Source organism: Micromonospora sp. NPDC092111 (assembly GCF_044755745.1).
In the GTDB taxonomy this organism is placed as follows: Bacteria; Actinomycetota; Actinomycetes; order Mycobacteriales; family Micromonosporaceae; genus Micromonospora.
Window position 1 is genome coordinate 1 of sequence record NZ_JBIVRQ010000001.1, and the last position, 114,325, is coordinate 114,325.

The 114,325-nt window shown below is 74.3% G+C and carries 96 protein-coding genes, 1 tRNA gene, 1 rRNA gene, 1 pseudogene and 1 riboswitch (1 of these 100 cut by a window edge); of the genes and pseudogenes, 32 read left to right on the plus strand and 67 right to left on the minus strand.

Features of this window, described 5'->3' with window-relative positions:
- Positions 1–87 (minus strand): 16S ribosomal RNA (locus tag ACIQG9_RS00005); the annotation flags it as partial.
- 1,032 nt (positions 88–1,119) lie between these two features.
- Here ACIQG9_RS00005 and ACIQG9_RS00010 point away from each other — a divergent pair.
- Entirely contained in the window at positions 1,120–2,466 is a 1,347-nt protein-coding gene (locus tag ACIQG9_RS00010) for a DivIVA domain-containing protein (RefSeq protein ID WP_400396396.1), read from the plus strand.
- A gap of 132 nt (positions 2,467–2,598) precedes the next feature.
- On the opposite strand, the gene ACIQG9_RS00015 is transcribed toward ACIQG9_RS00010, so the two are convergent.
- Positions 2,599–3,369 carry a nucleotidyltransferase domain-containing protein gene (locus tag ACIQG9_RS00015; RefSeq protein WP_400396399.1) on the minus strand — a complete coding sequence of 257 codons (771 nt, stop codon included), beginning with the start codon at positions 3,367–3,369 and terminating at the stop codon, positions 2,599–2,601.
- A gap of 258 nt (positions 3,370–3,627) precedes the next feature.
- Between ACIQG9_RS00015 and ACIQG9_RS00020 the strand changes: the two genes are divergently transcribed.
- Positions 3,628–4,599, plus strand: coding sequence for a multiprotein-bridging factor 1 family protein (locus ACIQG9_RS00020; RefSeq protein ID WP_400396402.1), 972 nt, complete (start codon positions 3,628–3,630; stop codon positions 4,597–4,599).
- Here the strand turns inward: ACIQG9_RS00020 and ACIQG9_RS00025 are convergent.
- Together ACIQG9_RS00025 and ACIQG9_RS00030 are read right to left on the minus strand one after the other, a co-directional pair.
- Positions 4,536–4,970, minus strand: a complete 435-nt coding sequence (locus tag ACIQG9_RS00025; RefSeq protein WP_400396405.1) for a MerR family transcriptional regulator — start codon at positions 4,968–4,970, stop codon at positions 4,536–4,538. The two genes, ACIQG9_RS00020 and ACIQG9_RS00025, sit on opposite strands and share 64 nt — an antisense overlap.
- Positions 4,971–4,996: 26 nt before the next feature.
- A complete protein-coding gene (locus ACIQG9_RS00030; protein ID WP_400396408.1) occupies positions 4,997–5,752 on the minus strand; it encodes an SDR family NAD(P)-dependent oxidoreductase in 756 nt (251 codons plus the stop codon).
- A 239-nt stretch (positions 5,753–5,991) separates the two neighbouring features.
- On the opposite strand from ACIQG9_RS00030, the gene ACIQG9_RS00035 reads away from it, so the two are divergent.
- Positions 5,992–6,942, plus strand: a complete 951-nt coding sequence (locus ACIQG9_RS00035) for an alpha/beta fold hydrolase (protein WP_400396410.1) — start codon at positions 5,992–5,994, stop codon at positions 6,940–6,942.
- Here ACIQG9_RS00035 and fxsT read toward each other — a convergent pair.
- The 6 genes from fxsT to ACIQG9_RS00065 form a co-directional block, all read right to left on the minus strand.
- A complete protein-coding gene (fxsT, locus tag ACIQG9_RS00040; protein ID WP_400396413.1) occupies positions 6,936–10,847 on the minus strand; it encodes an FxSxx-COOH system tetratricopeptide repeat protein in 3,912 nt (1,303 codons plus the stop codon). The two genes, ACIQG9_RS00035 and fxsT, sit on opposite strands and share 7 nt — an antisense overlap.
- A complete protein-coding gene (locus ACIQG9_RS00045; RefSeq protein WP_400396415.1) occupies positions 10,844–12,010 on the minus strand; it encodes a TIR-like protein FxsC in 1,167 nt (388 codons plus the stop codon). Before ACIQG9_RS00045 ends, fxsT begins: the two co-directional genes overlap by 4 nt.
- On the minus strand, positions 11,997–12,677 hold the full coding sequence (locus tag ACIQG9_RS00050) for a TIR-like protein FxsC (protein ID WP_400396418.1): 681 nt from the start codon (positions 12,675–12,677) through the stop codon (positions 11,997–11,999). The genes ACIQG9_RS00045 and ACIQG9_RS00050 overlap by 14 nt, the downstream gene beginning before the upstream one ends.
- 74 nt (positions 12,678–12,751) lie before the next feature.
- Positions 12,752–13,552 carry an aminoglycoside N(3)-acetyltransferase gene (locus tag ACIQG9_RS00055; RefSeq protein ID WP_400398739.1) on the minus strand — a complete coding sequence of 267 codons (801 nt, stop codon included), beginning with the start codon at positions 13,550–13,552 and terminating at the stop codon, positions 12,752–12,754.
- Complete coding sequence (locus tag ACIQG9_RS00060; protein WP_400396421.1) at positions 13,549–15,873, minus strand: FxsB family cyclophane-forming radical SAM/SPASM peptide maturase; 2,325 nt, start codon at positions 15,871–15,873, stop codon at positions 13,549–13,551. Before ACIQG9_RS00060 ends, ACIQG9_RS00055 begins: the two co-directional genes overlap by 4 nt.
- Before the next feature lie 241 nt (positions 15,874–16,114).
- A complete protein-coding gene (locus ACIQG9_RS00065) occupies positions 16,115–17,017 on the minus strand; it encodes a DUF4231 domain-containing protein (protein WP_400396424.1) in 903 nt (300 codons plus the stop codon).
- Between the two features lie 459 nt (positions 17,018–17,476).
- Between ACIQG9_RS00065 and ACIQG9_RS00070 the strand changes: the two genes are divergently transcribed.
- Positions 17,477–19,528 (plus strand): M4 family metallopeptidase, encoded by a 2,052-nt coding sequence (locus ACIQG9_RS00070; protein ID WP_400396427.1) that lies wholly within the window; start codon positions 17,477–17,479, stop codon positions 19,526–19,528.
- A gap of 178 nt (positions 19,529–19,706) precedes the next feature.
- Here ACIQG9_RS00070 and nhaA read toward each other — a convergent pair whose 3' ends face one another.
- The 3 genes from nhaA to ACIQG9_RS00085 all read right to left on the minus strand — a co-directional run bounded on the left by nhaA (position 19,707) and on the right by ACIQG9_RS00085 (position 23,879).
- Positions 19,707–21,035, minus strand: a complete 1,329-nt coding sequence (nhaA, locus tag ACIQG9_RS00075) for a Na+/H+ antiporter NhaA (protein ID WP_400396429.1) — start codon at positions 21,033–21,035, stop codon at positions 19,707–19,709.
- A 209-nt stretch (positions 21,036–21,244) separates the two neighbouring features.
- Complete coding sequence (htpG, locus tag ACIQG9_RS00080; protein ID WP_400396433.1) at positions 21,245–23,146, minus strand: molecular chaperone HtpG; 1,902 nt, start codon at positions 23,144–23,146, stop codon at positions 21,245–21,247.
- Between the two features lie 64 nt (positions 23,147–23,210).
- Complete coding sequence (locus ACIQG9_RS00085; RefSeq protein ID WP_400396436.1) at positions 23,211–23,879, minus strand: class I SAM-dependent DNA methyltransferase; 669 nt, start codon at positions 23,877–23,879, stop codon at positions 23,211–23,213.
- A gap of 100 nt (positions 23,880–23,979) precedes the next feature.
- Here ACIQG9_RS00085 and smpB point away from each other — a divergent pair, with 100 nt between their 5' ends.
- On the plus strand, positions 23,980–24,462 hold the full coding sequence (smpB, locus tag ACIQG9_RS00090) for an SsrA-binding protein SmpB (protein ID WP_400396439.1): 483 nt from the start codon (positions 23,980–23,982) through the stop codon (positions 24,460–24,462).
- Positions 24,463–24,485: 23 nt separating this feature from the next.
- Here smpB and ACIQG9_RS00095 read toward each other — a convergent pair whose 3' ends face one another.
- Together ACIQG9_RS00095 and ACIQG9_RS00100 are read right to left on the minus strand one after the other, a co-directional pair.
- Positions 24,486–25,337, minus strand: a complete 852-nt coding sequence (locus ACIQG9_RS00095; protein WP_400396441.1) for a hypothetical protein — start codon at positions 25,335–25,337, stop codon at positions 24,486–24,488.
- The gene (locus ACIQG9_RS00100) at positions 25,334–25,465 is read right to left on the minus strand and encodes a hypothetical protein (protein WP_400396443.1); all 132 of its coding nucleotides are present in this window, start codon (positions 25,463–25,465) and stop codon (positions 25,334–25,336) included. The genes ACIQG9_RS00095 and ACIQG9_RS00100 overlap by 4 nt, the downstream gene beginning before the upstream one ends.
- Before the next feature lie 138 nt (positions 25,466–25,603).
- Between ACIQG9_RS00100 and ACIQG9_RS00105 the strand changes: the two genes are divergently transcribed.
- Together ACIQG9_RS00105 and ACIQG9_RS00110 are read left to right on the plus strand one after the other, a co-directional pair.
- Complete coding sequence (locus tag ACIQG9_RS00105; RefSeq protein WP_400396446.1) at positions 25,604–26,176, plus strand: helix-turn-helix domain-containing protein; 573 nt, start codon at positions 25,604–25,606, stop codon at positions 26,174–26,176.
- The gene (locus tag ACIQG9_RS00110) at positions 26,173–27,438 is read left to right on the plus strand and encodes an MFS transporter (protein WP_400396448.1); all 1,266 of its coding nucleotides are present in this window, start codon (positions 26,173–26,175) and stop codon (positions 27,436–27,438) included. The genes ACIQG9_RS00105 and ACIQG9_RS00110 overlap by 4 nt, the downstream gene beginning before the upstream one ends.
- 36 nt (positions 27,439–27,474) lie before the next feature.
- Here the strand turns inward: ACIQG9_RS00110 and ACIQG9_RS00115 are convergent, their stop codons facing one another.
- The 4 genes from ACIQG9_RS00115 to ACIQG9_RS00130 all read right to left on the minus strand — a co-directional run bounded on the left by ACIQG9_RS00115 (position 27,475) and on the right by ACIQG9_RS00130 (position 31,378).
- Entirely contained in the window at positions 27,475–27,888 is a 414-nt protein-coding gene (locus ACIQG9_RS00115; RefSeq protein WP_400396451.1) for a type II toxin-antitoxin system Phd/YefM family antitoxin, read from the minus strand.
- 92 nt (positions 27,889–27,980) lie between these two features.
- The gene (locus tag ACIQG9_RS00120) at positions 27,981–29,723 is read right to left on the minus strand and encodes a M28 family peptidase (RefSeq protein ID WP_400396454.1); all 1,743 of its coding nucleotides are present in this window, start codon (positions 29,721–29,723) and stop codon (positions 27,981–27,983) included.
- Positions 29,724–30,067: 344 nt separating this feature from the next.
- Positions 30,068–30,140: transfer RNA gene (locus tag ACIQG9_RS00125), tRNA-Arg, on the minus strand.
- A 38-nt stretch (positions 30,141–30,178) separates the two neighbouring features.
- On the minus strand, positions 30,179–31,378 hold the full coding sequence (locus tag ACIQG9_RS00130) for an RtcB family protein (RefSeq protein WP_400396457.1): 1,200 nt from the start codon (positions 31,376–31,378) through the stop codon (positions 30,179–30,181).
- A 460-nt stretch (positions 31,379–31,838) separates the two neighbouring features.
- On the opposite strand from ACIQG9_RS00130, the gene ACIQG9_RS00135 reads away from it, so the two are divergent.
- Positions 31,839–32,615, plus strand: coding sequence for an alpha/beta hydrolase (locus ACIQG9_RS00135; RefSeq protein WP_400396459.1), 777 nt, complete (start codon positions 31,839–31,841; stop codon positions 32,613–32,615).
- A gap of 57 nt (positions 32,616–32,672) precedes the next feature.
- On the opposite strand, the gene ACIQG9_RS00140 is transcribed toward ACIQG9_RS00135, so the two are convergent.
- The 5 genes from ACIQG9_RS00140 to ACIQG9_RS00160 form a co-directional block, all read right to left on the minus strand.
- Complete coding sequence (locus ACIQG9_RS00140; RefSeq protein WP_400396462.1) at positions 32,673–33,179, minus strand: DinB family protein; 507 nt, start codon at positions 33,177–33,179, stop codon at positions 32,673–32,675.
- 138 nt (positions 33,180–33,317) lie between these two features.
- Positions 33,318–34,175, minus strand: coding sequence for a M15 family metallopeptidase (locus tag ACIQG9_RS00145; protein WP_400396465.1), 858 nt, complete (start codon positions 34,173–34,175; stop codon positions 33,318–33,320).
- Positions 34,176–34,181: 6 nt separating this feature from the next.
- Positions 34,182–35,417 carry a D-alanyl-D-alanine carboxypeptidase family protein gene (locus ACIQG9_RS00150; protein WP_400396467.1) on the minus strand — a complete coding sequence of 412 codons (1,236 nt, stop codon included), beginning with the start codon at positions 35,415–35,417 and terminating at the stop codon, positions 34,182–34,184.
- Positions 35,418–35,645: 228 nt separating this feature from the next.
- Positions 35,646–36,425 (minus strand): peptidylprolyl isomerase, encoded by a 780-nt coding sequence (locus tag ACIQG9_RS00155; protein ID WP_400396470.1) that lies wholly within the window; start codon positions 36,423–36,425, stop codon positions 35,646–35,648.
- Between the two features lie 73 nt (positions 36,426–36,498).
- Positions 36,499–37,749 (minus strand): D-alanyl-D-alanine carboxypeptidase family protein, encoded by a 1,251-nt coding sequence (locus tag ACIQG9_RS00160; protein ID WP_400396472.1) that lies wholly within the window; start codon positions 37,747–37,749, stop codon positions 36,499–36,501.
- Positions 37,750–38,026: 277 nt separating this feature from the next.
- Here ACIQG9_RS00160 and ACIQG9_RS00165 point away from each other — a divergent pair, with 277 nt between their 5' ends.
- On the plus strand, positions 38,027–40,303 hold the full coding sequence (locus ACIQG9_RS00165) for an ATP-binding cassette domain-containing protein (protein WP_400396474.1): 2,277 nt from the start codon (positions 38,027–38,029) through the stop codon (positions 40,301–40,303).
- A 183-nt stretch (positions 40,304–40,486) separates the two neighbouring features.
- On the opposite strand, the gene ACIQG9_RS00170 is transcribed toward ACIQG9_RS00165, so the two are convergent.
- Complete coding sequence (locus ACIQG9_RS00170) at positions 40,487–40,900, minus strand: protein-tyrosine phosphatase family protein (RefSeq protein WP_400396475.1); 414 nt, start codon at positions 40,898–40,900, stop codon at positions 40,487–40,489.
- Between the two features lie 607 nt (positions 40,901–41,507).
- Between ACIQG9_RS00170 and ACIQG9_RS00175 the strand changes: the two genes are divergently transcribed.
- Positions 41,508–42,071 (plus strand): transposase, encoded by a 564-nt coding sequence (locus ACIQG9_RS00175; RefSeq protein ID WP_400396477.1) that lies wholly within the window; start codon positions 41,508–41,510, stop codon positions 42,069–42,071.
- Here the strand turns inward: ACIQG9_RS00175 and ACIQG9_RS00180 are convergent.
- A complete protein-coding gene (locus ACIQG9_RS00180; protein WP_400396479.1) occupies positions 42,061–42,372 on the minus strand; it encodes a MazG-like family protein in 312 nt (103 codons plus the stop codon). The two genes, ACIQG9_RS00175 and ACIQG9_RS00180, sit on opposite strands and share 11 nt — an antisense overlap.
- 108 nt (positions 42,373–42,480) lie before the next feature.
- On the opposite strand from ACIQG9_RS00180, the pseudogene ACIQG9_RS00185 reads away from it, so the two are divergent.
- Together ACIQG9_RS00185 and ACIQG9_RS00190 are read left to right on the plus strand one after the other, a co-directional pair.
- A pseudogene (locus ACIQG9_RS00185) lies at positions 42,481–43,143 on the plus strand (Glu/Leu/Phe/Val dehydrogenase dimerization domain-containing protein); the annotation flags it as partial.
- Positions 43,144–43,725: 582 nt separating this feature from the next.
- Positions 43,726–44,070: a GNAT family N-acetyltransferase gene (locus ACIQG9_RS00190; protein WP_400398740.1), complete on the plus strand. Its 345-nt coding sequence runs from the start codon at positions 43,726–43,728 to the stop codon at positions 44,068–44,070.
- A 114-nt stretch (positions 44,071–44,184) separates the two neighbouring features.
- Here the strand turns inward: ACIQG9_RS00190 and ACIQG9_RS00195 are convergent, their stop codons facing one another.
- The 4 genes from ACIQG9_RS00195 to ACIQG9_RS00210 all read right to left on the minus strand — a co-directional run bounded on the left by ACIQG9_RS00195 (position 44,185) and on the right by ACIQG9_RS00210 (position 49,630).
- The gene (locus ACIQG9_RS00195) at positions 44,185–44,823 is read right to left on the minus strand and encodes a hypothetical protein (protein ID WP_400396481.1); all 639 of its coding nucleotides are present in this window, start codon (positions 44,821–44,823) and stop codon (positions 44,185–44,187) included.
- A gap of 12 nt (positions 44,824–44,835) precedes the next feature.
- The gene (locus tag ACIQG9_RS00200; RefSeq protein WP_400396484.1) at positions 44,836–46,620 is read right to left on the minus strand and encodes a DUF4012 domain-containing protein; all 1,785 of its coding nucleotides are present in this window, start codon (positions 46,618–46,620) and stop codon (positions 44,836–44,838) included.
- A gap of 126 nt (positions 46,621–46,746) precedes the next feature.
- Positions 46,747–47,964 (minus strand): glycosyltransferase family 4 protein, encoded by a 1,218-nt coding sequence (locus ACIQG9_RS00205; protein WP_400396487.1) that lies wholly within the window; start codon positions 47,962–47,964, stop codon positions 46,747–46,749.
- 208 nt (positions 47,965–48,172) lie between these two features.
- The gene (locus ACIQG9_RS00210; RefSeq protein ID WP_400396490.1) at positions 48,173–49,630 is read right to left on the minus strand and encodes a polysaccharide biosynthesis tyrosine autokinase; all 1,458 of its coding nucleotides are present in this window, start codon (positions 49,628–49,630) and stop codon (positions 48,173–48,175) included.
- Between the two features lie 187 nt (positions 49,631–49,817).
- On the opposite strand from ACIQG9_RS00210, the gene ACIQG9_RS00215 reads away from it, so the two are divergent.
- Entirely contained in the window at positions 49,818–51,686 is a 1,869-nt protein-coding gene (locus ACIQG9_RS00215) for a polysaccharide biosynthesis protein (RefSeq protein WP_400396492.1), read from the plus strand.
- Between the two features lie 260 nt (positions 51,687–51,946).
- On the opposite strand, the gene ACIQG9_RS00220 is transcribed toward ACIQG9_RS00215, so the two are convergent.
- The 10 genes from ACIQG9_RS00220 to ACIQG9_RS00265 form a co-directional block, all read right to left on the minus strand.
- Complete coding sequence (locus ACIQG9_RS00220) at positions 51,947–52,150, minus strand: hypothetical protein (RefSeq protein WP_400396495.1); 204 nt, start codon at positions 52,148–52,150, stop codon at positions 51,947–51,949.
- A 14-nt stretch (positions 52,151–52,164) separates the two neighbouring features.
- Complete coding sequence (locus ACIQG9_RS00225) at positions 52,165–52,485, minus strand: hypothetical protein (protein ID WP_400396498.1); 321 nt, start codon at positions 52,483–52,485, stop codon at positions 52,165–52,167.
- Positions 52,482–52,892: a DUF1622 domain-containing protein gene (locus tag ACIQG9_RS00230; protein WP_400396500.1), complete on the minus strand. Its 411-nt coding sequence runs from the start codon at positions 52,890–52,892 to the stop codon at positions 52,482–52,484. The genes ACIQG9_RS00225 and ACIQG9_RS00230 overlap by 4 nt, the downstream gene beginning before the upstream one ends.
- Positions 52,893–52,932: 40 nt before the next feature.
- On the minus strand, positions 52,933–53,520 hold the full coding sequence (locus ACIQG9_RS00235) for a TMEM165/GDT1 family protein (protein WP_400396502.1): 588 nt from the start codon (positions 53,518–53,520) through the stop codon (positions 52,933–52,935).
- Between the two features lie 262 nt (positions 53,521–53,782).
- Positions 53,783–54,748 (minus strand): L-histidine N(alpha)-methyltransferase, encoded by a 966-nt coding sequence (gene egtD, locus ACIQG9_RS00240; RefSeq protein WP_400396505.1) that lies wholly within the window; start codon positions 54,746–54,748, stop codon positions 53,783–53,785.
- A gap of 51 nt (positions 54,749–54,799) precedes the next feature.
- Positions 54,800–55,540, minus strand: coding sequence for an ergothioneine biosynthesis protein EgtC (gene egtC, locus ACIQG9_RS00245; RefSeq protein WP_400396508.1), 741 nt, complete (start codon positions 55,538–55,540; stop codon positions 54,800–54,802).
- A gap of 16 nt (positions 55,541–55,556) precedes the next feature.
- Positions 55,557–56,897, minus strand: coding sequence for an ergothioneine biosynthesis protein EgtB (egtB, locus tag ACIQG9_RS00250; RefSeq protein ID WP_400396509.1), 1,341 nt, complete (start codon positions 56,895–56,897; stop codon positions 55,557–55,559).
- Positions 56,894–58,129, minus strand: coding sequence for an ergothioneine biosynthesis glutamate--cysteine ligase EgtA (egtA, locus tag ACIQG9_RS00255; protein ID WP_400396512.1), 1,236 nt, complete (start codon positions 58,127–58,129; stop codon positions 56,894–56,896). The genes egtB and egtA overlap by 4 nt, the downstream gene beginning before the upstream one ends.
- 149 nt (positions 58,130–58,278) lie before the next feature.
- Complete coding sequence (locus tag ACIQG9_RS00260) at positions 58,279–58,959, minus strand: hypothetical protein (RefSeq protein ID WP_400396515.1); 681 nt, start codon at positions 58,957–58,959, stop codon at positions 58,279–58,281.
- A gap of 16 nt (positions 58,960–58,975) precedes the next feature.
- The gene (locus ACIQG9_RS00265) at positions 58,976–59,602 is read right to left on the minus strand and encodes an RNA polymerase sigma factor (protein WP_400396517.1); all 627 of its coding nucleotides are present in this window, start codon (positions 59,600–59,602) and stop codon (positions 58,976–58,978) included.
- Positions 59,603–60,116: 514 nt separating this feature from the next.
- Here ACIQG9_RS00265 and ACIQG9_RS00270 point away from each other — a divergent pair.
- Together ACIQG9_RS00270 and ACIQG9_RS00275 are read left to right on the plus strand one after the other, a co-directional pair.
- The gene (locus tag ACIQG9_RS00270) at positions 60,117–61,553 is read left to right on the plus strand and encodes a serine/threonine-protein kinase (protein ID WP_400396520.1); all 1,437 of its coding nucleotides are present in this window, start codon (positions 60,117–60,119) and stop codon (positions 61,551–61,553) included.
- A 71-nt stretch (positions 61,554–61,624) separates the two neighbouring features.
- On the plus strand, positions 61,625–62,887 hold the full coding sequence (locus ACIQG9_RS00275; RefSeq protein WP_400396523.1) for a nucleotide sugar dehydrogenase: 1,263 nt from the start codon (positions 61,625–61,627) through the stop codon (positions 62,885–62,887).
- A gap of 41 nt (positions 62,888–62,928) precedes the next feature.
- Here the strand turns inward: ACIQG9_RS00275 and ACIQG9_RS00280 are convergent, their stop codons facing one another.
- The 4 genes from ACIQG9_RS00280 to ACIQG9_RS00295 form a co-directional block, all read right to left on the minus strand.
- A complete protein-coding gene (locus ACIQG9_RS00280; RefSeq protein WP_400396525.1) occupies positions 62,929–65,403 on the minus strand; it encodes an ABC transporter permease in 2,475 nt (824 codons plus the stop codon).
- Between the two features lie 203 nt (positions 65,404–65,606).
- Positions 65,607–66,272, minus strand: coding sequence for a response regulator (locus tag ACIQG9_RS00285; RefSeq protein WP_400396527.1), 666 nt, complete (start codon positions 66,270–66,272; stop codon positions 65,607–65,609).
- Positions 66,269–67,510, minus strand: a complete 1,242-nt coding sequence (locus ACIQG9_RS00290) for a sensor histidine kinase (RefSeq protein ID WP_400396530.1) — start codon at positions 67,508–67,510, stop codon at positions 66,269–66,271. Before ACIQG9_RS00290 ends, ACIQG9_RS00285 begins: the two co-directional genes overlap by 4 nt.
- A 91-nt stretch (positions 67,511–67,601) precedes the next feature.
- On the minus strand, positions 67,602–68,276 hold the full coding sequence (locus tag ACIQG9_RS00295) for a DUF305 domain-containing protein (protein ID WP_400396533.1): 675 nt from the start codon (positions 68,274–68,276) through the stop codon (positions 67,602–67,604).
- Between the two features lie 139 nt (positions 68,277–68,415).
- Here ACIQG9_RS00295 and ACIQG9_RS00300 point away from each other — a divergent pair, with 139 nt between their 5' ends.
- Positions 68,416–69,867 (plus strand): LVIVD repeat-containing protein, encoded by a 1,452-nt coding sequence (locus tag ACIQG9_RS00300; protein ID WP_400396534.1) that lies wholly within the window; start codon positions 68,416–68,418, stop codon positions 69,865–69,867.
- A 58-nt stretch (positions 69,868–69,925) separates the two neighbouring features.
- Here the strand turns inward: ACIQG9_RS00300 and ACIQG9_RS00305 are convergent, their stop codons facing one another.
- Complete coding sequence (locus ACIQG9_RS00305; RefSeq protein ID WP_400396537.1) at positions 69,926–70,933, minus strand: carcinine hydrolase/isopenicillin-N N-acyltransferase family protein; 1,008 nt, start codon at positions 70,931–70,933, stop codon at positions 69,926–69,928.
- A 185-nt stretch (positions 70,934–71,118) separates the two neighbouring features.
- Between ACIQG9_RS00305 and ACIQG9_RS00310 the strand changes: the two genes are divergently transcribed.
- On the plus strand, positions 71,119–72,345 hold the full coding sequence (locus ACIQG9_RS00310; protein WP_400396540.1) for an SLC13 family permease: 1,227 nt from the start codon (positions 71,119–71,121) through the stop codon (positions 72,343–72,345).
- A gap of 90 nt (positions 72,346–72,435) precedes the next feature.
- Here the strand turns inward: ACIQG9_RS00310 and ACIQG9_RS00315 are convergent, their stop codons facing one another.
- The 3 genes from ACIQG9_RS00315 to ACIQG9_RS00325 are packed head-to-tail and all read right to left on the minus strand — an operon-like array spanning position 72,436 to position 75,863.
- On the minus strand, positions 72,436–73,263 hold the full coding sequence (locus tag ACIQG9_RS00315; RefSeq protein WP_400396543.1) for a MerR family transcriptional regulator: 828 nt from the start codon (positions 73,261–73,263) through the stop codon (positions 72,436–72,438).
- A gap of 36 nt (positions 73,264–73,299) precedes the next feature.
- Entirely contained in the window at positions 73,300–74,901 is a 1,602-nt protein-coding gene (locus ACIQG9_RS00320) for an asparagine synthetase B family protein (protein WP_400396545.1), read from the minus strand.
- Between the two features lie 5 nt (positions 74,902–74,906).
- Positions 74,907–75,863 carry a DUF5715 family protein gene (locus ACIQG9_RS00325; RefSeq protein WP_400396548.1) on the minus strand — a complete coding sequence of 319 codons (957 nt, stop codon included), beginning with the start codon at positions 75,861–75,863 and terminating at the stop codon, positions 74,907–74,909.
- Between the two features lie 261 nt (positions 75,864–76,124).
- Here ACIQG9_RS00325 and ACIQG9_RS00330 point away from each other — a divergent pair, with 261 nt between their 5' ends.
- Positions 76,125–77,852 carry a DEAD/DEAH box helicase gene (locus tag ACIQG9_RS00330; RefSeq protein WP_400396551.1) on the plus strand — a complete coding sequence of 576 codons (1,728 nt, stop codon included), beginning with the start codon at positions 76,125–76,127 and terminating at the stop codon, positions 77,850–77,852.
- Positions 77,853–77,921: 69 nt separating this feature from the next.
- Here the strand turns inward: ACIQG9_RS00330 and lon are convergent, their stop codons facing one another.
- Positions 77,922–80,258 carry an endopeptidase La gene (gene lon, locus ACIQG9_RS00335; RefSeq protein ID WP_400396554.1) on the minus strand — a complete coding sequence of 779 codons (2,337 nt, stop codon included), beginning with the start codon at positions 80,256–80,258 and terminating at the stop codon, positions 77,922–77,924.
- A gap of 245 nt (positions 80,259–80,503) precedes the next feature.
- Here lon and ACIQG9_RS00340 point away from each other — a divergent pair, with 245 nt between their 5' ends.
- Positions 80,504–80,851, plus strand: a complete 348-nt coding sequence (locus ACIQG9_RS00340) for an Lsr2 family protein (RefSeq protein WP_400396556.1) — start codon at positions 80,504–80,506, stop codon at positions 80,849–80,851.
- 373 nt (positions 80,852–81,224) lie between these two features.
- Positions 81,225–82,475, plus strand: coding sequence for an MDR family MFS transporter (locus ACIQG9_RS00345; protein WP_400396559.1), 1,251 nt, complete (start codon positions 81,225–81,227; stop codon positions 82,473–82,475).
- Positions 82,476–82,577: 102 nt separating this feature from the next.
- Here ACIQG9_RS00345 and ACIQG9_RS00350 read toward each other — a convergent pair whose 3' ends face one another.
- Both ACIQG9_RS00350 and ACIQG9_RS00355 read right to left on the minus strand, forming a co-directional pair.
- Complete coding sequence (locus ACIQG9_RS00350; RefSeq protein WP_400396562.1) at positions 82,578–83,837, minus strand: hypothetical protein; 1,260 nt, start codon at positions 83,835–83,837, stop codon at positions 82,578–82,580.
- A gap of 410 nt (positions 83,838–84,247) precedes the next feature.
- Entirely contained in the window at positions 84,248–85,126 is an 879-nt protein-coding gene (locus tag ACIQG9_RS00355) for a hypothetical protein (protein ID WP_400396565.1), read from the minus strand.
- 132 nt (positions 85,127–85,258) lie between these two features.
- Here ACIQG9_RS00355 and ACIQG9_RS00360 point away from each other — a divergent pair, with 132 nt between their 5' ends.
- On the plus strand, positions 85,259–86,371 hold the full coding sequence (locus tag ACIQG9_RS00360; RefSeq protein ID WP_400396568.1) for a DICT sensory domain-containing protein: 1,113 nt from the start codon (positions 85,259–85,261) through the stop codon (positions 86,369–86,371).
- Positions 86,372–86,387: 16 nt separating this feature from the next.
- A complete protein-coding gene (locus ACIQG9_RS00365) occupies positions 86,388–87,107 on the plus strand; it encodes a helical backbone metal receptor (protein ID WP_400396571.1) in 720 nt (239 codons plus the stop codon).
- Positions 87,108–87,121: 14 nt separating this feature from the next.
- Here the strand turns inward: ACIQG9_RS00365 and ACIQG9_RS00370 are convergent, their stop codons facing one another.
- Complete coding sequence (locus ACIQG9_RS00370) at positions 87,122–87,811, minus strand: CBS domain-containing protein (protein WP_400396574.1); 690 nt, start codon at positions 87,809–87,811, stop codon at positions 87,122–87,124.
- Positions 87,812–88,036: 225 nt separating this feature from the next.
- Between ACIQG9_RS00370 and ACIQG9_RS00375 the strand changes: the two genes are divergently transcribed.
- Both ACIQG9_RS00375 and ACIQG9_RS00380 read left to right on the plus strand, forming a co-directional pair.
- Complete coding sequence (locus tag ACIQG9_RS00375; protein ID WP_400396577.1) at positions 88,037–88,603, plus strand: hypothetical protein; 567 nt, start codon at positions 88,037–88,039, stop codon at positions 88,601–88,603.
- 161 nt (positions 88,604–88,764) lie between these two features.
- Positions 88,765–89,148 carry an FKBP-type peptidyl-prolyl cis-trans isomerase gene (locus ACIQG9_RS00380; protein ID WP_400396580.1) on the plus strand — a complete coding sequence of 128 codons (384 nt, stop codon included), beginning with the start codon at positions 88,765–88,767 and terminating at the stop codon, positions 89,146–89,148.
- Between the two features lie 114 nt (positions 89,149–89,262).
- On the opposite strand, the gene ACIQG9_RS00385 is transcribed toward ACIQG9_RS00380, so the two are convergent.
- Positions 89,263–89,631 carry an STAS domain-containing protein gene (locus tag ACIQG9_RS00385; protein WP_400396583.1) on the minus strand — a complete coding sequence of 123 codons (369 nt, stop codon included), beginning with the start codon at positions 89,629–89,631 and terminating at the stop codon, positions 89,263–89,265.
- Between the two features lie 350 nt (positions 89,632–89,981).
- On the opposite strand from ACIQG9_RS00385, the gene ACIQG9_RS00390 reads away from it, so the two are divergent.
- On the plus strand, positions 89,982–90,335 hold the full coding sequence (locus ACIQG9_RS00390) for a hypothetical protein (protein WP_400396586.1): 354 nt from the start codon (positions 89,982–89,984) through the stop codon (positions 90,333–90,335).
- 403 nt (positions 90,336–90,738) lie between these two features.
- Here ACIQG9_RS00390 and ACIQG9_RS00395 read toward each other — a convergent pair whose 3' ends face one another.
- The 5 genes from ACIQG9_RS00395 to pdhA all read right to left on the minus strand — a co-directional run bounded on the left by ACIQG9_RS00395 (position 90,739) and on the right by pdhA (position 97,708).
- Complete coding sequence (locus tag ACIQG9_RS00395) at positions 90,739–92,010, minus strand: Ig-like domain-containing protein (RefSeq protein ID WP_400396589.1); 1,272 nt, start codon at positions 92,008–92,010, stop codon at positions 90,739–90,741.
- A gap of 185 nt (positions 92,011–92,195) precedes the next feature.
- On the minus strand, positions 92,196–93,875 hold the full coding sequence (locus ACIQG9_RS00400; protein WP_400396592.1) for a right-handed parallel beta-helix repeat-containing protein: 1,680 nt from the start codon (positions 93,873–93,875) through the stop codon (positions 92,196–92,198).
- 164 nt (positions 93,876–94,039) lie between these two features.
- The gene (locus ACIQG9_RS00405) at positions 94,040–95,467 is read right to left on the minus strand and encodes a dihydrolipoamide acetyltransferase family protein (RefSeq protein WP_400396595.1); all 1,428 of its coding nucleotides are present in this window, start codon (positions 95,465–95,467) and stop codon (positions 94,040–94,042) included.
- 52 nt (positions 95,468–95,519) lie between these two features.
- Positions 95,520–96,536 (minus strand): alpha-ketoacid dehydrogenase subunit beta, encoded by a 1,017-nt coding sequence (locus tag ACIQG9_RS00410; RefSeq protein ID WP_400396598.1) that lies wholly within the window; start codon positions 96,534–96,536, stop codon positions 95,520–95,522.
- Positions 96,536–97,708 (minus strand): pyruvate dehydrogenase (acetyl-transferring) E1 component subunit alpha, encoded by a 1,173-nt coding sequence (gene pdhA / locus ACIQG9_RS00415; RefSeq protein ID WP_400396601.1) that lies wholly within the window; start codon positions 97,706–97,708, stop codon positions 96,536–96,538. Before pdhA ends, ACIQG9_RS00410 begins: the two co-directional genes overlap by 1 nt.
- Before the next feature lie 104 nt (positions 97,709–97,812).
- On the opposite strand from pdhA, the gene ACIQG9_RS00420 reads away from it, so the two are divergent.
- Positions 97,813–98,322: an Lrp/AsnC family transcriptional regulator gene (locus ACIQG9_RS00420; protein ID WP_400396604.1), complete on the plus strand. Its 510-nt coding sequence runs from the start codon at positions 97,813–97,815 to the stop codon at positions 98,320–98,322.
- A gap of 8 nt (positions 98,323–98,330) precedes the next feature.
- Here ACIQG9_RS00420 and ACIQG9_RS00425 read toward each other — a convergent pair whose 3' ends face one another.
- Positions 98,331–99,314 (minus strand): DNA polymerase domain-containing protein, encoded by a 984-nt coding sequence (locus ACIQG9_RS00425; RefSeq protein ID WP_400396607.1) that lies wholly within the window; start codon positions 99,312–99,314, stop codon positions 98,331–98,333.
- Positions 99,315–99,396: 82 nt separating this feature from the next.
- Between ACIQG9_RS00425 and ACIQG9_RS00430 the strand changes: the two genes are divergently transcribed.
- A complete protein-coding gene (locus tag ACIQG9_RS00430) occupies positions 99,397–100,017 on the plus strand; it encodes an L-threonylcarbamoyladenylate synthase (protein ID WP_400396610.1) in 621 nt (206 codons plus the stop codon).
- A 26-nt stretch (positions 100,018–100,043) separates the two neighbouring features.
- On the opposite strand, the gene ACIQG9_RS00435 is transcribed toward ACIQG9_RS00430, so the two are convergent.
- Entirely contained in the window at positions 100,044–100,586 is a 543-nt protein-coding gene (locus ACIQG9_RS00435) for a hypothetical protein (RefSeq protein WP_400396613.1), read from the minus strand.
- A gap of 121 nt (positions 100,587–100,707) precedes the next feature.
- Positions 100,708–101,577, minus strand: a complete 870-nt coding sequence (locus ACIQG9_RS00440; protein WP_400396615.1) for a metallophosphoesterase family protein — start codon at positions 101,575–101,577, stop codon at positions 100,708–100,710.
- 316 nt (positions 101,578–101,893) lie between these two features.
- Positions 101,894–101,983, plus strand: a riboswitch (ZMP/ZTP riboswitch).
- An 18-nt stretch (positions 101,984–102,001) separates the two neighbouring features.
- On the opposite strand from ACIQG9_RS00440, the gene ACIQG9_RS00445 reads away from it, so the two are divergent.
- On the plus strand, positions 102,002–103,438 hold the full coding sequence (locus ACIQG9_RS00445; RefSeq protein ID WP_400396617.1) for a glycine hydroxymethyltransferase: 1,437 nt from the start codon (positions 102,002–102,004) through the stop codon (positions 103,436–103,438).
- Positions 103,439–103,817: 379 nt separating this feature from the next.
- On the opposite strand, the gene ACIQG9_RS00450 is transcribed toward ACIQG9_RS00445, so the two are convergent.
- From ACIQG9_RS00450 to ACIQG9_RS00475, 6 genes are all read right to left on the minus strand, one after another.
- On the minus strand, positions 103,818–104,078 hold the full coding sequence (locus ACIQG9_RS00450; protein ID WP_400396619.1) for a hypothetical protein: 261 nt from the start codon (positions 104,076–104,078) through the stop codon (positions 103,818–103,820).
- Between the two features lie 100 nt (positions 104,079–104,178).
- Entirely contained in the window at positions 104,179–105,498 is a 1,320-nt protein-coding gene (locus tag ACIQG9_RS00455; RefSeq protein ID WP_400396622.1) for a PLP-dependent aminotransferase family protein, read from the minus strand.
- A 3-nt stretch (positions 105,499–105,501) separates the two neighbouring features.
- Complete coding sequence (locus ACIQG9_RS00460; protein ID WP_400398741.1) at positions 105,502–106,602, minus strand: alpha-hydroxy acid oxidase; 1,101 nt, start codon at positions 106,600–106,602, stop codon at positions 105,502–105,504.
- Positions 106,603–106,687: 85 nt separating this feature from the next.
- Positions 106,688–107,692 carry an alpha/beta hydrolase gene (locus tag ACIQG9_RS00465; RefSeq protein WP_400396625.1) on the minus strand — a complete coding sequence of 335 codons (1,005 nt, stop codon included), beginning with the start codon at positions 107,690–107,692 and terminating at the stop codon, positions 106,688–106,690.
- A gap of 8 nt (positions 107,693–107,700) precedes the next feature.
- Positions 107,701–108,918, minus strand: a complete 1,218-nt coding sequence (locus ACIQG9_RS00470) for a cytochrome P450 (RefSeq protein WP_400396627.1) — start codon at positions 108,916–108,918, stop codon at positions 107,701–107,703.
- Positions 108,919–108,980: 62 nt separating this feature from the next.
- Positions 108,981–110,264, minus strand: a complete 1,284-nt coding sequence (locus tag ACIQG9_RS00475) for an SGNH/GDSL hydrolase family protein (RefSeq protein ID WP_400398742.1) — start codon at positions 110,262–110,264, stop codon at positions 108,981–108,983.
- A gap of 358 nt (positions 110,265–110,622) precedes the next feature.
- Here ACIQG9_RS00475 and ACIQG9_RS00480 point away from each other — a divergent pair, with 358 nt between their 5' ends.
- From ACIQG9_RS00480 to ACIQG9_RS00495, 4 genes are all read left to right on the plus strand, one after another.
- Positions 110,623–112,176 (plus strand): class I adenylate-forming enzyme family protein, encoded by a 1,554-nt coding sequence (locus ACIQG9_RS00480; RefSeq protein ID WP_400396629.1) that lies wholly within the window; start codon positions 110,623–110,625, stop codon positions 112,174–112,176.
- Between the two features lie 173 nt (positions 112,177–112,349).
- Positions 112,350–113,609, plus strand: a complete 1,260-nt coding sequence (locus ACIQG9_RS00485) for an MFS transporter (protein ID WP_400398743.1) — start codon at positions 112,350–112,352, stop codon at positions 113,607–113,609.
- A gap of 39 nt (positions 113,610–113,648) precedes the next feature.
- Complete coding sequence (locus ACIQG9_RS00490) at positions 113,649–114,050, plus strand: MmcQ/YjbR family DNA-binding protein (RefSeq protein WP_400396631.1); 402 nt, start codon at positions 113,649–113,651, stop codon at positions 114,048–114,050.
- Positions 114,051–114,083: 33 nt separating this feature from the next.
- Positions 114,084–114,325: the 5' portion of an SGNH/GDSL hydrolase family protein gene (locus tag ACIQG9_RS00495; protein ID WP_400396634.1), read on the plus strand. 442 nt of this gene lie beyond the right edge of the window; 242 of the gene's 684 nt are visible here — the first part of the coding sequence; the start codon lies at positions 114,084–114,086; the stop codon falls past the right edge of the window.

Here is a 114,325-nt window from a genome sequence, read left to right on the forward strand (position 1 = left end):
GTACCCCGAAGGGCCTTTCCGCTCGACTTGCATGTGTTAAGCACGCCGCCAGCGTTCGTCCTGAGCCAGGATCAAACTCTCCAACAAAAACCTGTTAGAAAATCATCCTGACAACAAAAGTGTTGCCAAAGGAATCCCCACCAGCCAAACCGAAGCCTGACCAGCACGGGGTATAAACAAATTGGCACTGGCTTATCAAGCACCCTGTTGAGTTCTCAAAGAACAACCACACACCGATCGAAAACCCCGCACAAGCAGGACCCCCGACCTGGGGTATCTCGTTCCACCGCGACCGGCGCTTCCCGCGCCGGGCACTTTTACTACGTTACCCGGTGACTTCCGCCGTGTCAAACCGCTCTGACGCGATCCACACCACTTCCACCACAATTCCAAGACATCACAAAAAGACCGACAACCGCCGGACCCCCATGGAATTCGACAAGCCGGCCGCAGCGGAACCCCGCACACTCGCCCGTAACCCTGCCGGCCGTGAACCCTACCCGGTCAGCTCCACCCCACCAAATCGACCCCCAGGCCAATCCGAGGCACCACCCGGCCCAACCCCGAAGGAAAACAACCCCCCGAAATCAGCAACTCACACCACGCCCCGGCCTCCAGGACATACGCCCCGATTCGCCCGTTCCGCGCTGGCAGAGAGAAAGTTACGCCCCCAACAAGTTGATCGTCAAATTCACCGGCGCAACTTCCGTTCAGCCCCCTATCCAAGCCGGAAACGGTGACGGCACCGCCGCCGACGGTGCCGGGTCGCCGACGGTGCCGGGCCGACGAGGCGGATCTCGCCGGCTGCGCCATCAGGCTCGCCCCCGTCGGCCGTGGCCTACCTACCTCCACGGCACGGCTGACCATGCCGGAGCCCTGGACGGAGTCGCCGCAGCGCGGTGGGAGGCCGGTCGGGGCCACCCGCCGGAGGAGAAGGGAGTGTCGACTCCCCCGGTTCCCGGGCCCGGTGACGCCGTCCCAGCCGGGTCGACCCGTGAAAGACCCCGGGCCCCGGTGACCGGAAGCCCCGGTCGGCGGTAGTGTTGCGCCCCATCGTGGGCCGGCAGGGGGGTCGCCCGCGCCGGGGCCCGGATCGCCGATCACTACGGAGGCTGGCTTATGTCCACCGGCGAGGAGTCGTACGCGTCGCGTGACGACGGGACCTCACGGCGGAGCTTCGAGCTCACGCTGCGCGGCTACGACAAACGGCAGGTGGACCGGTACGTCGAGCAGATGGACAGCGCGCTGTCCACCTTGACCGCCGAGCGGGCGCAGGCGGCCGGCCAGATCCAGGGCCTGACCACGCACATCCAGCGGTTGCAGGCGGAGCTGACCGAGCTGCGGCAGCGCCCCGCGCAGGTGGACCGGGCGTCCTTCCGCGACCTCGGCCCGATGGTGGACCAGATCCTCGCGCTGGCCGAGAAGCAGGCCGCGATGATCACCGAATCGGCCGGCCAGCGGGCCAACCAACTCCAGGGCGAGGCGGAGAAGTCGCTGCTCGAGGCGCGGGAGCGGACCGCCCAGGCGCTACGGGACCTGGACGAGGAGTTGGCCGCCCGACGCGAGGAGCACGAGAAGGCGTACCAGGAACGGCGGTCGGCGGCCGAGGCGGAGCTGACCGAGACCCGGGAACGGGCCGAGCGGCTGCGGACCGAGGGCGAGACCGCCCACGAGCGGGCGCAGCAGGAGGCCAAGCGGATCAGCGAGCAGACGGCGAAGCAGATCACCCAGACCCGGGCGGCCGCCGAGGCGCTGACCAAGGCCGCCCGTACCCAGATCCAGCAGGAGATCCAGGCGGCGCGGACCCAGAGCCAGCAGGAGCTGGCGCAGTGGCAGGCCACCGTGGAACGCGAGGTCGGCGAGCGGCGGACCGCCGCGGAGCAGGAACTGGCCGAGCAGCGGGCCGCTGCCGAGCAGGAGCTGACCAGCCAGCACAGCGCGGCAGAGCAGCAGATCGCCGCGCTCATCGCCGAGGCGCAGCAGTACGCGACCGAGGTCCGCCAGCGGGCCGACGAGCAGACCAGCGCCCACCAGGAGCAGCTCGCCACGGTGCAGCAGGAGATCACCGAGCGGCAGAAGTCCCTCGGCGAGGTGCAGGGCGAGTTGGAGACCGCCCGGGCACAGCTCGCCGAGATCCAGCAGGAGGGCGACACCACCGAGCAGGATCTGGTGCGTACCCGGCAGCGGCTGGAGGAGGTCCGCCGCGACCTCACCGCCGAGAGCCGGCGGCTGGACGAGGCGCGGCAGGCGGCCGAGAGCGTGGAGCGGCACGCCAAGGACGTACGGGCCCGGGTGCAGCGGGAGGCCAAGCGGGTCGCCGACCTGGCCGCCGCCGCGGTGATGGCGGCCGCCGCCGGTGGCGGGGAGACCGCCGAGTACCCGACGGTGGCGGCCCGGCCGGCCGTCGACCCGCCGGTCGAGGCGACCACCGAACCGCCCGCCGGCAGGGTGCCGAGCAGCGTTTAGCGGGTGCCCATCCGCCGGGCGGGTGCCGGCTCAGACGTCGCCGGCCTCGACCGGAGCACCGCCGGCCTCGACCGGACCGTTGCCGGCGTGACGGACAGCCTGTCCGCCGCGCCGGTCCGCCCCGGGGCACGGTCAGCCGGCGGCGATCTCGTCGAGCACCCGTAGCTGGAAGTCGCGGGCCTCGGCCGCACCCGGCGCGGGTCCGCCCCGCCGGGCGGCCACGCAGCGCCCGACCAGGTCCGGGTCCCGGCCGGAGGCGACCACCCGGCGGCCGGCGGCCACCTTCGACAGCCACTCCCCGTCGCGGACCCGGACCAGGGCGCGGCAGGCCCCCAGTACGGCGTCCTCCGCGCCCGGTGCGGGCTCGTCGCCGGCCGGGGTCGGCCGGTCGCGCCACCAGCGCAGGGCCGTCACCAGCAGCCGGCGCAGGTCGTCCGGGGACAGGTCGGCGAAGACCTCGGCGGCCGGTGGCCCGAGCAGCCGGTGACCCCGCTGGTGCAGGATGCTGCGGTCCAGGCCGTACCAGAAGTGCCCGTCGGCGGCGGGCCGCGCGGACGGCGTGAGGGTGGCCCGGAACGGCATCCGGGCGCCGGTGTTCAGTTCCACCTCGAAACCCGGCTCGGGGGTTCCCGACCCGGCCACCGCCCGGGAGTAGGCGACCAGTTCCAGGCCCCGGGCCGGGCAGGGCAGCGCCTCGTGCCGCAGCCGGCCCACCAGTTCCCGCTTGGCCTCCTCCGCCAGCCCGGACCGGCAGACCAGGGCGACGTCCACGTCGCTGCGGCCCGGCTGGTAGGCGTCCAACGCCACCGACCCGGCGGCGTAGGCGCCGACCAGGTCCGGGCCGAGGACGTCCCGGGCGGTGGAGACCAGGTCGGCGAGGTAGCAGCGGACGGCGGGATCCATGCCGACCATCCTGCCCGGCGCCGCCACGTCCCGGCCACGGGCCGCCGCCACGTCCTGCCGCCGGGCAGCCGCCGCCACTTCCTGCGGGGGCAGCCGCCGCCAATTCCTGCGGGGGCAGCCGCCACGCACGCCCGGGACGGCCGCGCAGGACCGCCCGGTCGCCGCCCGACCTGCCCGCCGGCACCGGCCTGACCGGCCCGTCTGGCGCGCACGCGTCCGGTGCGCCAGACTTGAGGCCCGACACCGAGGGACGGGGGCATGGACAGCTCCACACAGGACGATGCGGCGACGGCGTTCGTGCGGGAACTGACCCACTGGCGTCACCAGCGGGCAATGTCCAAGAAGGAACTTGCCGAGCGGACCGGCTTCGACCCCTCCTACGTCAGCCACATCGAGAACGGTCGGCACCAGCCCACCGAGGAGTTCGCCCGTCGGGTCGAGCTCGTGCTGGACAGCGGCAACCGGATCTGGCAGCGGTACGTGGCCTTCGCCGGCACCCGCGGCCAGGGCGGCCGGTTCACCGCCCTCGGCCCCACCGCCGTGCCCCCGCCGACCGGCTCGCACCTGGTCATCGAGGACGAGCAGGCCGCGCTCTCGCTGGTCGACGGGGGGTACGAGTGCCGGTTCCGGCGGGTCCTGCACAGCGTGGGCACCGAACCGATCACCCGGCACACCGTGCAGATCGACATCGACCGGTTCCCCGACGACCCGGCCCGCTCCACCGCGTTCCACGGCCGGCACCCGCTCACCATCGACGAGGTCGACTTCCGCGCCACCATCGGCGACGAGCAGCCGGAGCCGATGAGCTGGCGGGTGACCCGCAGCCGGGACGCCTTCCTCAAGATCGTGCTGCTGCTCGACGGCGGCGGCACCCCGCTGCCGCTCTACCCCGGGCAGCGCACCGTCGTCGACTACAGCTACCGGGTACCGGTGTGGAAGTTCGGCGACTGGCTGCAACGCGACATCCGGCTGCCCACCCGCAACCTCGTCATCCGGCTCGACTTCCCGGCCGAGGCCGGCCCCACCGTCTGGGGCAGCGAGACGTCGTTCACCTCGGAGACCACCGCCGAGGTACGCCCGGACCGACGCGAGCGGGAGGGTCGGGTCGCGTACGAGTGGGTGGTGCCCCGGCCCCGGCTGCGCGCCCAGTACCGGGTGAACTGGCGCTACACCGACCCGCCTGCCGCGCTGGTCGACGCCCCGGCGGACGTCCACCCGCTGGCCTGCTGAGCGCGGACGTCCCGGCGACCGGCGTCGTCGGCCCGACGGAGCGCCCGTGCCAGCCGGTCCCGGGCGGCGAGCTGCGCGGCGATCCGCTGGTCGATCACCGCCAGCCGGTCCCGGGCGATCCGCAGCCCGGCCGGCGACGGCGGCGCCGCGGCCACGTCACCGTCGAGGCAGCCGAGGAAGGGACGGATGTCCGCCACGGTCAGCCCGACGGCCAGGAAGTGCCGGATGTTGCGGACCCGGGCGACGGTCGTCTCGTCGTAGTCCCGGTAGCCGTTGGCCTCCCGCCACGAGGAGATCAGCCCCTCCCGCTCGTAGTGCCGCAGCGCGCGTGGACTGCTCCCGGTGACCCGCGCCAACTCGCCGATCCGCACCGTGCCACACCTCCGCGGCCATGGTGTCACGCCACCACCGCGCCGCCGTCGACCGGCAGCACGGCCCCGGTGACGAACCCCGCCTGCGGTGCGGCCACGGTGGTGATCAGCCAGGCCACCTCCTGCGGGCGGCCGATCCGCCCCAGCGGGGTGCGCGCCACCTGCCAGCGGCGCACCGCCGCGGCCTGCTCCGGGTCCAGCCCCTGGTGGACGCCGATCGGGGTGTCCACCGCACCCGGCGCGACGGCCACCACCCGGACGCCCTGGGGTGCCAGCTCCACCGCCCAGGACCGGGTGAGGTGTTCCAGGGCGGCCTTCGTCGCGGCGTAGACCGAGTTGCCCGGCCAGCCGCGCTGCCCGATCGAGGTGGTCACGTTGACGACCACCCCGCCGCGGACGGTCAGCAGCGGCAGCGCCGCCCGGGTGAGCCGGACGGGGGCGACCAGGTTGGTGGCGAGCTGCGCGTCGACGTCACCCGGGTCGAGGGTCGCCAGTGACCCGGCCCGGACGATGCCCGCGTTGTTGACCAGCACGTCCAACCGGCCGTACCTCCGGTCGGCCTCGGCGGCGATGCGGTCGGCGGCGTCGGGGGCGGTGACGTCGACGGCGAACGCGCGGATCCGGTCGTCGCCGGCCGCGGTCTGCGCCAGTGGCGCCGGGCGGCGGCCGACGGCCAGCACCCGGTCGCCGGCGGCGGCGAAGGCGCGGGCGGTGGCCCGGCCGATGCCGGTGCCCGCGCCGGTGACGACGACGGCCCGATTGGTGGTGGTGAGTGGCTCCATGCCGGAGATCCTCCGACCCTGTCCCCAACGTCATGGTCAAATAGGCGCCCGGAAGTTCCAGCGGACGGGCCGAGAGGTGTCGTTTCCGACAGATCCGGCCGGTTGTTCACGCTCGGCATAGCGGCGTGGCGGGCCCGACCGTTAGGCTCGATGGCTGAGGGGAGTCATCGAAGACATCGCCTCTACTCGATGCCGGGTTACGAGTATTGGCTGGTAGCGGCACCGGAAGGCAGGCTGGAGTGACCCGAGACGGCGAGCCAGGCACCCGATTCGCCCACCGCGCGGACAACAAGCGGGTGGCGTACGAGGTGACCGGTGCTCCCGACGGGTTCCCCGTCTTCCTGATGCACGGCACACCCGGCAGCCGGCGGGGCCCGAAACCCCGCGGGATCGTGCTCTACCGGATGGGCATCCGGCTCATCGCCTACGACCGACCCGGGTACGGCGACTCCGACCGGTTCGAGGGCCGGGACGTGGCCGACGCCGCGCGGGACGTCGAGACCATCGCCGACCAGCTCGGGCTGGACCGGTTCGCCGTGGCCGGCCGCTCCGGGGGCGGCCCGCACGCCCTGGCCTGCGCCGCCGACGAACGGCTCCGCAGCCGGGTCACCCGGGTGGCGGTGCTGGTGAGCTTCGCCCCGTCCGACGCGATGGAGCTGGACTGGTTCGACGGCATGAACCCCGACAACCAGCGCGGGTTCGGCGGCGGCAGGTCCGACACCGACACGGTGGTCGAGGAGATCCGGCAGCGGGCCGCACGCGCGGTCGAGGACCCCCGCTTCCTGCTACGGGACCTGATGACGCAGATGGGCCCGCCGGACCGCCGGGCGATCAACGACGCGGCGCTGCGGGGGATCATCTTCGACACCTACCAGGAGGCGCTGCGGGCCGGCCCGTACGGGTGGATCGACGACGTCCTGGCGCTGGGGCGTAGCTGGAAGTTCGACCTGGGGTCGATCGACACGTCGGTGACACCGGTGCGCCTCTGGCACGGCGCGGAGGACACCTTCGCCCCGGCCAGCCACGGGCGCTGGCTGGCCGCCCGGATCCCCGGCGCCCAGATCGAGGTGCAGCCCGGCGCGGCCCACTTCGACGCCATGCAGCAACTACCGCGCATCCTGCGCTGGCTCACCGACGACCGGGCGCCGGTGAGCACCGACGTGCTCATCGGCGCCCAGCCCGGTCAGTAGGGGTGCGGGTCGAGGACCCGACGCACGTACCGCCCGTCGCGCAGCACCACCACACTCGGGTGTTCCTGCCCGATCCGGTCGGCCAGCCGGTCGGCCAGCCGCATCCGGCCGATGCTGACCACTCCCCCGGTCGCCGCCTGGTTGGCGGTCTCCAGGTTGCCGAGACTGCGCAGGGTGTCCGGGTGGTCGGGGCCCAGCACTGCCGTCATCCGGTCCACCACGGCCCGCACCTGGGCGAGCCCCTCGTCGGCCTGCCCGGTGAGGATGGCGAAGACCGCGACGTTGTTGTCCGCGCCCATGCTGAACGGGTGCTCGGCGCCGAGGGCCGCCCGTAGCGCGGTGGCGGCGCGCACGGTGAGGGCGAACGCCTCGTCCTCGATGCCGGCGTCCCACAGCGCCACACCACGGTTGAGCTGGCACACCAACGAGTACGGGTGCGCGGCGCCGAACGCCTGGACGAACGACCGCTCCACCTCGGCCAACTCCGCGAGGGCCTGGACACCCTGCCCCTGGAGCATGAGGTTGGCCGTCCGGCTGAGCCGGCCGAGCAGGGTGTCCGGGTTGGTGGGGCCGAGGCTGGCCACCATCCGGTCGTAGGCGTCGTCGAGCAGCCGGGCCGCGTCGGCGATCCGACCGGTGCTGCGCAGCGACGCGGCCAGGTTGACCTGGGTGAGGAGCACCTCGCGGGCCTGCTCACCGAAGAGCCGGCGGTACCCGTCGGCCACGTCCTCCAGCAGCGCCACCGAGCCCTCGTAGTCGCCGGTCTCCCGCAGGTCCCGGGCGAGGTTGCTGGCCGACAGCAGGGTGCGCGGGTGCTCGGGGCCGAGGACGACCCGGAGCCGGCGGTAGGTGGCCTCGTCGACGTCGAGGGCCCGGACGAAGCGGCCCATCAGCCGGTAGGAGGAGGCGAGGTTGTTGGCCGCGTTGAGCGTACGGCGGTGGTCCTCGCCGAACACCTCGACGGACGCGCCGTGGGTGCGCAGGTCCCGCTCCAACGCCTCGTCGTACCGGCCGAGGGCGCGCAGGTCCGCCGCGTACCCCCCGGCGGTCATCAGGGTGTACAGGTGGTTCTCGCCGATCAGCTCCTCCTGCTGGCGCAGGGTGTCCTCGTCGAGTTGCCGGGACTCCTCGAACCGGCCCAGGTTCCGCAGCAGGTTCGCCCAGTTGAAGCGCAGGTTGAGCACCTGCACCCGGAGCGCCCGGTGGGTGCCGGTCTCCGGGGAGAGACCGCCGAGCAGCGTCGTCCAGGTCTTGTCCGCCTCGCGGGCGTACTGGGCGCCCTGTTCGAACCCGCCGTTGAGGAAGATGTACCGGACCCGGTCGATGACCAACTGCCGGACCGTGTCGTCGTGGCAGGACACCGCGTCCGAGCCGTCCAGGTGCGGCCAGAGGTTGCGGTACGGGACCTGGTAGGCCGGGTCGTCCACCTCCCCGGAGGGGCGCGAGCCGGCGAGGATCCGGTGCACGTCGTGCTTGACCTCGTTCAGCTCGCTCTCGGACATCCGGGACCGCAGGGCCGCCTGGAGGAGCCGGTGGACCTGCACCCGCTGGGCGTGCAGGTCCACCTTGATCAGGGCGAGCCGGTTGATCCGCTGGACCAGCGCCGCCGCGATGTCCCGCTCCGACACCCGGTCGGTGACCTGCGCGGCGACCAGCGGGTCGTGCGGCGCGATGACCTTCGCCACCTGGTCGCCGTAGAGCAGGTCGAGGGCGATGTCGGGGGCGAGCACCGAACCGAGCTGGAGCAGCCGGTAGGCCCCGGGTGACTGCTCCCGCAGACCCTGCAGGGAGCGGCCCCACACGTCGCTCTCCGGGCCGGTGCGGGCCAGCCCGGCCAGGTAGTCGGCCACCGAGTCGGGGCTCTCCGCGAGCCACGCGCCGGCCAGGGCCACCAGGATGGGCACGTCCTCCACCGCCTCGGCGACCTGGTGGGCCTCGGCGACCGTCATGCCCCGCCGCCCGGTCCGGCCGCGCAGGTGGGCGACGCTCTCGGCACGCTGGAAGGCGTCCACGTCGACCGCCCGGGCCAGGTCGCCCCAGTCCGGATTGCGGGTGGTCACCAGCACGTGGCCGTCGCCCTGGGGGAGGTAGTCCTTGACGTGTTCGTACTGGTCGACGTTGTCGAAGACGACCAGCCAGCGCAGCGGCGGCTCGTCCTCACCCCGCCCGCCGCCGCGGCTGAGCCAGTTCCGCACCGCCCGGGTGTTGTCCGGCACGCTCTGCTGGTCGGGCAGGCCGAGCCGCCGACCCAGGTCGGCGAAGCGGATGTCGACGAACTGCGGCGGGTCCGCGTCCACCCACCAGACCACGTCGTACGCGCCGTGGAAGCGGTAGGCGTACTCGGCGGCGAGCTGGGTCTTGCCGATGCCGGCCCCACCGCGCAGCGCCACCGGCACCCGCTCGCGGGCCGCCGCCTTCAGCTCGTCGCGCAGGGCCAGCAGCAGCCGCTCCCGACCGGTGAAGCGGACGTTGCGCGCCGGCGCGTAGAACACCATCGGCTCGACGGCCGGATAGCGGGTGGCCGGCACCACCCGGTTGCGGCCGTCGCCCGCCCGCCCGACCAGCTCCCACACCTGTTCGGCGGCGACGGCGGCACCCCGCTCGTACACGGTGGCCCAACTGCCGGGGGGCGTGTCCACCGACGGGGTGGTGTCGTCCAGGTGCAGGGCGAGCGCCGGGGAACCGGCCTGCCGGGCCACCTCGCCACCCAGCTCCCGGCGGGCGGCCAGGTAGGCCCGGGAGACCAGGTGCAGCTCGCGGGAGGCCGCGCCGACCGGCACGGCCGCCGGGACGCCCCACGGAGTGGCCAGCACCCGCAGGTCGACCGCGTTGAGCACGGACTGCACCCACTCCGCCCAGGCCTGGTCCTCCGGCACGTACCGGAGCACGATCAGCTCGTCGACGATGACCGGCTTGCGTTCGAAACGCTGGATGGTCTGCCGGCGCAGCCCGTCGTCCATCCGGGGCAGCGCGGTGACCGCCCCGCCGGTGACGTGCCGGGTCAGCGACTCGTACGCCGACAGCAGCCCCCGGCTGCCCGGCACGTCACCGAAGGTGGCCAGGGTCTCCTCGTACGCGTAGTACGCCCGGTAGGGCACCTCGACGGAGAGCCAGTAGTCCTGCCGCTCGGCGTCGGTCATCCCGCTGGGCAGGCCGACGAAGCGCTGCATGGCCAGCGCCCGACCGGCGTCGGTCTTGCTCTTCTCGCCCTCGTCGACGCGCATCGGCACCGGTAGCACCCGCCGCGCGCGCCGCCCCTCGTAGCCCCGGACCCGGGCGGCCACCGTGGCGGCGCCGTCGATGCCCTGGTCGCTGAGGGTGAAGCAGTCGACCAGGACGTCCGGCAGGTGGATGGTGCAGATCTCGGCGACGTCGCTGATGCCGGTCCGGCTGTCGATGAGGGTGTAGTCGTAGTGCCGCTTCATGTCCGCGCGCAGCGCGTCGAAGAACTGCGCCCCGCCGAGCCGGTTGTAGAAGTTGTCCCAGTTCAGGCCGGTGACACTGGTCGCGTAGTCGGGGTTGTGCCGGCCGGCGAGCAGCAGGTCCAGGGTGCCGCCACCGGGGAACTCCCAGCTCACCGAGAAGGCGTACTTGTGCACCCGGGCGTACTGGCGGTGCCAGTCGCCGGGACGGGAGTCGCCGGTCTCCTCGCGGCGGCGCGCGTTCTCCCACTCGTACTCCAGGATCAGGTCCATCACGCCACCGGTGGAGGCGACCTGCTCCGGGTCGAGGAACGGCGCGAAGAACCGGTGCAGGCCGGGGGATTCCAGGTCCCAGTCGGCGACGAGCACCCGGTGGCCGTTCGCGGCGAGGATCCAGGCGGTGTTGGCCAGCGCCATGGTACGACCGGTGCCACCCTTGTAGGAGTAGAAGGTGACGACCTGGCCGTCGCGGGTTGGAGTCATCGTTCTGCCTTCCCTCGCCGTGCTTCGGACGACCCGGCCGGCCCCAGGCTGGGCTTCGGATCGTGCGGGCCGTCCGGCGGATCGACCGGACCGTGCCGGAGGAACTGCTTGCGCGCCTCGGTCACCAGCAGCGGCGCGCAGCGCTCGAACTCGTCGATCGTGCGCACCGGCAGCACCCGGGGGAACCGGGCGTCCTGCAACGTACCGGCGATCTCCTCGGGTGTCGGCTCGCCACGCGCGTGGTCGGCGGCGATGACGAGCGGGACCACCCACTGCGGCAGGCCGGCGAGCGCGGCGCGGGCGGCGGCCACCCCGACGCCGGCGTCCACCAGCACCACGGTGGGGCTGCGCGGCGCCCGGTCCCGGGCCTCGGCCAGCTCGACCACCCGGGTCGGCAGCCCCAACCGCTCGGCGGTCGCGGCCACGTAGTCGGCGACGGCGAGCTGGTGCTGGTCACCGTAGGGACGCCAGCGGGCCCGGCCGGTGGTGAGCGTGGTGACCACCAGCGCCGGCCCGCCGCCGTCGGGGACCGGGCTGCCGGTCAGCGTCGCCGCCCGGGACCGGGCCAGCGGCTCGGTCTCGGTCACCGTGACGATCCGGTCGGCCAGCGCCGCGAGGACGCTCTCGTACAGCCGGCGGTAGGCGCTCAACTTGCACAGGGCCCGCAACCCGTTGTCGGCGTAGTCGGCGCGCTCGTCGGGGTCGTGCACCAGCTCCAGAGCCTGGGTCGTCTCCGGGCGGTCACCCCAGGACGGCAACGGCATCCAGAGCACCGGCAGCACGTGCCGCTCCGCACGCCCGGGCGCCAGCCGGGCCAGTCGGCTGCGGAAGGAGTCCCGCTCGCCGAGCGCCCAGCCGTTGCGGAAGTAGTTCGGCGAGTAGAGCGGCACGAAGACGTGGGCCAGGCTCAGCGCGTCGGTGAGCGTCCGCTTGAGGTCGGCGCCGGGGCTGACCTGGCCGTCGAAGAAGCCGGCCTCGATCTCCCCGGTCCGGGTGGCCCGGCGGCGGACCGCGCCGGCCAGGTCCTGGAAGAACCGGCTGACCCAGTAGTCGGTGTCCGGCCGGGCGGCGTCCGACAGCGGCACCGAGTGCGCGTAGCTGAGGAAGAAGTACGTCTCCGGCCCGGCGGCTCCGGCTGCCGAGGAGGTGTCAGACCAGGTCATGCCCGTCCTCCTCGAACCGGTCGCGCAGGTGGCGCATGTCGACGGGGACCCCCGCCTCGACCCAGTGGGTGCGGTACGCGCGGGCGATCCGCTGTGCCAGCCGCCAGACCACCGCGTCGTAGGCGTCCTTGCCGTTGCGGCCGAGGCTGAGCAGGCCGTAGATGCCCTCGTCGTGGTATTGGGGGGCGATGTCCGAGGGTAACCGGGTGGGGGTGAACATCTGCCGTCGCGACACGACTGCGGGCAGGTTGCGGCGGTCCACCACGGACCAGTTGACCGGGATCACCGGCGTCTCCCCCGCCGACGGCTCGGCCTCCGGGCGGGGCAGCGTCCGCCGCCGGGTGAAGGCGTCCCACTCCCGGGCGCACCACTCGCTGCGCAGGTACTGGGGCGAGATCAACGGGATGAAGACCTGGCAGTGGCCGGCGGCGTAGGCGAGGTCCTCGGTCCACAACTGCCCCCCGTCGAGCATCCGGTCCAGGAAACCGGCCGTCCGTCCCGGGCCCAGGCCGAGCAGCTCGACGACGTGGTCGGAGAGGTCTACGAAGAGCTGGAAGACCTTCTGGTTGGTGTCCCTCGGGGGCGCCGCCACCCGGTTGCGGGTACGGGCATAGCTGAGGAAGAACACGGGGGCACTCTCGTCCTCCCAGAACTGTTCCTCCGCCACCTACCGCTCCCGCCCGGCGCAGCCACTCCCAGCCGACCACAGTATCGACCGGCGCCAACCCGGCGCTGTCCCGTTCACGCCGGCCGGTGGTCATCCATCCACCCACGGGCGAGGTCGACGGCGACCCGCAGCCGGACGAGCCGGCAGTCGGCGGACCCGACCGGCCCGCGGTCCGCCGCACCGGTCTGCTCCACCGCCGCGCCGATCAGCGTGAAGTCGCCGTCGTCCAGGTGCGGGGCCGAGAAGTCCCGGCGCACCCGCCGGCCCGCCCCGTCGCGGACGTAGCAGCGGTACGCCCGGCGCGGGGCGGGCCGGCGCAGCCGGTACTCGGCGAGGTGGAACGCGGTGCAGACCGACCAGTCGACGCCCAGCAGCAGCACCAGGGCGTCGGCGGCGTACAGGGCGCCCAGCGGGGACCGGTCGCCCAGGTGGCAGTCCAGGTCGTGCCGCGCGGTCAGCGCCGCCGCGGCCGGGCCGAGCGCGCTGAACGAGGTCTGCGGGTGGACGCTGCGCCGGGCCCCGGCCTGTCGCCGGACGTGCTCGGCGAACACCCCCATCCCCTCCGCCGGGCTGTGCGCGGGGTCGAACGCGGGGATCGCCGCCTCCGCGGCGGCGACCCCGGCCGGGGTCAGCCCCGCCGTGGCCGCCAGGAACGCCCGTGAGGTGACCGAGTTACCGGACGTCTGCGTGGGCACGACCACGGTGCCGGCGACGCCCAGCACCTCCCGCAGCGCCGCGAGCAGGGCGGCCGGGCCCGCCGGGCCCGGCCGGAGCCGGGACAGCGCGCAGTGCACCAGCACGGTGGCTCCGGCGGGCAGCCCGAGCGCCCGCAGGTCGGCGGCCAGGGTGCGGCGGTCCGTCGGGGCGGCGGTCACCGCCACCCGTCCAGCTCGGCGCGCATCCGCCGGGCGAACCGTTCGCCGTCGGCGGTGAGGCTGCCGAGGCCGAGCAGGGCGTCGAGCGCGCCGTCGGTCCACTCCCGGTAGCGCCGGAAGTGGACCGACGCCTCCGGGCCGGGCCGGCGACGCCACACGTCGGCGACGGCGAGGTGGGCGTAGACGCCGTGCAGCGCGCCCTCCACCGGGCGGGGGTCGTCGCGCCAGGGCACCCGTAGTCGCCGGGCGTCCGCCCGGTCGAAGAGGTCGCAGACGTCGAGCACCGCGTCGAGCTTGAGGTGCTGCACCTCGTGGACGAGCAGCACCGCGAGCGCCGCGTCGTCGGCGACCGGGGTGACGGCGACCGCGCCGAACGCGGACCGGGCGGCGGCGCTGCGGGACCGGCCGGTCGGGTCGGGTGCCAGCGGCACCACCGCGCGCAGCAGGGTACGGATCCCGGCGGCGTACCCGGCGGCCTCCGCGTCGACGCGGCGGACCGCCCGTGCCACCTGCCCCGTCCACCGGTCGGCCACCGACTGGCTGAGCCGGGGGGCGACCGGCAGGTCGAAGCAGTCCCGGTAGGGGTCGGTGTCCTCCAGCAGCGCCTCCCACCCGTCGGATCGGGCCGGGCGTACCGGTCGCCACCGGTCCGGGTTGTCCGGGGCGGCCGGCCGGACCTGGACCCGCCGCCGGCCGGCCCGCAGCTCGACCGCGCCACCGGAGACGGCGACCTGCACGGTGGGAGCGTCGGTGTCGAGGACGATCGCGCCGAGGGTCGGCAGGTGCATGGCGCCGTCGCGGACCGGGAGGAGGAGTTCCGCGTCGGCGCCGGCCCGGACCGCCGCGGCGGCCGCGACGGCGGCGAAGTGGGGCAGCTCGCCGGTCGCCCCGGCGCGGCAGCGCTGCGCCCAGCGCCGGACGAAGGGATGGGTCAGCACCACCCGGACCGCGTCGGGCGCGGCGACGTCGAGGGCGACCAGGAGGTCCCAGCCGGCCGACGCGACCGGGTCGTCGGCGGCCGAGGGGCTGATCGCGACCGCCAGCGCGCGGGCGATGCCGTGGTGGACCTCGGCGAGTTGGCGCACCGACTCGACGTCGCCCTGGCCGGAGCCGAGGTCGTCGAGGACGGTGGGGCTCAGCGCGTCTGCCGCCCGGGACTCCGCCGGCCCGGCCGGGGCGGCCATCGACCGGATCAGCACGGCCAGGTCGGCGCAGTAGGCCGACGGGTTGTCGAAGCCGCTGCCCGTGCGGTACCGGTGGGCGAACAGGCCCCCGCCGCACCGCCGTACCAGCGGGCACGCGCGGCAGGTGGCACAGAGCCCGGCCAGGCCGGACTGCCGGACCGCGATCCCGGGATGGGCCGCGGCGTCGTCCACCCCGTGCCGGAAGACGTCCAGGCCGGTGGCGGCGGCACCGTGGAAGGCGGACTTGAGCGAGTCGACCTGCTCGAAGCTGCCGTCGGTCTCGACGACCACCAGGTCGACCGGGCCGAGCCCGACCGCCTCGGTGGCGGTGCCGCCACCGGCGGCGGTGGCCAGCAGGGACTCCAGCAGCCGGATCGGCACCGGACGCCCGTCGGCCAGCCAGCGCCGGTGGATTGTCAGCAGCCAGTCCGCGTACGGCGTGGCGACACCCGTCGGGCGGGCGGGCGGGCGGTCCCAGTTCGCATGGGGCAGGAGGAAGTCGACGCGGGGCGGTTCCTCGGCGAGCAACGCCTCGTAGACCTGGATCGGGTCGTTGGCGAGGTCGACGGTGCACAGGATCCCGGCGTAGACGCTCCGGTAGGCGGGGCGGCGCAGCAGCGCCAGGGCGCGGCGTACCTGGTCGTGGCTGCTCGCGCCGTTGGCGTACCGGCGGTGCCGGTCGTTGGCCGCCCGGTCGCCGTCGAGGGAGATGCCCACCTTGACGTCGTGGGCGACGAGCACGTCGGCGATCGCCGGGGTGAGCAGCACACCGTTGGACTGCATTCGCAGGTCGAGCCGGGTGACCGGCGAGATCGTCCGGCGCAGGGTGGCGGCGGTGGCGGCGAGCCGGGCCGCGCCGGCGAGCAGGGGCTCGCCGCCGTGCAGCACCACCCGGACCGTGTCGAGCCGGTGGGCGGCGGCGTGCTCGGCGATCCGCCGCGCGGTGGCCTCGACGGTGTCGGGCGCCATCACCCGTGGCTGCTGCCGCCACGACTGGTCGGGGTGCTCGTAGACGTAGCAGTGGTCACAGGACAGGTCGCACCGGCTGGTCAGTTTCAGCACGTACTGGCTGAGCGGGGCGACCGGTGCCCGGGGCGCGGCGACGGGGTCAGACGTGGGAGCCGAAGGATGCGACATCGACCCGGGTCGGGTGTGTTGCTCGGCGGTCGTCGATCCGGGCCACGGCGTCGGCCCGGTCGGGCGGAATCTGGCCGAGTGGCGTGCGCCGCACGTCACTCATCGGCGCCGGGTACGGATCGGGCAGGCGTTGGGCGCGGTCCACAGCGGTCCCCCATCTGTGTCGGGAGTGGACGGACATCCGTCCACGGCGACGGCCAATCACGGTTATCGACGACTCTATATGCCACAGCCTGTCATGTCACTGCTGCGCAGCGCCATCTTCCTCGACCATCTTCGCCATCCAGGCGGCGTTGGACAGCGAGATGATCCGCTCCGCCTCGTCGACGAACGCGTCGTCGTCGGTCCAGCCCAGCCCGGACTCGCGGGTGACCCGCAGCCGGGTCAACTGGTCCGCGGTGCGGGCGTACTCGATCTGCTGCTGTTCGTAGCGCTGGGCCGCGCCGTAGCCCGCCAGCGCCGTGGTCACCGCCGCCGCCACGCCGACCCAGGCGGTCAGGCCCAGCCCGTCGCCGAGCACCCCGGCGACCGCCGAGAGCAGGGCGGCGAGGACGGTCAGCCCGGTCGCCGCCCGGCCGATCCGGGCGGCGGCCCGGCCCGCCCGGCGCGCCGCCGGCAGGTAGTAGTCGTCGACCTGCCGGCGCACCCGCTCGGCGAGGTAGCTCGGCAGGTCGGCGACGGGCGGCAGGGCACGCTCGACCGGCGCCACGTCGAGGGTGTGCCCGACCAGGTCCCCGGCGGCGTCCAGGAGCAGGTCCTGGCGGCGCAGCAGGACGGCGTCCCGGTCGGCGCCGGCGAACGGCGCGGTGCGGGCGAGGTACCGGTGGAGTTCCGCCTTCAACGCCTCGGAGACCGAGCGGAGCCGGGTCCAGACCCCGACGGCGTCCCGGGACGCCCACCGCCCCGTCACCGGCACCAGCAGGAACGCGGCGGCGGCGACGATCGCCAGGGCCCGGCCGGCGGCGGGGGCGGAGCCGGCCAGCCGGGCCGCGCCGGTGCCGGCGACGGCCGCGGTGACGGTCAGCGCGGCGACCGTACGCCGCCCCAGGGTGATCCGGTCTTTCGCGGCCCGGGCGGCCTGCGACCAGACGCTCTGCCCCCGCCACACCTGGACGGCGGCGGGAGATTCGTCGATGTCCGGCACAGCCGCATGGTAGGCGACGGGGGCCCGTCGGGGTCGTCCCGTGCCCGCTCCGACGAGCACGACGGACATGACGACGATGTCCCACTGCTGGCCGACCGGGTCTATGCGCACCGGCCGCATGTTCCGGCGAAAACGATCAAGTAGGGCGGCGGTCGGAAATGATCCAGCGAAGACCACCTGTTCAGGGCAGTGCTGGTGGGCCGGTCGGCACCGGGCCGGCACGGTCGGTGTGATTGCCCCACCCAACGGTTGCCCCGGTCAACCCATTGATATGACTGGCAGCCCGTGTGATCGTGCCTCCAGCAGTCGCCAACCCCCGGCGGCTCGCGACGGAGAGTCACCCCCATCCGGGCACGCCGGCAGCTCCGGAGGACCCCCCGTCGCCACCACGCCTCACGCAGCATCGGCGCGCGACCCCACCGGGCATCGCGGCGCCGTCCGAGAACAGGAGCGACCCCCTTGAAGCTCTCACCCCGCCTCGCCGCGCTCTCCGGCGCGGCCGTGGCCGGCCTGGTCGCCGCGGGCACCGCCGCGGCCGTGCAGGCCGCACCCCCGAGCCCCGCCCCGAACCCGGCCCAGGCCCGCGCGATCGCCGCCGACGCGGCCAGCTCGCTGGTCGCCAGCCGCCCCGCCTACCTGCACGCCAGCGCCGACGAAGCGTTCGTGCAGAAGCCGGTCATCTCCTCCGAGGGCACCCAGTACGTGCCGTACGAGCGGACCTACAAGGGCCTGCCCGTCATCGGCGGTGACTTCGTCCTGGCGACGAAGGCGACCGGCGAGGTCACCTACGCCTCGGTCGCCCAGCAGCAGAGCATCGGCGAGCTGGCCACCACCCCGAAGCTCAAGCCCGCGGCGGCCGAGAAGACCGCCCGCGCCCAACTCCGGACGGTCACCGGCGTCGAGGGCACCTCGCTGGTCGTCTACACCCTCGGCGCCGCCCCCGCGCTGGCCTGGGAGACCACCGTCACCGGCACCGGCGCCGAGGGCGCCAGCCGGCTGACCGTGGACGTCGACGCCGTCACCGGGAAGGTGCTGCGCACCCAGGAGCACGTCACCAACGGCACCGGCACCGGCGCGTGGAACGGCCCGGTCACCCTGAGCACCACGCTGTCGGGCAGCACGTACTCCCTGAAGGACCCGACGGTCACCAACCAGAGCTGCCAGGACGCCGCGAACAACACGACGTTCTCCGGCTCGGACGACGTCTGGGGCAACGGCACCGGCACCAACAAGGAGACCGGCTGCGTCGACGCGCTCTTCGCCGCGCAGACCGAGCACAAGATGCTCTCGCAGTGGCTGGGCCGCAACGGCGCGAACGGCAGCGGTGGCGCGTGGCCGATCCGGGTCGGCCTGAACGACCAGAACGCCTACTACGACGGCACCCAGGTGCAGATCGGCAAGAACACCGCCGGTCAGTGGATCAGCTCGCTGGACGTGGTGGCGCACGAGATCGGCCACGGCATCGACGACAAGACCCCGGGTGGCATCTCCAACGGCAACACCCAGGAGTTCGTCGCCGACACCTTCGGCGCGGCGACCGAGTGGTTCGCCAACGAGCCGGCCACCTACGACGCCCCGGACTTCCTGGTCGGCGAGAAGATCAACCTGGTCGGCAGCGGCCCGATCCGCAACATGTACAACCCGTCGGCGCTCGGCGACGCCAACTGCTACTCCAGCAGCATCCCGAGCCAGGAGGTGCACGCGGCGGCCGGCCCCGGCAACCACTGGTTCTACCTGCTGGCGATGGGCAGCAACCCGACCAACGGCCAGCCGACCAGCCCGACCTGCAACAGCAGCACCGTGACCGGCCTGGGCATCCAGAAGGCCATCAAGATCATGTACAACGCGATGCTGCTCAAGACGTCGACCTCGTCGTACCTGAAGTACCGCACCTGGACCCTCCAGGCCGCCAAGACCCTGTACCCGGGTAGCTGCACCGAGTTCAACACGGTCAAGGCCGCCTGGGACGCGGTGAGCGTCCCGGCCCAGTCGGGCGACCCGACCTGCACCGGCGGCACCCCGACGCCGACCCCGACCAGCACCACCACCCCGCCGCCGGGCGGCTGCTCCGGGCAGAAGCTGGCCAACCCCGGCTTCGAGTCCGGCGCCACCGGCTGGACCGCGTCCACGGGCGTGATCACCAACTCGGCCAACCAGCCCGCGCACGGCGGCTCGTACAAGGCCTGGATGGACGGGTACGGCTCGACCCACACCGACACCCTGTCGCAGTCGGTGACCATCCCGGCCGGCTGCACGGCCACCTTCTCCTTCTGGCTGCACATCGACACGGCCGAGTCGGGCAGCACGGCGTACGACAAGCTGACCGTCAAGGCCGGCAGCACCACCCTGGCGACGTACTCCAACGCCAACGCCGCCAGCGGCTACGTGCAGCGGTCGTTCAACGTCTCCTCGCTGGCCGGCACGACCGTCACCTTCTCGTTCAGCGGGGTCGAGGACAGCTCCCTGCAGACCTCCTTCGTGGTGGACGACGCCGCGCTCACCCTGAGCTGACCCCCACTGCCGGCAGCGGCCGGCCGTCGCATCCCGCGGCGGCCGGCCGTCGGCGTACCGCAGGGAGCTGCGCCGCAGGGCGGTGCCGGTGGCGCTGCTCTCCGCCGGGGACACCCACCGTCGGCGGACCCCCGGGCAGCGGGTGCGCGACGCGTAACCCGGCCGGGCCGCGCCCGGCTCAGCGGGCCGCCGGCCCCTCCGCCCCCGTCTGGTAGACGTCCGGCACGCCGTCCCGGTCGCGGTCCACCGTCTCCGCCGCGTGCAGCCGGCGGTAGAACCGGGAACGGACCCGCAGGATCCCCGTGGCGAGCAGCGCCGACAACAGCGAGCCGGTGAGCACCGCGACCTTCACGTGGTCGTCGCGGGCGCTGCCCAGGCCGAAGGCCAGCTCACCGATGAGCAGCGACACGGTGAAGCCGATCCCACCGAGCAGGGCGAGGCCCAGCACGTCGAGCCAGTTCAGCCCCTCGTCCAGGTCGGCCCGGGTGAACCGGGACACCAGCCAGGTGGCCAGCAGGATGCCGACCGGCTTGCCCACCACCAGGCCGACGACGATGCCGAGGGCCACCCGGTCGGACAGCGCGGACACCAGCCCGGTCAGGCCACCGATGGTGACCCCGGCGGACAGGAACGCGAAGACCGGCACCGCCACCCCGGCCGACAGCGGCCGGAACCGGTGCTCGAAGTGCTCGGCCAGGCCGGGGCCGGCGTCGGGCCCGCCCGCCGCCGCGCTGCGCAGCACCGGGACGGTGAAGGCGAGCAGCACCCCGGCCACCGTGGCGTGCACCCCCGAGGCGTGCACCAACGCCCAGGTCAGCCCGGCCAGCGGCAGCAGCAGCCACCAGGACCGGACCCGGCGCCGCACCAGCAGGCCGAACACCGCCAGCGGCAGCAGCGCCGCCAGCAACGGCAGGACCGCCAGGCCCGCGGTGTAGAACACGGCGATGATGACGATCGCGAGCAGGTCGTCGACGACCGCCAGGGTGAGCAGGAAGGTGCGCAGCGCCGACGGCAGGAACCGGCCGATCACCGCCAGCACGGCCAGCGCGAAGGCGATGTCGGTGGCCGTCGGGATCGCCCACCCCCGGACCGCGCCCGCCCCGGCACCGGCCGCGATCAGGGTGAACAACACGGCGGGTACGACCACCCCGCCGACGGCCGCCGCGACCGGCACCGCCGCCCGGCGCGGATCGCGCAGGTCACCGGCGACGAACTCGCGCTTGAGCTCCAGCCCGGCGACGAAGAAGAAGATCGCCAGCAGGCCGTCCGCCGCCCAGGTGGCGAGGCTGAGGTCGAGGTGCAGGACGGCCGGGCCGAACGTGACGTCCCGCACCGCGCGGTAGCCGTCCGCCCAGGGCGAGTTCGACCAGACCAGCGCCAGCAACGCCCCGGCGAGCAGCAGGGCACCACCCACGGTCTCCTTGCGGAGGATGCCGGAGATCCGGCTGGTCTCGCCCCAGGAGCGGCGGGCGAACAGGCTGGGGCGGCGCCGGGTGGCGTCGGTCACGGAAACTCCTCGTCGGCTGGGAACACGTCATCCATCGCCGACCAGACTTCCCGGCACACCTGTTCCCCACCCTATCCGGCGCGCCGGCGCACCGTGCGGCACACCTCGTCCTCGTCGGGCGGGTCACCTGGGCCGCGACGGGTGTCCGGGTCACCCCCGCAGACCGGTCCCGGACCTGGCGTACCCGCCCGGTCCGGGACCGGTTCCGGTCAGAGGGTGCGGGCCAGCCGATCGGCGAGCAGCCGGGCGAACCGGGCCGGGTCGGTCAGCTCGCCGCCCTCGGCGAGCAGCGCCATGCCGTACAGCAGCTCGGCGGTCTCGGTGAGCACCGGGGCGTCCTCACCCCGCTCCTGGGCGGCACGTAGCCCGGTGACCAGGGGGTGGGTCGGGTTCAACTCCAGGATCCGCTTGACCGGGGGCACCTCCTGCCCCATCGCGCGGTACATCTTCTCCAGCGTCGGGGTGATGTCGTGCGCGTCGCCGACGATGCAGGCCGGTGAGGTGGTCAGCCGGGTGGAGAGGCGTACCTCCTTCACGCTGTCGGCGAGCGCGCCGCCGAGGAAGGCGAGCAGGCCGGCGTACTCCTTGGCCTGCTGCTCCCGGGCGACCTCGGTGTCCTGGCGCTCCTGCTCGGTCTCCAGGTCGACCTGACCCTTGGCGATGGAGCGCAGCGGCTTGCCGTCGAACTGGCCGACCCGCTCCACCCACACCTCGTCGACCGGGTCGGTGAGCAGCAGCACCTCGTAGCCCTTGGCCCGGAACGCCTCCATGTGCGGGGAGTTCTCCAACATGGCCCGGTTCTCGCCGGTGGCGTAGTAGATCTCGCCCTGGCCGTCCTTCATCCGGTCGGTGTACCCGCGCAGGGTGGTGGGCTCGGTGTCGTGGTGGGTGGAGGCCACCGAGACCAGGTCGAGGATGGTCTCGGTGTTGTCCGGGTCCTCCAGCAGCCCTTCCTTGACCACCCGGCCGAACTCGGTCCAGAAGGTGCGGAACCGGTCGGGGTGCGCGGTACGCATGTCCTTGACGGTGGCGAGCACCTTGCGGACGAGCCGGCGGCGCACCACCTGGATCTGCCGGTCCTGCTGGAGGATCTCCCGGGAGATGTTGAGCGACAGGTCGTGGGCGTCCACCACGCCCTTGACGAAGCGCAGGTAGTTCGGCATCAGCGCGGCGCAGTCGTCCATCACGAAGACCCGCTTGACGTAGAGCTGCACCCCCCGACGGCCGTCCGCCTGGTAGAGGTCGAACGGGGCGTGCGCGGGGATGAAGAGCAGCGCCTCGTACTCGAACACGCCCTCCCCACGCATGTGGATGGTCTCCAGCGGGTCGGTCCAGTCGTGGGCGACGTGCCGGTAGAAGTCGCGGTACTCCTCGTCGGCGACCTCGTCGCGAGGCCGGGCCCAGAGCGCCTTGCGGGAGTTGAGCGTGGTCACGGTCGGTTCGCCGCCGTCGGTGCCCGGCACGGTCGTCCGGATCGGCCAGGCGATGAAGTCGGAGTACCGCTTGACGATCTCCCGGATCGTGTTCAGGTCGGTGTAGTCGTGCAGGTTGTCCTCGTCGTCGGCGGGCTTGAGGTGCACCGTGACCGAGGTGCCCTGCGGGGCGTCGTCGACCGTCTCGACCACGTAGGTGCCCTCGCCGGTGGACTCCCAGCGGGTGCCCTCGGACTCGCCGGCGCGCCGGGTGAGCAGGGTGACCCGCTCGGCGACCATGAAGGTCGAGTAGAAGCCGACGCCGAACTGGCCGATCAGGTCACCGCCGGCGTTCTCCTTCGACTCCTTGAGCTTGCGCAGCAGCTCGGCGGTGCCGGAGCGGGCGATGGTGCCGATCAGCGAGACGACGTCCTCGCGGGACATCCCGACCCCGTTGTCCCGGACGGTGAGGGTACGGGCCGTCGGGTCGGTCACCAGTTCGACGTGCAGGTCCGAGGTGTCGACGTCGAGGTCGGAGTCGACCAGCGACTCCAACCGGAGCTTGTCCAGCGCGTCGGAGGCGTTGGAGATCAGCTCGCGCAAGAAGACGTCCTTGTGCGAGTAGATGGAGTGCACCATCAGTTGCAAGAGCTGGCGTGTCTCCGCCTGGAACTCCAGCGTTTCGGTCCGACTGCTCACACCAACCTCCTCGTACGGTGGGCCAGATCCGCGCAACAGGATACGAGGTGCCGTGGCGGCCCGGTCACGCCCGGTCGTCGTCCCGACGGACCAGCAGGCATGCCTGGGGGGTACGTTCCATCGCACCGTTGAACTCCTGCGGTGCACGGCACATCCGGGCCTGCTCCGCCAGCCCGGCAGCGTGCAGCAGGGCGGCCACCCGGCCCGGATGGCGGCGGCGGAACGCCAGCGAGACCGGGTTGCCCCAGGCCTCGGTGTAGCGCGCCGTCTCGTCGCCGACCTGGAAGGCGAGCAGCGCGTGCCCGCCGGGGGCGAGCGCCCGGCGGAACTCGGCGAAGACCCTGGGCAGCCGCTCGTCGGGCACGTGGATGATGCTGTACCAGGCGACCAGGCCGGCGAGCGCGCCGTCGCGGACCGGCAGGTCCAGCATGGACCCTTCGGTGAAGCGCAGGTCGGGGTGGGCGCGCCGGGCCTGGGCCAGCATCCCGGGAGACAGGTCGAGACCGGCGACGGCCAGGCCGAGGTCACGCAGGTGCCCGGTGATCCGGCCCGGCCCGCAGCCCACGTCGAGCACCGGCCCGCCCCCGCCGGCCAGGACGGTCTCGGCGAAGGCCGCGAGCATGGCCCGGTCGAACGGGCGGACGGCCAGCTCGTCGCGGAACCGGACGGTGTACTCGGCGGCCATCGTGTCGTAGGAGTCGCGGGTCTCGGTGAGGAAGTCGGCGTCGGTCACGGCGGGGACCCTACCGCCCGGGCCACGGCCCGCCGGGGACCTTTCCGCCCGGCCGGCCCGGTAGGGTGTCCGCAGGCAGGTCGGGTCGGGGGAGGTCGTCGTGTCGCGGGACGCGGAGCGCAAGCTCATCGCCGCCAACCGGAAGGCCCGCCACGACTACACCGTCCTCAAGACCTACGAGGCGGGGATCGTGCTCGCCGGCACCGAGGTGAAGTCGCTGCGCGAGGGGCGGGTGTCGCTGGTCGACGCGTTCGCCCAGGAACGCGACGGCGAGATCATGCTGTACGGCCTGCACATCGCCGAGTACGGCTACGGCACCTGGACCAACCACCAGCCCCGGCGCACCCGCAAGCTGCTGCTGCGCCGGGTGGAGATCGCCCGGATCCTGGAGCGGCTGCGCGACGGCGGGGTGACTCTGGTGCCCCTGTCGATGTACTTCAGCAACGGCTGGGCCAAGGTGGAGATCGCGCTGGCCCGGGGCCGCCGGTCGTACGACAAGCGCCAGGTCCTCGCCGAACGCGACGCCAACCGGGAGATCGCCCGGGAGTTGGGCCGGCGACTCAAGGGCCGCCGGCCGGCCTGACCCCAGCCGGTCCGGCCGTCAACTCAGCCCGGTCCGGCCGTCGGCTCGGCGGTGTTCGCGGTGGCGGGCGCGCGGGCCAGCACCACGGTCGCCGCCACGGTGGTCAGGGTCGCCGCGACCGCCCAGGGCAGCCAGCCGGGGCGTACGCCGTCACCGAGCAGGACCACCCCGGCCACCGACGGGACGACGATCTCGACCGCCCAGAGCACGGCGGTGACCGGCCCGACCTGCCCGTACCGCAGGGCGTGCGCGTAGAGGACGGTGCCGGTGACCCCGGAGACGACCAGGCCCCCGGTGACCGGCTCCCGGAGCAGGTCGAACAGCGCCGCGCCGGGACGGCCGAACGGGTCCGACGGCGGGACGAACGCCCGGGCGCAGAGCGCGGTGACGCCCCAGGCGACCCCGGCCAGCGTGGCGCTGACCGTCGGCCGGGTCACCCGCAGCGCCGCCGTGCCGGCCAGCGCGGTCAGCACCGCCGCGACGGCCAGCCCGATCCGCAGCCCCGTCGACGCGGTCACCGGCGGTTCGGGGCCGGCGGCGAGCGAGATGACGGTGAGGGCGGCCACGGTGACCAGGATCGCCGCCGTGTCCCGACGGCGCAGCCGCGCGGCCAGCACGATCCGGGCCGCGACCACGGTGACGGCGAGCGACCCGGCGGTCACCGACTGGACGGCGAAGACGGGCAACTTCTGGAGGGCGACCAGCGAGGCGAACCAGGCCATCGTGTCGCAGGCCAGGCCGGCGAGGTACAGCGGGTGGCCGAGGGCACGCAGGGTGCTGGCGCCCCGGCGGGCCCCGACGGCCTGTAGCACCGAGCCGATCCCGTAGCCGAACGCGGCGCCCACCGCGAGGGCCAGCGCGACCCCGGCGGTCACCGCCCGCTCCCGGCCCGGTCCGGCACGGCGGCCACCACCTGCAGCTCCGGTGGGAGTTCCCGGACCCGGCGGGCGACCAGCCGTACCCGCCCGGGCCCGGCGGCGTCCCGACCCGCCGGCTGCGTCATCCCCACCTCCCGATCCGCTGGTCGTGGTGACCAACTCCGTGGGCCGGTCGGACGTGGCGGCCCGGTCGCCCGGGTGACGCCGGGCAAAATCTACAAGGAGTCTTGTACATCAAGTCTTGTTCGCCTAGCGTGGCCGGCATGGCGGAGGAACCCACCCTGCATCTGACCGATCCCCGGGCGATGCGCGCGCTCGCCCACCCGACCCGGCTGCGCCTCCTCGGCGAGCTGCGGCTCCGGGGCCCGCAGAGCGTCGGCATGCTCAGCGACGCCGTCGACGAGGCGGTCGGCTCGGTCAGCTACCACCTCGGCAAGCTGGCCCAGCACGGCTTCGTCGAGGAGGCCCCGGAGCACGCCCGCGACCGGCGCGAACGGTGGTGGCGCGCCGCCCACGACCGGACGTCCTGGGAGCCGCTGGAGACACTCGACGACCCGGAGCGCCGGGCCGCGTCCGACCTGCTGCGACGGGCCATCCTCGACCGGTACGTCCAGCGCCTGCGCGGCTACCTCGACGTCGAGGCCACCCTCGATCCGGAGTGGGTACGCGGCACCGCCAGCAGCGACTCGTGGCTGCACCTGACCAGCGACGAACTGGTCGAACTGCGCGCCGACCTGGAGGCGCTGGCCGCCCGCTGGCGCAAGCGCGGCGACCCGGCCCGACCGGGCGCCCAGACCGTCTCGCTGATGTACCACGCCTTCCGGGACCCGCGGTGACCCCGCCGCGCCGCCGCGCACCGCTGGTCGGGCTGCTGGTCGGCCACACGGTCTCGCTCACCGGCAACATGCTCACCCTGATCGCCCTGCCGCTCTACGTGCTCGCCGAGACCGGCTCGCCCACCGCCACCGGCCTCACCGGGGCGGTCGCCACCGCCCCGGTGGTGCTCGGCGGCGCGCTCGGCGGGGTACTGGTGGACCGGATCGGCTTCCGCCGGGCCAGCGTCCTGGCCGACCTGGTGTCCTGCCTGACGGTGGCCGCCGTGCCACTGCTGGACGCCACCGTCGGCCTGCCCTTCTGGGCCCTGCTCGGGCTGGTCTTCGCCAGCGGCCTGCTCGACACCCCCGGGCAGACCGCGCGCAACGCCCTGCTGCCGGAGGCGGCCACCGCCGCCGGGGTGCCGCTGGAACGGGCGGTCGGCTGGTACGAGGCCACCGAACGGGGCGCCCGGCTGATCGGCGCGCCGGTCGCCGGCCTGCTGGTCACCGCCCTCGGCGCGCTGCCGGTGCTGGCCGTCGACGCGGCCACCTTCGCGGTCTCCGCGCTGGCCGTGGCGGTGCTGGTGCCCCGGTCGCTGCGCCCGACCGAGCCGGCCGACGCCGGGTCCGGCGGCTACTGGCGGGACTTCGCCGCCGGGGTGCGGTTCCTGACCCGCGAGCCGCTGCTCCGCGCGGTGGTGCTGCTGGTGCTGGTCACCAACTTCTTCGACGCGACCAAGAGCAACGTGCTGCTGCCCGTGGTGGCCGACCGGGACCTCGGCGGCGCGACCGCGTTCGGCCTGCTGGTCGGCGCGATGGGCGGCGGCGCGCTGGCCGGTTCGCTGGTGTTCAGCGCCGTCGGCCACCGGCTGCCCCGCCGGGCCACCTTCGTGTCCGCCTTCGCCCTCGCCAGCGGGCCGCCGTTCTGGGTGCTGGCCGCCGCGCCGCCGCTGCCCTGGACCGTCGCCGTCTTCGCGCTCGCCGGGTTCGCCGCCGGCGCGATCAACCCGCTGATCGGCGCGGTGAAGCTGGAACGGGTGCCGGCGCACCTGCGGGCCCGGGTCTACGGGGTGGTCGGGGCTGGCTCCTGGGCCGCCATCCCGATCGGCGCGCTCACCGCCGGCCTGGCCGTCGACCGGTTCGGCACCACGGCCACCCTGCTCACCGTCGGTACCGCGTACCTCCTGGTGGTGCTGACCCCGCTGCTGGGCGGCCCGTGGCGGACGATGCGCCGCCCGGCCACCGCCGACCAGCGCCGGGCCGACCTGATGCCGACCGGCTGACCACGGGTGCCGGCCGATCCCACCCGGCGACCGGGGTCAGTCCTTGAGCAGGTCGGCGTGGGCGGCGCGGAGCCGGTCGACGGTCGGGTCGGTGCCGGGCGGGACCCGGCGGTCCAGCTCGGCCCAGACCTCGGTCAGGGCGTCGGTGACCGCACGCAGCTCGGCGGCGTGCCGACGGGCGCCGTGCCGGTGCGACTCCTCCAGCCGGCGGGCCCAGCCGGCGGTCACCGCGGCGAGGCGCTCGCCGTCGGCCCGGGCCTGTGCGGCGCTGCGGGCGGCGGGGGCCGGCACGATCGCGGCGACCGGCCGGGGGTCGCCGTCGCGGGTGACCAGGGTGACCGTGTCGGTCAGCTCGGCCATCGCGACGAGTTGGGTCAGCCGGGTGCGCAGCTCGCGCAGCGGCACGGAACGGGGTCGCCCACTGTGGTGGGTCAGCGCGGGGGCAGCCATGGCGTCATGGTCCGACCCGGGTACGACATTTATCATCGTGACGGTCCTCCGGCCGGGTGGGGCGGGCGGTCGGCCCGCCCCACCCGGGTCGCTCAGCTCGCCTGCAACGTCACGTCGTCGATGACGAAGCTGGTCTGCAGGGAGGCGTCCTCGGTGCCGGTGAACTTCAGGGTCACGGTCTGCCCGGCGTACGCGCCGACGTTGAACGAGCGCAGCGTGTAGCCGGTCGCCGCGTTGAGGTTCGAGTACGTCGCCAGGGTGGTCGTGTTCACCTGCACGGTCAGCTTGTCGTAGGCCGTGCCGGTGGTGGTCTCGGCGGTGTCGACGTGCAGGTAGAAGCCGAGGGTGTAGGTCGTGCAGCCGGCCGGCACGGTCACCGTCTGGGAGAGCGTGTCGCTGTGGGTGCTGCCGTAGCCGTCCAGCCACGCCTTGTAGGTGCCGGTGCGCGCCGGCTGGTTCGGCGAGTTGGTGATGACGCCCGTGCTGGCCGTCCACGGGGTGGTGCCGGACTCGAAGCTGCTGTTGCCGACGACCTGGCCGCCGGTGCAGCCACCGCCGGTGCCGGTGACCGTCAGGGTGTAGCTGGCCGTCCGGGTGGCGGAGCCGGTGCCCGTCACGGTGACGGTGAAGGTGCCGGTGGTGGCGGTCGAGGACGCGTTGACCGTCATGGTCGCCGAGCCGCCCGAGGTCACCGACGACGGGCTGAACGAGACCGTGACGCCGCTGGGCGCCCCGCTGGCCGACAGGGCGACCGTCTGGGCGCTACCGCTGGTGGTGGCGGTGCTGACCGTGGCGGTGGTGGACCCGCCCCGGGCGACGGTGCCGGAGGTCGGGCTCACCGCGACGGAGAAGTCGTTGGTCGGGGTGCCGCCGCCGACCGCGAGGTCCCAGATGGCGTACGCGACACCGTCCGCGCTGCGGTTCAACCCGGTGGCGTTGATGTTGCTGGTGGTGTCGCAGGCCCGGTGGTAGCACGGGTCGTACGAGGCGCCGGCGGTGCCGCCCCACTTGGTGGCCTGCGCCGAGGTCTTGGTGGCGCTGGCCCCCATCGCGTACCCGGAGGTCGGGATGCCGGCCTGCTGGAACGAGTAGTCGTCGGAGCGGCCCTGGCCCTCGACGTTCTCCTCCGGCGCCAGCCCGAGGGAGTCCCAGTACGCCTTCAGCGGCGCGGACGTGGTGGAGGTGACCCGGTTGATGAAGTAGCCGCCGTTGGTCGAGGCGACCATGTCGAAGTTGTAGTAGCCCTTGATGTAGCCCTTCTGGGTGGCGCTGAGCGAGTTCACGTAGAACTTCGAGCCCTGCAGGCCCTGCTCCTCGCCGTTCCACCAGGCGAACCGGACCCGCTTGGTCATGGTCGGGTTCTGCTGGGCCAGCACCAGGGCGTTCTCCAGCAGCACGGAGGAGCCGGAGCCGTTGTCGTTGATGCCCGGTCCGGCGGCGACGCCGTCCAGGTGGGCGCCGAACATGACGACCTGGTCGGTCGGGCCCTGCGGCCACTCGGCGATCACGTTGTTGCCCGGGTAGGTGCAGTTGGTGCAGTTCTGCTCGGTGACCGTGTAGCCGGCGGCCTGGAGCTTGGACTTCACGTAGCTGACCGAGGCCGTGTAGCCGGCCGAGCCGGCCCGCCGGTTGCCGCCGTTGCTGGTGGCGATGCTCTGGAACTGGTTCAGGTGCGCCTGGACGTTGGTGACCGAGACGTCCGGCGCGGCGAGCGCGGCGACGGCCGGCGCGGCGGTGGCCGGTCGCGCCGTCGTCGGGGCGGCCGAGGCCGGTGGCGCGGCCAGGGTGAGCGTCGCCGCGGTGAAGGCGGCGAGCGCGAGGGTTCTGCGCTTCATGCGTGCTCCTCGTGGGGGTGAGCGGGGGCGTACGCCCGGACGTCACCGTCCCGTCTGTCGGGGTCGACTGGGGGTGGACGGGATCCCCGTGACCCGGGGGTGGGGTCACGGCGGAAACGCCGGGGAAGGAAACACTGACATGTATCAATCTCGGGGTCAACTGGCCGGACGGTGTCACATTCCCGGCCACCGGACCGAGCGACACCGGGCGGCGACCAGCTCCGCCGTACCGGCGTTCCCGCTGATCGGCCGGGCCGGGCCGCCGCCGGCGTCGCCGCTGCGGCCAGCCCGCCGTACGGCGGGATCACCTGGGGTAGCACCGCGAAGGCCGGACCACCGTGCCGTGCCCCGACCAGGATTCGAACCTGGGCTCTCCGGTTTCGTAGACCGGCGCGCTGTCCGCTGCGCCACCGGGGCGTACGACCGGCGCCCACCCCCCAGGGGCGCCGGTCGGCCTAACCCTTCACACAGACCACCTGCTTGAGGTGGGCCACCACCTCGACCAGATCGTCCTGCCGCGCCATCACCTCGGTGATGTCCTTGTACGCCCCGGGGATCTCGTCGACCACCCCGGCGTCCTTGCGGCACTCCACCCCGGCGGTCTGCCGGACCAGGTCGGCGGTGCTGTACGTCCGCTTCGCCTGCCCCCGGGACATCCGCCGCCCCGCGCCGTGCGACGCCGAGCAGTACGCGTCCGGGTTCCCCCGGCCCCGCACGATGTACGAGCCGGTGCCCATCGACCCCGGGATGATGCCCAGGTCCCCCCGACCGGCCCGGATCGCGCCCTTGCGGGTGACCAGCACGTCGACGCCGTCGTAGCTCTCCTCCGCCACGTAGTTGTGGTGGCAGGAGATCGGCTCGCCGAACCCGACGTCCGGGAACCCGTCGCGGACCACCCCGCAGAGCAGGGCGAGCATGACCGCCCGGTTGCGCCGCGCGTACTCCTGCGCCCACCACAGGTCCCGGCGGTAGGCGTCCATCTCCGGGGTGCCGGCGAGGAACACCGCCAGGTCACGGTCGGGCAGGTCGGCGTTGTGCGGCAGCGTCCGGGCCACCGCGATGTGCCGCTCGGCCAGTTCCTTGCCGATGTTGCGGGAACCCGAGTGCAGCATCAGCCAGACCTGCCCGGCGTCCGGGCCGTCCTGCTCGACGCAGACCTCGATGAAGTGGTTGCCGCCGCCGAGGGTGCCGAGCTGGTGCCGGGCCCGGTGCTCCAGCGGCGCCACCTTCCGGTCCAGTTCGTCGAAGCGCCGCCAGAAGGCGTCCCAGCCGGCCTGCTCCAGGCCCCGGACCCGACGCGGGTCGACCGGGTCGTCCCGCTTGGCGAAGCCGACCGGGATGACCGCCTCGATGGCCGACCGCAGCGGCCCCAGGTTGTCGGGCAGGTCGGCCACGGTGAGCGAGGTCCGCACCGCGGACATCCCACAGCCGATGTCCACCCCGACGGCGGCCGGCGAGACGGCCTGCCGCATCGCGATGACCGAGCCGACGGTGGCGCCCTTGCCGAAGTGCACGTCCGGCATCACGGCGACGCCCTGTACCCAGGGCAGCGCGCCGATGTTGCGCAGTTGCTGCGCGGCCTGCGGCTCGATGCCGTACGGGTCGGTCCAGACCCGTACCGGGGCCTTGGTGCCCGGCAGCGGGGTGAATGCCATCGTCGTCTCCTCTTTCGTCGGATCGCGCCCCGGTCGGGGACGGTGGACAGCTCGTGGGCCGCCGGAGTCGAATTCGGCGGGAGGTGGCGTGCGAAGCCGCTCCGCGCCCCGGCACGCGGCCGAGCCACCCCGGTGGGTGCCGGGAACGAAGAAGCCGCCCGGTCCCCGATGGGGTGGGCGGCTGCGCGACGCGCTGGCGCTATCCGCGCCGCCACCCTTGTCGCCAGCCGCACCGGCCCTGACGCTGGCCCCGGGATCGTTGCCCGGCCAACGACACCGCACCACCGCGCGGCATGGGCCGCGTGGGCTCGGTGCTGGTGTGCTGCTGCACGGCGGGCTCCCCGGATCGTTCGGCGTGATGTTGCCGTTGACGGTAGGCCCCGCCGTCCGGCGCCCGCAACGGCTATTCCGGGGGCGGGTTAACCGACGGCCGCCACCGCGACCGGTACGGTGACGGACCATGGCATTGCTGCGCTGCGACTTCCACTCCGAGGCGCTGGGCCACGACACCTCGATGACGGTCATCCTGCCGCACCGCACGCCGTCCCAGCTCGGGGCCGACGGCGACCCGCCGGTGCTCTACCTGCTGCACGGCATCGCCGACGACGACACCGGCTGGCTGCGCCGCACCTCGATCGAACGGTACGTGGCACCGCTCGGCCTGGCCGTGGTGATGCCGCAGGCCGGACGCAGCTTCTACGCCGACGAGGCGCACGGCAACCGGTACTGGACGTTCATCAGCGAGGAGCTGCCGCAACTGTGCCGGTCGTTCTTCCGGCTCTCCGATCGCCGGGAGGACACCTTCGTGGCCGGGCTGTCGATGGGCGGCTACGGGGCGGTGAAGTGGGCGCTGCGGCAGCCGGCGCGGTTCGCCGCCGCGGCCAGCCTGTCCGGCGCGCTCGACGTCGCCCACCGGCGCGACCACCCGACCCGGCCGGTCGACCCGGCCGTCTGGCACACCGTCTGGGGTGACCGCCACGTCCCGGGCAGCGACGACGACACGGTGGCGCTGGTACGCCGGGCCGGGGCGGGCACTCCCCCGCTCTACGTCGCTTGCGGCACCGAGGACTTCCTGTACGAGGACAGCCTGCGCTTCGTCGAGGCGGCCCGGGGGCAGGGGGTGCCGGTCACCGTCGAGTTCTCCCCGGGCGACCACGACTGGACGTACTGGGACGCGAAGATCCAGGACGTGCTGGCCTGGCTGCCGCTGCGCACCCGGCCGCCGGCCGGGCCCTGAGCCGCCCGGCGCGGAGTTGCGCCGGTGGGCCGGCCCGCGCCGGGAGCGGGGCGGCGGTCAGACGCCGACGGTGCCGTCGACGCCCTCCCGTAGCAGGTCGGCGTGGCCGTTGTGCCGGGCGTACTCGTGCATCATGTGCAGCATCACCAGGCGCAGCGACACGTCCTCGCCCCAGCGCGCCTGGTGGCCGGTCACGTCGAGCGAGGCGGCCTCCCGCTCGATCCGCCGGGAGTGCTCCACCTCCCGCCGCCACGCCTCGAACGCCTCCGCGCCGGTCGACCCGGTCGGGTCGTACGCCTGCTGGTAGTCGCCGGTGTCGGACCAGAGCAGCGGGACGTCCTCCGCGTTGATCACCCGCCGGAACCAGGCCCGCTCCACCTCGGCCAGGTGCCGCAGCAGGCCGAGCAGGGTCAGCGTCGACGGCGGCATGCTCCGCCGACGCAGCTCGTCGTCGGTGAGCCCCGCGCACTTCATCGCCAGGGTGGCGCGGTGGAAGTCGAGGAAGGCGCGCAGCGTCTCGCGTTCCCCGGCGAGCAGGGGTGGACCGATCCGTTCGGTGGTCACGTCGGATCCTTCCCGAGGGGTGACGGGGCCGGTCCCGGGCAGGGTTCGGCGGTGGCCGTCGGGCAGCCTATCCCGGCGCGGCTGCCGGTTCCGCCGGGGCCGTTTCCCGGGCCACGGCGACCTCCGGCCGGGACGGGGTCAGCGGGGCGGCAACGCCGACCGGGCCACCGGGAAGTCGAAGTAGCTGTCCGGGTAGGGCTCGTCGGCGTACCGGTAGTGCCACCACTCCCGGTCGTAGTTGACGAAGCCGCCCCGGGTCATCAGGCGCTGCAGCGACTGCCGGTTGGCCCGGGCGGCGCCGGTGACCCGGGCGTCGCCGGTGTGCGCGAGCGGGTCGAAGCAGTCGAACCCGGTGCCCATGTCGACGCCGCCGTCGGCGAACCGCCGGTCGGCCGGGGCGGTGCACGCCACCAGCGGCTGACCCGGGACGTACCTGGCCCCGGCCGGCGCCGGCAGGGGCTCCAGGGTCAGGTCGAGGGTGCTGCCCCGGCTGTGCGCGGTGGGTGCGCCGAGGTACCCGTCGGCGAACAGCCTCGACTTGGCCACCGTGGGATAGAACTCGGCCCTCATCTGCTGCGCGGCGGGATCCGCCGCCCAGCGGACGAAGTCGTCGGCGGCCCGCTGCGGGCGGTAGCAGTCGTACACCCGCAGGCTCAGCCGCTGGGCGCGGGCGGCGTCCTGCACCCGCCGCAGCGCCTCGGCGGCCGGCCGGGTGAGCAGGCAGAGCGGTTCCTGGTAGCCGTCGACGGGCCGGCCGACGAAGTTGTGCGGGCCCGCGTACCGGATGTCGACGGCGATGCTCGGGTCCACCTCGGACAGCAGCACGACGTCGGCCGGGGCGCGCGGCCCGGTGGCGCTGGGCGTGGCCGCGCTCGGCACGGGTGCCGGGGTCGCCGGCCGGCCGCAGCCGGCCGCCAGCACCGCCAGGGCCAGCCCGCCGGCCAGCAGCCGACCTGCCGCCCGGCGCCGGGCCGCCGGACGCCGTCGCCCGTGCACGCCGGGTCACCGGCCGTGGCGTACGGCACGGCGGCGGTGCCGCAGGGCGAGCAGCAGCACGGCGAACCCGGCCACGACGCCGGCCAGGCAGACCGCGACCAGCGGACGCGACCAGTGGTGGTTGGCCAGGTCGAGCCGCCCCGGGCCACCGGCGGCGGCCAGGGCGGGCGCGGTGCCGGCGGGCGCGGCCGGGCCGGCGGTCAGCTCGCCGGGGTTCACCAGCCGGCCGACGGCCACGCCCCGGGGCAGCCCGAAGCCCCAGTCGAGCAGCGCCGCGCCCTGCTCCCAGCCGCGCTTGTCGAGGACCTCGGCGCCGAGCAGGGCGACCACCAGGCGGCGACGGTCGCGCTCGGCCGCGCCGACGTAGGTGTGCCGGGCCAGGTCGGTGAAGCCGGTCTTCCCGCCGAGCGCCCCCGGGTACCGGTAGAGCAGTTGGTTGTCGTTCTGGATCCCGAACGCCTTCTCGCCCAACGCCGGCTGGGCCGGGATCGTCGTCGTCCGGGTGGTGTCGTAGCGGCGGAAGGTGGGGTCGGCGAAGCAGGACCGGGCGATCAGCGCCAGGTCGTACGCGCTGGTGAACTGGCCCGGCCCGTCCAGCCCGGACGGGGTCACCGCGTGCGTCTGCAGGGCACCGAGGTGGTGGGCGTACGCGTTCATCGCCCGTACTCCCCCGGCCAGCCCGTCGGGGCCGCCGCCGAGCCGGGCCAGGGCGTTGGCGGCCTCGTTGCCGGACTTGAGCAGCAGCCCCAGCCAGAGGGTCTCGATCCGGTACCGGCCGCCCTCGGCGAAGCCGACGGCGGAGCTGCCGGGCTCGATGTCGAGGTCCCCGTGGGTGAGCGTGACGGTCTCGTGCGGGTCGAGCCTCGGCAGCATGGTCGCGGCGAGCAGCAGCTTCTGCACGCTGGCCGGAGTGCCGTACTCGTGCGGGCCGCAGCCGCCCAGCACGTCGCCGCTGTCCAGGTCGGCGACCAGCCAGGAGGTGGCCGGCACGGCGGGTGGCGCGGGCGTGCCGCTGGGCGTCACCAGGCCGGCGGTGGCCAGCGCCGCGCCGCCGACGGCCCGTTGGGCGGGCTCCGCGCGGGGCGGTGCCGGACGGGGCGGCCGGGACGCCGACGGTACGGGCGCGCACGGCCCGGTGGTCACCGCCCCGGCAGCCGGGGCGGCCAGGGCGGCGGCGGGTGTGCCGGCCGCCGACAGCAGGAAGGCGGTGATGACGACGGCGCTACGGCCCCGGACTCTCACTCTGACGCACGGTAGTGACGGCTGGCCGGCCGGTCCGCCGGTCCGGCGAATCACGCCCGCCCCGCCCGACCGGCTCGCTAGGATGCCCCGCCCCGGCGGCGCGGTCGGTGCGGCCGACACGAAGGCCGACCGGGCGCGGGCGGCCGGCGGGGAGGGCTGAACCGACCCCGGCCGTCGTCGGTGGTGCCCCGGGGAGGCGCGCTCCCGGGGCACCACCGGTACGTCCGCTCAGCGGCCCCGGCTGGCCCGGGAGATCTGCACCGGCAGGGCCGGCGCGCCGTCCACCGGCGCGGGGTCCTCGCCGGTGGCGGCGATGCCCCCGGCGGCGATCCGGTCCAGGGTGGCCAGGCCGGCCGCGTCGATGCTGCCGAAGACGGTGTAGTTGGGACGCAGCGCGGAGTCCGACTGGACGAGGAAGAACTGGCTGCCGTTGGTGTCCGGGCCGGCGTTGGCCATGGCGAGGGTGCCCCGGGCGTAGAGCCGGCGGACCCCGGTGGGGTCGGTCGGCGCGGGCGGCAGGTCGGTGGGGAGTTCGTCGCGGTACCGGTAGCCCGGCCCGCCCTCGCCGGTGCCGGACGGGTCGCCGCACTGGAGCACCTTCAGCGTCGGGTACCCGGTCAGCCGGTGGCAGGGCGTCCGGTCGTAGAACCGGTGCCGGGCCAGGTGCAGGAAGCTCTGCACGGTGCACGGCGCCTGTTCCCGGTCCAGGGTCAGCCCGATCGGGCCCTGGCTGGTGCGCAGGGTGACCCGCACCGTGCCGCGGTCCGGCGTCCGGCGCGGGTCCGGCGGCAGCGGCACCGGCCGGGCGGCCGGCTCGTCGGGCGTCTGGGTGTACCCGCACGGCCCCTTGGTGGTCCGGGGCGTGGCCGGGTCGGCGGTCGGCCCGGCGACGGCGGCGGTGCCACCGGCGACGACCAGCGCGGCCGAGGCCAGCGCTACCCCGGCGAGGCGGGACAGCAGGGCGTGGCGGCGCGGCCCGCTGGCGGCCGGTCGGCGTTCACTCGACACTGTGGGTCCTCCTGGACTCGCGGTACCAGAAAGACCGGAGTCTATGGAGGGGTCGGCTGGTTGTCGACGCCGGTCAATCCCAGGCGACCCGACGCCGGACCCGGCGGGTGGCCCGCCTGCGGCGGCGTACGGCGACCAGGACGGCGAGCGCGCCGACCAGCCCGGCGACCCCGCCGATCACCGCCCCGCCGAGCCAGGACGGGTCACCCCCCGCCGCCCGACCGGCCGCGGCCGGGGCGACGGCGGCCGGGGCGGACGGCGGAGCCGGCGACCCGGCGGCGGCGGTCAGCTCACCGGGGTCGACCAGCCGGCCCACCGAGGCGTCCCGGGGCAGCCCGAAGCCCCAGTCGAGCAGCCGGGCTCCCTGCTCCCAACCGCGTACCGGGCGGGCCTCCGCGCCGAGCAGCGTGACCACGAGCCGCCGGCCGTCGCGCTCGGCCGCGCCGACGTAGGTGTGCCGGGCCAACTCGGTGAAGCCGGTCTTCCCGCCGAGCGCCCCCGGGTACCGGTGGATCAACTGGTTCTCGTTCTGGATCTGGAACCCGGGCCGGCGCAGGGTCGGCTGGGCCGGGATCTGGGTGCGTTCGGTCAGCGCGTACCGGCGGAAGGTGGGGTCGGCGAAGCAGGACCGGGCGATCAGCGCCAGGTCGTACGCGCTGGTGAACTGCCCCGGCCCGTCCAGCCCGGACGGGGTCACCGCGTGCGTCTGCAGGGCGCCGAGCCGCCGCGCCTCGGCGTTCATCTCCCGTACCCCGGCCGCCGCGCTGCCGGCGCCGAGCCGGGCCAGCAGGTTCGCCGCGTCGTTGCCGGACTGCAACAGCAGCCCCAGCCAGACCGTCTCGACCGGGTAACGCCCGCCCTCGACCAGGCCGACCGCGGAGCTGCCCGGTTCGATGTCCAGGTCCGGTCGGGTCACCGTGGCCACCCGCTTCGGGTCCAGCCTCGGCAGCATGGTCGCGGCGAGCAGCAGCTTCTGCACGCTGGCCGGGGTGCCGTACTCGTGCGGGCCGCAGCCGCCCAGCACCGCACCGGTGTCCAGGTCGGCGACCAGCCAGGAGGTCGCGGTGACCGGCGGGGGCGCGGGGGCGGCGGGCGGGACGACCAGACCGGAGGTGGCCAGCCCCTCCCCGCCCACGACCTGCTGCTCCGGCAGCGCCGGCGGGGGCGTGGGTCGCGGCGGGCGGGTCACCCCGGGGGCCGGCAGCTTCGGGCACGGCGCGGTCGACACGGGCGCGGCGGCCGGGACGGCGGCAGCGGCCGGAACCGGCGTCCCGGCGGCGAGGAGTACGGCCGCGACGGCGGCGGCCGGGACCCGGGCTCTCATGGTGAGGCACCCTACCGACCCGGCTGGCCGGGCCCGGGGCGACGCACCCGGCGGGGCACGCCGTACGCCCGGCCCGAGCCGGCGGCCGGCACCGCGCCCCCGACCACCCCGCGCGCCCCACCGGATGACCCTGGGTGGCGATCCAGCACCGCCGCAGCCACGCCAGCCACCCCAGGGTTGCCACGTGGTTTGAGACTTTCCTGGCCTCTACGCCGCTCTGAACACGGGAGGTGTCGGCGCAAGTCTGCACGGGAGGGTCAATGAGAAGATCGAAGGAATGGAGCAGCCAACGCGGTCCGCCGCCGACAACCACGACGTGATCGAGGTACGGGAGGCCCGGGAGAACAACCTGGCCGGGGTCTCGGTCGACATCCCCAAGCGACGGCTCACCGTCTTCACCGGGGTCTCCGGCTCGGGCAAGTCGTCGCTGGTGTTCGGCACCATCGCCGCCGAGTCCCGGCGTCTGATCAACGAGACGTACAGCGCCTTCCTGCAGTCGTTCATGCCGAACCTGTCCCGGCCGGACGTCGACTCGCTGCGCAACCTGACCCCGGCGATCGTGGTCGACCAGGAACGGATGGGGGCGAACTCCCGCTCCACGGTGGGCACCGCCACCGACGCGTACGCCATGCTGCGGATCGTGTTCAGCCGGCTCGGCGAGCCGCACGTCGGCGGGGCCGGCGCGTTCAGCTTCAACCTGGCCGAGGGCATGTGCCCCACCTGCGAGGGGCTGGGCCGGGTCTCCGACCTGGACCTACCCGCGATGGTGGACGTGGAACGCTCGCTCAACGACGGGGCGATCCTGGTACCGAACTTCGCCGTGGACTCCTGGTACTGGCAGACCATCGTCGGCTCCGGCCTGTTCGACCCGGACGTCAAGCTCCAGGACTTCACGGCGCAGCAGTGGGCGGACTTCCTGCACAAGCCGGCCACGAAGATCAAGATGGGGGCCAACAACTGGACGTACGAGGGGCTGGTGGTGAAGGTTCGCCGGCTCTACCTGGCCAAGGACCGGGAGTCCCTGCAACCGCACATCCGCGCCTTCGTGGACCGGGCGGTCACCTTCACCACCTGCGCCGGCTGCGACGGGACCCGGCTGAACGAGGCGGCGTTGTCGTCACGGATCGCCGGGCGCACCATCGCCGAGTGCACCGGCCTGCAGATCAGTGACCTGGCCCAGGTGATCCGGGGCATCGACGACCCGTCGGTGGCGCCGCTGGTGGGCAACCTGCGGGACACCCTCGACTCGCTGGTGGAGATCGGGCTGGGCTACCTCAGCCTGGACCGGGAGTCCGGCACCCTGTCCGGCGGCGAGGCGCAGCGGGTCAAGATGGTCCGTCACCTGGGTTCCAGCCTCTCCGACGTGACGTACGTCTTCGACGAGCCGACGGTGGGGCTGCACCCGCACGACATCGCCCGGATGAACGACCTGCTGCTGCGGCTGCGCGACAAGGGCAACACGGTGCTGGTGGTCGAGCACAAACCGGAGACCATCGCGATCGCCGACCACGTGGTCGACCTCGGTCCGGGGGCCGGGTCGGCCGGCGGCCGGATCTGCTACACCGGCGACGTGGCCGGGTTGCGCCGCTCCGACACGCTGACCGGCCGGCACCTCGACCACCGGGTCACCCTGCGCCACCCGGTACGCCGGCCCGCCGGCCACCTGCCGATCCGGGGCGCCGACCTGCACAACCTGCGCGACGTCGACGTGGACCTGCCGCTCGGGGTGCTGACCGTGGTCACCGGGGTCGCCGGCTCGGGCAAGAGTTCCCTGATCCACGGATCGCTGCCCCGCCGGGACGGGGTCGTGGTGGTGGACCAGTCCGCCATCCGGGGTTCCCGACGGAGCAACCCGGCGACCTGGACGGGCCTGCTCGACCCGATCCGTACCGCGTTCGCCAGGGCCAACGGGGTGAAGGCGGCGCTGTTCAGCGCCAACTCCGAGGGCGCCTGCCCGACCTGCAAGGGGATCGGGCTGGTCTACACCGACCTGGCGATGATGGCCGGCGTCGCCACCGTCTGCGAGGCGTGCGAGGGGCGTCGCTACACCGACGAGGTGCTGGCGTACCCGCTGCGGGGCAGGAACATCAGCGAGGTGCTGGCGATGTCGGTCGCCGAGGCGCGCGACTTCTTCCCGTCCGGGGCGGCCCGTACCGTGCTGGACCGGCTGGCCGACGTCGGACTCGGCTACCTGACCCTGGGGCAGCCGCTCACCACCCTCTCCGGCGGGGAACGCCAGCGGCTGAAGCTCGCCGTGCACATGGCCGAGAAGGCCACCACCTACGTACTGGACGAGCCGACCACCGGCCTGCACCTGGCCGACGTCGACCAACTGTTGGCGCTGCTCGACCGGCTGGTCGACGCGGGCAACACGGTGATCGTCATCGAGCACCACCAGGCGGTGATGGCACACGCCGACTGGATCGTGGACCTCGGCCCCGGCGCCGGCCACGACGGTGGCCGGGTGGTCTTCACCGGCACCCCCGCCGACCTGGTCGCGCACGCCGACACGCTGACCGCCCGCCACCTACGGGAGTACGTCGCCGCTCGATGACCGGGCGGCGAGCAGGTGACCCCTGCCCGGTGTGCCTGAGCGGCGCGCCCGTCGCACCGGGCGCGGCCGAGCAGGGGCCGCATCATCCACCGGGCGGCCGGGCGACGAGCAGGCCGTGGCCGGGCCGGCGGCCAACCGCCTCGGCGGCGGTCCGGCGGCGGGTCAGGCGGGCACCGGCGGTGGTCAGTGGTCGGGGAGCCGTCGGAGCCAGGCGCGCTGCCAGGGGGTTTCGACGGCCTTCGGGTGGTAGCGGTCGCGGACCCAGCCCACCGCGTCCCGCGCCGGCAGGCCGTCGAGGACCGCCAGGGCGGCGAGGGCGGTACCGGTCCGCCCGAGCCCGCCCCGGCAGGCCACCTCCACCCGCGCGCCGTCGTGCGCGCGGCGCAGCGCCTCGCGGAGGGCATCGAGGGCGTCGGCGCGGTCGAGGGGTAGCCAGAAGTCGGGCCACCGGATCCGCCGGTAAGGCCAGGCGGGTGCCGGGCCGGGCGCCAGGATCAGGGCGAAGTCGGCCGGCGACGCCGCATCGGCCACCCGCCGCCCGCGCACGGACGCGCCACCCGGCAGTACGACCACCCCCGCCGACCCGGACCATTCCACGCCGTGATTCTGCCCGGTACGCACAGACCGCGCCGCCCCCGGCCCTGACGGGTCGGGGGCGGCGCGGCAGATGCCGGTGCGCATGTCGCCTCTCGGCGCGTGGCGCAACGCGGCTCCAGCCGAACGGAACTCCGCGACGGCATTTCAGGTGAGGCCCGGGGACACTGAACACACCGACACCCGACTGACCACGCTACCCCGCCCGACGGACATCCGCCGGTCACGGCACCATCCGACCCGACGAGCGGGCACCACAGCCGGCGCCGGTCACCACCCCCAGCGGGTACGCGGCGCGTCGAGCCGGTCGACCGAGGCGTACCGGCCGTCGTCCCAGCGCCGGCGAGCAACGCCCGACCCACGCCCACGAAACAGACATAAGCCACCGAACTCAACAAGCCGACCTGCACTCGCGCAGCCACACCACGTGCATTCCCCGCTTCGGGTGCGTTTGTTGTCGCTATCGCAGCAACAAACGCACCCAAAGGCGGGTCGCGCAGCACGGAGACCCAGTCGGGAGCCGGACGCAAGTTCGAATTGCCCCCTGAGCCACCCCCGCTTTCATGGAGCTTCTTGATCATGGTCTGATGGCCGTGGGGAGGAAGTTTCTGTGGTCGCACCGAAGAAGTACCCCGATGAGCTACGTCAGCGTGCTGTGCGTTTGTACCGCGAGTCGGACCCGAAGCCGGTGATCCGACGCCTGGCCGAGCAACTCGGCGTGCATCACGAGGCGTTGCGGAACTGGATCAGGCAGGCCGAGGCTGATGCGGGTGAGCGTCACGACCGGCCCACCAGCGAGATGGCCGAGGAGAACCGGCGGCTACGTAAAGAGGTAGGCGAGCTACGGCGGGGCCAAGCCGGGGCCGGGGCCAAGCCGGGGCCGGGGCCAAGCCGGGGCCGGGGCCAAGCCGGGGCCGGGGCCAGGGGCCAGAGGCCAGGCCGGGGTGCAGGTGGGTGGCGAGGTTGCTCCAGCCGGTGGTCGGGCGGAAGCGGCGGGAGCGCCAGACCGCAGCCGGAACGACCGGACCACAGGAACGGCAGGAACGGCAGGAACGGCAGGAACGGGGACCAGGAGACCCCCTCGATCGCGAGCCATGCCGACAGCACTTCGGGAACAGCGCGAAGGCAAGAGAGAGGTCGAGTGGAACGGCGCGAACGAGGCGTCAGGGGGTGATCCGGGACTGGACCTTCGCGGCGCAGGTGGCCACCACCGTCCGGGCGTCCAGGCCCAGGCTCTCGATGGCGACCAGCGCCGTGAGGACCACGTCGGCCAGTTCGGCGGCCACGTCGGCGTGACTGTGGGTGACGCCCTTGCGCGGATTCTGGCCGAGCACCCCGATCCAGGCGCCGGCGGCCTCCCCCGCCTCCTCGGTGAGTTTGAGGATCCGGCAGGTCAGCTCGGTCTGGTCGGTGCCGTTGGCGGCGTCCAGCCAGGCCCGCGAGGCCCGGGCCGCATTCCAGATCAACTCGTCCACCCGTCCAGTGAACCGGACGGGGGTGACGATCCGTATCCGGGGCGGTCGGCGGGGTACACCGACGGGTGGCGGCGACGGGCCCCACCGGGACCGGGAAGGACGTGTCGGATGCCGGAGGCCGCCGAGTCGGTGTTCGCCAGTGTGGTCAGCCGGAACCCGGGTGAACCGGAGTTCCACCAAGCGGTGCGGGAGGTGCTGGAGAGTATCGGCCCGGCCCTCGCCCGGCACCCCGGGTACGCGCACGCCCGGATCATCGAACGGATCTGCGAGCCGGAGCGGCAGATCATCTTCCGGGTGCCGTGGGAGGACGACCACGGCCGGGTCCGGGTCAACCGGGGGTTCCGGGTGGAGTTCAACAGCGCACTCGGCCCGTTCAAGGGTGGCCTGCGCTTCCACCGGTCGGTCTACCTGGGAATCGTCAAGTTCCTCGGGTTCGAGCAGATCTTCAAGAACGCGTTGACCGGGCTGCCGATCGGTGGCGGCAAGGGTGGCGCGGACTTCGATCCGAAGGGACGTTCGGACCGTGAGGTGATGCGGTTCTGCCAGAGCTTCGTGACCGAGTTGTACCGGCACATCGGCGAGCAGACCGGCGACAGCCTGGACGGCAAGCGGGTGGTGGTCTCGGGCTCGGGCAACGTGGCGACGTACGCGATCGAGAAGGTGCACCAGCTCGGCGGCACGGTGGTCGCCTGCTCCGACTCGGACGGCTACGTGCTGGACGAGAAGGGCATCGACCTGGAGCTGCTGCGGGAGCTGAAGGAGGCGAGCCGACCACCCGGCCGGGGACGACGGTGGCACCGGCAGCCGGCGGGCGGGGCGGCGGGCGGACGGCGGGCGGGGCGGCGGGCGGACGGCGGGCGGGGCGGCCGGGGGGCCGACGGTTATCCGGTGGTGGTGGCGGGGGCTGGCCACTACGGTGCCGGGATGCCGCTGCGCCCCGACCCCGACGCTCCCGCCCGCACCCTGCTCGCCGCCGACGACGGCGCCGTCCTGGCCCGGTTCCGCCCGCGCGACGACGACGGCAAGCCGGTGGCCGCGGAGGTGGCCCCGCTGACGGAGGACCTGGCCCGGGTTGCCGTCCAGGCCCGCCGGGACCTGGCCGGGCACCGCCTGGAGACGGCCGCCGACGGCCTGGCGGACGCGCTGGTCGCCGGCGGGCTCCGCCTGCGCCGCGCGGCGACGGACCTGCGGCACGACCTGACCGGGCTTCCCGCGCCGGTGTCCCTGCCGGCGGGCTGGTCGCTCCGGCCGGCCGGCTGGGACGACGACCTGGCGGACGGCCTCGCGGCGGCGTACGGGCCGGGGCACCCGGACGGGTCGTGGCAGCCCGGCGCCACGGCGCAGGTCCGGGCGATGGTCGAGCGGTCCGACCCGGTGCCGCCGTTACCGGGCGCCTCGGCCCGGGTGGTCGGGCCGGACGGGCGCAGCGCGGGTCACGTGCTGTGCGCCGGGCCGGTGCCGTGGACCGAGGACGGTGCCGCCTGGATTCTTAACCTGGGGGTGGCGCCGACGGCGCAGCGGCGTGGCCTGGGCCGGGCGTTGCTGGTGCACGCCCTGCGTGGCGCCCGGGAGGCGGGGCTGCCCGGGCTGGGGCTGGAGGTCACCGACGGCAACCCGGCCCGCCGGCTGTACGACGCCGCCGGCTTCCGGGTCCGTACCCGGGTGCTGTCGGTGTCGTTGCCGGCCGCGTCCACCTGACCCGCTCCCGCCGGCCCGGCGTGACCGCCGGCCGCCACCGCTCGGAACGCGCGGGGAGGCGCCCGCCGGACCGTGGGTCCGGCGGGCGCCTGCGGTACGTTCCGGCGACCCGGGTCAGCGGGTCGTGCCGAGGCGGTTGCGACGCCGCCACCCGAAGGCGGTGAGCATCAGCACCACACCGGCGCCGACGAGCCCGCCACCGACCTTCAGCGGCGTGCCGAGGCTGTCGCCGGTGACCGGCAGGCCACCGTGGTGCGGCTTCTTCTTCGGCAGCACGGTGAGGTTCGTGCTGGCCGTGCGGCCCGAGGTACGCCCGGTCGCGGTGAAGGTCAGCCGCCCGATGTCGCTGGGCCGGTAGCTCTTGCTGAACCGGCCGTTGCCGTCGGTCGGTGCCGTGAAGTGCCGGGGCGCGGGCTGCGACTGCGGGAACGCGACCGCGGTCATCGCGACGGTGGTGCCGTCGCTGCGTCGGGCCGGCGCCTGCCCCGGGACGGCTGCGGCGAGCGGCGCCACGGTGACGTCGATGTCGACGGTCTCGTTCAGCCCGAAGCCGGTGCCGGTGAGGACCACCGTCTCACCGATGGTGATGGTGGGCAGGTCGATCGTCAGCGCCGGCGGGGTCGGCGTGTAGTCCGGTGGCGGCTGTGGCGTGCTGTCGGCGGGCGGCTGCGGCTGCGCCGCCCCCGCCGCGGTCGGCACGGCCACGATGGCCAGGCCGACCGTCAGCGCCATGATGATGCGGGATAGCCGCATGATGGTCTCCTCCTACTGGTTGCAGCTAGGTGCGGGAACTACTTGGGTGGTCCACGGGGTGGCGGTCGGTGTGTGCCAGAGCTCGGGGGCGCCGGCGGTGTTCCTGCCGGTCAGCAGGTCGACGTCGAGGGTCCGGGTGGCGCCGGGGGCGACCTCGACGGTGGCCACGGCGACCTGCCGGCGGCGTTCCATCCCGCTGCCCAGCGCGGTGGCCCGGCCGTCCAGCCGGGCGCCGAGCACCGCGCCACCGGCCGGGCTGTAGAGGGCGACCAGGGTGCGGGCGGTGTAGGGGTCGCCGGCCTTGGCGAGGCCGAGCACCGAGTCGGTGAGCCCCGAGGCGGGGGCGGTCGAGTGGAGGGTGAAGCGCAGCCGGAGCTGCCGCCGCCCGTCGTCGGCGCAGTCGCCGACGGTGACCGTGGCCGTCGGCCGCAGGTAGTAGCCGAGCTTGGCGCCGCTGCCGTCGTTGAGGAACACCCCGACGGTCGGCGCGGTCTCCTGCTCGGGGAGCGCGCCGGCAAGCCGGCTGTCGCCGAACGTCCGCTGTTCCTCGGGCCGGGCACTCCAGAACAGTATCCGGCGTTCTGTGATAGAGCGGTCGAAAGCCGACAAAAGCGCTCTGGGGTCGACCTTCTTGGTGAGGAAGGCGTCGAAGACCGCGGCGGCGGACGCGGCGAAGAAGGCGTCCTGCCCGGTGCCGTCCCGCTGCTGGTACGCGTCGCTGAGCAGGGCGCGCACCACCTGGTCGCTGACCAGCGTGGTGTCGCCCGGCACCGACACCGGCCCGGTCGCCCGGAGCAGGTAGGACAGCACCACGGGATCGACCGCCAGCACACCGTCCACGGTGCTGCCGCTGTGCCGTCGGTACATCTCCCGGTAGAGCCCGGCCGCGGTCGGGAAGTTCGGCGTCAGGTTGACGTCGGCGGGATAGGTGCCGGGCAGGTCGGTGTAGATCCGGCGCACCTCGTCGTCCAGCCGCAGGGCGGGAGTGAAGCGGCCGAACTCGGCGCTGGTGCCCTGCTTCTGCATCCGGATCCGCCCGCCGTCGGCCCGGATCACCGCGTACGCGCCGAACATCCCGCCGGTGGCCCGGAGTTCGGCGAGGTTCTGCGAGACCAGCAGGTAGCTGCGGGGACCGTCCGCGCCGAGCAGGGTGGGCAGCACCCGGGCACCCCGGTCCGCCGCCCCGGTCAGGCTGGCCAGCCGGTCGATCTCCGCGCGCAGCCCGGCCAGCGCGGTCCGGATCTGGCTGACCAGGTCCTCGGTGGGCACCGCGTCGAGGTTGGCGCGCGACTCCCGGACGGCCGCGTCCGCCGCCGTCAGGGCCGCCGACGCGGCCCGCAGCCGGGCCAGGTCCAGCCGCCCCTGGTGCGGGACCAGGGTGGCCAGGTCCGTCTGGAGCAGCGCCGGGAAGGCCCGCCGGGCGAGGTCGTCGATCGCCACCGCGATCCGCCGCACCGCCGCCAGGTCGTCCCCGGCGTACGGCGCCTGCTGGCCGAGCCACCAGCCGGGGTCCCCGGTGGCGGCCCGGGCCGCGCCGGCCTGCTCCTGCAACGCCGCCAGCGTGCGCTGGGCGCGGTCGAGGTCGCCACCGATCACCTGGGCGCTCAACTCCCGGGCGAGACCGGCGGCGTTGACCAGGTGGGCCCGCGCCTGCCAGCCACGGAACCCCACCCAGCCGACGCCACCGAGCAGCAGCGACCCGACGACCAGCCCGATCAGCAGGACGCGACGGACCCGCTGCCGGGCCCGCCGCCGCAGTCTCCGCCGGCCGCGCCGCCGCCCGCCGCTCTCCGCCACACCACGCTCCACTCTGAAACGGACAGAAATGACCATTCATCGGTTTTCTAGCATGAACAACGAGCCTCATCCAGTTATCCACTGCTTTGATGAGGAAGTTCCGCTTCGCGAAAATCGTTCGGGTGATCAGCGGGCCGGGCCGGCGGCCCCCGCCACCTCACCCAGCAGCGCCTCGATCCGGTCCACCCCGGCCCGCAGCGACATCTCCCGCAGGTACGTCTCGCGTCCCCGCCGCCCCATCTCGGCCCGCGCCGGCAACGGGATGGTGGAGGCCAGCCAGAACCGGTCGGCCAGGGCGGCCCAGTCCTCGGGTGGGCAGGAGAGTCCGGCCCGGGCCCGCTCCACCAGCGCCGCGGTGTCACCACCGGCGGAGGCCACCACCGGGGCGGCGCAGGCCAGCGCCGACTGCACCTTGCCCGGGACCGTCCCACGCAGCTCCGGAAGGTCGCGCAGCATCACCAACTGGTAGTCGGCGGCGGCGTACAGCTCGGGCATGTCCACCGGTGAGCGCCGCTCGACGAAGCGGACGTTGTCGGCGCCCAGTTCGGCGGCGAGCCCCCGCACCCGCCGCTCCTCGGCACCGGAACCGACCAGCACCAGGTCCATCCGGTCGCCGAGCGCCGCCGCCGCCCGTACCGCCGTCTCCAGACCCTGGCGCGCCCCGATCGTGCCGGCGTGCATGACCACGCACCGGGCGTCCCGACGCACCAGCGCCTGGGCGGCCCGGCCGGGGCGGACCGGCTGGAAGATCCGCTCGTCGGTCCAGTTGAGCACCGTGCGCACCCGGTCCTCGGCGACCCCGTCGGCGAGCACCAGGTCCCGCATCGACGGTGCGGTGACCGCCACCACCCCGGCCTCGCCCAGCACCCGCCGCATGGTGGTGGCGACCCGGCCGGACCAGCCCCGCCGCTCGTTGGCGTCCGCCTCGGTCCAGAGGTCCTGCACGTGCAGGACGGTGGGGACCCGACCGAGCAGCCGCAGCAGCCCGGCGGTGGCGAAGGTGGTGGCGGGGAGTTGGACGACGTACAGCACGTCGACGTCGGCCAGGTAGCGCCGCCCGACCAGCGCGGCGCTACCGGCGAAGGAGAGGTAGCTGGCCATCCGGCCGCCGGCCGAGCCGTCCCCGCCGGGGTAGCGCGGCACCCGGCGCACGGTCAGCCGTTCACTGTGGGTCTGGTGCCGCCAGCGTTGCCGCCAGCCCGGATAGACGTGCCCGCCGGGGTAGTCCGGGAAGCCGGTCAACACCCGGACCTCGTGTCCGCGCCGGGCCAACTCCTCGGCGAGGCTGCCGGGGATGAAGGCCGGCTCCGGCGGGAAGTGGTACGACAGGATCCCGATCCTCATCCCCGTCCTCCCCCGTTCTCGGGTCCGGTGGATCGACCGGGGCGTCCGGTCGCGGCGCCGCGCGGTGGCCGGCCGGGAGCCGGCGCCGGGCGGGGGCGGCGGACCGCCACCCCCGACGCGGCCGACCGACCCGGTCCGGTCGGCACCCCCGCCGACCACCCGCGCCGCCCCGGGGCGGGCGCGCGGTCGGCGGGATCGGTGGTGGCCCTCATCGCGGCAGCCGGGTGAGTTCCTGCGTCCGGTCCCCGACGGTGTGCGGGCCCTGGTCGCCACGGTGCGCGGCGGTGGCCCGGTCGGCCGGCACCGACGGGGTGCCGGTGCTGGCGATCCGGTACGCCTCGTACTGGTAGGCGTCCGCCTTGGCCACCTTGGCCATGTTGAGCACGCAGCCGAGCAGCCGCACCGACACGGAGTGCAGCGAACGGGCCGCCGCGGCGACCTGGGCCCGCGAGGTCCGGCCCTGCTGGGTGACCAGGAGCGCGCCGTCGGCCTGCACGGCCACCACCACCCCGTCGGTGACGGCCAGCAGCGGCGCGGTGTCGATCACGACGATGTCGGCGGACTCGCGGAGCGCGAGCAGCAGGTCCGCCATCGCCTTCGAGCCGAGCAGTTCGCTGGGGTTCGGCGGGGCCGACCCGCTGGGCAGCACCAGCAGCGACTTGTCGCCCCAGCGCTGGACCACGTCACCGACCTGGACGTCGCCGACGAGCACGTCGGTGAGGCCGATCCCACCGCTGAGCCCCAGGTAGTCGGCGATCTTCGGCCGGCGCAGGTCGGCGTCGACCAGCAGCACCCGCCAGCCCGCCTCGGCCAGCGCGATGGCCAGGTTGCAGGAGAGGGTCGTCTTCCCCTCCCCCTGCAACGCGCTGGTCACCGCGATCACCCGGGCCGGCTCGTGCACGTCGACGAAGCGCAGGTTGGTCCGCAGCTTGCGGACCGCCTCGGCCCGGGCGGAGTTCGCCGCCTCCCCGACGATCAACGGCGCCGTCTTCGCCTGCGCCTCGAACGGGACCTCGCCCAGCAGCGGGCTGCCGGTGGCCCGTTGCAGGCCGGCGGCGTCGCGCATCCGGACGTCCACCACGCCGCGCAGCACCGCGAACGCCGCACCGAGCAGGAGTCCGATCAGCGCGCCGACGGCCAGGTTGCGGTTGGGCTGCGGGGAGACCGGGCTGGAGGTGACCCGGGGACCGCCGACCACCTCGATCTTGATCGGTCCGGCCCTGCCGTCCGCCGCCATCTCAATCTTCTGCACCAGCTCGACGAACCTCGCCGACAGCGCCTCGGTCACCTTCAGCGCCCGGGTCTGGTCGGTGTCGGTGACCGTGGCGCGCAGCAGCACGGTGCCCGTCTCGGTCGAGGTGCTGACCCGGCGCTGGACGTCGTCGGCGGTGAGGCCGAGCGAGGCGTCGGCGACCACGGCCTGCGCCAGGCGGTCGCTGCGCAGCAGGTCGGCGTAGGACTTCACACGCTGCTGAAGGAAGAGCCCGCCCTGGTAGGCGTCGGTGACACCCTGACTCGGGGTGGTGACGAAGAAGGTCACGGACGCCACGTAGCGGGGGGCCGTGCGGACCGTGACCAGGGCAGCCGAGCCGACCGCGACCATCAGCGTGACCAGGACGATCCACCAGTGTCGGCGGACCAGGCGCAGGCAGGTGCGAACGTCCATCACGCCCTCCGTTCCGGCGGAACGACTAGCCGGTGAAACTGCACGAAATCCCCCTAGTATCCACGATGGGCATGACAGTATCTAAACCGTCCAAGCAGGTCGTGATGCGACTAAACGAATGTAGACGATCGAAACTTCCCACAAAGCTGAATCCTCGCAATCACGGAACAAAACTCAGAGGACGCGAATGGACCACGCAGACCCCCTGGCCGACACACCCGCCACCACCACCAACCCGCGACGCGACTGGGTCACGCGACGTGCGAAGACCCTGTCCTTGCTAACGCTCGACACCGCTTCCTGGTGCGCCGGCTTCCTGGTCGCCACCTGGGCCCGGTACGAATTCGGCATCACCCCGCGGCAGTGCGCGTCCGCCCTGGGCGCGGCGCTGGTCTGCGCGGTCGTGCACACGGCGATCGAGCAGGTGCGTTTCACCGCCCGGGGCCGACACCCGGTCGGCAGCGTCGGCGAGGCACGCGACCTGGCCGGCACCGCCGTGCTGGCCGCCGCCGTGGCGCTGGCCGCGCTGCTGCCGATGGCCGCCCGACCGATCCCGGCGAGCGTGCCGGTGATGGGCGGCGCCGTCGCCCTGCTGCTGATGGGGGGCGGCCGGGTGACCTACCGGTGGCGCCGCGACCGGGACGTCCGCCCGGCCCGCTCGGCCGACCGGGCCCTCGTCTACGGCGTGGACGCGGCCAGCGAACGCCTGGTCCGGGTGTTGCTCGGGGACCCGAGCGGCGGTTACCTGCCGGTGGGTCTGCTCGACGACGACCCCGACAAGCAGGGGCTGCGGCTGGAGGGGCTGCGGGTGCTCGGCGGCCGGCGACAACTGGAGCAGGCGGTCCACCGCACCCGGGCCAGCACGGTGATCTTCTCGATCGACGGGTCGGACGCCGAACTGATGCGCGACGTCCGCAGCCGCACGTTGCAGGCCGGCGCCGCGTTCAAGGTGCTGCCCCCGGTGCGGGAACTGCTGGACCGTCCGGTGACCGCCACGACCGTCCGCGACCTGCACATCACCGACCTGCTCGGACGGTCCCAGCGGGTGGCCGAGCTGACCGTGGAACGCGGCGGACTGGCCGGACGTCGCGTCCTGGTCACCGGAGCCGGCGGCTCGATCGGCTCGGAGCTGTGCCGGCAGATCGCCCGCTGCGACCCCGGTGAGCTGATGATGCTGGACCGGGACGAGTCGGCGCTGCACGCCCTCCAGATGTCCCTGCACGGGCGGGCCCTGCTGGACGGCCCGGAGCTGATCCTGGCCGACATCCGCGACGCCGACGGGATCGCCCGGATCATCGCCGAGCGGAAGCCCGACATCGTCTTCCACGCCGCCGCCCTCAAACACCTCACCCTGCTCCAGCGGCACCCCGGCGAGGCGGTCAAGACGAACGTCCAGGGCACGCTGAACGTGCTGGAGGCGTGCCGGGACGTGGCGGAGTTCGTCAACATCTCCACCGACAAGGCGGCCAACCCGGTCAGCGTGCTCGGCTACTCCAAGCGGATCACCGAACGGCTCACCGCCCACTACGCCGACCGGTTCGCCGGGGCGTTCCTCAGCGTCCGGTTCGGCAACGTGCTCAGCAGCCGCGGCTCGGTGCTCACCGCCTTCCAGGCCCAGGTCGGCGCCGGACTCCCGATCACCGTGACCCACCCGGACGTGACCCGGTACTTCATGACCGTGCAGGAGGCCGTCCACCTGGTCCTGCAGGCGGCCGTGATCGGCCGGGGCGGGGAGGCGTTGGTGCTGGACATGGGCGAGCCGGTGCGGATCGCCGAGGTGGCCCGCCGGCTCGCCGCCGAGGCGTCCCGGCCGACCGAGATCGTCTTCACCGGCCTGCGCCCCGGGGAAAAGCTGCACGAGGACCTCTTCGGCGTCGACGAGGTCGACAACCGACCGTTGCACCCGCTCATCTCGCACGTCCGGGTACCCGCGCTGGCCCCGGACGAGTTGGCCCGGCTCGACCCGTACGGCGATCCGGGCGAGCTGGTCAAGCGGCTGGCGGCATGCTGCGACGACAACGCCGCCCGGTTCACCGCGCTGCCGTCCCCCCGCTGACGAGCCGCCCGTCCGACGCGCCGGGGTGGCCCGCACGAGTGGCCGCGGCCACTCGTGCGGGCCACCCGACAGGCCAGCTTGAGGACCCCGCCGGGCGAGCCGCTCGCCCCGGCGGGACCTGCGGGCCTCGACAGCCGGGCCGGGCGAACCGACCGCCCGGCCGGGACGGCCAGACCGGGACGCCGGACCCCGGAAGCCGGGACCCCGGAAGCCGGGACCCCGGAAGCCGGGACCCCGGGGCCCGGAACCCCGGGGCCGGGTCAGCGTCGCCGCTCGGCGGCCTGCTCCTGCTCCGACGGCTCGGTCTCCTCCAGCGCCTCGCTGACCGGCTCGGTCAGGTCGTCGCCCGGCACCGCCACCGCCTCGGCCCGGTCCTGCTCGTCCTGGCGACCGCCCGCCGGGGGTTCGGGGGCGGTCGCCTCGCCCACGAAGCCGTACTCGTTCGGCTCGTCATGCCGGCTCATCCTGGATCCTCCCGTTACATCCGGTTCGCAGCGTTCTCGCCCAGGTGGGGGCGTGATCGGCTTACCCACGGTGGGGGGCCGGTAGTCGGCGGGGTGGACCCGGCGGGGCCCAGGCCGAGCCAGAGGAGCTGGCGCAGCGCGATGATCGCCGCCTCGGTGGCCAGGGCGGTCCAGCCCGGCCCGGCGACCAGCCGGAGCAGGCCGGCGGCGACCAGCAGGTCGAGCAGCACCCGCAGGGCGGTCCGCCAGGAACGGGCGGTGAGCAGCACGGCCGCCCCGGCGGCGAGCGCGAGCGCGGCGACGAGGGCGGCGAGGGTGGCCGCGGTGCCGCTCACCCGGACGGCCCGCCGCCCCGGTCGCCGCCGGCCGGGGCGGACCCGACCGGGGCCGACGGGCCGTCCTTCACCTGCTGCTGCTCCTGGCCGATCTCCCGGCGGAGGAAGAAGTTCAGCGCGGTCCGGATGGTGGCGATCGCGGCGAGCTGCCCGATCTGGGCGAACGTCGGCGACACCGCGGTACGCAGGATGTCCGCCGCGAGCTGGAACTCCAGGCCGAGGGTGAGGAACCGGCCCAGGGAGAGCCGGATCGGGGTGAAGACGGCGGCGCTGCGGTGTCGAAGTCCCTCGACCACGAACCGCACCGCCGCCCAGAGCGCACCCACGAAGATCACCGCCGCGCCGGCAATCTCCACGACCCCCACCACGACCGCGTCGCCGTGGCGCAGCAGCTCGTCCAGCCTCACCCGGGGACGTTACCCGCCCCGGGCGGGGCTAGTCGGTGGGTCAGGAGAGCTCGGCGACCGCCTCGAAGATCAGCCAGAGGCCGCAGATGGCGAAGAGCACCGCGGCGCCGTACCGGATGGCCCGCTCCGGCAGGTGCCGGCCGAGCAGCCGGCCGACCAGGATGGCGAGGGCGTCCGCCGCCACCATGCCCAACGTCGAGCCGAGCCAGGTGCCGAACCAGCCGTACTTGGTGGCCAGGGTGATGGTGGCGAGCATCGTCTTGTCGCCCAGCTCGGCCAGGAAGAAGGCGACACCGACGGCGAAGATGGCCGACTTGCCGGTCTTCTCCGCCTTGCGCTTCTCCTCCTCGGTGAGCTTGTCCCCGCGCAGGGTCCACGCGCCGAAGCCGAGGAACGCCAGGCCGGCGACGAGGGAGATCCAGCCGGTGGGCAGCGCGGCGTGCAGCGCGACCCCGACGGCCACCGAGGCCAGGTGCACGATCGCGGTGGCGACGGTGATGCCGATCAGCACCGGGACCGGCTTGAACCGGGTGGCGAACGTGAGCGCCATGAGCTGGGACTTGTCCCCCAGCTCGGCGACGAAGATGACGCCGAAGCTGACGACCAGCGCGACGAGGAAACCGTCCATGAGTACCTTCCCGATCAGGCCGGGAGGAGGTGTGGGGCGCCCTCGACCCGGCTGTGACAGCCTGAGTCGAAGGTCTCGCCCGCCTCACCGTGGTGAGGCCGCGTGGCCGGATGCGGAACGCACCAGTGTGTCGACCACGACATTGGGGGCTACTCCCCTTCGCGTCGGACAGCCTAGCCGACCGGCCGGCGACCAGCGCACCGGGGTGCGCAGCGGCACCGGGGCGCACCGGCCACGGGCCGGCCGGCGGCGGCGAACGGCGTCAGTCGGCGCGGGCCAGCGTCACCCCGAACAGCCCGTCCGGGTCGGTCCAGAACTCCTCCCGGCGGAAACCGGCCGCCGCCAGCTCTGCCGCGATCCCCGCCGGATGGAACTTCGCCGACACCTCGGTACGTAGTTCCTCACCGGCCGCGAAGTCGACCTCCCACCCGAGCACCCGGACCCGCATCGGCCGCTGGGCCCGCAGCCGCATCTCGATCCACTCCCGCTCCGGGTCCCAGTACGCCACGTGGCTGAACGCCGCCGGATCGAAGTCGGCGCCCAACTCCCGGTTGATCACCCGCAGCACGTTGCGGTTGAACTCGGCGGTGACCCCGGCCGCGTCGTCGTACGCGGGCACGATCACCGCCGGGTCCTTGACCAGGTCGGTGCCGATCAGCAGGTGGTCTCCCGGCTCCAGGGCCGCCCGCATGGCGGCCAGGAAACCGGCCCGCTCGGCGGGCAGCAGGTTGCCGATGGTGCCACCGAGGAAGGCCACCAGCCGCCGGCCACCGGTCGGCAGCCGGTCGAGCTGACGGGTGAAGTCACCGACGATGCCCCGCACCCGCAGCCCCGGGTAGTCGGCGGCGATCTGCTCGGTGGACCGCAGCAACGCGCTGACCGACACGTCCAGCGGTACGAAGGTGCCCAGGCCGCCGCGCCGGGTGAACGCGTCCAGCAGCAGCCGGGTCTTCTCCGACGAGCCGGAGCCCAGCTCGATCAGGGTCTTCGCACCGGTCGACGCGGCGATGTCGCCCGCCCGCTCGACCAGTACCGCCCGCTCGGCCCGGGTCGGGTAGTACTCCGGTAGCCGGGTGATCTCCTCGAACAGCTCGCTGCCCCGGGCGTCGTAGAACCACTTCGGTGGCAACCACTTCGGATCGGCGGTCAGCCCGACCCGGACATCGGACCGCAGCCCCTCGGCGAGGTCCTGCTCCTCCAGGTAGATCTCCAGTGGTTCGGCGCTCATCAGATGTCCCCTTCCGTCGGCCGAACGTCCCGTCCCACCCGCACGACCGGGTCACGCCAGCTCGCTGACGCGCACCCCGGCCGGTCCCACCGCCACCAGCCGCCGGTCCGGCACCTCCCGCCAGCCCGGCCCGTCGTCCACCGGCTCGGAGGCCAGCAGCACCGCGTCGCCGGCCGCCCGCACCGACAGCGCGTGGTCCCACACGCTGGCCACCGCCGTCACGCCGTCGGTGAGCAGCAGGTTCAGCCGGGAGCCCGGGGCCGCGGCGGCGACCGCGCGCACCGTCGCGGCGACCGCCTCCGCCAGCGACGCGCCGCCCCGCAGCCGGTGCCGCACCAGCGCCCAGAGCAACGCCGAGTCGGTCGGCGCGTCCAGGGTCACCAGGTCCCGTACCGGCAGCCCGCCGGCGAGGTCGAGCACCGAGTCCGGCCAGCCGCGCAGCACGCCGTTGTGGCTGAACAGCCACGGCCCCTCGGCGAAGGGCGCGTTGGCGCTCTCCTGCACCGGCATGCCGACCGTGCCGGAGCGGACCGCCGCCAGCACCGCGCCGGCGGTGGTCACCGCGGCCAACTCGGCCAGGGTCGGGTCGGTCCAGATCGGCTGGGCCCGCCGGTACCGCACCGAGGTCGCCCCGCCGGTGTACCAGCCGACGCCGAAGCCGTCCGCGTTGATGGTCCCGCCGCCGCGCATGTCGCGCGGCGCCCAGGACTGCCGGACCAGCGAGTACGGCGGGTCGTACAGCAGCGCCCGCAGGGTCACCGGGGGGCCGAGGTACGCCAGGTGCCGGCACATCAGACGGCGCCGCCGCTCACCCGTGGGCCTCCTCGGGTCGGGCGTCGCGGGCGCAGCGGAAGCCGCTGAAGATCTGCCGCCGGATCGGGTAGTCCCAGTTTCGGAAGGTGCCCCGGCAGGCTGCCCGGTCGGTGCCGAACGAGCCGCCGCGCAGCACCCGGTGGTCGTCGCCGAAGAAGACCTCGGAGTATTCCCGGTAGGGGAAGGCGACGAACCCGGGATGGCCCCGGAAGGTGGTCGCGGTCCACTCCCAGACGTCGCCGACGAGCTGGTGCACCCCGAGCGGCGACGCGCCCGCCGGATACGCCCCGACCGGCGCCGGCCACAGGTGCCGCTGCCCCAGGTTGGCGTGCGCGGTGGTCGGGTCCTCGTCGCCCCACGGGTAGCGGCGGGACCGGCCGGTGACCGGATCCCAGCGGGCCGCCTTCTCCCACTCCGCCTCGGTGGGCAGCCGCCTGCCGGCCCACGCCGCGTACGCCTGTGCCTCGTACCAGCAGACGTGCACCACCGGCTCGTCGTCGCGCACCGGCGACCACCGCCCGAACCGCCGGTACGCCCAGCCGTCGCCGTCCCTGCGCCAGTGCATCGGCGCGGTCAACCCCGCCCCGGTGCGGTGCCGCCAGCCGGCCGGGCTCCACCAGCGCGGGTCGTCGTACCCGCCGTCGGCGATGAACTCCCGGTACCCGCCGTTGGTCACCGGCGCCGCGTCGATCACGTACGCGGGCAGGTCGACGGTGTGCGCGGGCCGCTCGTTGTCCAGTGCCCACGGGTCGGTCGAGGTGCCCATGGTGAACGGCCCGGCCGGCACCAGCACCTCCCCGGCGACCCGGGACCGTGGCTCGGGTGGTGCGGGCGCGTCGAGCACCGGCGGGCCGGACCGAAGCTGGTGGGTGGCGAGCATGGTCTCGTCGTGCTGCTGCTCGTGCTGCACGATCATGCCGAACGCGAACCCGTCGGCGACCAGCGCGCGGTCGGCGAAGCGGATCCCGTCGAGCAGGTCGTGGACCTTGTCCCGGACGGTCGTGAGGTAGCCGCGCGCCTCGGCCGGCGGCAGCAGCGGCAGCGTCGGGCGGTCGCTGCGGGGCTGCTTGAAGGCGTCGTACAGGTCGTCGATGTCCTGCCGGACGGGCGCGCGTCCGCCGACGTCGCGTACCAGCCAGAGCTCCTCCTGGTTGCCCACGTGGGCGAGGTCCCAGACCAGCGGGGACATCAGCGTCGAGTGCTGACGGGTCAGGTCGTCGTCGTCCACCGCCGAGGTGAGCGCGAGGGTCCGGGCCCGGGCCCGCCCCAGCTCGGCCGCGATCCGGCCACGCAGTCCTTCGGTCGTCTCGGTGCCCGGCTGCCCGGTGGTGGTCACCGGTGCCCCCTCTCCGCGGCGGCGATCCGCTGCCGGATCCCGCTGTCGATCTCCTCGTGGGTCCCGGTCGGCAGGTCCAGCCCGGGCAGCGCCTCCCGGGCCAGGTCGAGCAGGGCTCCGGCGGCCGTGGCCAGCGGCGGGTCGGCCAGCCCGTACCGGGCGGCGGTGTGCCAGCGGTCGGCCACCGGCGCGGCGACCGCCAGGGCCGCCCGGACCGTGCGTTCCCGGTGCAGCAGCGCGGCCAGCACGGCCAGCGGGACGGTCCAGCGCTGGCCGGGCTGGGCGTCGAGGTACCGGACCTCCAGGTAGCCCCGGGGTCGCACCGGCGGGAAGAGCGTGCTGACGTGGTATTCCAGGTCGTCGGTGGTGGGCGGCCGGGGCAGCGCCCCGTCGATCCAGTCGGCGAAGGTGACCCCCGGTGGTGGGGTCCAGTCCGGCCCGTCGTGCCGGACGCAGAGCAGCGGCGCGGCGAGGACGTACTCCGTCCAGGCCGCGACCGGGTCCTGGTCCGGCCGGTACGGCGACCAGACCGGGCGGGTGCGGGCCGGGTCGATGTGCAGCCAGGCGGCCATCCGGGCCGACGCCCAGCCGGTACGCCGGCCGGCGTGCCGGTCGGCGGTGGCGAACGCGGCCACCAGCGGCGGACCCACCGCGTGCACCGCCGCCCACCGGTCGGCGAACCCGGCGGGCTCGCCGACGTCGAGGCAGACCTGAAGGCCGGCGGTGCTGTACATCATGGTCCTGCCGGCCGGGCCGTGCCGGTCGAAGACGCATCGCATGGCGCGGTACCGGGGGGTGTCCACCACCGGGCGCGGCGCGCGCCACGGGTCGATGCCGGTCCGGCCGAGCACCAGCCCGGCCCGGCCGAGCAGGGCGCTGAGTTCGTCGATGTCGGCCTCGGTGGCCGAGATCAGCGCGGCGACCGAGGATCGCGGCGCGGTGGAGACCTCCACCTGGCCCCCGGGTTCCACGGTCACCGTGCTGCCGTTGCGCAGCGGACGGGCCGGGCTGGTGTCGTCCAGGGTGCCGGGGCTGTGCGGTCCGAGTGCCGCCCGCAGCCGCGCCCGGTCCACCGGTCGCGCGGGGTCGGCGGCGTCGTGCACGGTCCATTCCAGTTCGACGCCGGTGAGGGTGGGCGGCCCGGTCTTGAAGCAGATCCCGGCGAGGTGGCCGACGGCGCCGGTGACCTCGCGGAGTTCGGTCGTCCGGTCCAGCCCTGGCGACGTCACCACGAGATGGTCCCCCTCCCGACGCTGGGATCCGGCCGCACCGCGACCGGGCGGCCCCGACCGGCACCGGCCTGGCCCCTGGCCTCCATCCTCTGTCTAGCAGACGGATTCCGCAGAGCTGGACGGAAGAAATTTCTGTGAAGGGATTTCGACTAATTTTGCCGATCGGCGTTGGTGGCGTGGTCGGCGTCCCGGGCCGCGAGCAGGCCCCGGCAGAACGCCTCCACCCGGTCGGCACCGCCGACGGCGGCCACCAGGTCGGCGAAGCCCGGCCTGGTCAGCGCCTTCGCCCGCTGACCGGGCGACTTGGCCAGGTACGCCCGGCAGTGCCCGGCCAGCCGGCCGGCGCCAGCCGGCTTCCGCGGGCCGCCCGGGGTGGCGGGAACGGCGGCGGACGACGGCCCGGGGCCGGGCTTACCCGACGGCGTCAGGTGGGTCGCCCGGGGTGAACGCTGCGGGGTGGGCTCGACGGAGGTCGGCGCGGGGGACGGCGGGCGCTCCGGCTCGGCGGGGTGGTCGAGGGTGACGGCGGCGAAGGCCACCCCGGCGGTGGCGGTGGCGGCGAGGCCGGCGACCCAGGCCACCATGCCGGCGGTCAGCCCGCGCCGCCGCCGGGTGGGGACGACGGGAGCGTCGGCGCGGGTGGCCCGCGCGGCGCGGAAGGCCGCCACCGCCTCCTGCTCACCGGCCAGTTCACCGGGTCGGGCCGGGGCCGCGGCGGCGGCGAGCAGCCGGGCGAGCGGGGCGGCGGCGAGCGGGGTGCCGGCCGCGGCCGTGTCGAGCAGCCGCTCGGACTCGGGCCGGTCGGACCGGTCCGGCCGGCGGACGTTCATCCAGTTTCCCCTCACGTCAGCCGTCCGCCGGTTCGGTCCGGGCCGCATGGGGCGCCGGCCGGGGACGGGGTGGGGTCTCCCGGTCCTCGTCGCCGGCCGGTTGGGCCACGCCCTGCCGGTCCAGCAGCGCGGCCAGCCGGCGCAGCCCCCGGTGCGCGGCGGTGCGCACCGCGCCCGGTCGCCGGCCGAGCACCCGCCCGGCGCTCTCGGCGTCCAGCCCGATCACGGCGCGCAGCAGCACGGCCTCCGCCTCCCGGGGCGGCAGGGCGGCGATCAGCGCCAGCGCGGACTCGGTGCCGATCGTCTCGCCGGCCCGTTCGGCGGTGTCGGCGTCGCCGGCGAGGTCGCTCAACGCCTGCACCGGCACCGGCAGCGACGGGCGGCGACGCTGCCGGCGCAGGTGGTCCATCGCCCGGTTCCGGGCGATCGTCACGGTCCAGGCGCGGAACTCGCCGCCGGTGAAGCGGGGCAGGTCACGGGATATCTGCAACCAGGTCTCGGAGGCGACGTCCTCGGCGTCCGCGCCGACGAGGGCGGTGAGGTAGCGCAACAGGCCGGGTTGCAGGGTGCGGTAGAGGAAACGGAACGACTCCTCGTCCCCGGCCTGGGCGGCGGCGACCGCCTCGGTCAGTTCACCGGGCATGGCCACGCCGCTCCCGCAGTCCGACCCGGGCCGACGGCGGGTGGACCTGCGGGACGTACCCCCCGGTCCGGCAGCCGGACCCGCTCGCGCACCATCAGCCCCCCGCCGACCTGGTAGCCCGGCATCGAAGCCCGGGCGACACGTCTGGACACCCGCCGCGAGAGTACGGCGTCGGGTGTGACTGCCGTACCGGCCCGGTGGGCGGGCCAGAGTCGCGCTAACGCTAGAAGCCGGGCGGTGGGGGGACAAGTGGCACCGGCGAAGAGAGTGAGATAGCTCAACCCCGTCCGCCGGAGCGTCGACGTAACGGAGATCACCCCGGGGACGCTCGTCGGGCCGACGGGGAGCGCGGACGGGTGGGGCCGAACCAGTCCACGGCGGGCCGACGATCACGGAAAGTCCGGCCACCCTCACCGCCTGTCCGAGTCGTCGCCGGCCGGATCCGGACGGGGCGTCCCACCGGGGTCAGGAAGGGATATCGCCCGCTGCCGGACACCGGGACTCTGGGTACGGTATGGAGGTGTTGTCATCGGAGGTCGTGCTCAGCGGTCGCTACCGCCTGGACGAACGGGTCGCCACCGGCGGCATGGGCGATGTCTGGCGGGCCACGGACCTGATCCTCGGTCGCCAGGTCGCGGTGAAGGTGCTGCTGCCGGCGCTCGTCTCCGACCCCGATTTCATCGCCCGGTTCCGCGCCGAGGCGCGGATCATGGCCGCGCTGCGCAACCCCGGCATCGTGCAGGTCTTCGACAGTGGCGAGGACAAGCTCGCCGACGGCGGCCGGGCCGACTACCTGGTGATGGAGTTCGTCGAGGGCGAGCCGCTGTCCCGTCGGATCGAGGCGGCCGGCCACCTGGACGTGGCCGAGACGATGTCGATCGTGGCGCAGGCCGCGCAGGCCCTGCACGCCGCGCACGCCGGCGGGATCGTGCACCGCGACGTCAAGCCGAGCAACCTGCTGGTGCAGGAGGACGGCACGGTGGTGCTGGTCGACTTCGGTGTCGCCCGGTCCACCAATGTGACGAGCATCACCAGCACCAACGCGGTGCCGGGCACCGCCCTCTACATGGCGCCCGAGCAGGCGTCCGGCCGTCCGGTCTCCGCCGCCACCGACATCTACGCGTTGGGCGCGGTCGCCTACTGCTGCCTCACCGGTCAGCCGCCGTTCACCGGGGACAATCCGCTCCAGGTGGCGGTGCGTCACCTGGACGACGAGCCGGCGGAGCTGCCGGCGGACATCCCGCCGCCGGTCCGCGCCCTGGTGTCCCGGGCGCTGGCCAAGGACCCGGCGGACCGGTTCGCCACCGGCGCGGAGCTGGCCGCCGCCGCGCGCGCCGCCACCGGCGACGGGGCCGCCGCCACCACCGCCCTCGTCGCGCCGTCGCTGCGGGGCGCGGCCGAGCCGGCCGGGACCAGGGACGACCTGCCGGTGGTGCCGGCCGCCGCGGTGGCCTCGGGGCCGCGCCGCAACCGCCGGGGTTCGCTGGTCGGCGCGCTGGCCGCGGTGCTGGTGGCGCTGACCGCGCTCGGGGCCGCGCTGGGTGCGGCGAAGGACACCGACGGGGGCGTGCCGAACATCAGGAGCACCGCGCCGGCCGCGCCCACCGACGCGGCGGAGGCCCCGGCGACCACCGACGAGACCGGCTCCGGCGAGACGGACCGGCCGGACCGGCCGTGGAACCAGGGCAACCGGCCGTCGCCCTCGGAGTCGGTCAGCCCGTCGCCGCAGCCGAGCGGCTCGTCCCAGCCGCTGCCGACGAAGACCCCGCCGGCCACCCCGACCGCGTTGCCGACCACCACGTCCACCCCGGCGGATCCGCCACCGACCACCGCGTCCACCCCCGCGGATCCGCCACCGACCACCGCGGACGCGGGCGGCGGGGGCGGCGGGGCCGGCAACCCGTCGCAGGCCGGCCCGGACGCGGCGGGACGACACCACCAGCCCCAGTAACACCAAAACGGACGTAGAACCGCATATGACCTCTAGGCTCCCCACAAGGACACATCTGCAGGGGAGCCCGGGTGAACGCAGAGAAGCTCGTCGTCATCGGCCAGGGGTACGTCGGTCTGCCGCTGGCCATGCGCGCCGTCGAGGCCGGCCTGGACGTGGTCGGGCTGGACGTCGACTCCGACCGGGTCAAGCGGCTCGCCTCCGGCGAGTCCTTCGTCGAGGACATCCCGACCGACCGGCTCGGCCGGGCCCTGAGCAGCGGTCGGTACCGGCCGAGCACCGAGTACACCGACGCCCAGGACTTCGACATCTGTGTGATCACGGTGCCCACCCCGCTGCGCGACGGCACCCCCGACCTGAGCTACGTCGAGCAGGCCGGGCTGGGCATCGGCCCGTACGTCCGGCCCGGCTGCACCGTGGTGCTGGAGTCGACGACGTACCCGGGGACCACCGAGGACCTGCTGCGCCCGCTGTTGGAGTCGGCGAGCGGGCTGCACAGCCCCGGCGACTTCCACCTCGGCTACAGCCCGGAACGGATCGATCCCGGCAACCCCACCTGGCGACTGGAGAACACCCCGAAGATCGTCTCCGGGGTCGACGCGGCGTCGCTGGCCCGGGTGGACGGGTTCTACCGGCGGCTGGTCGAGCGGACCGTGCCGGTGGACTCGACCCGGGTCGCCGAGCTGACCAAGCTGATCGAGAACACCTTCCGCCAGGTCAACATCGCGTTGATCAACGAGCTGGCGATGGTCTCCCACCACCTGGGCATCGACGCCTGGCAGGCCATCGACGCCGCGTCGAGCAAGCCGTTCGGGTTCATGCCGTTCCGGCCCGGACCGGGGGTCGGCGGGCACTGCCTGCCGATCGACCCGTGTTACCTGTCCTGGCAGGTCAAGCGCACCCTGGGGCGACCGTTCCGGTTCATCGAGCTGGCCGACGACATCAACCACCAGATGCCCGAGCACGTCACCGGACGGGTGATGGCCGGGCTGAACCGGATCGGCCGGCCGGTCAACGGGGCCCGGCTGCTGCTGCTCGGCCTGGCGTACAAGCGGAACACCGGCGACATGCGCGACTCCCCCGCGGTGGACGTGGCGAAGCGGTTCCAGGCGCTCGGCGCGGAGGTCCGCGCGGTGGAGCCGTACGCGGAGCCGCAGCACATCCCCGGTGGGGTGGTGGTGGTCGACCTGACCGAGCGGGAGGTCGCGGCGGCCGACGCGGTGGTGCTGGTGACCGACCACGACTGCTTTGACTACGACCTGGTCACCCGGCACGCCCGGTACGTCTTCGACACCCGGGCCCGGTGCCGGGGCGAGATGGTGGAGCGACTCTGACCGTCGCGGTCCGGGCCGGCGCGGCCGACCCGGACCGGGGTTCACTCCGCGCCGAGCGCCTCCACCACCGGCCGGGCCAGCGCCCGGCGGGCCGGCAGCACCGAGGCGGCCAGCGCGGCGAGCACCGCCACCGCCAGGATCAGGGCGAGCCGCCCCCAGGGCAGCACCAGGGTGAAGTCGCCGCCGATCCGCGCCACGAAGGCCATCGCCCCGGCGCTGACGGCGACCCCGAGGAGCATGCCGAGCAGCGCGCCGACCAGGGCGGTCAGCACCGCCTCGACGGCCAGCATCGCGCGCATCCGGCCCCGGGACAGCCCGACGGCGCGCAGCACCGCGTGTTCCCGGGTCCGTTCCACCACCGAGAGGCTGAGCGTGTTCGCGACCCCGACCAGGGCGATCACCACGGCCAGCCCGAGCAGCGCGGTGACGAAGGCGAGCAGCATGTCCACCGTTCCGGTGAGCATCTTCTTGTAGGCGGCCTGGTCCATCAGGTTGACCGTCGGGTACCGGGCGAGCGCCGCCGCGACGGCGGCCCGGGCCCGTTCGGCGGACACCCCGGCGGCCGGCTCCACCTCGGCCAGGTGGCCCCGCTCGGTCGGGAAGAGCGCGGTGAAGTCGGCGTCCACCAGGTCGACGACGTGCCCGGCGGTTACCTTCGCCCCGGCCGGCTCCTCGGCGGTCACCACGGCGGCCACCCGGAACGAGCGGCCGGCGACGGTGACCGGCGAGCCGACCCGCCAGCCCCGGGCGGCGGCCAACTCCCGGTGCACCAGCACCTCACCCGGCCCCAGGTCGGCGACGTCCCCGGCGTCGACCCCGGTGAGGGTACGGCGGACCAGCGCCGGATGCGCCGCCCGCACCTCGACGCCGTCGACGGTCCGGCTGCGCTGTTCGTGCACCACCCCCAGCTCCGGGCGGGCGGCCAGCTCGCCGGCCAGCGGCGCGGGCAGGTCACCGCCGATCCCGGTGACCAGGTAGTCCACCCCGAGCTGGGCGTCGACGGCCCGCTCGATGCCCACCTTCACGCTGCCGGCACCCACCACGAACGCCGAGACCAGCCCGATGCCGATCACCAGGGCGGTGGCGGTCGCCGCGACCCGGCGCGGATTGCGGGTCGCGTTGGCGACCGCGAGCGCGGCGGCGGCCCCGCCGACCAGCCGCACCGGCCGGCCCAGTAGCCGGACCAGCAGCGGCACCAGCACCGGGCCGAACAGCACGATGCCGAGGAAGGCCAGCGCCCCGCCCAGGGCGACCAGGGCGATCTGGCCGACGGCGGCGGCGCCGGCCAGCGCGGCGACGCCCGCGGCGAGGACCAGCGCGCCGATGGTCAACCGGACCCGGCCCGCGCCCCGGGCGAGCTGCCCGGCGGCGTCGGTGAGCGCGGCGACCGGCGGCACCCGGGTGCCCTGCCAGGCCGGCACCAGCGCCGACGCGACGGTGACCCCGGTGCCGAGCAGCAGGCAGAGCAGGATCGTCCGGCCGCTCACCGTGACCCCACCGGCGACCGACAGGTCGAGGCGGGGCGCCAGCGCCGTCAACGCGGCGGCCAGGCCGGCGCCGAGGGCCACCCCGAGCGCCGAACCGACCAGGCCGAGCAGCGCCGACTCCAGCAGGGCGGCCCGGAAGACCTGTCCCCGGCGGGCCCCGACCAGTCGCAGCAGCGCGATCCGCCGGGTCCGCTGGGCGAGCACGATGGCGAAGGTGTTGGCGATGACGAAGCCGGCCACCACCACCGCCACCCCGGCGAAGGTGAGCAGCACCATGCCGAACTGGTCCAGGTCACGGACCGCGTCGTCGACGGCCTCGTCGAGGATCCGCTGCCGGGACTTCACGGTGGTGCCGCCGCCGGCCACCCCGGCCACCCGGTCGGCCAGCGCCGCCGGGGACACCCCCGGCGCGGCGGCCACCATGATCCGGCCGTAGCCGCGTTCCCCGGTGACCGCCAGGGCGTCCGCGCCGACCAGGCCGATGAACGGCCCGCCGACGTCCCGGACGGTGCCGGCCACGTCCACCGTGCCGACCAGGGTGTACGGGCGGGCCGCGCCGGTCACCCCGCCGACGGAGACCGGGACGCCCAGCGGGAAGTCCTGCGCCTCGGCGGTGGGGGCGTCGAGGACCACCTCGCCGGGGCGGTCGGGCAGCCGGCCGGCGACCACGTCGTACGAGCGCAGCGCCGGGTCGGTGGGGATCGCGGCGAGCACGGCGAAGCCGAGCACCGGACGGCCGTCCGCGCCGACCACCCCGGCGGTGCCGGTCAGCTCACCCTCGGCGGCGGCCACCCCGTCGACCGCGCGGACCCGGTCGACCAGGGACGGCGGCAGGGCCGTCCGGCCGGCGTAGACCCCGAGGTCGGTGTGCCGGTCGAAGGCGCCGGCACGGGCGTACGCCCCGGCCCGCATGCCGTCGGTGCAGATCAGCGTGCCGGCGACGAAGGCGACACCGAGCACGACGGCCAGCGAGGAGAGCAGCAGCCGCAGCGCGTCGGCGCGCAGCGTCCGCAGGGTCAGGCGCAGCATGGCGGTCACCACCGGCCGGCGGTGGTGACCGGGTGGACGGGTGCGGCGACGGACATCTGGGGCTCCCGGTCGGGCGTGGTCAGGACACCTCCGACGCTATGGAGGGGTCCGCCCGGTGGGCGTCCACCCGCCCGCTCGATCCGGCTCCGCCGCAGGTCGACCCCGACCGGGCGGACCCGTACGACCCAGGTCGTACCCGACGGTCAGCCGCCCGGGGTGACCAGGCCGCTCTCGTACGCCAGGACCACCGCCTGGACCCGGTCGCGGAGCTGGAGCTTGGCCAGGATCCGGCCCACGTGGGTCTTCACCGTCGCCTCGGCGACGTGCACCCGGGCGGCGATCTCGGCGTTGGCCAGCCCCTGGGCGACCAGCAGCAGGATCTCCCGTTCCCGGTCGGTGAGCTGGGCCAGTCGCGGGTCCGCCGCCGGGGCCGGGCCGAGCTGGTCGGCGAACCGGTCGAGCAGCCGGCGGGTGATCGACGGGGCGACCACCGAGTCACCCTCGGCGACCACCCGGATGGCGGCCAGCAGCTCCTCCGGCGGCACGTTCTTCAGCAGGAAGCCGCTCGCCCCGGCGCGCAGCGCGGCGAACGCGTCCGCCTCGGTGTCGAAGGTGGTGAGCACCAGCACCCGGGGCCGGCCGTCGGCGGAGCCGGCGCAGATCCGGCGGGTCGCCTCCACTCCGTCCATGGTCGGCATCTGCACGTCCATCACCACCACGTCGGCCTCGATCCGGCCGAGCACCCGCAGCGCGTCCGCGCCGTCGATCGCCTCGCCGACCACCTCCAGGTCGGGCTGGGAGTCCAGCACCATCCGGAATCCGGCGCGGACCAGCGCCTGGTCGTCCACGATCACCACCCGGACCGTCATGCCGCGATCACCTCCGTCCCCGGCGTCGACGGTAGCGGCAGCCGTACCTCGACCTGCCACCCGCCACCGGTACGGGGGCCGGCGGTCAGGCTGCCGTCGTACACGCCGACCCGCTCGCGCATCCCGACCAGGCCGTGGCCGCCGGACGGCGCCGGGCCGACCGGCGGGCGACCGCGCCCGTCGTCGGTGACCCGGACCAGGACGGCGTCGCCGGGGCGGCCGAGGGTGACGGTGACGCTCGCGCCGACCCCGGCGTGCTTGAGGGCGTTGGTCAGCGCCTCCTGCACCACCCGGTAGACGGTGAGGTCGAGTCCGGGCGACAGGACGGCCGGCTCGCCGTCGGCGTGGTACCGGATCCGCAGGCCGGCGTCCCGGAAGCGCTGGAGCAGCGCGGGCAGCTCGGCCACCGTGGCCCGGCGGCGCTCCGGGTCGGCGGTGGACCCCGCGCCGCCCGGGTCGGCCGCCGCGCCGGGCCCGGCCGCCGGCTCCGGCGGGCTCGGCTCCCGCAGGACGTCCACCAGCCGGCGCATCTCTTCGAGGGCCTGCCGGCCGGTGTCGGCGACCACCTTCACCGCGTGCCGGGCGGTCTCCGGATCCCGGTCGAGCATGAAGCGGGCCCCGTCGGCCTGCACGATCATCACGGCCATGCTGTGCGCCACCACGTCGTGCAGCTCCCGGGCGATCCGGGCCCGCTCGCCGGCCACCGCGGCGCGGGCCTCCGCCTCCCGTTCCCGTTCCAGCGTGGCGGCCCGCTCCTCCAGGCTGAGCACGTAGAGCCGGCGGGTGCGTACGTTCAGCGCGGCCAGCCAGACGCCGCCGGTGATCAGCCCGAAGTAGATCGCGGTGGCCCACCAGGCGACGTTGGACACGGTCTGCGAGGCGGCCAGCAGCACCCCGACGGCGGCGACGGCCCCGGCCAGCACGCCGTCGCGCAGCCGGTCGGCGTACTTGACCACGCTGTAGAGGGCGATCAGCACGGCGACGTCGTAGGCCAGCACGCCCCAGCCGGCGACCACCTGGGTCAGCGCCAACGCGGCGACCACGGCGGCGGCCAGCGACGGGTGCACCCGGCGGAACAGCAGGGCCACCGCCATCCCGAGGCCGACCAGGACGGCCGGCCAGCCGCCGGGCTGGGCGGCCACCCCGGCCAGGGCGAAGAGCACCACCAGGCCGGAGACGCCGACGTCGAAGCCGACGTCGCGCAGCGGACGACCGAAGACAGTACGGTTCACGGTCACCCAGCGTAGTGCCTGCGACCGGGTCGGCAGCGGCCCGCCGGGGCGACCCGGCCGCCCGGACCGGCGCGGAATCCGGCCGGGCGGGGCCGGCTCAGCGCAGCTCGCGCAGCCGGGCGATCTCCACGGCCTGTTCGGTGGCCACCGCGTTGGCGAACTCGTTGAGCTGCTGGTCGGCGCCGGCGGAGAGCAGCTCGGTGGCCATCGCCACGGCGCCCTCGTGGTGCGCGGTCATCATCGCCACGAAGAGCCGGTCGAAGGCGGCGCCCCGGGCGTCGGCGAGCCGGCGGATCGCCTCCGGCGACTGCATGCCGCGCATGCCGGTGTGGTCGTGGCCGGGCACCTCGGCGGGCAGGCCCCGGGTGTCCAGCCAGCCGCGCAGCAGCCCGATCTCCGGCCCCTGGGCACCCCGGATCCGGGCGGCGATCGCCTTGACCTGCGAGCTGGCCGCCCGGTCGGGGGCGAGGGCGGCCAGCTCCAGGGCCTGCTGGTGATGCGGGATCATCATCCGCACGAACCACACGTCGGGGGTGTTGTAGCGGGGCGGGCCGGCGTCGCGGACCTGCTGGGCGGGGCGGGCCGTGGCGGACTCCCCCGGCCGGCCCGGCACGATCACCTTCGGGGCGTCGGCCGGCGGAGTCGGCGTCGCCGTGCCGTCGGATGCCGCCGGCACCGGCCGGCCGTCGGGGCGCACCGCCAGCCCGAGCGCCAGCAGGGCGACGACGGCGACGGTGCCGACGAGCAGGATCCGTCCACGTCGGCCGGTCATGCGAGCCCCCCTCGGGTCGAGGTCGCCGCGATAGTATCCACTCACGACCATGCATCGATGTGCCGCAGATCACATCGACCATTCTCATTGGCCGGTAGGCTGTCTGACACGCATCGTCCCCTTTCGAAGGGTTCTGCCGATGATCAGATTTCCCCTTCCCAGACGCCGGCAGCTGAGGATCGTGAGCGTGGTCGCCGCCGGCCTGCTGGTGGCGAGCGTCGCCACCGCCCCGGCGAGCAGCGCCGCGCCGGCCACCGCGGCCGAGGGCACGACGGCGACCCCGGGCCTCGCCGTCGACGAAATCTCCAGCAGCCCCAACCTCCGGCAGATCGCCAACCTGCCCAAGCAGGCGCCGTTCGACACCACCTCCGCGTTCGGCAGCGACATGGCCTTCCAGGGCCGGTACGCCTTCGTCGGCAACTACAACGGCTTCGTCATCTACGACATCGGCAGGCCGAACGCGCCGAAGATCGTGTCGCAGGTGCTCTGCCCCGGGTCGCAGAACGACATCTCCGTCTACGGCGACCTGCTCTTCCTGTCCACCGACTCGTCCCGTAGCGACGACTCCTGCGCCAGCGTCGCGCAGTCGGCCGCGGTGAAGGAGTCCTGGGAGGGCATCAAGGTCTTCGACATCACCGACAAGGCCAACCCGCGCTACATCAAGTCGGTCGAGACCGCCTGCGGCTCGCACACCCACACCCTCGTCCCGGGCAAGGACCGCAAGGCCGTCTACCTGTACGTCTCGTCGTACAGCCCACGGGCGGACTTCCCGGACTGTCAGCCCCCGCACGACTCGATCTCCATCGTCAAGGTGCCGGTGAAGAAGCCCACCGAGGCGGCCGTGGTGGCCACCCCGGACCTCTTCCCCGACGGCGGGTACGAGGGCATCCCCGGCGAGAAGACGGCCACCAGCGGCTGCCACGACATCACCGCGTACCCGGCGAAGGACCTGGCCGCCGGCGCCTGCATGGGCGACGGCATCCTGCTGGACATCCGCGACCGCGAGGCGCCCCGGGTGATCAACCGGGTCCGGGACACCACGAACTTCGCCTTCTGGCACTCGGCGACGTTCAACAACGCCGGCACCAAGGTGGTCTTCACCGACGAGCTGGGCGGGGGCGGCGCGGCCACCTGCAACGAGACCGTCGGCCCGGAGCGCGGCGCGGACGCCGTCTACGACGTCACCGGCCGCGGTGACGCCCGCAAGCTGGTCTTCCGCAGCTACTACAAGATCCCCCGGGTCAACACCGACACCGAGAACTGCGTGGCGCACAACGGCTCGCTGATCCCGGTGCTCGGACGGGACGTCATGGTCCAGGCGTGGTACCAGGGCGGCGTCTCGGTCTGGGACTTCACCGACTCGACCCGGCCGAAGGAGATCGGCTACTGGGAGCGGGGTCCGCTGTCGGACACCCAGCTCACCACCGGCGGCGCCTGGTCGACGTACTACTACAACGGACACATCTACTCCAGCGACATCCAGAAGGGCCTGGACGTGCTGGAACTCAACGACTGGCGGACCTGGACGGCCAACCTGGTCCGGGTCGGCGAGCTGAACGTGCAGACCCAGGCCGGCTACCTGAGCTGGTAGGGCCGACGTCGCAGGGCCCGGTCCTCCGTCGGGGGCCGGGCCCGTTCGCGTGCCGGGGTCAGCCGACCGGCAACCGGTACCGCCGCTGCTGGCCACCGCCGGCCACGGTGACCAGCCGGACCTCCCCGTCGCGCAGGCCGTACGTCACCGACCAGCGGGTGTGCCCCTGCCGCACCTGGTCCAGCAGGCGCAGCGCCGCCGTCGGGTCGACCCGGCCGTCGGCCCGGTCCAGCGCCGCCGCGAGGACGCCGTACCGGTGGTCGCGGCGACGCTGCCCCTCCGCCACGCCGACCACCGGCACGTTGGTCAACGCCTGCCAGCGCCCCTCGCCCCGCTGCACCCGCATCGCCCCGTCGACGAACTCGACCACCGCCGACCGGCCACCGGCGTCGGCGAGCAGGTAGTGCAGCGGCGGGCCGCCGTCGAAGTCGAGGTTGTGCCGGCCGAAGAGCGCCACCGCCTCGTCCACCGTGGCCGCCCGGTCGAGCACCAGGCGCAGGATGCGCACCGACCCGACGGTCGGCCGGCCGGGAACCGGCGTCGCCGTCGCGTTGTCGTCGGCGGCCAGCCCCACCGCCAACCCCCGCTCGTTCATCCCGTCGAAGGGCAGCAGCGGCGCGTTGAGCAGCCGACGGTCCCCGGTCGGGTCGGGCCCCACCCCGAGGTAGGACAGGTCGACCAGCGAGATCGACGCGTACCCGCCGGGTGGGTCGGTGCGCAGCACCATCGCCGGGTTGGCGGCCCAGTCGAAGTTGCGGGCGAAGATCGGGCGGGCCGGGTCGCCGGAGGCGGCGAAGAGGGAGCAGCCGAACGGGCCGGACTCCGGCCGGGCGTCGGTGCCCACCGTCGGGTCGTACCCGCCGACGTAGGTCATCTCGTACAGCGGCAGGTCGTCGACCCGGCGCAGGCTGTTTAGCGTCTGCCGGACCTGGTCCGGGTCCTGCCGGGAGGCGGTCGGCGTGCCGGCGGCGGCCGGCGGTACGGGCGGCGACGCCGGATCGTTCCCGCCGCAACCGGTGATGACGAGCAGCAGGGCCAGACCGGCCCCCAGGAGAGTCCTCCGCATATCCCCAGAACGCTAGGCGAGGGATAGACCGTTGTCCACCGCCCGCCGGACGGCCGGTTTCCGGCCCCGGACGACGCCCCGCACCACCCGGTCGAGCACCCCCGACGGCCGGCCGGAACGCCTGGTCACGCCGGTTCCGCCCGGCCGCCGTCGGACCGGCGCGGGCTGTGCGAGGATCGGGCGCCGTGGAGCCTGCCGGCGGAACACCGCCCGTACCGACCGACCGCCCCCGGCGCGCCGGGCCGCACCCGCTGGACCTGGTGGCGATCGCACTCGCCCTGCTCGGCGTCGGCGCGGTGGCCACCGGCCTGCTCCCCCGCCCCGAGGCCGAGGCGACCCTGCACCGCATCCTGCCGCTGCTGCTGTTCCTCGGCACGGTGGTGGTGCTCGCCGAGCTGACCGCCGTCGCCGGGGTCTTCGACGTGGTGGCCACCCGGCTGGCCATCGCCGCCCGGGGCAGCTTCGGCGCCCTCTTCCTGCTCTGCGTCGGCTTCGCCTCGGTCACCACCATCGCGCTCAACCTGGACACCACCGCGGTGCTGCTGACCCCGGTGATGATCGCGCTGGCCGGCAAGCTGGGCATCGCCCCCGGGCCGCTGGCGATGACCACGGTCTGGCTGGCCAACACCGCCAGCCTGCTGCTGCCGGTGTCGAACCTGACCAACCTGCTCGCCGCCGACCGGATCGAGCTGGCCCCACTGGCGTACGCCAGCCGGATGGCGTTGCCGCAGCTCGCGGCGATCGCGGTGACCACGGCCGGGCTCTGGATCTGGTACTGGCGGCGGGGCCGGCGGGACGCGGACCGGTTCACCCCGCCACAGCGGCACGTGCCGACCGACCGGCTGCTCTTCGGTACGGCGGTCGCCGGCTGCCTGCTGCTGGTCGCCGGCATCCTGGCCGGGGTGGAGATCGGCGTCGCCTCCACGGTCGCCGCCGGCCTGGTCGTGCTCGGCTTCGCGGTCCGGTCCCGGCACACCCTGCGCCCGGCGTTGCTGCCCTGGCGGCTGCTGGTCTTCGTGACCGGCCTGTTCCTGGTGGTGCAGACCCTCGGCCGGTACGGCCTGGACGACCTGGTGGCGGCCCTGCTCGGGGACGCCGGTGGCGCGGTGGGAGCGCTGCGGGCCGGTGGCACCGGCGCGATGCTGGGCAATCTGGTCAACAACCTGCCCGCGTACCTGGCCGGCGAGTCGGTGCTCCCGCCCGGCGACGAGACCCGGCTGCTGGCGTTGCTGATCGGCACCAACGTCGGCCCGCTGGCGGTGCCGTGGGCGTCGCTGGCCACCCTGCTCTGGTACGAACGCTGCCGCGCCGCCGGGGTGGCCGTGCCGCTGGGCCGGTTCGTGGCGACCAGCGCGGCGGTCGCGGTCGTCGGCACGGTCGCCGCGGTGCTCGCCCTGCTGGTGGTCGGCTGACGGGACGGCGACGCCGCCGGCGCGAGTGGAGCCGGCCGGACCGGACGGGCTGCCGCGCAGACGCCGCAGCCCGTCCCCCGTTCCGGCCGGTCAGGCCCGCACCACCGGTAGCTGGAGTTCGGTGACGCCCTTCTCCGGCTCGTCCGGGCAGTAGTCCAGGTACAGCTCGCGGGCGTGGCCGGTGGCCCGCCAGCCGTGCTCCTCGATCCAGCCGGCGAGCACCCGCATGGTGGTCTCCACCTCGTCCATCGCGCCGTGGTGCACGATGGTGGCGGCGGTGGACACCGCCGGCAGGTCGACGATCGCCACCTCGCCGGCCCGCGTCGGGTCGGCGTCGACGGTCACCCCGGCGTGCACCCGCACCGTGTCGTCGTCGCCCTCGACCGGCTCGTACCAGGCCAGTGTGGGGCCGGTCGGCGGGATGTGGGCGGACTCCAGCCGGCGGAACAGCTCCGGGTAGAGCGGCTGGATCACCGGTCCGATGTCCGGCGTGGCGTAGCTGCGGGCGAGCGCGGTCAGCTCCGCGACCCGCACCGGCGCGAGCGCCTTGAGTACGACGTTCTCGGTGGTCATCCGACCCTCCGTCTCGATCATTCGGAGCCGCGCCTCGACGGCGGCCAGCCGGGCGGTGTCCGCGGCCACCTGCTGGCGTAGCTGGGCCCGCCGCAACCGCAGCATGCCGCGCAGTTCGGCGGCGTCCACGGCGTCGTCGAGGATCGCCCCGACCTGGGTCAGGGTGAGCCCCAGCTCCTTGAGGGCGAGCAGCCGGTGCAGCCGGTGCAACTGGTCGGCCCGGTAGTGCCGGTACCCGGTGCGCGGGTCGACCGAAGCCGGCCGGAGCAGCCCGATCCGGTCGTAGTGGCGCAGCATCCGCACCGACACCCGGCCCAGCCTGGCGAAGTCTCCGATGGTGAACATGGTCCCCCCACGGTCGGCCCTGACACGGTGTCAGAGTCAACCCACCGTCGTACGCCGGGGCGGGCGGGCCCCGACCAGCCGGCGCACCAGCGGCGCGGCGTTCCACCTCGCCGCGCCGACCAGGTCCCGGGCGTGTTCCAGCACCGTGTAGTCCGGGCGGGCCAGCCCGTCGGCGATCGCCCGGTCCAGGTCGTTGCCGCACCGGCTGAGCACGCTGTCGAAGTCGCGGCGGACCGGTTCCAGCAGGTCGTAGCCGAACGAGCGGTGCAGCCGGGCGAAGAACGGCTTGTACAGCCGGGCCCGCTCGTGCAGCCCGGACGAGTAGGACATCGGGTTCTTCGGCCGACGGCGGACGTAGTCGGGCAGCACGTCGGCGAAGGCCCGCCGGACGATCCACTTCTCCTGGCCCTCCCGCAGCTTGAGCGCCAGCGGCAGCCGCATCGCCAGCTCCACCACGCTCAGGTCGAGGAAGGGCACCCGGGCCTCCACCCCGTACGCCATGCTGGCCCGGTCCACCCGCTGCAACTCCGTACGGCACAGGTTGCGGATCCGGTGGAGGAAGAGCCGGCGGGCCCGCTCGGGGCCGACCCGGTGGTACATCGGGTAGCCGCCGAACAGCTCGTCGGAGCCGTCCCCGGTGAGCACCACCCGCACCCCCAGCTCGCGCAGCCGCCGGAAGATCGGCACCGAGACCACCGCGTTGATGATGTCGCCGTACTCGGTCAGCTCGGAGATCCGGATGGCCTCCCGGATGTCGGCGAGCCGGATGTCGCGCGGGCGCAGCTCGACCACCTCGTGCGGCACGCCGAGGTCGGCGGCGAGCCGCCGGGCGTACGCCACGTCCGGGCTGTCCGGCACCCCGACGGTGACCGCCACGCAGTCCGGATGCAGCTCCCGGGCGTGCGCCAGGGCCAACGAGCTGTCCAGGCCGCCGGAGAGCACCACCCCGACGGTGAGGTCGGTGTCCACCCGCGCCCGGATGCTGTCGGTGAGGGCGGCCCGGACGAGCAGGGCGGCCTCGTCCGGGTCGTCCACGACCGGCAACCCCTCGCCGAGGGCGAGCAGGTCGAGGTACGGGCGCAGGGTCACCCGGCCGTCCGGCTCGGCCCAGCCGTGGTGTCCGGGCGGCACCTCGGCGATCGGGGCGTGCTGGCCGACCAGGGCCTTGACCTCGGAGGAGACGTGCAGGCAGCCCGGGGTCCGGGACCAGTACAGCGGCTTCACCCCGAGCGGGTCGCGGGCCAGGTAGACCCGGCCGGTGACCCGCTCCACCACGGTGAACGCCCACTCGCCGCGCAGCCGGTGCACCGCCTCGGCGCCCCACTGCCGGAACGCGGCGAGCACCACCTCGGTGTCGCTGGCGCCGCGGAACTCGTGGCCGGCCCGGGTCAACTCCCGGCGCAGCTCGCGGTGGTTGAAGACCTCGCCGTTGTAGCAGAGCACGTACCGCCCGTCGGGTGAGGTCCAGGGCTGTACGGCCCGGTCCCGGTCGACCACCGGCAGCCGGCGGACACCGGTGAGCAGGCCGGTCTCCTGCCGGGTCTCGGTCACCTCCCCGCGCGGGGCGAGGACGGCGAGCATCCGCCGGAAGATCGCCGGGTCGGCCTCCGGGCCGACGCTGAGCGCGATGCCGCACATCCGCCTCAGGCCCCCATCTCGGCCTCGTACGCCGAGCGCAGCCGGGCCCGGGCGGCGGGGGCCAGGCACACGTGCCAGGCCTGCCCCTCGTCGATCACGTTCAGCTCGCCGGCGGCCTGCCGGGCCAGCAGGATCTCGGCCAGCACGTCGCGCGCGCCGAACCGGGCGTACCAGGCCAGTTCCACGTCCACCGCCCAGCCGAGGCAGTGGCCACTGGGGACCATCGCCGCGTACCCGAGCCGGCGTAGCTGGTACTGGTGTTCGGCGCTGCGGACCAGGCTGGTCACCCAGAGCGGCGGGGTGGCCGGCGGGGCGGACCGGGCGAACTCCCGGGCCAGGTCGTTGAGGAGCGCGACGACCTCCCGGCGGGCCTGGCGGAACTTCACCCCGGCGGTACGCGGGGTGGCGTCCGGCCGCAACCGGCGGCGGACGGCCCGCACGCCGCGGCCGAGGACGGTGGCCGCCTGTTCCCGGTAGCGGAAGCCGAGCAGGTCGCGCCGCCGCAGCCACTCCAGGTCGACCAGGTCGGGGTGGGCGTGGACCTGCTCGTCGGTGCGGAAGGTGGGGGCGTCGCGCCACCACATGACGTCGATGCGGGAGAGCAGGTAGATCCGCACCAGCGCGGTGAGGTCCCGGGCCGAGGTGCGGTCGTTGGGCTGGTAGCGGGCCATCTCCAGCAGCAGCGTCTCGCGGGCGCCGATCAGTCCCTGCCCGGTGGCGTCGAGCACGGCCGCGATCGCCGGCTCGCGCAGCCGCTGGTCGAGCAGGACCTGGCGGGCTGCGGTGGAGGCCGCGTCGGCGAGGGCGCCCACCTCGACCAGCAGTTCGGCGACCGCATCCCGGTAGGCGTCGAGGTCGGGCGGGGCGTGCCGGGTGGGCCGGGAGGGGGCGGGTGCCCGGCGGGCCGGGGCGGGCGGGGTGGCACCGGGCTGCTGGCCGGGGCTGCGGCTGGGCACGCGCATGGTCGGGTCCTCTTCCGGTACGACACGGTGCGGATGAACCTGAAAGCACCGTAAGCGCTCCGAACCGGGATGGAATGAGCAATCCTCCCATCCACCCCCTAAGGGCGACGGTCTCGTACGGGTCGCCCGCCGGAGTGGCCGGCACCCGCGCGGGGGATCGACTCCACGCGCGGATCCGCCGGGGGGCATCCGGCTGTGCCGACCGGCACGGTTGTGCCGGTCGGCGGAGCGGGTCGGTGGGGGTGATGGAAAACTCTGCCCATGAGTTCCGCACCCACACCGACCGACCCCATCGCTCCCGGCGATCCCGACGAGGTGCCCGCCTTCGTGGACCTCGGGCTGCGCGCCGAGTTGCTGGGCGCGCTGTCCGCGCTCGGCTACGAGGAACCGACGCCGATCCAGCGGGAGGCGATCCCCCTGCTGCTGGCCGGCCGGGACCTGCTGGGACAGGCGGCCACCGGTACGGGCAAGACCGCCGCGTTCGCCCTCCCGCTGTTGCAGCGGATGCCGGAGGACCGCAGCGGCGGCGACCCGGTGTCGCTGGTGCTGGTGCCCACCCGGGAGCTGGCGGTGCAGGTCTCCGAGGCGTTCCACCGGTACGGCAAGGACCTCGGCACCCGGGTGCTGCCGATCTACGGCGGCCAGCCGATCGGCCGCCAGCTCCGCGCCCTGGACATGGGCGTGGACGTGGTGGTGGCGACCCCGGGCCGGGCGCTGGACCACATCGCCCGGGGCACCCTGCGGCTGGGCTCGCTGGCCACCGTGGTGCTCGACGAGGCCGACGAGATGCTCGACATGGGCTTCGCCGAGGACATCGAGGCGATCCTGGAGCACGCGCCCGAGCAGCGGCAGACGGTGCTCTTCTCGGCGACCATGCCGTCCCGGATCGACGGGCTGGCCCGCAAGCACCTGACCGACCCGGAGCGGATCCAGATCGGGCGGGAACAGCCGGTGGCCGGCGAGGCGCCCCGGGTACGGCAGAGCGCGTACATCGTCACCCGGGCGCACAAGCCGGCGGCCCTGGGCCGGGTGCTGGACGTGGAGTCGCCGACGGCGGCGATCGTGTTCTGCCGCAGCCGGGAGGAGGTGGACCGGCTCACCGAGACGATGAACGGGCGCGGCTACCGGGCCGAGGCGCTGCACGGCGGGATGAGCCAGGAGCAGCGGGACCGGGTGATGGGCCGGCTGCGCGGCGGCACCGCCGACCTGCTGGTGGCCACCGACGTGGCGGCCCGGGGCCTGGACGTCGAGCAGCTCACCCACGTGGTCAACTACGACGTGCCGTCGGCGCCCGAGTCGTACGTGCACCGGATCGGCCGGGTGGGCCGGGCCGGCCGGGAGGGGGTGGCGATCACCCTCGCCGAGCCGCGCGAGCACCGGATGCTCAAGACCATCGAGCGGGTCACCGGCCAGCGGATCGCCATCGACAAGATCCCCACGGTGGCCGACCTGCGGACCCGGCGGCTGGAGCTGACCCAGGCGGCGCTGCGGGAGAGCCTGCTGGAGGACGACCTGGACCCGTTCCGGGTGATCGTCGAGTCACTGTCGGACGAGTTCGACCTGATGGAGGTCGCGCTGGCCGCCGTGAAGCTGGCCCACGAGGCGGCCCTGCCCGGCTCGGACGACGAGGAGGAGATCCCGCAGGTGGCGGTCCGGCCGGCCCGGGAGAGTCGCCCCGGGTTCGACGGCCGGGGCGGGGAGCGGCGGGCTGGCGGCGGTGGCGGCCGGCCCCGCGCGGGCGGCACCGCCCAGGTCTTCATCGGGCTGGGACGGCGCGCCGGGGTGCGCCCGCAGGACCTGGTCGGCGCGATCACCGGGGAGACCCGGGTGAGTGGCCGGGACATCGGCTCGATCGAGATCGCCGACCGGTTCTCGCTGGTGGAGGTGCCGCAGGGGGTCGCCGACGAGGTGATCGCGGGGCTGCGCGGCAGCACCATCAAGGGCCGCAAGGCCACCGTACGACGCGACCGCGGCGGCGAGGGCCACTGACCCACACCGCGCGGCACCCGTGGCCCCCGACGCCCGGGTGGGGCGTCGGGGGCCACGGTGGCGTACCGGTCAGGCGGCGCTGAGCGGCTGACCGCCGAGCGTCGCCACGTCGACCTCGGCCGGGCGTAGCGCCAGGGCGAGCACGTCGGCGACGTCGGCCAGGGTGTGCACGGTCAGCGCCTCCCGGACCTCGCTGGGCAGGTCGTCCAGGTCCGGCTCGTTGCGGGCCGGGACGATCACCTCGGTCAGGCCGGCCCGGTGCGCGGCCAGCAGCTTCTGCTTCACCCCGCCGATCGGCAGCACCCGGCCGGAGAGCGTCACCTCGCCGGTCATCCCGAACTCGGGGCGGACCGGCCGTCCGGTCACCAGCGAGGCGAGGGCGGTGACCATGGTGATGCCGGCGCTGGGGCCGTCCTTGGGCACCGCGCCCGCCGGGACGTGCAGGTGGATCCGCCGACCGGCGAGGATGTTCGGGTCGATGCCGAGCCGTCGCCCGTTGGAGCGCAGGTACGACAGCGCGATGTGGGCCGACTCCTTCATCACGTCGCCGAGCTGGCCGGTGAGGGTCAGTCCGGGCTCGCCCTCCATGCTGGTGGCCTCGATGAAGAGCACGTCGCCGCCGGCGCCGGTGACCGCCAGGCCGGTGGCCACGCCGGGCACCGCCGTCCGCTCGGCCGATTCCGGGGTGAACCTCGGTCGGCCCAGGTACCGGGCCAGGTTGTCGGTGTCCACCCGGACCGGGGCCGGGTCGGTGGCCAGCTCGACGGCGACCTTGCGCAGGATCTTCGCCAGCCCCCGTTCGAGCTGCCGGACGCCGGCCTCCCGGGTGTACTCCCCGGCGATCCGGGCGAGCGCGGGGTCGGCGACGGTCACCTCGTCGGCGGTGAGCCCGGCCCGCTCCCGCTGCCGGGGCAGCAGGTGGTCGCGGGCGATGGCGACCTTCTCGTCCTCGGTGTAGCCGTCCAGGGTGACCAGCTCCATCCGGTCCAGCAGCGGGCCCGGGACGGTCTCCAGCACGTTGGCGGTGGCCAGGAAGAGCACGTCGGACAGGTCGAGGTCGACCTCGAGGTAGTGGTCGCGGAAGGTGTGGTTCTGCGCCGGGTCGAGCACCTCCAGCAGGGCGGCGGCCGGGTCGCCGGCGTACCCGACGGCCAGCTTGTCCACCTCGTCGAGGAGCACCACCGGGTTCATCGAGCCGGCCTCGCGCAGTGCGCGGACGATCCGGCCGGGCAGCGCGCCGACGTAGGTGCGGCGGTGACCGCGGATCTCCGCCTCGTCCCGGACGCCGCCGAGGGAGACCCGGACGAATTCGCGCCCGAGCGCCCGGGCGACGGACTCGCCGAGGCTGGTCTTGCCGACTCCGGGCGGGCCGGCGAGGGCCAGCACCGCGCCGGAGCCGCGACCGCCCACCACCCCGAGGTTGCGCTCGGCCCGGCGGTTGCGCACCGCGAGGTACTCCAGGATGCGGTCCTTCACGTCGGCCAGGCCGGCGTGGTCGGCGTCGAGCACGGCGCGGGCCGCGGCCAGGTCGGTGTTGTCCTCGGTACGGGTGCCCCACGGCATCTCCAGCACCGTGTCCAGCCAGGTACGGATCCAGCCCGCCTCCGGGGAGGCGTCGCTGGCCCGTTCCAGCTTGCCGACCTCGCGCAGCGCCGCCTCGCGGACCTTCTCCGGCAGGTCGGCGGCCTCGACCCGGGACCGGTAGTCGGCGGAGCCGTCCGGCTCGTCCTCGCCGAGCTCCTTGCGGATCGCGGCGAGTTGCTGCCGGAGCAGGAACTCACGCTGGGACTTCTCCAGCCCCTCGCGGACGTCGCTGTTGATCTGCTCGGTGACCTCCTGTTCGGCGAGGTGGTCCCTGACCCAGCCGACGAGCAGTTCCAGCCGGGCGGTGACGTCCGGCGCGGCGAGCAGTTCGGTCTTCTGCGCCAGGGTGAGCCAGGGCGCGTAGCCGGCCGCGTCGGCCAGCTCGGACAGTTCGGTCATCCGCTCCATGGCGTCGATGACCTGCCAGGCGCCGCGCTGCTGCAGAACCGAGGTCATCAGCGCGCGGTACTCACGGGCCAGCTCGCGGGCGCGGCCGGCGGGTGCGGGTTCGTCGATTCGGGTGGCCTCCACCCAGAGGGCGGCGCCGGGTCCGGGTACGCCGGAGCCGATCCGGGCCCGGCCGAGGCCGCGCACCACGGCGGCGGGTTCGCCGTCGGGGAGCCGGCCGACCTTCTCGATGGTGGCGATCGTGCCGACGGAGCCGTACTCGCCGTCGATGCGGGGCACGGCGAGCAGCGTCTTGTCGCCGCTGGCGCGGGCCGCGTCGACCGCGGCCTGGGTGGTCGGGTCGAGGGTCACCGGGATGACCATGCCGGGCAGCAGGACGGCGTCGGTCAGTGGAAGTACCGGGAGAGTTGCCATCGAACACCTGCTTATCGCGTTGAGTTGAGCGTGTCTGACTCAAGTCACAGACCGCACCCGCTGTTCCTGGGTGTGATGCAGGCCACGCTCGCGGCATCCACGGGCCATCCGACCGGCGATTTGACGGACGCAGATTTCCCACGATTGGCGCGACCCACCAAATGAGATAGAGGCATATTGTTGCGGATTTGCCGTCAGATACGTCAAACTCTTGGCACACCCGCCCGACACAGGGAGCAATGGCGATGGCAAGAGAAGTAATCACCGTTCTGACCGACGACCTCGACGGCGAAAAGGCCGATCGGACCGTCGAGTTCAGTCTGGACGGGATGGTGTACACCATCGACCTCTCCGACGAAAACGTGGGGACCCTGCGCAAGGCGCTCGACCCGTACATCACCGCTGGCCGCTGGATGGGCAGGGGCGCGGTCGCGGCTGGTCGGCCGACCCGCCGCCCGGCCCGCGCCGGGGTCTCCGGAATGGACCGCGAGCAGAACCGCGCCATCCGGGAATGGGCGAGAAAGAACGGCCACGAGATTTCCGAGCGCGGCCGGATCCCGGTCGCCGTCGTGGAGGCGTGGAAGAACCGCTGACCGACCGGCACGGATCACGATCAGGCGCGCCGGGGTCACGCTGAGATATCAGCGAAGGCCTCGGCGCTTTCGCGTTGTTCGCAATTCCCACGCCGGCGGGGGGTCGGCGGGGAGAGCTGCCACAACGGTCGCCAGGGCACACCCGGCCGAGGCCACCCGGCCGACGCCGCCCCCGTCCGCACCCCGGTCGTCCACCGGAGCCCGACCCGCTCGGCGCGCCTCGGCGGCACCGCCGGACCGGCGGCACGGACCCGATCCAGGTGACCGGGGCCACCATCTCCCCCGCCGCGACCGCGTCCCGTCGTCCCGTTGAGATGTAATGCCCCGGGTGCCTGCCGGGCATTACCGCGGGGCGAGGGTACGGAGGTGGCGGTTGACGCACTGGTGGGGGCGGACGGCCGGCGGGCTGCCCCGGACGTTCTGGTACCTCTGGACCGCCACCCTGATCAACCGGCTGGGCAGCTTCGTCGCCATCTACCTCGGGGTCTACCTGGTCTCGGTACGGCACTTCAGCCCGGCGTACGCCGGGATGGTGATCGGGCTGCACGGGGCCGGCAGCGCCCTGGGCAACCTGCTCGGCGGGATCATCGCCGACCGCTGGGGGCGGCGGCCGGCGATGCTGGTCGGCAACGTCACCGCCGCCGCCGTGGCGGCCGGGCTCGGGCTGACCGGCCACCCGGCCATGATCGCCGTGCTGACCCTGCTGCTCGGCCTCTGCCTCGGGCTGGCCCGGCCGGCCTTCACCGCGACCATCATCGACGTGGTCGGCGAACGGGACCGGCTCCGCGCGCTGACCCTCAACTACTGGGCCATCAACATCGGGTTCTCGGTCGCCGCCACCGTCGCCGGGTTGCTCGTCCGGGTCGACCCGCTGCTGCTGTTCGTGATCAACGCCACCGTACTGCTGTTCACCGCCGCCCTGATCGCCCTGCGGGTGCCGGAGTCGCGGCCCGCTCCACCGGCGGGCCGGCCCGTCCCGGGCGACCGGGGCGGCCTCGGCACGGTGCTGCGCGACCGGGTCTTCCTCACCTTCACCGCGCTGACCGGGCTGGTCTGGCTCTGCATCGAGGCCAACGTGATGCTGCCGGTGGCGCTGCGTGACGACGGCCTCCCGGCTTCGGCGTACGGGCCGGTCATCGCGGTCAACGGGGTGGCGATCGTGCTGGGGCAGCTCTTCGTCCCCCGGCTGATCGGCCGGTTCGACCGGTCCCGCACCGTCGCCGTCGCCGCGGTCGTGGTGGGCACCGGCTTCGGGCTGACCGTGCTGGCCGACACGGTCTGGTTCTACGCGCTGACCGTGCTGGTCTGGACGCTCGGCGAGATGCTGATGACGCCGGCCAACTCCGCGCTCACCGCCGACCTCTCCCCCGCCGCCCAACGCGGGCGCTACCAGGGGGTCTACTCCCTCGGCCACGCCGGTGCCAGCTTCCTCGGGCCGACCGTCGGCGGGCTGGTCGCCGAACGCCTCGGGGTCACCGCGCTCTGGTGGAGCCTGTTCGGGCTGGCGCTGCTGGTGGCCGCCGGCAACCTGCTGGCCGGACCGGCCCGGCGGCGGCGGATCGCCGCGCTGCGCGCCCCCACCGCCGCCACCCCCACCCGGGACGAGGCACCGGCCCTGGCCTGACGGCGCGACCCCGGCCGTACCGCCGGCAGAGAGCACGGACGCGGAACGGTCGTGGGTCGCCCGGGAGACCCCGGACGGCCCACGACCGCCAGTCGGTGGTGCTCAGTTGACCTGGATCCGCACCACGTCGAAGGCGGGGGTCTGGTTGGCCCGCTCCATCATCGGCACCCGGTGCGAGCCGTCACCGGCCCAGACCGCGCACTGCGCCGTACCCGACTGCGGCAGGCCCGGGATCTGGATGGTCACGTCGTCGGCCTGGTTGCCACCCTTGCCGTCCTCGGTGGCCACGAAGAACGCCGGGACGTCCTGCGGGTTCGACGGCGCCTGGTCGGTGCTCTGCAACATCCGGCAGGCGGTGTGGAAGTGCCCACGGGTGAGGCCCTGGTCGGTGAGGATCGAACTCTCCAGGTAGTAGCCGCCCTGACCGGCCGCCAGGAACCGATCCCGGACCAGGTTCCGGGTGGAGACCTTCAGGCTGAACGCCTGGTTGCGCTCCACCTGGTCGGGGAACTGCGTGATCAGCAGCGACGGGTTGTTGGTCGCCGCGCCGACCTCGCCGAACGCGGTGCTGACGCAGCGGTTGCCGTTCTGGAAACCGTCGTGCGGTTGCAGCTTGCTGTTCGTGCAGTCCTTCGCGAGGACACCCAGCGCGTTGCCGCCGTTGTTGCCGTTCTGGCCGCCGTTGTTGCCGTTGTTGCCACCGTTGTTGTTGCCACCGTTCTGGCCGCCGTTGTTGTTGCCGCCGTTGTTGGCGGCCACGGTGCACGGCGCGAGCTGGTCCAGGCCCTGCGGACGCTGCGCCACCCGGCCGATCGCGGTGGCGATCCGGTTCAGGGTGGCCCGCCGCTTCTCGGCCAGCGGGCCGAGGATGGCGTTGTTGATGAACGCCTGCCCCTTGCGGCCCTCGGCCGCCAGCCGCCGGTTGGCCTCGTCGATCTGGGTCTTCAGCAGGGTCAGGTTCCGGTCCACCTCGGCCTTGGCCTGCGCGGGGACCTGGGGAAGCTTGCTGACCACGTCCGGGCACGCCACGGTGGAGGCGAGGGTGTTCACCGGGGCGTTGCCCGCCTTGACGGCCTGACACTCGGCGACGGACATCTGGCCGTCACCCCAGTGGTTGCGGACCCAGCGGCCGTCCTGCCACGTCTGGGTGGTGCTGCCACGACCGCTCGGCGAGGTGGCGCCGGGGCTCGGTGCCACGCAGGCCGACGAGACGTTGCGGGTCCGCCGCGGTTCGTCCTGGGCCGACGAGATCTGGGTCACCGCGGCGATCCCGCCGAAGACCGCGAGCGCGCCGACCGCCGCCAGCAGCCGCTTGCTCCGCGCGTTACCGGATGACCGGCGCGCCCCTGTGGACCTGCGCATCGAATTGCTCTCCTTCTCGATCCGGTACCTGACTCGTGTCCCTGACGAGGAGACGGATATCGGGGTGGACGCCCCGTCGGGAGCACTGCGACGTTCCGGTCGCACGTCGATGGCCGACGATGCCCTTTCCGCACCGTCCGCCGCGTCGGGTGGCGCGGCTGGGAATTCCTGTCCATTCCCGCTTAGGTACGGGCCGACGCCGACGAAGGTTCAAGGCGGATCGAGGAATTCGGGACCGTTTTCCGGCGGGGCCGGAATGTCACCAACCGTCGCCGAAGAATGACCACCGGTCGCGCCACCGGTCGGCACGGGGGGACTTCCCAGCGGCCGGAAGCCGGCCGAGCCGGCGTGTGCCACCCGGCGGGCGGCGGCGATGGTGCCGGGTCGTCCGGCCCCGCGACCCGGTGCCGTCAGTCGACGCAGAGGTGGTCGAAGGCGAACGGCGCGGCCAACTCGTCCCGCCGGTCCCGCAACCCGCGGATCTGCTGCCGCAACGCGTCCCGGTCGAGCAGGACACCCTCGTCGGCGGCCGGCCCGGCCAGCCGATCGCCCAGCGCGACGGCGGCCAGGTCCTCGGCCAGCCGGGCCGGGTCCACGCCGCAACGGAGGCGTTCCTCGTGGACGGTGACCCGCTCCACCAGGCACCGGCCGGGCCGTACCTCGACCCAGCTCCAGCCCTCGGCCGACCCGTCCCGCCAGCGCACGTGCAGGCCCCGCACGATCGGGTCGCTGAGCCGACGCGACACGTACGCCTCGACGGCCGCCGCCCGGGCCAGCGCGCCGAGGTCGTTGACCGGACCGGTCCGGCCGTCCGGCAGCCGGCCGACGATGTCGCGGTACCCGACCGGGGTGGCGTCGTCCGGGTCCGCGTCCGGGCCGGCGCCGGCCGCGTAGGCGCGCGCGTCGATGACGTACGTGACGATCCGCCGGCCGTACCCGGCGGACCGCAGCGTCGGCGAGTCGATCCGCAGCACCGGCAGGCCCACCGCGGCGCAGACCGCCTCGCGCATCCGCTCGGCGCGCTGCCCCGCCGAGCCGGCCGGCGCGGCGGGGCCGATCGTCACCGCGAACAGCGGGACGCCGGAGTCGGCCGCACAGACGACGTGGTCGAACCCCTCCCGGGTGGCCGAACTCCACTGGTGCCCGGTGATCCCCTCCGGCCGCCGCGACACCAGCTCGCCCAGCCGGCGGCCGGCGTGCACCGCCTGCCCGGCGCGGACGAACAGCGGCACGTCACCGGCCGGGACCGGGCGCAGCCGGGCGCCGTCGTCGGTGGCGGTACGCGTCATCGTCGGGCCGATCCGTCCGTGCGCAGGAGAGTGACCGACCGAGTCTAGGACGTCGACCCCGGTCGTCGCCTGCTCGGTGCGACCGGCGCGGCCGACGGTGCGCGCCCCGACCGATTTCTCTACGCTCACGGGGTGCTGCACGACGGACCGGCCCCGGAACTGTTGACCAAGCGGAATCTCGTGACGGTCTCCCACGCCATCGAGCGGTCGGCGCTGGCCACCGCCGAGGACGGCCCGCTGGTGGTGATCGCCCTGTTCCAGCGGATGCCGTACTTCGCCCGGGAGCGGGCCCGCTACGAGCGGATCGCCGCCGGCGCGGCGGTGACCGTGATCGGGCTGGTCGGAGACCCGCCGGCGGAGCTGTCCCCCGGGGCGTACGGGGTGGCGCTGGACGAGTCCGAGGAGCTGTCCCGGGAGTGGAGCGTGGTGGCGCTGACACCGCGGTTCGGGGCGAGCCTGGTGGCCCGGGACCGCCGGGAGGTGGAGGCGGCGACCACCCTGGAGGCGGGCCGGCTCTTCTCCGGCCGCTGGGGTTTCCGCCGCGACGAGGCGCTGCACGAGGTGATCCGGCTGCGGGCGCAGCTCGGTGACCGGCTGCCGCCGGCGGCGCTGGCCGCCGTCGACCAGGTGCTGCGCCGGGTCCGGGACCTGCCCGCGACGCCGGGTGAGAGCCGGGCCGAGGCGGCGCTGCGGCTGATGGCCGGCCGGGTGGAACGCGCCCACCGGACCGCTCCGGGGCGGGCCGACGAGCCGGCGGACGCCCCGCAGGGGCTGGTGGACGAGCCGGCGCTGCGCCGGTGGAGCGGGGTCGACGGGGTGACCTCCTCCGGCACCCTGCCGGTGGCGCTGATCGGGGTACGGGTGAGCGAACCGGCCGGCACGCCGGAGCGCTTCGGCCGGCGCAGCGTGGCCCGCGAGACGCAGGCGGTCATCGCCGCGCTGACCGCGCCGCTGCGCCCGGTCGACCGGGCGGTCCGCCTCGCCCCCGACGAGTACCTGCTGGTCCTGCCGGCGTTGACCGAGGAGGAGGCGCTGGCGACGGCCAGCCGGGTGCACGCGTCGGTGGCCGGGCTGGCCCGGTCGTACCCGTTCGTCGTCTTCGCGGTGCACATGGCGGTCACCGTGACCGACCGGCGGCCGATGCCGGTGGCCCAGGTCCGGCACGCCGTCGAGTGGGCCGCCCGGGAGGGCGTCCCGGTGGCCACGGTGGCCCGGGAGGCCGCCGCGACCGCCGCCCACCGCTGACGAACGGAGGCCGGCCGTGCGGGTGGTCTCGCTGGTGCCGTCGCTGACCGAGGCGGTGGCGGTCACCGTGCCGGAGGTGCTGGTCGGCGCGACCGACTGGTGCACCCACCCGGCGGGGCTGGACGTGGCCCGGGTCGGCGGCAGCAAGTACCCGGACCTGGACCGGGTGCGCGCCCTCCGCCCCGACCTGGTGCTGCTCAACGTGGAGGAGAACCGGCGCGTCGACGCCGACGCACTGGCCGCCGCCGGGGTGCCGGTGCTGGTCACCTATCCGCGTACCGTGCCGCAGGCGCTGGACGAACTGGCCGGCCTGCTGGCCGCGCTCGGGGTGACCGGGGAACCGGGATGGCTGACCGACGCCCGCCGGGCGTGGGCCGCGCCACCCGGCCCGGCGCGGATCCGCCGGGCCGTGGTGCCGGTCTGGCGCCGACCCTGGGTGGTGCTCGGCGGGGACACCTTCGCCGGGGACGTGCTGCGCCGGCTCGGCGTGCCGAACGCGTACGACGAGCACCCCGAACGGTATCCCCGACCCGACCTCGACGAGCTGCGCGACCGCCGGCCCGACCTCGTGGTGCTCCCCGACGAGCCGTACGCGTTCACCGCCGACGACGGTCCGGACGCCTTTCCCGGCATCCCCTGCGCGCTGGTCTCCGGCCGCCACCTCACCTGGTACGGCCCGTCCCTGGCGGAGGCGCCCGCGCTGCTCGCCGGGCAGCTCGCCACCCCGGTGGGCTGACCGGCCGGCACCGCTCAGCCGACCGGGGTGACCCCCGGCCCCACCAGGCTGGTGTCGTCCACGTCGTACCCGATCGTGCTGGCGACCTGGACCACGCCGCTGACCTGGCCGGCGAGCCGCACCGCCAGCTCGGCCGCGGTCCGCCGGTCCAGCCGACCGTCCAGGGTGACCGCACCGTCGCGCACCTGCACGGTGACCAGCCCGTCCCGCACCGCCAGCACCCGGCGCAGCACCTCCTGCACCACGTCCTCGCGGATCTCGGCGTCGCTGCGCAGGTGCACCGTGAGCAGGTCGCCACGGGTGACGATGCCGACCAGCCGACCGAGGTCGTCGAGGACGGGCAGCCGCTTGACCGCCTCGCGGTCCATCAGCCGGGCCGCGGCCGGCAGCGACGACTCCGACCAGGTGGTGACCGCCGGCGCGGTCATCAGGTCCTTCGCCACCAGCGCGTCGGCCTTCTCCCGGGCCGTCCGACGTCGCCGCCCCTCGAAGACCCGCCGCTCCTCCGGGACGCCGGCGCGCTCCACCTTGTGCAGCAGGTCCGCCTCGGACACCACGCCCAGCACCCGGCGGAACCCGTCCACCACCGGCACCGCGCTGATCCCACGCCGGATCAGCACGTCGACGATCTGCCGGTAGGGAGTCTGTTCCCCGACCGTCAGCACGTCCCGGGTCATCACGTCGCCCACCTGCCACGTCCTCATCACGACCTCCTCGTCGGCTTCGCCACCCCGACGCTAGGAGCGCCGTACCGGGCCGGGCAGAGGCAGGTGGACCGATCCGGCCGGGGCCGAAGGTCCCGTCCCGACACCCCCGGAGCGGGTCTTAGGTCCCGGCCCGGCACGGACCGGTCGGCCCTGCCGGCGAACCACCGCCGGGCGTGGAATGTAGGTGCCACCGGAAAGCGCGGTGCCAGCCAGCGAAGGGACGTGGAGACCATGACCGCGATGATCGAGCGGAACACCACCGCCAACACCGGTACGCCGGTGGCCGGCACCGAGACCACCCGCCAGCGCGCCGCCCGGTACGTCTGGGCCGGCACCCGGATCGCCCTCGGCTGGATCTTCCTCTGGGCGTTCCTGGACAAGGCGTTCGGCCTGGGCCACGAGACCGAGGCGAAGAACGCCTGGATCAACGGCGGCAGCCCGACCAAGGGCTTCCTGAGCTTCGGCGCGGCCGGCCCGTTCCAGGGCGTCTACCACGACATCGCCGGCGCGGCCTGGGCCGACTGGCTGTTCATGCTCGGCCTGGCCGGGATCGGCGTGGCGCTGGTGCTCGGCATCGGGATGCGGATCGCCGCAGTCGCCGGCGGCCTGCTGCTGGTGATGATGTGGACCGCCGTCCTGCCCCCCGCGAACAACCTGTTCATGGACGACCACCTGATCTACGCCGGAGTGCTGGCCGGCCTGGCCCTGGTCGGCGCGGGCAACACCGTCGGCCTCGGCCGGGCCTGGGGCAGGCTTGCGCTGGTACGCCGGTTCGGCTGGCTCAGGTAGCCCGCGACCGGACCGGCGGGGGCGTCACCCCAGCGGTGACGCCCCCGCCGTACGAGCGATCCCCGGGATCCCGTCATCGGGCCCCCGGGGATCGGTGCGTCACGATCGGGCAGGATCGACACCGACCGGACGTTCGAGCCACGACGGCAGGAGATCAGCAGATGAACACGCCCCAGGCAGGCAAGCCCGAGATCGGCCCCATCGAGGGCGCTCCCCCGGCCGAACTCGTCATCGAGGACATCACCGTCGGCGAGGGTGCCGAGGCCCGGCCGGGCCAGCTTGCCAACGTCCACTACGTCGGGGTGGCCCACTCCACCGGGCGGGAGTTCGACGCCTCCTGGAACCGCGGTGACGCCTTCGAGTTCCCGCTCGGCGGCGGGCAGGTCATCGCCGGCTGGGACCAGGGCGTGGTGGGAATGAAGGTCGGCGGCCGTCGCCGGCTCACCATCCCGCCGCACCTGGGCTACGGCAGCCGGGGCGCCGGCGGTGTCATCAAGCCGAACGAGACCCTGGTCTTCGTCGTCGACCTGCTCGGCGTCCGCTGACCCACCGCGTCGGGCCGCCGGCACCCGCCCGGCGGCCCCGGCCCGGACGCGGCCCCGGCCCGGACGCGGCCCCGGCCCGTGCGGGGCAGGCCGAGCCGTGCCGGACGGGGGTCGTCAGGCGCAGGCGGCCAACGGGCGGCGCTGCGCGTCGCACGGATCGCCGCCCCGCCTGATCGGGATGACCCGGTGCAGGCCGGTGGCGCGCAGCACCCGGGTGACCACCGGATCCGGGTCGACCACGACCAGCTCGCCGCCACGCGCCCGGACCCGCAGGTGCACGGCGACCAGTGCCCGCACTCCCGCGGCGGAGAGCACCCGGACGCCCGACAGGTCGAGCCGCACCAGCGGACGGGCCGGCGCGGCCCAGAGCGCGGCACGGAACGCGCCGACGGTGGCGATGTCGATCTCGCCGACCGCCCGCACCTCGACCACGTCGTCGGTCACGCCGAGTTGCACGTCGAACCGGTCGTCCCGCTCTGCCATGCCGTCGAATCTAGCCGCCGGCACCGACGTTTCCGCCCTGCCGGAGGCGGGTTTCCGGGTAGTACCAGGGTCGCTCCCGGGGTGGACCCGGATCCTCCTCAGGGTGGAGGGACGCCGGGCGGGGCGACACGCGGCGTGACGGTCATCGGCGGGTGACAATCGGTCGATGGCCGTACCCGGCCCGCCCGGCCCGCCCGGCCCGCCCGGCCCGCCCGGCCCGCCCGGCCCGCCCGGCCCGCCTGGCCCGCCTGGCCCGCCTGGTCCCTTCGCCTGGCCCGCCTGGTCCGCCTGGTCCGTTCGCCGGCCGTGTGTGCGCCGGGATCCTGCACGGTCCGACGGGCGGATACTGGATGATCAGCGAAGTCCGGCAGCACGGCGACCGGCTCTGGCTGGGCAGCCTGACCGGCACCGGCGTCGCCCGAGTCGCCCTGATCTACCCTGACCTGACGCCTCGCCCTGACCTGACGCCTCGCCCAGGCCACCCTGACCCGACGCCCCTGCCCTGCCCGGCCCTGCCCCTGCCCGGCCCTGCCCTGCCCTGCCCTGCCCGGCCCGGCCCGCGACGCTGGGGCACGGCGAGCCGGTCCAACGGCAGTGCCGCGGGAGATCAACTGCGGATCGGCGAAGTGGCGGTGTCCGATGCCTTCCGATACCGCCAGATCGGCGACATGCAGTTGATCTCGCCGATCTCGCCGTGCGGCTGACCCCGGCGCCGACGACCCGCCCCGCCGGACTCGGACGACCCACCCCCGGACCCGGCCGGCCCAGCCACCGGACGCGGACGACCCGGTCCACCGGACCCGAACGGCCCCCACCGGACCCGGACGACCCGGCCCCGGACGCGAACCCACCCGCCGGACGCGGACGACCCACCCGCCGCACGCGGACGACCCACCCGCCGGACGCGGACGACCACCCACCGCACGCGGACGACCCACCCACCGCGCGGACGACCCACCCCGGACGCGGACGACCCACCCGCCGCGCGGACGACCCACCCGCCGCGCGGGACGACCCACCCGCCGCGCGGGACGACCCGCCCCCGGACGCGGACGACCGGCCCGCCGGTGGGCGGGCCGGTCGTACCGGTCGTTCCTCCCCTGCTGGTCAGCCGCCGCTGGCCGACGGTGCCGGCGCGGGCGACGAGCCCCCGGCCACCGCACCCGGGTGCACCGGGCTGGTGGTGGGTGCCGGTTTCAGGCCCGGCGGGACGGGCAGCGCGCTGCCCTTGACGAACTCGTCCCAGGTGGTGTTCCAGGCCGTCCAGCCGTTGCCGGCCCGCAACGGCACCTCGGTCCCCTTCACGGTGACCAGGTCACCGACCTGGGTGACGCCCATCAGCCAGTCGGCGGCGGTGGACGAGACGTTGGCGCAGCCGTGCGACACGTTGGTGTAGCCCTGGTCCCCCTCCGACCACGGCGCGGCGTGGATGAACTCGCCACCCCAGGTGAGCCGCTGGGCGTCCTCGACGTCGACCACGTAACCACCGTCGGGTTCACCCCGGGTGTCGAAGGTGGTCTGCTGGTGCTTCTCCATGATCACCATTTTGCCGCTGGAACTCGGCGTGCTCGGCTTGCCGAGGCTCACCGGGATCTTGCGGAGCAGCTTGCCGTCCTGGAAGACCGACATCTGCTTGGTGGCGTTGTCGATGTCCAGGGCGACCTGCCGGCCGATCTTCGAGGTGGCCCGCCGGTCGGAGTCACCGACGAACTCCTTGCCGATCGGCAACCCCTCCAGACCGGCCCGGACGCTGATCTTCGTACCCGAGCGCCAGAAGTCGGGCGCCCGGTAGTAGACCTGACTGCCGTCCTCCAGCCACGACCAGGTGCCCGGCTGCGGCGGGTCGGTCTTCAGGAACAATCGTCGCTGCACGTCCGCCCTGGCCGCTTTGGGAATTGCCGGTTCAAACGCCACGGTCACCGGCATCGCGGTGCCGTACGTCTGATTTCCGGTGAAATAGAGAGTGCTGGTCACGGCCTGCCTGTTCGATTTCGCCGCCGTGGTGAACGTCGTCCGTCCGACGGTCGTGCGTCCCGAATCGCCGGTCGCGGTCACCTCCGCGGTGTAGGTTTGGCCCTTCTCCAGCGGGGCCGCCGGCACCCAGCTCGACCCGTCCTCCCGCGGCTCGCCGGCGATCGTCCTGCCCTTGTCGTCGGTGAGCTTCACGCTGGCTACCTTCCCACCGGTCACGGTGGTGCCGACCTCCGCGCTGACCGGCACGTCCCGGGCCCGGTCGGCGGGGGTCACGGCCACCGTGGGGGTTGCCGCGCCGGCCGCCGACCCGGCCCCCGCCTTCCGCTCGGCGGTGCACCCGCCGAGGACCAACGGTGCGGCCGCGATGGTTATCGCCAATAGCGTCAATCGCCGCCTCAGGTCCATATTCACTCCCCCATTTCCAGTCCCCTTGGCCACATTCTGTACGGCGTTTCTTGGGCCAGGTCGCGCTTTCCGGGGAAATGGTCGGAGGAAGCCGGGAATTTAAGCCCGCGCGATGTCGGACGGGGTCGTGAGACCCGGATGTCCCGGATCGGCGTCGCCGGGGGTCGCGTACCGGCGACGGCCGGTCAGTCCCAGTCCTGGTCGCCGTGGTTGCGGTCCCAGCGGCCACCGACCGGCGGGGTGTCCAGCCGGATCGCCGCCACCGCGTTACCGGCCAGGTCGTTGTCCTCCACCCGGCAGGCGACGCAACTACCCCGCTCGGTGATCCAGAACCCGTGGGTCTGGGTCCGCTCGGGGTGGTTGTCCCAGATCCGGTTGCCGCGCACGGTCGCCGAGTCGACGGCGGCGTTGATGGTGATCCCGGCCCGGGTGCCCGGCGCGGCCGGCAACTCGTACGGGGTCCCCGGCAGCGGGGTGTCCGCGCTCCACGCGGTGTAGGCGTCGGGGCGTACCGGGGCGAGGTTCAGTTCGGTGGCGGTGTTGCCGGCCACCACCGCGACCCGCTGGCCGACCCGCAGCACCTTGCCCCGGTGGCTGTCCTGCGGCCAGTTCGCCGACCGGTCGACCAGGGACCGCTCGCTGTAGCGGACCGACTCGCCGCCGCCGCTGCACGCCCCGGCGCACTGCCGGCCGTTGTTGCGGATCCGGTTGTTGAGCAGCACCGCGTCGGCCATCGGGCGGTCCACCCGGATCGCGTCCCGCCCGTTGCCCCAGAACTCGTTGCTCTCGACCACCACGTCCTGCGCCGCGTCCGGGTAGCCGCGACCCAGGTCGTGCTCGTGGTAGCCGTAGCCGCCGTTGTCGCTGATCCGGTTGCCCCGCACCGTGTACGGCCCCGGGGTGTTGCCCATGCTGATCCCGTCCCGGACGTTGCCGTCGATGACGCAGTCGGTGAGCAGACCGCCCCGCCCGGCCACCCCGGCGGTGCCGTTGCCGGAGACGTCGTAGCCGGCCTCCAGGTTGCCGGTCATCGTGCAGCCGGTGACGATCAACCCGTCGGCGCCCCAGTCGGAAATGCCGAACCGGTTGCCCTGGCTGTGGCAGCCGACGATCCGGTAGCCGCGCGGCGGCGTCCAGTAGTCCTTCTGCAGTTCGAGGAAGATCCCGTTCGTCCCGTTCGCCAGGGCGGTGCAGTTGGCGATGGTGAGCCGCTCCTGGGTACCCCAGCCGCCGATGCCGATGCCGATGCCCGCGCCGCCCATCTCCTCGCCGTTGTCCAGCCGGCCGCAACCGACCACCACCACGCCGTCGATCAGGGTGTCCTGGAGGAAGTCGCAGCCCAGCCCGCTCGCCCCGGTGTGGTGGATGAACAGGTTGCGGAACACCCCGCGTACCACGTACTGCAGGCCCAGGCCCTTGGCGAGGTAGTTGTACTCGGCCATCGCCACCCCGGAGCCGTCGATCTCGAAGTCGGCGAAGGTGCAGTCGGCGATGTGCCGGTCCCGGTCCGCGCCGTGCTGGAGCACCGTCCAGAAGGCCAACGGCGTCGGGTCGGTCCGGTTGCCCTCGTTGCTCAGCAGGAACCGCGTCGCGGCCGGTCCGGCGCCGATCAACGACACCCCGCTGCGCCACACCGTGCCGGCGTCCCGGATGGAGTAGATACCGGGCGGGCAGTAGATCACCCGGGCCCGCCCGTCGGCCGCGTAGCCGTCACCGAGCCGGTCCACCAACGCGGCCAGCGCCGGCTGGTCGTTGGTCACCCCGTCACCGGTCAGCCCGTACTCGTGGGCGTCGCACCACAGCGGCGCGCCGGCGACCGGCGGACGGCGGTCCCGCACGGCGACGGGCAGGCCCTGGTAAGCCACGGTGGCTCCTCTCGGCGGTGCGTCGATGACCGACGCCGGTTTCCCGGCCCACCGACCGGAAAACCCCGCCCCCGCCGCCCGGTGCGGGGACGAAGAGGACGGCACCACCGACGTACGGCGGAGCCGGTCACCCCGCGCAGGGCGACCGGCTCCGCGCGTACCGCTCAGACGTTCGCCACCAGCAGCGCCGGCTGCTCGACGCAGTCGGCGACGTGCCGCAGGAAGCCACCGGCCACCCCACCGTCACAGACCCGGTGGTCGAAGGTGAGGCTGAGCTGGGTCACCTTGCGCACCGCGAGCTGCCTGTCGACCACCCACGGCTTGTCCACGATCCGGCCCACCCCGAGCAGCGCGGCCTCCGGGTGGTTGATGATCGGGGTGGAACCGTCCACTCCGAACACCCCGTAGTTGTTGAGGGTGAACGTGCCGCCGGTGAGCCGGGTCGGCGGCAGCGTGCCGGCCCGGGCGGCGGCGGTGGTCTCCGCCAGGGCGGCCGCCAGTTCCCGGGTGGTGAGCCGCTGGGCGTCGCGCAGCACCGGGACGAGCAGGCCCCGGTCGGTCTGCGCGGCGATGCCCAGGTGCACCCCGGCGGACTGGACGATCCGCTGCCCCTCGGTGTCGACGTACGCGTTGAGCTGCGGGTACCGCCGCAGGCCGCTGAGGCAGATCCGGGCCAGCAGGGCCAGCACGCCGATCGGGGCGTCCGGGGTGGCCGCGTTGATCGCCGCCCGGGTGGCCAGCAGGCCGGTGGCGTCCACGTCGACCCAGATGGTCACCTCGGGGATCTCCCGCCGGCTGCGGGAGAGCTTGTCGGCGATCACCTTGCGGATGCCGGTCAGCGGGATGACCACGTCCGACCCGCCGGCCGGGGCGAGCCCGTCCTGCCCGGCCGGCTGGTCCGGCACGGCGGCGAGCCGGGGCGCCGGGGCGGCCAGGGCCGCCTCCACGTCGGCCCGGCGGATCACGCCACCGGGCCCGGTGCCGCGCAGCGCGCCGAGGTCCACCCCGTGCTCCCTCGCCAGCCGCCGGACGATCGGCGAGATGACCAGGGCAGCCGCCCCGCCGGCCCGGGAGGTGCCGCCCGGGTCCGGCGGGACGGCACCGTCGGTGGTCGCCCCGGCGGCGTGCACCGGGACGTCCCGGCCCGCGCCGGCCGGGACCCTCGGCACGGTCGACGGGCCGGCGACGGGTTCAGGGGCCACCGCCAGTCGGGGGCGGCGGCGTCGCCGGCCGGAGCCACCGTGCCCGGTGCCGTACCCGATCAGCACGTTGCCGGAGCCGGCCCGCTCCTCCTCCCGGTAGGTGGCGTGCCCGGCGGGCTCGTCGCCGCCCGGGCCGTCCAGCGGGGCGATGGTGATCAGCGGCTGACCGACCGGCCGGACCTCACCCGCCGCGCCGTGCAGGGCGACCACCCGCCCGGCGTACGGGCAGGGCACGTCGACGACGGCCTTGGCGGTCTCCACCTCCACCACGCTCTGGTCCACGGTCACCACGTCGCCGACGGCGACCCGCCACTCGACGATCTCGGCCTCGCTCAGCCCCTCCCCGAGGTCGGGCAGGAGGAAGATCTGGACGCCGTCCACGGTGGTCACGCGGATCCCTCCCGTCGGCCGGTGGCCGGGCGGGCCGGGATGGTCCGCCCGCTCATGCCGCGCTGCCCTGGGTCAGCCAGCGCGGGTCGGGCCGGTCGTCCCACTGGAGGCGGGCCACCGTGTCGAGCACCCGGTCGACGCCGGGCAGGTGGGTGTGCTCCAGCATCGGCGCCGGGTACGGGATGTCCAGGCCGGACACCCGCAGCACCGGGGCGTGCAGGGCGTGGAAGCACCGCTCCTGCACCCGGGCCGCGATCTCCGCGCCGACCCCGGCGAAGCCCTGCGCCTCCTGGATCACCACGCACCGCCCGGTCCGGCGCACCGAGGCGGTGACCGTGGCGTCGTCGAACGGCACGATGGTCCGGACGTCGACCACCTCCAGGTCCCAGCCCTCCTCGCGGGCGGCCTCGGCGGCCTCCAGCGCGACCGGCACCGCCGGGCCGTACGCGACCAGGGTGGCGTCGGTGCCGGCCCGGCGGACGACGGCCCGGCCGAACGGCGCGGTGCGGGTCGGCAGTTCCGCCTCGGCGCTGGAGAAGTAGAGCTTCTTCGGCTCCATGAACACCACCGGGTCCGGGTCGGCGATCGCCTCCCGCAGCAGCGAGTACGCGTCCTCGACGGTGGCCGGGGTGACCACCTTCAGGCCGGGGGTGTGCGCGTAGTACGCCTCGGACGAGTCGCAGTGGTGCTCGACGCCACCGATGCCGCCGGCGTAGGGCACCCGGATGACGATCGGCACGGTCAGCGCGCCCCGGGTGCGGTTGCGCAGCTTCGCCACGTGCGAGGCGATCTGCTCGAACGCCGGGTAGGCGAACGCGTCGAACTGCATCTCGACGACCGGGCGCAGCCCGGACATGGCCAGGCCGACGGCGAACCCGACGATGCCGGCCTCGGCGAGCGGGGTGTCGAAGCAGCGCTTGTCGCCGAACCGGGCCTGGAGCCCGTCGGTGATCCGGAAGACGCCGCCGAGCTGCCCGACGTCCTCGCCGAAAACGAGCACCCGCTCGTCGTCGAGCATCGCGTCGGCGAGCGCGGCGTTGAGCGCCTTCGCCATGGTCAGGGTGGCCATCAGGCGGTCCCCTCCTCGTCGCGGGCGGCGGCCAGCTCGGCGCGGACCTGCTCGCGCTGCTCGACCAGCTGCGGGGTCGGCTCGGCGTACACGTGCGCGAAGAGGCTCAACGGGTCGACCGTCGGCTGGGTGTTCATCCGGGTGCGCAGGTCGGCGGCGTACGCCTCGGCCTCCTCGGCGATCGCGGCGACGGCCGCGTCGTCGAGCACCCCACGGGCCCGCAGGTAGGTCTCCAGCCGGGCGACCGGGTCCCGGTCGCGCCACGCCTCCACCTCGCCGGCGTCCCGGTAGCGGCTGGCGTCGTCGGCGTTGGTGTGCGCCTCCATCCGGTACGTGTGCGCCTCGACCAGGTACGGCCCGTGGCCGGCCCGGGCGTGCGCCACCGCGCGGGTGAGCACCGCGAGGACGGCCACCGGGTCGTTGCCGTCGACCTGCTCGCTGGGCACGCCGTAGCCGACGCCCTTGTAGGCCAGGCTCGGCGCGGCGGTCTGCCGGGACAGCGGGACGCTGATCGCGTACTTGTTGTTCTGCACGAAGAAGACGACCGGGGCCTTGAACACGGCGGCGAAGTTGACCCCCTCGTGGAAGTCGCCCTCGCTGGTGGCGCCGTCCCCGATGAAGGCCAGCGCGACGGTGTCCCGCCCCTGGTAGGACTCGCCGTAGGCCAGCCCGGCGGCGTGCACGCACTGGGTGGCCAGCGGGGTGCACTGCGGCGCGGTGCGCACCAGCGTCGGGTCGTACCCGCAGTGCCAGTCGCCGCGCAGCAGGGTCAGCACCTCGACCGGGTCGATGCCCCGGGCGGTCAGCGCCATCGACTCGCGGTAGGTGGGGAAGACCCAGTCGTCGTCGCGCAGCGCGAGGATCGCGCCGACCTGGCAGGCCTCCTGCCCCCGGGAGGACGGGTAGACGGCGAGCCGCCCCTGCTTGGTCAGCGCGGTGGCCTGTACGTCGAAGCGGCGGCCGACGACCATCCGCCGGTACATCTCCCGCAGCGCCTCGACGAGCGGCTCGGGCAGGTCGGCGGGGGGCGGCAGCGGGGTGCCGTCGGGGTGCAGCAGGCGGACCGGTTCGGTCTGCGGGAGCAGGCCGGCGGTCGGCTCGGGGGCGACCGGGGTGGCCGGTCGACGGGTACGCGGGGATGCCCTGCGGACCGCCCGGGGTGTGGTCGTCACGGCGGGACCTCCTGGACGTGTGGTGGCCCTATGCTCCTGCTGTTGGATGATTGACTCAAGATCCCGGTGGAACGCGGGACGAATGGCATCCCGAGGAGCAGTTGATGAGCCAGGAGACCAGCCCGACCACGGGTCCGCCGGGCGGGACGGGACGTTCGGCCGCCACCCCCCTGGACGAGGTGGACCGGCGGATCCTCGACGAACTGGTCCGCGACGGCCGGCTGTCCATCCGCACCCTGGCCGAGCGGGTGCACGTCTCCCGCACCAACGCGTACGCCCGGGTGGAGCGGCTGCTGCGCGACGGGGTGGTCACCGGCTTCCGGGCCCGGGTGGCGCCCGAGCCGGCCGGGCTGGGCACCTCCGCGTACCTCGCGCTGACCATCGAGCAGAACACCTGGCGGGAGGTCTCCGCGGAGCTGGCCCGGGTGCGCTACGTCGAACACGTGGCGCTGCTCAGCGGCGAGCACGACGTGCTGGCGCTGGTCCGGGCACCGGACAACGCCACCCTGCGGGACGTGGTGCTGGACCGGGTGCAGGGCATCGCCGGGGTGCTGTCCACCCGTAGCTGGCTGGTCTTCGAAGAGTTCGACGGCACCCGCAGCCCCTGGGCGTAGCGGACGGGTCAGCGTTCCGGCGGGGCCTCCAGCCCCTCCCGGTCGGCCAGCTCCAGCAGCGGCTCCAGGGAGAACCGCCGCTCGTCCAGCCCGGCGTGCGGATCGCCCCGCCCGGCGAACCGGGCCGGCATGCTCAGCACGTCGAAGTCCTCGGGGCGCGCGTCGTCCAGCTCCGACCAGTCCAGCGGCGCGGAGACCAGCGCCGCCGGAGTGGGCCGGATGGAGTACGCCGAGGTCATGGTGTGGTCCCGGGCCATCTGGTTGTAGTCGACGAAGACCGGCCGGTCCCGCTGGTCGCGCCACCAGGTGGTGGTGACCAGGTCCGGCCGGCGGCGCTGCGTCTCACGGCCCAACGCCAGCACCGCCCGCCGGCACTCGCCGAAGCTCCACCTCGGCTCGATCGACAGGTAGACGTGCAGGCCGCGCCCGCCGGTGGTCTTCGGGTAGCCGACCAGTCCCAGCTCGTCGAGGAACGCCCGCACCTCGTGCGCAACCGGCACCACCTGGTCGAACCCGACGCCGGGCATCGGGTCGAGGTCGATCCGGAGCTGGTCCGGGTGGTCCACGTCGGTGGCGGAGACCGGCCACGGGTGGAAGCGGAGCGTGCCCAGGTTGGCCGCCCAGGCCACCACGGCCAGCTCGGTCGGGGCGATCTCGTCGGCCGTCCGGCCGCTGGGGAAGGTCAGATGCGCGGTGCGTACCCAGTCGGGTGCGCCCGCCGGCACCCGCTTCTGGTAGAAAGCGTCGCCCCGGTTGTCCTGCCGGGTGCCGATCCTCGCCCCCGCGAACACCCCGCGCGGCCAGCGCTCCAGCATCGTCGGACGGTTCCACAGCGCGCGCAGGATGCCGTCGCCGACGGCGAGGAAGTAGCCGACCACGTCGCGCTTGGTCAGCCCCCGCTCCGGGAAGTACGGCTTGTCGGGGCTGGACACCCGGACGACCCGCGCGCCGACCCGGATCTCCTCGGCTGCCGTCGTCGCCACGCCTCCCACCGTATCCGTCGCCGCCGGTGCGCGGCGGCGGCTCACCGGGACCGCCCGGTGCCAGCGGACGCGCCGGTCCTAGGCTGCCGCCATGGCGACGTACTTCGACGTGCACCCGGACAACCCGCAACCGCGGACGATCGGCAGGGCGGTCGGGCTCCTCCGCGCCGACGGGCTGATCGCCTATCCGACCGACTCGGGCTTCGCGCTCGGGTGCCGGATGGGCAACCGGGACGGCATCGACCGGATCAGGGAGATCCGCCAGCTCGACAGCCGCCACCACTTCACCCTGGTGTGCCGGGACTTCGCGCAGCTCGGCCAGCTCGTGCAGATCAACAACGCCCTGTTCCGGTCGTTGAAGGCGGCCACTCCGGGCAGCTACACGTTCATCCTGCCGGCCACGAGGGAGGTCCCGCGCCGGCTGCTGCACCCGAGGAAGAAGACGGTGGGGGTCCGCATCCCCGACCACCCGGTGGCGCAGGCGTTGCTGACGGAGCTGGGCGAGCCGCTGCTGTCGAGCACCCTGCTGCTGCCCGGCGAGGTCGAACCGATGACCCAGGGCTGGGAGATCAAGGAGCGGCTGGACCACGTGGTGGACGCGGTGGTCGACTCCGGCGAGTGCGGCGTCCTGCCCACCACCGTGATCGACTTCTCGCAGGACCCACCGGAGATCGTCCGGCGGGGTGCCGGCGACCCGTCCCGCTTCGAGTAGCCGACGGCGGCCGGGAGCCCGCCGGCTCAGGGCACGTCGAGGTCGAGCGCGGGCAGCGGCAGCGGCTCGGCGACCGTGCCGGCGGCACCCCCGGCCGAATGCTCCGGCGCCGGCCGGTGGACGTCGCGGGTCCGGGTGTGCAGCCGGCCCGCCGGCCCGTTGCGGCGGGTCACCTCGCAGGTCACCAGGTGGATCGGCGGCGGCGGCGCGACGAACCGTCCCGGCCCCCAACGCACCCAGACCGCGACCCGGCCGGCCTCGGCCTCCGCCGCCAGCTTCGCCCAGGTGCGCCCCCGGTCGGTGTGGTCGACCTCGACGACGACGGGTGGGCCGTCCGGCCGGGCACACGCCACGTCGAGCACCGACTGCCGGCCCGACAGCGGCGGTGGCAGAGGCAGCACGCTGGGCGCCCGGCGGTAGACCCGCCAACCCTGGTCACCGGCCCAGCCGGCCACCGCGTCGATGATCCGGGCCGTCACCGCGTCGGTGCCCAGGTCGACGAAGACGAGCCGGGCCAGCGCCCGCCCGAGCGCCGCCGCCACCTGTTCCCCGTCCGCCGCGCCGTTCATGGGCGCAGGGTATCGGCACCCAGCGCGCCGTCGCCGGTGGAGTTCCCGGTACGGGCGCGGCGCGGCCGGTGGGGCGGTCCCGTCCGGTCCGCCCGACCGCCGGCCGGACCCGGTCGGCGGTTCACCAGGCCGTCCTCGGCACGCCCTGCGGCGCCGGCAGGATCCGCCGCACCCGCCCCGGGGGTACGGCCCGCTGTCGCCACTCCCGGGGGTAGCCCACCGAGACCTCCTCGAACCGCACCCCGTCGCGCCAGGTGGTACGCGGGATGTGCAGGTGCCCGTAGACCACGGCGCGGGCGGCGAACCGGCGGTGCCAGTCGGCCGTGCCGTCCGTCCCGCACCACTGCGCGAAGATCGGATAGCGCAGCACCTCGGTCGGATGACGGTCCAACGGCCAGTGGTTGACCAGCACCGTCGGCAGCTCCGGATCCCGGGCGGCCAGCCGGCGGGCGGTCTCGTCCAGCCGGGCCGCGCACCACTCCTGCCGGCTCGGGTACGGGTCGGGGTGCAGCAGGAACTCGTCGGTGCAGACGATCCCGCTGCGGTACGCCTCCGCCAGGGCCGCCTCCCGGGTGTCGAACCCCGGTGGTCGCCAGCTGTAGTCGTAGAGCAGGAACAGCGGGGCCACCAGCGCCGGACCGCCGGGCCCCCGCCAGACCGGGTAGTCGTCCTCGGGCGTGACCACCCCCAGCGCCCGGCAGCGCTCCACCAGCAGCCGGTAGCGCGCCACCCCGCGCAGGGTGACCGGGTCGGCCGGCGGGCTCCACAGCTCGTGGTTGCCGGGCACCCAGATCACCGTCTCGTACCGGCGCGCGAGCAGGCCGAGCGCCCACTCGACGTCGGCCACGGTGTCCGCCACGTCCCCGGCGACGATCAGCCAGTCCCGTGGCGAGTCGGGCCGCAGCGCCTCGACCAGGGCACGGTTCTCCGCGTACCCGACGTGCAGGTCGCTGATCGCGACCAGACTGCCCTCGGCGTCCTCCCCCAGCATCCGCCGATCGTACGCAGCGGCGCCCCCGGGCGCGGAACGCGCGGGACGGCGGACGGCCGGGGCGGTCCGCCCGGCCGGCCCGGGTGTCGCGCAGCTCGGCACGATCGGAGACGTCGGTCGTGGTCGCCGCCCGGGGCATCGCCGCCACCCTCGCCGCCCGGTCGACGGCCTCCCAGGTGCGGGCCACCTGACCGGGCGGGCCGGGCCGGGTCCGTCCACCCGACGCCCAGCCCGCCGCAGGCGCCCGGGTGCCGGCCGTTTCCGTGGGGCGGCACGGACTGGCGTCCGGCACCCGGACGGGCACCCGGTAGGATCGTCGGCGGGCCGTGACTGGCGCGTGGGGATGGAGCACCATCGGGAAGCGGCCCCGTCATGAGGACGCACGCCGAGCGCCTGGGCCTTCCGCACGCCACCAGGAGGTCCCATGTCGCTGAACGCCGAATCCACCGCCTTCCGCAGCGCGCTCGAGGTGATCCGTGCCGTCGAGCCCCGGGTGGCCGACGCCATCGGCGCCGAGCTGGCCGACCAGCGCGAATCGCTGAAGCTCATCGCCAGCGAGAACTACGCCTCCCCGGCCACCCTGCTGGCGATGGGCAACTGGTTCAGCGACAAGTACGCCGAGGGCACCGTCGGCCGCCGGTTCTACGCCGGCTGCCAGAACGTCGACACCGTCGAGGCGCTCGCCGCCGAGCACGCCAAGGAGCTGTTCGGCGCCGCCCACGCGTACGTGCAGCCGCACTCCGGCATCGACGCCAACCTGGTCGCCTTCTGGGCGGTCCTGGCCGACCGGGTGGAGTCGCCGGCCCTGCGCAAGGCCCAGGTCCGCCAGGTCAACGACCTCACCGAGGCGGACTGGTTCGCGCTGCGCCGCGAACTGGGCAACCAGCGGATGCTCGGCATGTCGCTGGACGCCGGCGGTCACCTCACCCACGGCTTCCGGCCGAACATCTCCGGCAAGATGTTCGACCAGCGCAGCTACGGCACCGACCCGGTCACCGGGCTGATCGACTACGACCGGGTCGCCGAGGCGGCCCGCGAGTTCAAGCCGCTGATCCTGGTCGCCGGCTACTCGGCGTACCCCCGGAAGGTCAACTTCCGGATCATGCGGGAGATCGCCGACTCGGTCGGCGCCACCTTCATGGTCGACATGGCGCACTTCGCGGGCCTGGTCGCCGGCAAGGTCTTCACCGGCGACTTCGACCCGGTGCCGCACGCGCACATCGTCACCACCACCACCCACAAGTCGCTGCGCGGCCCACGCGGCGGCATGGTGCTCTGCGGCCCGGAACTGGCCGACCAGGTCGACCGGGGCTGCCCGATGGTGCTCGGCGGCCCGCTGCCGCACGTGATGGCCGCCAAGGCCGTCGCGCTCGCGGAGGCCCGCCGCCCCGACTTCGCCGACTACGCCCAGCGGATCGTCGACAACGCGCAGGCGCTCGCCGAGGGGCTGCGGCGGCGGGGCACCACGCTGGTCACCGGCGGCACCGACAACCACCTGGTCCTGCTCGATGTCTCCGGCTACGGCCTCACCGGCCGGCAGGCCGAGCAGGCGCTGCTCGACTCGGGCATCGTCACCAACCGCAACGCCGTCCCGCAGGACCCCAACGGCGCCTGGTACACCTCGGGCATCCGGATCGGCACCCCGGCGCTGACCAGCCGGGGCCTGGGCACGGCCGAGATGGACGCCACCGCCGAGCTGATCCACACCGTGCTCACCCAGACCGCGCCGGGCGGCAACGCCGACGGCACCCCGTCGAAGGCCAAGTACGTCCTCGACCCGGCGGTGGCCGACAAGGTCAGCGAGCAGGCCACCGACCTGCTCGCCGGCTTCCCCCTCTACCCCACCGTCAACCTGGGCTGACGCCACCACCGCCCACCCGCCCACCACACCCCGACGCCCCGCCCGGCCCCGCCGCGCGGGGCGTCCCCTTCCACACCCCGGCCGCCCCCAGGCGCCCCGCACACCCCCGGGCGCCTCCACCGCCAGCGCCCCGCACACCCCCGGTGATCAAGAGCTTTCGGTCACCAACCGCTCCCCCAGTACCCAAAACCTCTTGATCACCGCAGACGAACTCGGGACCGGGCCACCCGGGACGGGCGCGGCCCGGGGTGGGGTCGGTGATCAAGAGGTTTTGGTCGCGGAGACGCACTCCGGTGACCGAAACCTCTTGATCACGCGGGAAAGCGGGGAGGGCGGGAGGGCGGGGGGAGGGGGCGGGGGCGGGGAGGGGGGCGGGGGGTCAGGTTAGGGGGCGCTTTAGGTGGTAGCGGTGGACTTCGGTGCTGCCCTGGACGTTGTTGACGTCCTCGGCGGCGGAGACCAACTCCCAGCCCTCCCGACCGACCCGGTTGAGGTGGGCGATCGCGGTGTCGCCGTACGCGGTGACGTCGTTGCGCGAGCCGTCCGGGCCGTACCAGACGAACGAGACGTGGAACTGGCGTCCCTGTCCCTGGTAGCGGCGGACCAACAGGGCGTACTCCCAAGCGACCATGTCGTCCATTATGGCCGCTCGGTCGGTCGTCCGGCAGCACGGGGGGTGGCGGGTCGGCGACGTTCCGCCGTCCGCCGGTCGGGCCGGCGGAGCGCGGCCCCGGGGCGGGTCACCCCGCCGGCAGCGCGGACCGGGCCAGCTCCTCGGTGACCAGCGCGGCGAGCCGGTCGAGGCCGAGGTCGATCTGGTCCGGGGTGACCGCGCTGACCGACAGCCGCAGCGCGTCCACCGGGCGGCCGTCGTCGTAGAAGTGCGCCATCGGGGTCCACAGCACCCCGTGCCGCTCGGCGGACCGGCGCAGCAGCGCGTCGTCGACCGGGAACGGCACGGTGACCACCACGAAGAAGCCACCCGCCGGGGCGTTCCAGCGCACCGGGGACCCGGCCGGGAAGCGCCGTCGCAGGCCGGCCAGGAGGTGATGCAGGTTGCGGGTGTACGCGGCGCGTTCCCGGACGTTCGCGGCGACCAGCGAGCAGTCGTGTTCCAGCAGTGCGCCGCCGATGACGGCCTGGGCCAGCGCGGAGGTGTTCACCGTGACCATGCTTTTGATCTTGGCGAGCTGGTCGGCGAACGGCACCACCGCACCGTCCGCACCGGCGACCCGCTGGTCGGCCAGCACGTAGCCGACCCGGGCGCCGGGCAGCACCGTCTTGGCGAACGAGCCGAGGTAGACCACCCGGCGGCGGGTGTCGAGCGCCTTGAGCGTCGGAACCCGGTCCACGTCCCCGGCCGGGAAGAGGCCGTACGGGTTGTCCTCGATCAGCAGCAGGTCCTCCTCGGCGGCCAGGTCGAGCAGCCGCCGCCGGGCGGCCACGTCGAGGCTGACCCCGGACGGGTTGGCGAAGTCGGGCATCACGTAGCAGGCCCGGGGACGCAGCCCCTCGGCCCGGGCCCGGCGTGCCTGGGCCCGCAGGTCGGCCAGGTCCACCCCGGCCGGACCGCCGGCCACCGGCCGGACCGGCAGGTCCACCAGCCGCGCCGCGCCGGTGAGCCCGACGTACGTGGGGGCCACCGCGAGCAGCACGTCCGCCGGCCCGGCCCGCAGCGCCCGGAGCACCAGGAACATCGCCTCCTGGCAGCCGACGGTCACCACCACCGCCTCCGGGTCGACGTCGATGCCCTCGTCGACGGCGAGGTTGCGGGCGATCAGGTGGTGGATGATCCCCTTGGTACGGCCGTACTGGAACAGGGTCCGGCGTACCTGCTCCGGGCCCTGCCCGAGGTCGTCGGCGAGGTGCCGGCGGAACCGGTCCAGCCAGCGACGCGGCGCGTCGTCGTCGAAGAACTCCTCGTACGGCCGGCCGGCGGCCAGCGACACCGCGTCCGGCCAGTGCTGGGCCACCTCGTTGAGGAAGTTCATCGAGTTCAGCGCCGGGTCGTCGACCGCCGGGTGCAGGGTCGCGACGTCCAGGTCCACCGGTTGGTTCACGGGTCAGCCTCCGGTCGTGGCGCGCAGCCGCCGGGCCTCGGCCGGGTCGGCGCAGCCGGTCAGGGTCAGGGCGTCGCGCAGCTCGACCGCGAGCAGCGCGAGCGCGGCCTCGGCGCCCGCCCGGCCGCCGGCGGCGAGCGCCCAGAGCAGCGGGCGGCCGAGCAGCACCCCGGTCGCGCCGAGGGCCAGGGCGCGCAGCACGTCGGTGCCGGAGCGGACGCCGCTGTCCAGCAGCACCTCCACCCGGTCGCCGACGGCCGCCACCACCTCGGGCAGCACGGTGGCGGTGGCGGGTGCCCCGTCGAACTGCCGGCCGCCGTGGTTGGAGACCACCACGGCGTCCACGCCGACGTCGGCGGCCCGGGCCGCGTCGCGCGGGTCGAGGACGCCCTTGACCAGCAGCGGCAACCCGGTACGGTCGCGCAGCCAGGCCAGGTCGGCCCAGGTGAGCGCGGGCGCGAAGACGGCGTCGGTGTGCGCGGCGATGGCCGACACCCCGGGTGTGCCGGCGTGCGCCAGGTCGTCCCGGCCGGCGGGCAGGTTGGCGGCGGTCACCTCGGCCGGCAGTGCGAAGCCGTTGCGGACGTCGCGCAGCCGCCGGCCGAGCACCGGCACGTCGACGGTGACCATCAGCGCGGCGCAGCCCGCGGCGTGCGCCCGGTCGAGCAGCTCGGCGACGAGCCCCCGGTCGCGCAGCCAGTAGAGCTGGAACCAGACGGGCCCGCCGGTGGCGGCGGTGACCTCCTCGATCGGGGTGCTGCTCAGCGTGCTGAGCACGTAGGGCAGCCCGGCCGCGCCGGCCGCCGCCGCGAGGGCCGGCTCGCCGTCGGGGTGCAGCAGCCGCTGGTACGCCATCGGCGCGACCGCCACCGGCATGGCCTGGCTACGCCCGAGCAGCGCCGCCCCGGTGCGCGGGCTCTCCACGCCGGTGAGCACCCGGGGCAGCACGGCGACCCGGTCCAGGGCGGCCCGGTTGGCGGCGAGGGTGGTCTCGGTGCCGCTGCCCCCGCCGACGAAGTCCCAGACGCCCGGCGGGAGCGCGGCCCGGGCCAGGTCGGCGAAGTCGGCCAGGCTGACCGGCGGCCGGTCGGCGGTCCCGGACACCCCGCGGTCCTCGCCGGCCGGCACCGACCCGGCGGCGACCGGCGGCCCGGCGGGAGCGGCGGGCGGCACGTCGGAGCGGATCGGCTCAGCCACCGCTCGCACCCGTCGGAGCGGCCACCGGGGCGGCGGAACGGTCGGGCGTCGGCCCGTCCGGAGTGGGCAGCCCGAAGACCTCCCGCAGGAAGGCGGCGGCCTCGTCCTGGGCACGGCGGCCGGCGTCGAAGACGCCGGGCATCGCGAAGAACCCGTGGATCATGCCGGGGTAACGACTCGACCGCACCGGCACTCCGGCCTCGCGCAGCCGCTGCGCGTACCGCTCCCCCTCGCCGCACAGCGGGTCGTGCTCGGCGGTGACCACCAGGGCCGGCGGCAGCCCGGCGAGGTCGTCGGCGAGCAGCGGGGAGGCCAGCGGGTCGGCCGCGTCGGCCGGGTCGGCCAGGTAGTGGCCCCGGTACCAGTCGACGGAGTGCTGGTTGAACAACAGCGGGTCCTGGTCGGCGGCGGGCCGCCGGTCGGCGCGCTGGTCGGTGTTCGGGTAGACCAGCAACTGCCCGGCCAGCCGGGGGCCGCCCTCGGCGCGGGCCAGCAGGGTCACCGCCGCCGCCAGGTTGCCACCGGCGCTGTCGCCGCCCACGACCAGCCGGTCCGGGTCCGCCCCGAAGTCGGCGGCGTGCTCGGCGAGCCACCGGGTGGCGGCGTGGCAGTCCAGGACGGCGGCCGGGAACGGGTGCTCCGGGGCGAGCCGGTAGCCGACCGTCACCACCTGGCAGGGGGTGGCGTTGGCCAGCCGGCGGCAGATCCCGTCGGCGGTCTCCACGCTGCCCAGCGTCCAGCCGCCGCCGAAGAAGTAGACCAGGGTGGGCAGCGGCCCGTCGCCGGCCGGCCGGTGCACCCGTAGGCGCAGCTCACCGGCGGGGCCGGGGACGTACGTGTCGCGTACCTGGTGGACCGGCTCGACGTCGCCGCCGCCGGCGCGGATCGCGGCGAGGTCGGCGGCGCGGGCCTCGGCCAGGGTCTGGGTGTACAGCGGTGGGGTGCCGGCGGCGGCCCGCGCGGTCCGGTACGCCACCACCTGGGGATCGAGGGGCATGAGGTCTCCTACTCGCCGGTGGTGACGAAGAGCTTGTCGATGCCGCGCAGGAACAGGCTCCCGCTGTAGTCTGGCTGCTGGCTGACCGCGAGCCGGGGGAAGCGGGCGAAGAGCCGGGGCAGGCCGATCCGGCCCTCCAGCCGGGACACCGCCGAGCCGAGGCAGAAGTGCGGGCCGACACCGAAGGCCAGCGACGGTGGCCCCTCCCGACGCGGGTCGAACCGGTCCGGCTCCGGGAAGCGGGCCGGGTCACGGTTGGCGCCCGCGATGATCAGCAGCACGTTCTCGTCCCGGGCGACCGGCACGCCACCCAGCTCGGTGTCCCGGGGCGCGGCCCGGGCCAGGAAGTGCACCGGGCTCTCCAGCCGCAGCACCTCGTCCACGCAACCCTGGGCCAGCGCCTCGTCGCCGGGCAGCGCGGCGACGGTCGCCGGGTGGGCCAGCAACACCGGCAGACCGTTGCTGAACATGTAGACGGTGGTGACGAAGCTGGCGTTGAAGAGCACGATCAGGTTGCTGATCAGCTCCTCCTCGGTGAGGTCGACGTCGCCGGAGTCCAGCGCCTCGACCAGGCCGCTGATCAGGTCCGTGCCGGGCTGCCGGCGGCGGTGCGCGATCAGGTCCCGGTACAGGGCGCGCAGCTCCTCGGCGGCCTGGTTGGCCAGCGCCAGCCGCTGCGGGGTGTTGCCGGCCACGTCGAGGTACTCGTCGATCCAGTCGACCCGCTGCCGGTACCAGGCCAGCTCGGCCTCGGGCAGCCCGATGAACTCGGCCATCACCAGCGCCGGCACCGGGTAGGCGAACTCGGCGACGAAGTCGACCTCGCCGCCGCCGGCACCGGCCTCGGCCATCCGGTCGAGCAGGTTGTCGACCACCCGGACGATCACCGGCTCCAGCGCGCCCAACCGGCGCGGCGTGAACGTCTTGGCGAAGACGCCCCGCATCCGGCCGTGGTCCGGCGGGTTGATGAACATCATCGAGGAGTGGAAGGTGCGCAGGATCTCCTGGTCCTGCCAGCCGGGTGGGGCCTGCTTGTACCACTCCGGGTCGCGCAGCACCTGGTCGACCAGGTCGTAGCCGACGGCCACCGCGCTGACCGTGCTGTGCTCCGAGCGGTTCGGGATGACGCTGATCGGCCCGTGCTGGTGCAGGGCCGCGTACCACGGGTAGGGGTGCTGCCGGCCCTGCTCGCTGTAGAGGCCGGTCAGAATCTCGTCGACGTTCATGTGGTGCTTCCTCCCCAGGATGAACGGTGGGGCGGCGAGGTCACCCCGCCGCCCCACCGGTGTCACAGACCGAGCAGTCGAAGGGGTACGGCGTCCGCCAGCGCCTGGTTGCCGGCGTCGTTGGGGTGGATGTGGTCCCCCGAGTCGTACGCCGGCCGCAGCCGGCTGGGCTGCGCCGGGTCGCGCAGCACCGCGTCGAAGTCGAGCAGCCCGTCGAACTCGTGGGCGCCCGGGCCACGCAGCCAGGTGTTCACCGCCTGCCGCTTGGCGTCCTTCTCCGGCGTCCACACCCCCGGGTTGCCGTGCCCCTCGTACGGGGTGAGGGTGGCGGCGAGGCTGCGCAGGCCACGCGCCTTGGCCTGCTGGTTGACCTGACGCAGCGAGGCGATGATGCTCTCGGCCGAGTCGTCGGACATCCAGAGGTCGTTGATGCCGAGGTGGGTCACCAGGGTCTTCACCCCGGTCTGCGGGAAGACGTCCTCGTTGAGCCGGGCCAGGGCGTTGGGACCCAGCTCGTAGTAGCCGGGGAAGCCGCCCGTGCCGGGCTCCGTGCCCTCGTGGTTGAGCCGGTTGCCGGCGAGGCTCAGGTTGAGCACGCCGGGGGTGCGCACCTCCGGTCGGGCGGTGGCGAGCCGGGCGGCGAGCAGGTCCGGCCAGCGCTTGTTGGCGTTGACGGTGCTGCCGTTGCCGTCGCCGATCGAGTCGCCCAGCACCACCACCGCACCGGGGGTCTGCCGGCGCTCCACGTCGATGCCGGACAGGAACATCCAGCAGCAGTCCGGCCGGATGGTGAAGCCGGCGCCGTCGGCGGCGGTGGTCAGGTCGTTCGCGCCGATGAAGGTGGTGACCTTCGACTGGCCATGGAACGTCACCGGCCCGGTGAGCACCGGGAAGTGCAGGGTGACCACCAGGTCCTCCTGCTCGGCCACCGGGTAGTCCAGCGGGTCGCTGAGCAGCTCGGCACCCCTGTTCATGGTGGCCGAGGTGGCCCCACCGAAGGTCAGCTCGCGCAGCGTGCCGGGGACGATGTCGGACCGGTCGGTCACGGTGACGGTGTTGGGGCGGGCGACGGTGGCGTGTCCCACCTGCACCGCCTGCTCACCGTAGAGGTTGCTCAGCCGGACCCGCAGCCGCTCGCCGCCGACCGTGGTGTGCACGGTCATCCGGATGCTCTGGTTGTTCAGCCCGGTGTTGGTCAGCCCGACGGTGTTCCCTCGGGTGACCGCCGCGGCCCATGTGCCCGCCCACTCCCCCCGGGCGTGCCGGGCGCTGTCGGAGTCGGACGGCCCGGCGCTGGCCACCACCGCCGGGGCGCTCACGACCAGCAACGCGGCCGCGGACGCTATGACCTGCCATCTCTTCGGGGTCGACATTGAACCTCCATGGTTGGCCGCCCAGGGCCGGCGTCCATTGACGGCACCGCCCGGACGATGGTCCAGAAACCTAGCGGCGACCGCTGACAGGCGTCAATCAACCCGATAGACATGATCAAATGTCCATGGTGGCTGGTCGATCGCCGTTCGGCTCTGTCCCCCGGCGACGCCGTCCGCCTAGGCTCGCAGTCGGCGGCGGTGCGGTCGCCCATTCCCGCACCCCGTCGCGTGCCGGGCTCTGACTTGCCCGGACGCCATCCCGGCCGGTCGCCAGCTCGGGTCCCACCGGGCCGCCGACGACCCGCCGCCGCATCGACCTGGGGGCTGTGCGATGACCGACGGGGCCGACCGTTCCACCACCTACGTGCACGACGCGCTGGAGCTGTTCGCCGGGTTCGGCGACCGGGAGGCGCTGGTCGGCGACGGACGCCGGCTGACCTACCCGCAGGTCGCCGACGAGGTACGCGGGCTGGCCCGCGCGCTCGCCGGGCACGGGGTACGCCCCGGCGCGGCGGTGCTGGTGATGCTGGGCAACGCGGTGGAGGGTCCGCTGCTCCAGCTCGCCCTGCACCTGCTCGGCTGCCGGACGATGTGGATCGCCCCGGTGACGTCCCGGCGGGAGATCGACGAGTTCGTCCGGCTGGCCCGGCCGGACGTCTTCGTGCACCACGCGCACGCCCCCGACGGGCTGGGCGCGGAGATCGCCGCGTCCCTGCCGGGGGTGCCGGTGCTGCGGCTGGGCGCGGAGCTGACCGCCGACGCGCCGCCCGCCGAGCTGCCCGCCGAGGTGCCGTCCCCGGAGTCGTTCCTGCAGACCAGCGGCACCACCGGCACGCCGAAGCTGGTGCACCACCGGGAGAGCTTCTACCGGCAGGTGCTGGCCCTGGCGGCGGACTTCCGGGCGGCCGGCTTCCCGCTGCTGCGGCACCTGTCGCACTCGCCGATGTGGCTGGCCAGCGGGCAGATCACCACCCTGTTCAACCTCTTCACCGGCGGGGTGCTGTTCCTGCGCCAGCAGTGGGACCCGGCCGCGTTCATCGAGACCGTGGACGCCGAACGGCTCACCTCCACCTTCGTCACCCCGCCGATGCTCTACCAGGTGCTCGACCATCCGGCCCTGGACGGCGCCGACTTCTCGGCCATGTTCATGTTCAACGTGGGCGCCGGGCCCGCCGCGCCGGCCCGGCTGCGGCAGGCGATCGCCCGGTTCGGCCCGTGCCTGCGGATCGTGTACGGCCTCAGCGAGGCCGTGGTGATCTGCGCACTGCCCGGACTGACCGACGACCCGGCGCACCCGGAGCGGCTGGGCTCCTGCGGCCGGCCGTACGGCGACGTGACGGTCGAGATCCGCGACCCGGACGGGCGGGTGGTGCCGGCCGGCGTCGACGGCGAGGTGTGGGTGCGTACCCGGCTCAGCTTCCACGGCTACCACGGGCAGCCCGGGTTGACCGCCGAGACGCTGGTCGACGGCTGGGTGCGCACCCGGGACGTCGGTCACCTCGACGACGACGGGTTCCTCTACCTGGTGGACCGGTTGCAGGACCGCATCCTCACCCGGCAGCGGAGCTGGCCGATCTACTCCCGGCCGATCGAGGACGTCCTCGCCGGGCATTCGGAGGTCCGGGCGGCGGCGGTGATCGGGGTGCCCGATCCGGTCGCCGGCGAGCTGCCGCACGCGTACGTGGTGCGTGCCCCCGGGGCGACGGTGACCGGGGTGGAGCTGATCGAGCTGGTCACCAGCGAGCTGAGCGACACCTGGGCGCCGGGCGCGGTGGAGTTCGTCGACGCGCTGCCGCTGAACCGGTCGGCGAAGGTGGACAAGCGGGCGTTGCGCGACCGGTACGCCGCCGGGCGTCCCGCCGACGCGGTCGGCAGCCCGGCGTGACCGCCGACGCCGACGCCGCGCCCCGGACGACGGCTCCCTCCGGCAGCCCCGGCCCCGGCTCGGGCCCGTTCTCCGGCACCGACTCGGGCTCGGGCAGCGGCACCGACTCGGGCCCCGCCACCGACTCAGGCCCCGCCACCGCCACCGGCACCAGCACCGGCAGCGGCAGCGCGGTGACGACGGACGCCGGTTCGCGGCCGGGGAGCGCCGCCGCGCGCCGGGAACTGGTCACGTTGGTCGCCGCCGACCTGATCTCCAACCTGGGCAGCCGCATCTCGGTGATCGCCATCCCGTGGCTGGTGCTGACCATCACCGGCAGCCCGGCGAAGATGGGCATCGTGGCGGCGGCGGAGTTCCTGCCGTACATGCTCTCCAGTTCGCTGGCCACCCCGTGGGCGGACCGGTTCGGGGTGCGGCGTACCTCCATCACGGTGGACGCGGCGAGCGCGGTGGTGATCGCCGTGGTGGCGCTGGCCCCGTGGCTGGGCTTCGGGTGGCTGGTCGCCCTCGTCGCGGTGGCGGGTGGGCTGCGCGGGATCGGCGACCGGGTGAAGCACGTGATGTTCCGGCCGGCGGCACAGCGGGCGGGGGTGGAGCTGATCCGGCTCACCTCCGCCTACGACGGCCTGCTGCGGGGGGTCGGACTGTTCGGGGCGGTGGCGGGCGGCCTGCTCATCGACTGGGTCGGGGTGACCCGGGCGATCTGGATCGACGCGGGGACCTTCGCGCTCTGCGCGCTGCTGGTCGGGGTGCTGGTCCGCCCGCCGGCCAGTACGGCGCCGGTGGCGCCCCGGGAGCGCTACTTCCAGGCCCTGCGCACCGGCTTCGGCTACCTGCGCACCGACCGGGTGCTGCTGACCATGCTGGTGGTGGTCTCCGCCCTGAACATGTTCGCCGCCGCCAACACGGCCGTCTGGGTGCCGCTGTGGGTCCGTGACGAACTCGGTGACCCGGCCGGCTTCGGCCTGGTACTGGGGATCTTCGGCGGCGGCGCGCTGCTGGGCAACGTGGTCTTCACGATGATCGGGCCCCGGCTGCCCCGGACACTCGTGTTCGCCGTCGGCGCGGCGGTCAGCGGCGCGCCCCGGCTGCTCGCCCTGGCCCTCACCGACCACCTGGTGGTGGTGCTGGTGGTGACGTTCCTGTCGGGGATCGGGATCGCCGCGGTCAACCCGCTGCTGGGGGCCACGCTCTACGAACGGGTGCCCGACGAGTTGCAGACCCGGGTACTGGGGATCTCCGGCTCGCTGGCGTTCGTCGGGCTGCCGGTGGGGGCGCTGGTCGGTGGCTGGTCGGTGGCGGCGCTCGGGCTGCGTCCGGCGCTGCTGGTGATGGCGGTGGTGTGCGCGGTGTTGACCGTGCTGCCGCTGGTCGCCGGGCCGTTGCGGGCCGGCCGGCCCGGACCCCGGCCGGCCGCCACCACCCCGGGCTGACCGGCCGGCACCGGCCCGCGGACCGGGCTACGGTGGGGCATGGCCACCTGGGACGACGTACGCCGGATCGCCCTCGCCCTGCCGGCGACCACCGAGCGCCCGACCTACGACGGCCTGGCCGCCTGGCGGGTCCGCGACAAGCTCTTCGTCTGGGACCGGCCGCTGCGCCGGCCCGATCTCGCGGCCCTCGGCGACTCCGCCCCCGCCGGCCCGGTCCTCGGCGCGCGGGTGCCCGACCTCGGCGCGAAGGAGGCGCTGATCGCCGACGACCCCGGCCGGTACTTCACCGTCCCGCACCTCGACGGTCACCCGATCGTGCTGGTGCGGCTCGACCGGATGGCGGTGGCGGAGCTGACCGAGCTGATCGTCGAGGCGTGGTACACCCGCGCGCCGCGACGCCTCGCCGCCGCCCACCGGGCCGGGACCGGCCAGCCCGGCTGAACGGCACGGGCCGGGTGGGCTACATTGCCCGCCATGTCATCGACGTTGACCGAGGCCACCGATCCGTACTGCCTGCGCGACGGGGAGAGTGCCGACCTGCTGCGCGACCACCCGTGGCACCGGTTCGTGGTGCTCGGCGACAGCGTCGCGGAGGGCATGTGCGAGCCGGTCGACGGCTACCCGGACGTGCAGTGGGCGGACCGGATCGCGGCCGAGCTGTCGGCCGGACGACCCGGGCTGGCGTACCTGAACCTGGGCCGGCGCGGGCTGCGGGC

Excerpts from the sequence above, each read along its gene's own strand:
- ACIQG9_RS00465 (WP_400396625.1), bottom strand. The coding sequence starts at position 107,692 with ATGCCCCTCGATCCCCAGGTGGTGGCGTACCGGACCGCGCGGGCCGCC.
- ACIQG9_RS00480 (WP_400396629.1), top strand. The coding sequence starts at position 110,623 with ATGACCGACGGGGCCGACCGTTCCACCACCTACGTGCACGACGCGCTG.
- ACIQG9_RS00010 (WP_400396396.1), top strand. The coding sequence starts at position 1,120 with ATGTCCACCGGCGAGGAGTCGTACGCGTCGCGTGACGACGGGACCTCA.
- ACIQG9_RS00340 (WP_400396556.1), top strand. The coding sequence starts at position 80,504 with ATGGCAAGAGAAGTAATCACCGTTCTGACCGACGACCTCGACGGCGAA.
- lon (WP_400396554.1), bottom strand. The coding sequence starts at position 80,258 with ATGGCAACTCTCCCGGTACTTCCACTGACCGACGCCGTCCTGCTGCCC.
- ACIQG9_RS00390 (WP_400396586.1), top strand. The coding sequence starts at position 89,982 with ATGATCAGCGAAGTCCGGCAGCACGGCGACCGGCTCTGGCTGGGCAGC.
- ACIQG9_RS00020 (WP_400396402.1), top strand. The coding sequence starts at position 3,628 with ATGGACAGCTCCACACAGGACGATGCGGCGACGGCGTTCGTGCGGGAA.
- ACIQG9_RS00015 (WP_400396399.1), bottom strand. The coding sequence starts at position 3,369 with ATGGATCCCGCCGTCCGCTGCTACCTCGCCGACCTGGTCTCCACCGCC.
- ACIQG9_RS00270 (WP_400396520.1), top strand. The coding sequence starts at position 60,117 with ATGGAGGTGTTGTCATCGGAGGTCGTGCTCAGCGGTCGCTACCGCCTG.
- ACIQG9_RS00115 (WP_400396451.1), bottom strand. The coding sequence starts at position 27,888 with ATGGCTGCCCCCGCGCTGACCCACCACAGTGGGCGACCCCGTTCCGTG.
- ACIQG9_RS00285 (WP_400396527.1), bottom strand. The coding sequence starts at position 66,272 with ATGACGGTCCGGGTGGTGATCGTGGACGACCAGGCGCTGGTCCGCGCC.
- egtC (WP_400396508.1), bottom strand. The coding sequence starts at position 55,540 with ATGTGCCGGCACCTGGCGTACCTCGGCCCCCCGGTGACCCTGCGGGCG.
- ACIQG9_RS00445 (WP_400396617.1), top strand. The coding sequence starts at position 102,002 with ATGTCGCTGAACGCCGAATCCACCGCCTTCCGCAGCGCGCTCGAGGTG.
- ACIQG9_RS00280 (WP_400396525.1), bottom strand. The coding sequence starts at position 65,403 with ATGCTGCGCCTGACCCTGCGGACGCTGCGCGCCGACGCGCTGCGGCTG.
- ACIQG9_RS00435 (WP_400396613.1), bottom strand. The coding sequence starts at position 100,586 with ATGAACGGCGCGGCGGACGGGGAACAGGTGGCGGCGGCGCTCGGGCGG.
- ACIQG9_RS00030 (WP_400396408.1), bottom strand. The coding sequence starts at position 5,752 with ATGGAGCCACTCACCACCACCAATCGGGCCGTCGTCGTCACCGGCGCG.
- ACIQG9_RS00235 (WP_400396502.1), bottom strand. The coding sequence starts at position 53,520 with ATGGACGGTTTCCTCGTCGCGCTGGTCGTCAGCTTCGGCGTCATCTTC.
- ACIQG9_RS00210 (WP_400396490.1), bottom strand. The coding sequence starts at position 49,630 with ATGGACGTTCGCACCTGCCTGCGCCTGGTCCGCCGACACTGGTGGATC.
- ACIQG9_RS00320 (WP_400396545.1), bottom strand. The coding sequence starts at position 74,901 with ATGTGCGGCATCGCGCTCAGCGTCGGCCCGGAGGCCGACCCGGCGATC.
- ACIQG9_RS00160 (WP_400396472.1), bottom strand. The coding sequence starts at position 37,749 with ATGAGAGCCCGGGTCCCGGCCGCCGCCGTCGCGGCCGTACTCCTCGCC.
- ACIQG9_RS00045 (WP_400396415.1), bottom strand. The coding sequence starts at position 12,010 with ATGACCTGGTCTGACACCTCCTCGGCAGCCGGAGCCGCCGGGCCGGAG.
- ACIQG9_RS00205 (WP_400396487.1), bottom strand. The coding sequence starts at position 47,964 with ATGAGGATCGGGATCCTGTCGTACCACTTCCCGCCGGAGCCGGCCTTC.
- ACIQG9_RS00370 (WP_400396574.1), bottom strand. The coding sequence starts at position 87,811 with ATGAGGACGTGGCAGGTGGGCGACGTGATGACCCGGGACGTGCTGACG.
- ACIQG9_RS00165 (WP_400396474.1), top strand. The coding sequence starts at position 38,027 with ATGGAGCAGCCAACGCGGTCCGCCGCCGACAACCACGACGTGATCGAG.
- ACIQG9_RS00380 (WP_400396580.1), top strand. The coding sequence starts at position 88,765 with ATGAACACGCCCCAGGCAGGCAAGCCCGAGATCGGCCCCATCGAGGGC.
- ACIQG9_RS00260 (WP_400396515.1), bottom strand. The coding sequence starts at position 58,959 with ATGAACGTCCGCCGGCCGGACCGGTCCGACCGGCCCGAGTCCGAGCGG.
- ACIQG9_RS00265 (WP_400396517.1), bottom strand. The coding sequence starts at position 59,602 with ATGCCCGGTGAACTGACCGAGGCGGTCGCCGCCGCCCAGGCCGGGGAC.
- ACIQG9_RS00430 (WP_400396610.1), top strand. The coding sequence starts at position 99,397 with ATGGCGACGTACTTCGACGTGCACCCGGACAACCCGCAACCGCGGACG.
- ACIQG9_RS00350 (WP_400396562.1), bottom strand. The coding sequence starts at position 83,837 with ATGCGCAGGTCCACAGGGGCGCGCCGGTCATCCGGTAACGCGCGGAGC.
- ACIQG9_RS00215 (WP_400396492.1), top strand. The coding sequence starts at position 49,818 with ATGGACCACGCAGACCCCCTGGCCGACACACCCGCCACCACCACCAAC.
- ACIQG9_RS00355 (WP_400396565.1), bottom strand. The coding sequence starts at position 85,126 with ATGACGCGTACCGCCACCGACGACGGCGCCCGGCTGCGCCCGGTCCCG.
- ACIQG9_RS00190 (WP_400398740.1), top strand. The coding sequence starts at position 43,726 with ATGGTCGAGCGGTCCGACCCGGTGCCGCCGTTACCGGGCGCCTCGGCC.
- ACIQG9_RS00100 (WP_400396443.1), bottom strand. The coding sequence starts at position 25,465 with ATGACGCAGCCGGCGGGTCGGGACGCCGCCGGGCCCGGGCGGGTACGG.
- fxsT (WP_400396413.1), bottom strand. The coding sequence starts at position 10,847 with ATGACTCCAACCCGCGACGGCCAGGTCGTCACCTTCTACTCCTACAAG.
- ACIQG9_RS00385 (WP_400396583.1), bottom strand. The coding sequence starts at position 89,631 with ATGGCAGAGCGGGACGACCGGTTCGACGTGCAACTCGGCGTGACCGAC.
- ACIQG9_RS00420 (WP_400396604.1), top strand. The coding sequence starts at position 97,813 with ATGAGCCAGGAGACCAGCCCGACCACGGGTCCGCCGGGCGGGACGGGA.
- ACIQG9_RS00490 (WP_400396631.1), top strand. The coding sequence starts at position 113,649 with ATGGCCACCTGGGACGACGTACGCCGGATCGCCCTCGCCCTGCCGGCG.
- ACIQG9_RS00395 (WP_400396589.1), bottom strand. The coding sequence starts at position 92,010 with ATGGACCTGAGGCGGCGATTGACGCTATTGGCGATAACCATCGCGGCC.
- ACIQG9_RS00220 (WP_400396495.1), bottom strand. The coding sequence starts at position 52,150 with ATGAGCCGGCATGACGAGCCGAACGAGTACGGCTTCGTGGGCGAGGCG.
- ACIQG9_RS00325 (WP_400396548.1), bottom strand. The coding sequence starts at position 75,863 with ATGCGCGTGCCCAGCCGCAGCCCCGGCCAGCAGCCCGGTGCCACCCCG.
- ACIQG9_RS00470 (WP_400396627.1), bottom strand. The coding sequence starts at position 108,918 with ATGAACGTCGACGAGATTCTGACCGGCCTCTACAGCGAGCAGGGCCGG.
- ACIQG9_RS00450 (WP_400396619.1), bottom strand. The coding sequence starts at position 104,078 with ATGGACGACATGGTCGCTTGGGAGTACGCCCTGTTGGTCCGCCGCTAC.
- ACIQG9_RS00315 (WP_400396543.1), bottom strand. The coding sequence starts at position 73,263 with ATGTTCACCATCGGAGACTTCGCCAGGCTGGGCCGGGTGTCGGTGCGG.
- ACIQG9_RS00295 (WP_400396533.1), bottom strand. The coding sequence starts at position 68,276 with ATGACCGGCCGACGTGGACGGATCCTGCTCGTCGGCACCGTCGCCGTC.
- ACIQG9_RS00060 (WP_400396421.1), bottom strand. The coding sequence starts at position 15,873 with ATGTCGCATCCTTCGGCTCCCACGTCTGACCCCGTCGCCGCGCCCCGG.
- ACIQG9_RS00330 (WP_400396551.1), top strand. The coding sequence starts at position 76,125 with ATGAGTTCCGCACCCACACCGACCGACCCCATCGCTCCCGGCGATCCC.
- ACIQG9_RS00305 (WP_400396537.1), bottom strand. The coding sequence starts at position 70,933 with ATGCGGAGGACTCTCCTGGGGGCCGGTCTGGCCCTGCTGCTCGTCATC.
- ACIQG9_RS00195 (WP_400396481.1), bottom strand. The coding sequence starts at position 44,823 with ATGCGGCTATCCCGCATCATCATGGCGCTGACGGTCGGCCTGGCCATC.
- egtD (WP_400396505.1), bottom strand. The coding sequence starts at position 54,748 with ATGAGCGCCGAACCACTGGAGATCTACCTGGAGGAGCAGGACCTCGCC.
- ACIQG9_RS00105 (WP_400396446.1), top strand. The coding sequence starts at position 25,604 with ATGGCGGAGGAACCCACCCTGCATCTGACCGATCCCCGGGCGATGCGC.
- ACIQG9_RS00120 (WP_400396454.1), bottom strand. The coding sequence starts at position 29,723 with ATGAAGCGCAGAACCCTCGCGCTCGCCGCCTTCACCGCGGCGACGCTC.
- ACIQG9_RS00440 (WP_400396615.1), bottom strand. The coding sequence starts at position 101,577 with ATGCTGGGGGAGGACGCCGAGGGCAGTCTGGTCGCGATCAGCGACCTG.
- ACIQG9_RS00300 (WP_400396534.1), top strand. The coding sequence starts at position 68,416 with ATGATCAGATTTCCCCTTCCCAGACGCCGGCAGCTGAGGATCGTGAGC.
- ACIQG9_RS00135 (WP_400396459.1), top strand. The coding sequence starts at position 31,839 with ATGGCATTGCTGCGCTGCGACTTCCACTCCGAGGCGCTGGGCCACGAC.
- ACIQG9_RS00410 (WP_400396598.1), bottom strand. The coding sequence starts at position 96,536 with ATGGCCACCCTGACCATGGCGAAGGCGCTCAACGCCGCGCTCGCCGAC.
- ACIQG9_RS00130 (WP_400396457.1), bottom strand. The coding sequence starts at position 31,378 with ATGGCATTCACCCCGCTGCCGGGCACCAAGGCCCCGGTACGGGTCTGG.